Annotated in this window: 113 protein-coding genes and 2 tRNA genes (2 of these 115 cut by a window edge); 66 read left to right on the top strand and 49 right to left on the bottom strand. The window is 59.4% G+C overall.

The features are described from left to right. Positions 1-37: the 3' portion of an outer membrane protein assembly factor BamE gene (locus HF327_RS12170; RefSeq protein ID WP_169108475.1), read on the top strand. 470 nt of this gene lie to the left of the window's left edge; the window shows 37 of its 507 coding nt (coding positions 471-507); its start codon lies beyond the left edge, outside the window; its stop codon occupies positions 35-37. 325 nt (positions 38-362) lie between these two features. Further along, complete coding sequence (locus HF327_RS12165) at positions 363-1,043, top strand: YitT family protein (protein ID WP_407927039.1); 681 nt, start codon at positions 363-365, stop codon at positions 1,041-1,043. Between the two features lie 71 nt (positions 1,044-1,114). Here HF327_RS12165 and soxZ read toward each other — a convergent pair whose 3' ends face one another. The 11 genes from soxZ to HF327_RS12110 form a co-directional block, all read right to left on the bottom strand. Beyond that, positions 1,115-1,450, bottom strand: coding sequence for a thiosulfate oxidation carrier complex protein SoxZ (soxZ, locus tag HF327_RS12160; RefSeq protein WP_169108474.1), 336 nt, complete (start codon positions 1,448-1,450; stop codon positions 1,115-1,117). A 13-nt stretch (positions 1,451-1,463) separates the two neighbouring features. Then, entirely contained in the window at positions 1,464-1,952 is a 489-nt protein-coding gene (locus HF327_RS12155) for a thiosulfate oxidation carrier protein SoxY (protein WP_169108473.1), read from the bottom strand. A gap of 139 nt (positions 1,953-2,091) precedes the next feature. Further along, a complete protein-coding gene (locus HF327_RS12150; protein WP_169108472.1) occupies positions 2,092-3,444 on the bottom strand; it encodes an NAD(P)/FAD-dependent oxidoreductase in 1,353 nt (450 codons plus the stop codon). Between the two features lie 446 nt (positions 3,445-3,890). Next, the gene (locus HF327_RS12145) at positions 3,891-4,913 is read right to left on the bottom strand and encodes a YeeE/YedE family protein (RefSeq protein ID WP_169108471.1); all 1,023 of its coding nucleotides are present in this window, start codon (positions 4,911-4,913) and stop codon (positions 3,891-3,893) included. 187 nt (positions 4,914-5,100) lie between these two features. Beyond that, positions 5,101-6,378, bottom strand: coding sequence for an NAD(P)/FAD-dependent oxidoreductase (locus HF327_RS12140; protein WP_169108470.1), 1,278 nt, complete (start codon positions 6,376-6,378; stop codon positions 5,101-5,103). Beyond that, positions 6,379-6,729, bottom strand: coding sequence for a c-type cytochrome (locus tag HF327_RS12135; protein ID WP_236024158.1), 351 nt, complete (start codon positions 6,727-6,729; stop codon positions 6,379-6,381). It abuts the gene before it with no gap. 405 nt (positions 6,730-7,134) lie between these two features. After that, positions 7,135-7,506 carry a hypothetical protein gene (locus HF327_RS12130; RefSeq protein ID WP_169108469.1) on the bottom strand — a complete coding sequence of 124 codons (372 nt, stop codon included), beginning with the start codon at positions 7,504-7,506 and terminating at the stop codon, positions 7,135-7,137. Continuing rightward, the gene (gene metG / locus HF327_RS12125; protein WP_169108468.1) at positions 7,506-9,653 is read right to left on the bottom strand and encodes a methionine--tRNA ligase; all 2,148 of its coding nucleotides are present in this window, start codon (positions 9,651-9,653) and stop codon (positions 7,506-7,508) included. The genes HF327_RS12130 and metG overlap by 1 nt, the downstream gene beginning before the upstream one ends. A gap of 218 nt (positions 9,654-9,871) precedes the next feature. Further along, positions 9,872-11,653 carry a bifunctional diguanylate cyclase/phosphodiesterase gene (locus HF327_RS12120; protein WP_236024157.1) on the bottom strand — a complete coding sequence of 594 codons (1,782 nt, stop codon included), beginning with the start codon at positions 11,651-11,653 and terminating at the stop codon, positions 9,872-9,874. A 39-nt stretch (positions 11,654-11,692) separates the two neighbouring features. Further along, positions 11,693-12,991: a patatin-like phospholipase family protein gene (locus HF327_RS12115; protein WP_169108467.1), complete on the bottom strand. Its 1,299-nt coding sequence runs from the start codon at positions 12,989-12,991 to the stop codon at positions 11,693-11,695. A gap of 63 nt (positions 12,992-13,054) precedes the next feature. Then, on the bottom strand, positions 13,055-13,624 hold the full coding sequence (locus tag HF327_RS12110; RefSeq protein ID WP_169108532.1) for a restriction endonuclease: 570 nt from the start codon (positions 13,622-13,624) through the stop codon (positions 13,055-13,057). A gap of 123 nt (positions 13,625-13,747) precedes the next feature. Here HF327_RS12110 and apbC point away from each other — a divergent pair, with 123 nt between their 5' ends. From apbC to HF327_RS12075, 7 genes are all read left to right on the top strand, one after another. Next, positions 13,748-14,839, top strand: coding sequence for an iron-sulfur cluster carrier protein ApbC (gene apbC / locus HF327_RS12105; RefSeq protein ID WP_169108466.1), 1,092 nt, complete (start codon positions 13,748-13,750; stop codon positions 14,837-14,839). Beyond that, positions 14,839-15,777, top strand: a complete 939-nt coding sequence (locus HF327_RS12100; RefSeq protein WP_169108465.1) for a LysR family transcriptional regulator — start codon at positions 14,839-14,841, stop codon at positions 15,775-15,777. The genes apbC and HF327_RS12100 overlap by 1 nt, the downstream gene beginning before the upstream one ends. A 112-nt stretch (positions 15,778-15,889) precedes the next feature. Further along, positions 15,890-18,022: a formate dehydrogenase subunit gamma gene (locus HF327_RS12095; RefSeq protein ID WP_169108464.1), complete on the top strand. Its 2,133-nt coding sequence runs from the start codon at positions 15,890-15,892 to the stop codon at positions 18,020-18,022. 12 nt (positions 18,023-18,034) lie between these two features. Continuing rightward, a complete protein-coding gene (fdhF, locus tag HF327_RS12090) occupies positions 18,035-20,935 on the top strand; it encodes a formate dehydrogenase subunit alpha (RefSeq protein ID WP_169108463.1) in 2,901 nt (966 codons plus the stop codon). Continuing rightward, positions 20,935-21,171, top strand: coding sequence for a formate dehydrogenase subunit delta (locus tag HF327_RS12085; protein ID WP_169108462.1), 237 nt, complete (start codon positions 20,935-20,937; stop codon positions 21,169-21,171). Before fdhF ends, HF327_RS12085 begins: the two co-directional genes overlap by 1 nt. 116 nt (positions 21,172-21,287) lie before the next feature. After that, positions 21,288-22,220 (top strand): DMT family transporter, encoded by a 933-nt coding sequence (locus HF327_RS12080; RefSeq protein WP_198460480.1) that lies wholly within the window; start codon positions 21,288-21,290, stop codon positions 22,218-22,220. A gap of 126 nt (positions 22,221-22,346) precedes the next feature. After that, complete coding sequence (locus HF327_RS12075; protein WP_169108461.1) at positions 22,347-22,583, top strand: DUF333 domain-containing protein; 237 nt, start codon at positions 22,347-22,349, stop codon at positions 22,581-22,583. Between the two features lie 166 nt (positions 22,584-22,749). On the opposite strand, the gene HF327_RS22305 is transcribed toward HF327_RS12075, so the two are convergent. The 4 genes from HF327_RS22305 to HF327_RS12060 all read right to left on the bottom strand — a co-directional run bounded on the left by HF327_RS22305 (position 22,750) and on the right by HF327_RS12060 (position 25,401). Next, positions 22,750-22,878, bottom strand: a complete 129-nt coding sequence (locus HF327_RS22305) for a hypothetical protein (protein ID WP_268904694.1) — start codon at positions 22,876-22,878, stop codon at positions 22,750-22,752. 180 nt (positions 22,879-23,058) lie between these two features. After that, positions 23,059-23,424, bottom strand: a complete 366-nt coding sequence (locus HF327_RS12070; protein ID WP_169108460.1) for a hypothetical protein — start codon at positions 23,422-23,424, stop codon at positions 23,059-23,061. Between the two features lie 103 nt (positions 23,425-23,527). Further along, a complete protein-coding gene (locus HF327_RS12065; protein ID WP_169108459.1) occupies positions 23,528-24,598 on the bottom strand; it encodes an adenosine deaminase family protein in 1,071 nt (356 codons plus the stop codon). Positions 24,599-24,648: 50 nt separating this feature from the next. Beyond that, positions 24,649-25,401 carry a sulfite exporter TauE/SafE family protein gene (locus HF327_RS12060; RefSeq protein WP_169108530.1) on the bottom strand — a complete coding sequence of 251 codons (753 nt, stop codon included), beginning with the start codon at positions 25,399-25,401 and terminating at the stop codon, positions 24,649-24,651. 78 nt (positions 25,402-25,479) lie between these two features. On the opposite strand from HF327_RS12060, the gene HF327_RS12055 reads away from it, so the two are divergent. From HF327_RS12055 to HF327_RS12035, 5 genes are all read left to right on the top strand, one after another. Further along, positions 25,480-28,050: an ABC transporter permease gene (locus HF327_RS12055; RefSeq protein WP_198460479.1), complete on the top strand. Its 2,571-nt coding sequence runs from the start codon at positions 25,480-25,482 to the stop codon at positions 28,048-28,050. A 138-nt stretch (positions 28,051-28,188) separates the two neighbouring features. Then, positions 28,189-28,593 (top strand): group II truncated hemoglobin, encoded by a 405-nt coding sequence (locus HF327_RS12050; protein ID WP_169108457.1) that lies wholly within the window; start codon positions 28,189-28,191, stop codon positions 28,591-28,593. 94 nt (positions 28,594-28,687) lie between these two features. Next, positions 28,688-30,775, top strand: a complete 2,088-nt coding sequence (locus tag HF327_RS12045) for a bifunctional 2',3'-cyclic-nucleotide 2'-phosphodiesterase/3'-nucleotidase (protein WP_169108456.1) — start codon at positions 28,688-28,690, stop codon at positions 30,773-30,775. A 97-nt stretch (positions 30,776-30,872) separates the two neighbouring features. After that, entirely contained in the window at positions 30,873-31,460 is a 588-nt protein-coding gene (locus HF327_RS12040) for a LemA family protein (RefSeq protein ID WP_169108455.1), read from the top strand. A 3-nt stretch (positions 31,461-31,463) separates the two neighbouring features. Continuing rightward, positions 31,464-32,492: a M48 family metalloprotease gene (locus HF327_RS12035; protein WP_169108454.1), complete on the top strand. Its 1,029-nt coding sequence runs from the start codon at positions 31,464-31,466 to the stop codon at positions 32,490-32,492. Between the two features lie 31 nt (positions 32,493-32,523). Here HF327_RS12035 and HF327_RS12030 read toward each other — a convergent pair whose 3' ends face one another. The 6 genes from HF327_RS12030 to radC form a co-directional block, all read right to left on the bottom strand. Next, entirely contained in the window at positions 32,524-33,336 is an 813-nt protein-coding gene (locus HF327_RS12030; protein ID WP_169108453.1) for a spherulation-specific family 4 protein, read from the bottom strand. Positions 33,337-33,633: 297 nt separating this feature from the next. Beyond that, on the bottom strand, positions 33,634-34,290 hold the full coding sequence (locus HF327_RS12025) for a Smr/MutS family protein (RefSeq protein ID WP_169108452.1): 657 nt from the start codon (positions 34,288-34,290) through the stop codon (positions 33,634-33,636). 89 nt (positions 34,291-34,379) lie between these two features. Beyond that, entirely contained in the window at positions 34,380-36,986 is a 2,607-nt protein-coding gene (locus tag HF327_RS12020) for a TonB-dependent siderophore receptor (protein WP_236024156.1), read from the bottom strand. A gap of 128 nt (positions 36,987-37,114) precedes the next feature. Next, positions 37,115-38,107 (bottom strand): FecR family protein, encoded by a 993-nt coding sequence (locus tag HF327_RS12015; protein WP_169108451.1) that lies wholly within the window; start codon positions 38,105-38,107, stop codon positions 37,115-37,117. Positions 38,108-38,114: 7 nt separating this feature from the next. Next, positions 38,115-38,627, bottom strand: coding sequence for a sigma-70 family RNA polymerase sigma factor (locus HF327_RS12010; protein ID WP_169108450.1), 513 nt, complete (start codon positions 38,625-38,627; stop codon positions 38,115-38,117). Between the two features lie 155 nt (positions 38,628-38,782). Beyond that, positions 38,783-39,463 (bottom strand): RadC family protein, encoded by a 681-nt coding sequence (gene radC, locus HF327_RS12005; protein ID WP_169108449.1) that lies wholly within the window; start codon positions 39,461-39,463, stop codon positions 38,783-38,785. 118 nt (positions 39,464-39,581) lie between these two features. On the opposite strand from radC, the gene HF327_RS12000 reads away from it, so the two are divergent. The 5 genes from HF327_RS12000 to HF327_RS11980 all read left to right on the top strand — a co-directional run bounded on the left by HF327_RS12000 (position 39,582) and on the right by HF327_RS11980 (position 44,045). Further along, positions 39,582-40,064: an FKBP-type peptidyl-prolyl cis-trans isomerase gene (locus HF327_RS12000; protein WP_099735906.1), complete on the top strand. Its 483-nt coding sequence runs from the start codon at positions 39,582-39,584 to the stop codon at positions 40,062-40,064. A 1-nt stretch (position 40,065) separates the two neighbouring features. Then, a complete protein-coding gene (gene ispH / locus HF327_RS11995) occupies positions 40,066-41,055 on the top strand; it encodes a 4-hydroxy-3-methylbut-2-enyl diphosphate reductase (protein ID WP_169108448.1) in 990 nt (329 codons plus the stop codon). Positions 41,056-41,238: 183 nt separating this feature from the next. Further along, entirely contained in the window at positions 41,239-42,555 is a 1,317-nt protein-coding gene (serS, locus tag HF327_RS11990; RefSeq protein WP_169108447.1) for a serine--tRNA ligase, read from the top strand. Between the two features lie 31 nt (positions 42,556-42,586). Next, a tRNA-Ser gene (locus HF327_RS11985) sits at positions 42,587-42,676 on the top strand. Between the two features lie 175 nt (positions 42,677-42,851). Beyond that, a complete protein-coding gene (locus tag HF327_RS11980; protein ID WP_169108446.1) occupies positions 42,852-44,045 on the top strand; it encodes a tyrosine-type recombinase/integrase in 1,194 nt (397 codons plus the stop codon). Here HF327_RS11980 and HF327_RS11975 read toward each other — a convergent pair. The 16 genes from HF327_RS11975 to HF327_RS11900 all read right to left on the bottom strand — a co-directional run bounded on the left by HF327_RS11975 (position 44,039) and on the right by HF327_RS11900 (position 55,575). Further along, positions 44,039-44,260: a helix-turn-helix transcriptional regulator gene (locus tag HF327_RS11975; protein WP_169108445.1), complete on the bottom strand. Its 222-nt coding sequence runs from the start codon at positions 44,258-44,260 to the stop codon at positions 44,039-44,041. The two genes, HF327_RS11980 and HF327_RS11975, sit on opposite strands and share 7 nt — an antisense overlap. Positions 44,261-44,610: 350 nt before the next feature. Next, positions 44,611-44,973, bottom strand: coding sequence for a hypothetical protein (locus HF327_RS11970; RefSeq protein ID WP_169108444.1), 363 nt, complete (start codon positions 44,971-44,973; stop codon positions 44,611-44,613). Then, positions 44,973-45,146: a hypothetical protein gene (locus tag HF327_RS11965; protein WP_169108443.1), complete on the bottom strand. Its 174-nt coding sequence runs from the start codon at positions 45,144-45,146 to the stop codon at positions 44,973-44,975. Before HF327_RS11965 ends, HF327_RS11970 begins: the two co-directional genes overlap by 1 nt. 3 nt (positions 45,147-45,149) lie before the next feature. Further along, positions 45,150-46,064: a hypothetical protein gene (locus HF327_RS11960; protein WP_169108442.1), complete on the bottom strand. Its 915-nt coding sequence runs from the start codon at positions 46,062-46,064 to the stop codon at positions 45,150-45,152. A 223-nt stretch (positions 46,065-46,287) separates the two neighbouring features. After that, positions 46,288-47,388, bottom strand: coding sequence for an RNA-directed DNA polymerase (locus HF327_RS11955; protein WP_169108441.1), 1,101 nt, complete (start codon positions 47,386-47,388; stop codon positions 46,288-46,290). Positions 47,389-47,541: 153 nt separating this feature from the next. Continuing rightward, the gene (locus HF327_RS11950; RefSeq protein WP_169108440.1) at positions 47,542-48,003 is read right to left on the bottom strand and encodes a four helix bundle protein; all 462 of its coding nucleotides are present in this window, start codon (positions 48,001-48,003) and stop codon (positions 47,542-47,544) included. Between the two features lie 27 nt (positions 48,004-48,030). After that, positions 48,031-48,432, bottom strand: coding sequence for an Lcl C-terminal domain-containing protein (locus HF327_RS11945; protein WP_169108439.1), 402 nt, complete (start codon positions 48,430-48,432; stop codon positions 48,031-48,033). A gap of 42 nt (positions 48,433-48,474) precedes the next feature. Further along, a complete protein-coding gene (locus tag HF327_RS11940; protein WP_169108438.1) occupies positions 48,475-49,062 on the bottom strand; it encodes a DUF1566 domain-containing protein in 588 nt (195 codons plus the stop codon). Positions 49,063-49,163: 101 nt separating this feature from the next. Continuing rightward, positions 49,164-50,375: a recombination-associated protein RdgC gene (rdgC, locus tag HF327_RS11935; protein WP_169108437.1), complete on the bottom strand. Its 1,212-nt coding sequence runs from the start codon at positions 50,373-50,375 to the stop codon at positions 49,164-49,166. Continuing rightward, positions 50,375-50,593, bottom strand: a complete 219-nt coding sequence (locus HF327_RS11930) for a hypothetical protein (protein WP_169108436.1) — start codon at positions 50,591-50,593, stop codon at positions 50,375-50,377. Before HF327_RS11930 ends, rdgC begins: the two co-directional genes overlap by 1 nt. Further along, positions 50,586-50,915 (bottom strand): hypothetical protein, encoded by a 330-nt coding sequence (locus tag HF327_RS11925; protein WP_169108435.1) that lies wholly within the window; start codon positions 50,913-50,915, stop codon positions 50,586-50,588. Before HF327_RS11925 ends, HF327_RS11930 begins: the two co-directional genes overlap by 8 nt. A gap of 58 nt (positions 50,916-50,973) precedes the next feature. Continuing rightward, complete coding sequence (locus tag HF327_RS11920) at positions 50,974-51,132, bottom strand: hypothetical protein (protein ID WP_169108434.1); 159 nt, start codon at positions 51,130-51,132, stop codon at positions 50,974-50,976. Position 51,133: 1 nt separating this feature from the next. Next, positions 51,134-51,703, bottom strand: coding sequence for a 3'-5' exonuclease (locus tag HF327_RS11915; protein ID WP_158235164.1), 570 nt, complete (start codon positions 51,701-51,703; stop codon positions 51,134-51,136). Between the two features lie 374 nt (positions 51,704-52,077). Beyond that, positions 52,078-52,725: a DUF1281 family ferredoxin-like fold protein gene (locus tag HF327_RS11910; RefSeq protein ID WP_169108433.1), complete on the bottom strand. Its 648-nt coding sequence runs from the start codon at positions 52,723-52,725 to the stop codon at positions 52,078-52,080. Positions 52,726-52,917: 192 nt separating this feature from the next. Beyond that, positions 52,918-53,892 carry a P63C domain-containing protein gene (locus HF327_RS11905; RefSeq protein ID WP_169108432.1) on the bottom strand — a complete coding sequence of 325 codons (975 nt, stop codon included), beginning with the start codon at positions 53,890-53,892 and terminating at the stop codon, positions 52,918-52,920. A 984-nt stretch (positions 53,893-54,876) separates the two neighbouring features. Then, positions 54,877-55,575 carry a S24 family peptidase gene (locus HF327_RS11900; RefSeq protein WP_236024155.1) on the bottom strand — a complete coding sequence of 233 codons (699 nt, stop codon included), beginning with the start codon at positions 55,573-55,575 and terminating at the stop codon, positions 54,877-54,879. A gap of 84 nt (positions 55,576-55,659) precedes the next feature. Here HF327_RS11900 and HF327_RS11895 point away from each other — a divergent pair, with 84 nt between their 5' ends. The 11 genes from HF327_RS11895 to HF327_RS11845 all read left to right on the top strand — a co-directional run bounded on the left by HF327_RS11895 (position 55,660) and on the right by HF327_RS11845 (position 61,718). Further along, complete coding sequence (locus HF327_RS11895) at positions 55,660-55,917, top strand: transcriptional regulator (protein ID WP_169108431.1); 258 nt, start codon at positions 55,660-55,662, stop codon at positions 55,915-55,917. Next, positions 55,910-56,239: a hypothetical protein gene (locus HF327_RS11890; RefSeq protein ID WP_169108430.1), complete on the top strand. Its 330-nt coding sequence runs from the start codon at positions 55,910-55,912 to the stop codon at positions 56,237-56,239. Before HF327_RS11895 ends, HF327_RS11890 begins: the two co-directional genes overlap by 8 nt. Further along, a complete protein-coding gene (locus tag HF327_RS11885) occupies positions 56,236-56,637 on the top strand; it encodes a hypothetical protein (RefSeq protein WP_169108429.1) in 402 nt (133 codons plus the stop codon). Before HF327_RS11890 ends, HF327_RS11885 begins: the two co-directional genes overlap by 4 nt. Beyond that, positions 56,627-57,358 carry a phage antirepressor KilAC domain-containing protein gene (locus HF327_RS11880; RefSeq protein WP_169108428.1) on the top strand — a complete coding sequence of 244 codons (732 nt, stop codon included), beginning with the start codon at positions 56,627-56,629 and terminating at the stop codon, positions 57,356-57,358. The genes HF327_RS11885 and HF327_RS11880 overlap by 11 nt, the downstream gene beginning before the upstream one ends. Beyond that, a complete protein-coding gene (locus tag HF327_RS11875) occupies positions 57,355-58,329 on the top strand; it encodes a hypothetical protein (protein ID WP_198460478.1) in 975 nt (324 codons plus the stop codon). The genes HF327_RS11880 and HF327_RS11875 overlap by 4 nt, the downstream gene beginning before the upstream one ends. Then, positions 58,319-59,203 carry a hypothetical protein gene (locus tag HF327_RS11870; RefSeq protein ID WP_169108427.1) on the top strand — a complete coding sequence of 295 codons (885 nt, stop codon included), beginning with the start codon at positions 58,319-58,321 and terminating at the stop codon, positions 59,201-59,203. Before HF327_RS11875 ends, HF327_RS11870 begins: the two co-directional genes overlap by 11 nt. Then, positions 59,200-59,694 (top strand): DUF1064 domain-containing protein, encoded by a 495-nt coding sequence (locus HF327_RS11865; RefSeq protein WP_169108426.1) that lies wholly within the window; start codon positions 59,200-59,202, stop codon positions 59,692-59,694. The genes HF327_RS11870 and HF327_RS11865 overlap by 4 nt, the downstream gene beginning before the upstream one ends. Beyond that, positions 59,691-59,945, top strand: a complete 255-nt coding sequence (locus HF327_RS11860) for a hypothetical protein (protein WP_169108425.1) — start codon at positions 59,691-59,693, stop codon at positions 59,943-59,945. The genes HF327_RS11865 and HF327_RS11860 overlap by 4 nt, the downstream gene beginning before the upstream one ends. Continuing rightward, positions 59,939-60,265, top strand: coding sequence for a hypothetical protein (locus tag HF327_RS11855; RefSeq protein ID WP_169108424.1), 327 nt, complete (start codon positions 59,939-59,941; stop codon positions 60,263-60,265). The genes HF327_RS11860 and HF327_RS11855 overlap by 7 nt, the downstream gene beginning before the upstream one ends. Before the next feature lie 277 nt (positions 60,266-60,542). Then, positions 60,543-61,136 (top strand): hypothetical protein, encoded by a 594-nt coding sequence (locus HF327_RS11850; RefSeq protein WP_169108423.1) that lies wholly within the window; start codon positions 60,543-60,545, stop codon positions 61,134-61,136. A gap of 24 nt (positions 61,137-61,160) precedes the next feature. Continuing rightward, positions 61,161-61,718: a hypothetical protein gene (locus tag HF327_RS11845; protein WP_169108339.1), complete on the top strand. Its 558-nt coding sequence runs from the start codon at positions 61,161-61,163 to the stop codon at positions 61,716-61,718. 54 nt (positions 61,719-61,772) lie between these two features. Here HF327_RS11845 and HF327_RS11840 read toward each other — a convergent pair whose 3' ends face one another. Continuing rightward, entirely contained in the window at positions 61,773-62,030 is a 258-nt protein-coding gene (locus tag HF327_RS11840; protein ID WP_169108422.1) for a hypothetical protein, read from the bottom strand. 278 nt (positions 62,031-62,308) lie between these two features. On the opposite strand from HF327_RS11840, the gene HF327_RS11835 reads away from it, so the two are divergent. The 9 genes from HF327_RS11835 (at position 62,309) to HF327_RS11795 (ending at position 72,790) form a co-directional block, all read left to right on the top strand. Further along, entirely contained in the window at positions 62,309-63,037 is a 729-nt protein-coding gene (locus HF327_RS11835; protein WP_169108421.1) for a hypothetical protein, read from the top strand. After that, the gene (locus HF327_RS11830) at positions 63,034-64,350 is read left to right on the top strand and encodes a PBSX family phage terminase large subunit (protein ID WP_169108420.1); all 1,317 of its coding nucleotides are present in this window, start codon (positions 63,034-63,036) and stop codon (positions 64,348-64,350) included. Before HF327_RS11835 ends, HF327_RS11830 begins: the two co-directional genes overlap by 4 nt. Then, complete coding sequence (locus HF327_RS11825; protein WP_236024154.1) at positions 64,347-66,674, top strand: portal protein; 2,328 nt, start codon at positions 64,347-64,349, stop codon at positions 66,672-66,674. The genes HF327_RS11830 and HF327_RS11825 overlap by 4 nt, the downstream gene beginning before the upstream one ends. 231 nt (positions 66,675-66,905) lie before the next feature. Beyond that, the gene (locus HF327_RS11820; protein ID WP_169108419.1) at positions 66,906-67,952 is read left to right on the top strand and encodes a hypothetical protein; all 1,047 of its coding nucleotides are present in this window, start codon (positions 66,906-66,908) and stop codon (positions 67,950-67,952) included. Between the two features lie 14 nt (positions 67,953-67,966). Further along, positions 67,967-69,256 (top strand): phage capsid family protein, encoded by a 1,290-nt coding sequence (locus HF327_RS11815; RefSeq protein WP_169108418.1) that lies wholly within the window; start codon positions 67,967-67,969, stop codon positions 69,254-69,256. Between the two features lie 64 nt (positions 69,257-69,320). Next, complete coding sequence (locus HF327_RS11810) at positions 69,321-69,800, top strand: hypothetical protein (RefSeq protein WP_169108417.1); 480 nt, start codon at positions 69,321-69,323, stop codon at positions 69,798-69,800. A gap of 65 nt (positions 69,801-69,865) precedes the next feature. Continuing rightward, a complete protein-coding gene (locus HF327_RS11805) occupies positions 69,866-70,309 on the top strand; it encodes a hypothetical protein (protein WP_169108416.1) in 444 nt (147 codons plus the stop codon). Between the two features lies 1 nt (position 70,310). After that, positions 70,311-70,985, top strand: coding sequence for a phage adaptor protein (locus HF327_RS11800; protein WP_169108415.1), 675 nt, complete (start codon positions 70,311-70,313; stop codon positions 70,983-70,985). Positions 70,986-70,993: 8 nt separating this feature from the next. Continuing rightward, complete coding sequence (locus tag HF327_RS11795) at positions 70,994-72,790, top strand: hypothetical protein (RefSeq protein WP_169108414.1); 1,797 nt, start codon at positions 70,994-70,996, stop codon at positions 72,788-72,790. Here HF327_RS11795 and HF327_RS11790 read toward each other — a convergent pair whose 3' ends face one another. Together HF327_RS11790 and HF327_RS11785 are read right to left on the bottom strand one after the other, a co-directional pair. Next, positions 72,791-73,153 (bottom strand): hypothetical protein, encoded by a 363-nt coding sequence (locus HF327_RS11790; RefSeq protein ID WP_169108413.1) that lies wholly within the window; start codon positions 73,151-73,153, stop codon positions 72,791-72,793. Positions 73,154-73,200: 47 nt separating this feature from the next. Then, on the bottom strand, positions 73,201-73,719 hold the full coding sequence (locus HF327_RS11785; protein ID WP_169108412.1) for an Arc family DNA-binding protein: 519 nt from the start codon (positions 73,717-73,719) through the stop codon (positions 73,201-73,203). A gap of 127 nt (positions 73,720-73,846) precedes the next feature. Between HF327_RS11785 and HF327_RS11780 the strand changes: the two genes are divergently transcribed. After that, the gene (locus HF327_RS11780; RefSeq protein WP_169108411.1) at positions 73,847-74,032 is read left to right on the top strand and encodes an Arc family DNA-binding protein; all 186 of its coding nucleotides are present in this window, start codon (positions 73,847-73,849) and stop codon (positions 74,030-74,032) included. An 89-nt stretch (positions 74,033-74,121) separates the two neighbouring features. Next, positions 74,122-75,132 (top strand): phage antirepressor N-terminal domain-containing protein, encoded by a 1,011-nt coding sequence (locus tag HF327_RS11775; protein WP_169108410.1) that lies wholly within the window; start codon positions 74,122-74,124, stop codon positions 75,130-75,132. Positions 75,133-75,181: 49 nt separating this feature from the next. On the opposite strand, the gene HF327_RS11770 is transcribed toward HF327_RS11775, so the two are convergent. From HF327_RS11770 to HF327_RS11760, 3 genes are all read right to left on the bottom strand, one after another. Then, a complete protein-coding gene (locus HF327_RS11770; protein WP_169108409.1) occupies positions 75,182-75,904 on the bottom strand; it encodes a hypothetical protein in 723 nt (240 codons plus the stop codon). 71 nt (positions 75,905-75,975) lie between these two features. Continuing rightward, a complete protein-coding gene (locus tag HF327_RS11765; protein WP_169108408.1) occupies positions 75,976-76,551 on the bottom strand; it encodes a PIN domain-containing protein in 576 nt (191 codons plus the stop codon). Then, positions 76,551-77,015 carry a helix-turn-helix domain-containing protein gene (locus HF327_RS11760; protein WP_169108407.1) on the bottom strand — a complete coding sequence of 155 codons (465 nt, stop codon included), beginning with the start codon at positions 77,013-77,015 and terminating at the stop codon, positions 76,551-76,553. Before HF327_RS11760 ends, HF327_RS11765 begins: the two co-directional genes overlap by 1 nt. Positions 77,016-77,247: 232 nt before the next feature. On the opposite strand from HF327_RS11760, the gene HF327_RS11755 reads away from it, so the two are divergent. Continuing rightward, positions 77,248-84,720, top strand: a complete 7,473-nt coding sequence (locus tag HF327_RS11755; RefSeq protein ID WP_198460476.1) for a PLxRFG domain-containing protein — start codon at positions 77,248-77,250, stop codon at positions 84,718-84,720. A gap of 561 nt (positions 84,721-85,281) precedes the next feature. Here the strand turns inward: HF327_RS11755 and HF327_RS11750 are convergent. Then, positions 85,282-87,081 (bottom strand): AAA family ATPase, encoded by a 1,800-nt coding sequence (locus HF327_RS11750; protein WP_198460475.1) that lies wholly within the window; start codon positions 87,079-87,081, stop codon positions 85,282-85,284. Between the two features lie 318 nt (positions 87,082-87,399). Here HF327_RS11750 and HF327_RS11745 point away from each other — a divergent pair, with 318 nt between their 5' ends. The 20 genes from HF327_RS11745 to HF327_RS11650 all read left to right on the top strand — a co-directional run bounded on the left by HF327_RS11745 (position 87,400) and on the right by HF327_RS11650 (position 102,227). Beyond that, positions 87,400-87,999, top strand: a complete 600-nt coding sequence (locus HF327_RS11745; protein ID WP_169108404.1) for a hypothetical protein — start codon at positions 87,400-87,402, stop codon at positions 87,997-87,999. Beyond that, positions 87,996-88,454, top strand: a complete 459-nt coding sequence (locus tag HF327_RS11740; RefSeq protein ID WP_169108403.1) for a hypothetical protein — start codon at positions 87,996-87,998, stop codon at positions 88,452-88,454. Before HF327_RS11745 ends, HF327_RS11740 begins: the two co-directional genes overlap by 4 nt. Beyond that, positions 88,454-89,608 (top strand): hypothetical protein, encoded by a 1,155-nt coding sequence (locus HF327_RS11735; protein WP_169108402.1) that lies wholly within the window; start codon positions 88,454-88,456, stop codon positions 89,606-89,608. The genes HF327_RS11740 and HF327_RS11735 overlap by 1 nt, the downstream gene beginning before the upstream one ends. An 11-nt stretch (positions 89,609-89,619) precedes the next feature. Continuing rightward, positions 89,620-90,045 (top strand): phage tail fiber protein, encoded by a 426-nt coding sequence (locus HF327_RS11730; RefSeq protein WP_169108401.1) that lies wholly within the window; start codon positions 89,620-89,622, stop codon positions 90,043-90,045. 24 nt (positions 90,046-90,069) lie between these two features. Then, positions 90,070-90,534 (top strand): hypothetical protein, encoded by a 465-nt coding sequence (locus HF327_RS11725; RefSeq protein ID WP_169108400.1) that lies wholly within the window; start codon positions 90,070-90,072, stop codon positions 90,532-90,534. A gap of 16 nt (positions 90,535-90,550) precedes the next feature. Beyond that, positions 90,551-92,176, top strand: a complete 1,626-nt coding sequence (locus HF327_RS11720; RefSeq protein WP_169108399.1) for a hypothetical protein — start codon at positions 90,551-90,553, stop codon at positions 92,174-92,176. Between the two features lie 10 nt (positions 92,177-92,186). Next, positions 92,187-93,992, top strand: coding sequence for a hypothetical protein (locus HF327_RS11715; protein ID WP_169108398.1), 1,806 nt, complete (start codon positions 92,187-92,189; stop codon positions 93,990-93,992). Positions 93,993-93,994: 2 nt separating this feature from the next. Further along, a complete protein-coding gene (locus HF327_RS11710; protein WP_169108397.1) occupies positions 93,995-95,020 on the top strand; it encodes a hypothetical protein in 1,026 nt (341 codons plus the stop codon). Positions 95,021-95,076: 56 nt separating this feature from the next. Continuing rightward, a complete protein-coding gene (locus HF327_RS11705) occupies positions 95,077-95,514 on the top strand; it encodes a hypothetical protein (protein ID WP_236024153.1) in 438 nt (145 codons plus the stop codon). Beyond that, positions 95,507-96,088, top strand: a complete 582-nt coding sequence (locus tag HF327_RS11700; RefSeq protein WP_169108396.1) for a hypothetical protein — start codon at positions 95,507-95,509, stop codon at positions 96,086-96,088. Before HF327_RS11705 ends, HF327_RS11700 begins: the two co-directional genes overlap by 8 nt. A 3-nt stretch (positions 96,089-96,091) precedes the next feature. Continuing rightward, a complete protein-coding gene (locus HF327_RS11695) occupies positions 96,092-96,622 on the top strand; it encodes a hypothetical protein (protein WP_169108395.1) in 531 nt (176 codons plus the stop codon). 53 nt (positions 96,623-96,675) lie between these two features. Then, a complete protein-coding gene (locus HF327_RS11690) occupies positions 96,676-96,822 on the top strand; it encodes a hypothetical protein (RefSeq protein ID WP_169108394.1) in 147 nt (48 codons plus the stop codon). Next, positions 96,822-97,610, top strand: a complete 789-nt coding sequence (locus tag HF327_RS11685; RefSeq protein ID WP_169108393.1) for a hypothetical protein — start codon at positions 96,822-96,824, stop codon at positions 97,608-97,610. The genes HF327_RS11690 and HF327_RS11685 overlap by 1 nt, the downstream gene beginning before the upstream one ends. 219 nt (positions 97,611-97,829) lie before the next feature. Further along, the gene (locus HF327_RS11680) at positions 97,830-98,183 is read left to right on the top strand and encodes a DUF4376 domain-containing protein (protein ID WP_169108392.1); all 354 of its coding nucleotides are present in this window, start codon (positions 97,830-97,832) and stop codon (positions 98,181-98,183) included. 50 nt (positions 98,184-98,233) lie between these two features. Then, positions 98,234-98,524 (top strand): hypothetical protein, encoded by a 291-nt coding sequence (locus tag HF327_RS11675; RefSeq protein ID WP_169108391.1) that lies wholly within the window; start codon positions 98,234-98,236, stop codon positions 98,522-98,524. Continuing rightward, the gene (locus HF327_RS11670; RefSeq protein ID WP_169108390.1) at positions 98,521-99,162 is read left to right on the top strand and encodes a glycoside hydrolase family protein; all 642 of its coding nucleotides are present in this window, start codon (positions 98,521-98,523) and stop codon (positions 99,160-99,162) included. Before HF327_RS11675 ends, HF327_RS11670 begins: the two co-directional genes overlap by 4 nt. Further along, positions 99,159-99,650, top strand: coding sequence for a hypothetical protein (locus HF327_RS11665; RefSeq protein WP_169108389.1), 492 nt, complete (start codon positions 99,159-99,161; stop codon positions 99,648-99,650). The genes HF327_RS11670 and HF327_RS11665 overlap by 4 nt, the downstream gene beginning before the upstream one ends. Then, the gene (locus HF327_RS11660) at positions 99,647-100,108 is read left to right on the top strand and encodes a DUF2829 domain-containing protein (protein WP_198460474.1); all 462 of its coding nucleotides are present in this window, start codon (positions 99,647-99,649) and stop codon (positions 100,106-100,108) included. The genes HF327_RS11665 and HF327_RS11660 overlap by 4 nt, the downstream gene beginning before the upstream one ends. 45 nt (positions 100,109-100,153) lie before the next feature. Further along, a complete protein-coding gene (locus HF327_RS11655; RefSeq protein ID WP_198460473.1) occupies positions 100,154-100,978 on the top strand; it encodes a Gp49 family protein in 825 nt (274 codons plus the stop codon). 181 nt (positions 100,979-101,159) lie between these two features. Continuing rightward, on the top strand, positions 101,160-102,227 hold the full coding sequence (locus HF327_RS11650; RefSeq protein WP_099735936.1) for an FUSC family protein: 1,068 nt from the start codon (positions 101,160-101,162) through the stop codon (positions 102,225-102,227). A gap of 67 nt (positions 102,228-102,294) precedes the next feature. Here HF327_RS11650 and HF327_RS11645 read toward each other — a convergent pair whose 3' ends face one another. Then, positions 102,295-102,549, bottom strand: coding sequence for a hypothetical protein (locus HF327_RS11645; RefSeq protein WP_099735937.1), 255 nt, complete (start codon positions 102,547-102,549; stop codon positions 102,295-102,297). Positions 102,550-102,867: 318 nt separating this feature from the next. On the opposite strand from HF327_RS11645, the gene HF327_RS11640 reads away from it, so the two are divergent. Next, positions 102,868-102,944 (top strand) — tRNA-Arg (locus HF327_RS11640). A gap of 244 nt (positions 102,945-103,188) precedes the next feature. Here HF327_RS11640 and HF327_RS11635 read toward each other — a convergent pair. Both HF327_RS11635 and xsc read right to left on the bottom strand, forming a co-directional pair. Next, positions 103,189-104,166: a bifunctional enoyl-CoA hydratase/phosphate acetyltransferase gene (locus tag HF327_RS11635; protein ID WP_169108388.1), complete on the bottom strand. Its 978-nt coding sequence runs from the start codon at positions 104,164-104,166 to the stop codon at positions 103,189-103,191. Positions 104,167-104,229: 63 nt separating this feature from the next. Then, complete coding sequence (gene xsc, locus HF327_RS11630; protein WP_169108387.1) at positions 104,230-106,041, bottom strand: sulfoacetaldehyde acetyltransferase; 1,812 nt, start codon at positions 106,039-106,041, stop codon at positions 104,230-104,232. A gap of 135 nt (positions 106,042-106,176) precedes the next feature. Between xsc and HF327_RS11625 the strand changes: the two genes are divergently transcribed. From HF327_RS11625 to HF327_RS11615, 3 genes are read left to right on the top strand one after another with little or no spacing between them, the layout of a single operon-like run. Further along, positions 106,177-107,001 (top strand): IclR family transcriptional regulator, encoded by an 825-nt coding sequence (locus tag HF327_RS11625; protein WP_169108525.1) that lies wholly within the window; start codon positions 106,177-106,179, stop codon positions 106,999-107,001. After that, positions 106,994-107,983, top strand: a complete 990-nt coding sequence (locus HF327_RS11620; RefSeq protein WP_169108386.1) for an AAA family ATPase — start codon at positions 106,994-106,996, stop codon at positions 107,981-107,983. The genes HF327_RS11625 and HF327_RS11620 overlap by 8 nt, the downstream gene beginning before the upstream one ends. Beyond that, complete coding sequence (locus tag HF327_RS11615) at positions 107,973-109,673, top strand: cobaltochelatase CobT-related protein (RefSeq protein WP_169108385.1); 1,701 nt, start codon at positions 107,973-107,975, stop codon at positions 109,671-109,673. The genes HF327_RS11620 and HF327_RS11615 overlap by 11 nt, the downstream gene beginning before the upstream one ends. Before the next feature lie 171 nt (positions 109,674-109,844). Here HF327_RS11615 and HF327_RS11610 read toward each other — a convergent pair whose 3' ends face one another. Next, the gene (locus HF327_RS11610) at positions 109,845-110,726 is read right to left on the bottom strand and encodes an ABC transporter permease subunit (RefSeq protein ID WP_169108384.1); all 882 of its coding nucleotides are present in this window, start codon (positions 110,724-110,726) and stop codon (positions 109,845-109,847) included. Then, a protein-coding gene (locus tag HF327_RS11605) for a taurine ABC transporter ATP-binding protein (protein WP_169108383.1) crosses the window boundary here: on the bottom strand, positions 110,719-111,409 show its 3' portion. Its footprint extends 98 nt past the window's final position; only the last 691 of its 789 coding nucleotides appear in the window; its start codon lies off the right edge, out of view; the stop codon is at positions 110,719-110,721. The genes HF327_RS11610 and HF327_RS11605 overlap by 8 nt, the downstream gene beginning before the upstream one ends.

Here is a 111,409-nt window from a genome sequence, read left to right as displayed (position 1 = left end):
GAGCCGCGAGCGCCTGCCTGACGAGCCGCGCGGCTGATCAAAGAGCTGGCCGCTTGCCGGAACGTCTCTAAGCCACGGCTGCGTGATTACAGTCGTGGCTTTTTTCATGGCCTTGGCATGCGAATGCTTTGTTTTTGATAGCTATTAGCGCTTTATGCGTAAGCGCCAGGCAGCTAAAAAGCTTGAAAAAGCCCTAAAGAAATCAGTCGAAAAGCCCTCAAAGAATTGTTGCGTTGCAGCAAATAATGCGCGCAGGACATGGCTTCATTCGTAAAATTAAGGGGTTACCCGGTGTTATCCGCGCCGCTTGGCCTTGGGTCTTTATCGAGACTCTGGGCACCAATTTTGCTGTCTTACCCGACATGTCCACACCGCTATCTTCCCCCGCCAACTCTGGCCTAGTCAGCAGCGTCGATGCTGCTGCTGCCGTTTCAGCATCTTCAGGCCCCGCTTTGCGCCATGGCCGTTTTGAGGACGCGCAGGCACTCTTCACAGGTTCGCTGTTTGTCTCCATCACCATGATGCTGTTTGCTCAGGCGGGACTGCTGACGGGCAGCACGGCGGGCATTGCGTTCTTGCTGCACTACGTGACGGGGTTGCCGTTTGGTGCGACCTTCTTCGTCATCAACATTCCGTTTTACTGGTTCGCTTGGAAGCGCATGGGGGCAGAGTTCACGATCAAGACCTTTGTCTCGGTCGCCATGCTGGCGCTGATGGCTGACGTGGGCCCGCGCTTTATCCATATTGACTACCTGAACCCGCTGTATGCCGCTGTGGCCGGTGGCCTGCTCATGGGCTCGGGCTGCCTGTTTTTGGCGCGCCACCATTCCAGTCTGGGCGGTGCGACCATCGTGTCGCTTTATCTGCAAGACCGCTACGGTATTCGCGCCGGCAAGGTGCAGATGATGATTGATTGCACCGTGGTGTTGCTGGCGCTGGCCGTGGTGCCCTTGGAGCGCGTGGCGTACTCGGTGCTGGCGGCGGTCATCATGAGTATGTTCCTGTGGATCAGCCACCGCCCGGGTCGTTATCAGGGCAATTGAGGTTGCTGGCTCTTAAACAAAAGCCCCACCACGGTGCAAACCGGGCGGGGCTTTTTTGTGATCGGCGGAGATCAGGCGACGGTGATCGTCTTTTGCGCGCTCAGCGTCTGACCTTGCTCATCTTTCCAGACCATGTTCAGCTCGCCGCTTTCACGGGCGAGAAAGGTGAACTCGATATAGGGGTTCTGAGCAATCGAAATACCGGGCTCCCAACTGAACAGCAAGGTGTTGCCCAGCCTGGCTTCAAAGCGGTTGACGATATTGCGGGGGCGCACCTTGCCGGTGGCCGGGTCGGTGCGCAGGCCGCTTTCCATCACATGCTCCATCTGAGCGCGCACGCGCAGCACTTCGCCCTTCTTGGGGGTGGCGTTGCTGACCCAGACGCGAGGGGGTTTGGCTTGACTCATTGGTGGGACTCCCTCACATGCCGCAGCCGCTGGCGGCCACGGTAATTGCCTGCTTGACGACCAGTACCTTGCCGCTTTTCATGCGTGCCATGGCATGCACGGTTTGCGACTGTGACAGGCGAATGCGGATTGCCGCCTCAGCCGTGCCAGCCGCTGCGGTGAACTGCATGCGGCAAGACAGGGGAGAGGGGTTCAGCTCGGCCAGTACAACGATTTCTTCGCACCAGTCTTGTTCGGTGATGGGCAGTGTGACCTTGACCTTGACGGGCACGGCGCTGGGGTTGTCGGCCAGCACGGGGACATCCAGCAGCAGGCCTTCGGTTTGTGGTGTGGCCTTGCCGGTGAACTGGGCGATCTGCTTTTGAAACTCGACAGGGTTAGGGGCCAGAGGCCCGACCAGCGGCGCCTTGGCCTGCGCCAGAGCAGTCGCAGGCAGCGCCAGACTGGCCCCTGCGGCCGCCGCGCCCAGAACCAGACTTCTACGGGTGGTGTGGTTGAACATGTCTCTTCTTTGATCGAATGCCGTTTGCAAGCAAACAGCGGTTAAACGGGCATGCCCCAAGCGAAAGACGCCGAGAAAGTGCCGCCTCGCGGCGAGGGCGTCGCCCCCTTAGGGGAGGTCGCATCAGCGGCTCAGGGGGTTATGTCCCTAAAAAATCACTGAACTTGCCATTGATCCAGGCAAAGTCTTCCTTGACCAGATCGGGCGTGCGTACATCCATGTCGATCTGGGTCTGGTTGACCTGACCGTTGGTGTCCACCTCGTATTCAAACTTGACCGAGATTTCTTCCTGCGGGTCGCCGTTGACCATCATGTAGCAGAGGTTGTCGGGCAGGCGGGCCACGACTTCCTTGCCGGACACGCGCTCGGCAATGTTCTGGGCGACGATCTTGCCGATGAAGTTGGCCACGTGGCCGCTCTTGGGGTAGTGGCCGAACTGGGGCGAGATGGCACCCATCAGGTCGCCGACAAAGTACACGCGGTCATCGGTCTTGGCGTGGAACAGACGGTTGTGCATGTCGGCCCAGCCTGTGGGCTTGCCGGTGGTGGCGTCTTTGCCAATCAGGTCGGCCTTCCAGACCATGTCTGCCGCCTGGTGCGGGGGCATGAGGATGGCATCGTCAAATTTGAAGTCACCGGCAGCCGTCTTGATCTGCTTGTTGAATGGGTCGACTTCCTTGACGCCTGCATTGGGCACGTGGGTGATGATGTCCGGGTACAGCTCTTCGAAGGCCTGCTTGTAGCCCACGCCAATGGGCGCAAGCTTGGGCTTGGGGTCGAGGATGACGATCTTGCCGGGGATTTTGTTCTTCTTGATGTGCCAGGCAATCAGGCAGGCGCGCTCATAGGGCGAGGGCGGGCAGCGGTGGGGTGGCGGCGGCAGCGTCATCACCAGTGTGCCGCCCTTGAAGTTTTTGACCTTTTGCTTGAGTGACAGCATCTCCTGATTGGGGATGTAGGCATTGGGGAAGTGCGTGCGCGTGTACTCAATGGCGCGTTGGTCGTTGCCAAACCAGGCCTCGTAATCGTTGCGAATACCGCCAGACAGAATCAGAAAGTCGTACTCGATCAGGCCGTGGGCGGTGCGCACCAGTTTCTTGTCGCGTTCAAAGCCGTTGACTTCGGTTTGCAGCAAGGTGTAGCCGTACTGGTTGGCCGGGTGCAGCATGTCGCGGTTCACAAAGTCCGTGCCTACGATGTCCACCAGCCACTTGTTGCTCATGGGGCCGGACCAGAACGTGGCATTGCGCTCCAGCAGCACCACATCCGAGTTCGGGATCAGCTCGCGCAGATAGCGCGCAGCCGTCATGCCGCCCCAGCCTCCGCCGCAGATGACGATGCGCGGGCCTTTGCCCTTGCGCGGCAGTATGGGCGACTGGCTGCTGATGATGCCTGGCGCGGCCATGGCTGGGCTGGCAAGAGTGCCTAGGACGCCGGCGGCAGTACCCAGTGTCAGCGCGGGAGGGGTTATCAAAAAGTGGCGACGTTGCATGTCGTAAGACTCCTTATGAGTGAGCACCTGCAGGCGACGAGGTAGTGCTGATTGCACTGCATAGCCTCGCTTGGGGCGATAGGTAATGAAGACAAACGCATGCCTGCGGGCAGCTGGCGCAGGACTTGCGGCAGCCAAAATGGGCAAGAAAAATGAGTCTTTCTGAGCCGTCACGCGGCATCAGCAACAGCGGGTGTCTTACAAATTGTAGGGTGCAATGTTGTAAGGCAGACAAGGCATAACCCAGTGCTTCACTGCAGTGAAGTTGTAAAAAGCTAGCGTTCAGCGCTTTATTTGCATGAAAAACAATACAAAAGCATTGAAAAATCAATGGAAGAGTGGCGAATGCTGCTCATGTTTTTGAGGGCTCGAACGAACTGGGCCACTTCTGCGGAGCAGCACGCGCGGCACCATGCGAGCAGAAGTGGTGGTCATGAGCGGGGCGCTCAGGCCCGGCGGCGCAAGGTCAGCGTCAGAACGGCACCTAGCACGATGCCTGCGACGGCAGGAAAGCTGGCCCATGCCAGTGTGCTGAGCCCCGACAGGCCTTGGCCAATCGAGCAACCGGCTGCCAGCGCGCCGCCAAAGCCCATCAGCAAACCACCGCCCGCGCTGGCTCCCAGGCGGCTGGTGGATTCAAAACCTTCCCAGCGCGTGGTCCGGCTCACCAGGGCGGCGATAAAAGCCCCCACCAGTACGCCCGTCGTGAGCGCCAGGCCCATACCGGGCTCGCGGCCGACCGAAAGTTGCAGATACAGCATGCTCTCGGCAATCGGGCCGATAAAGCTCAGCGATGTGAGCTTGGCCGGCTCGAACTCGTCCACACCGATATGCGCGCTAATCCACCACCCAGCCGCCACCAGCAGGCCGATGAGCAGGGCGCTGATGAGCTGTACCGGGCTTTGGCGCAGTGCTGGCCGCCGCAGTGCAAAGAGAGTCAGCAGCATGGCGGGTGCCAGCGCCAGCAGCCATCCATTCACAGAAGGCAGATAGGCGGGCAAGGTGGGGTGAGTCAGCGTGATGGGTGCAAGCGCCTGCAGCCACAGGCGCACAGGCGTCAAAACACCCGTCATCGCCAGCTGGACGCCCAGCGCCAGAAACACGATGGTGACCAGAGAGCGCAGATTACCGCCCGCCAGCAGTACCAGTGAACGCGCGCCGCAGGCACGGGCCAGCACCATGCCCGCGCCAAACAGCAGGCCGCCGACCAGCACAGCAATCACGGAAAAGCTGGGGCGGGCAATGGCCGCCTGGCTCAGATTCACCATGCCCAGCGCCTGAAGCCCTTGGGATGCGAGCAAAGCCACGGCCAGTGCAAGCGCAAAAGCCTGCAAGGCGGGTGCTGTACCGGCGGCAACCTCAGAGTCTTGCCCCAGTTGCTGGCGCAGCCCGCGCAGCAAACAAAACCGTCCGAGCCGCGCAGCCACGCCAAACACCGCACCCAGCAAAAAAATGAACCACAACAACATATCAATCCTCAAGCAGGAGGTGAGGAGTACTGCTTAGAAAATACAGCAGGTGCATGACGTGGGCACGAGCCAAGCGAGGGGCCAGCAAGCAAGGGTCGCCCCGCAGCCATGCTGGCGTCCTCCTTCCCGCAACGAAAGTTGCGAGAGAAGGAGGAAGGCGCAAGGCGCCTCAGGGGGATGTACCTAATCAAGCACCCCAGATATCCGCACTGATCGCCTTGTACCAAGCCGATCCGTAATCGGCCTCGGCCTTGCGGAAGGCGGCATTGCCATCGATGGGGCTGACGCCGCCAGAGTCTGGCACTTCGATCAACTTGCCTTCTTGCGACTTGTAGACACCGGCGACCGAGATGCCGTAGTCATTGCCAATCAGGCTGTAGCAGGTGTTGGCATAGGCCGCAGTGGGCAGGGGCTGTCCCGTCAGCTCGGCAGCGATGGCGGCGGCTGCCACCTTGCCTTGCGTGTTGGCGGCAAAGCCGGACTTGGGCATGGGCGCGGCAATGGTGGCATCGCCCAGCACATAGACATGCTTGACCAGAGTGGACTCAAACGACTCGGGCTTGATGGGCACCCAGCCGCTGGCATTGGTCACACCTGCACGGTCGGCAATAAACCCAGCCTTTTGCGGTGGGATGACGTTGAGCACGTCGGCCTTGTGCTTGGTGCCGAAGGAGGTTTCCACTTCCAGGTTTCGGGCGTCCACGCGCGTGACTTTACCGTCATCGGCCTGCTTGACCCATTCGATCATGTCGCCGTACAGCGCCTTCCAGCCCTGAATGAACAGGCCTTGCTTGGAGAACGCGTCCTTGTCGTCCAGCAGCAAAATTTTGCTCTTGGGCTTATGTGCCTTCAGGTAATGCGCCACCATGGCGGCGCGCTCATACGGGCCGGGTGGGCAGCGGAAGGGGTTGGCGGGGATCACCATCACAAACTTGCCGCCGTCGGGCATGGCTTCCAGCTGTTTTTTCAGCAAATGGGTTTGCGGGCCGGCCTTCCACGCGTGGGGTGCCAGTTGTGAGGCCGCCTCGTCATAGCCTTCCAGCGCATTCCAGCGCATATCGATACCGGGCGACAGCACCAGCTTGTCATAGCTCAGTACCTGGCCGTTCGACAGCAGCACGCGGCGAGAGTCCGTCAGGACATTGTCGGCACGCGCATGCACCACGTTCACGCCCGCTTTGCGCAGGCCGTCATAGCCGTGACCGATGCTTTCCCAGCTGCGCAGGCCGGCCAGATACAGATTGGAGAAAGGGCAGGTGTAGAAACGCTGGGCAGGCTCAACCAGCGTGACTTGAACGTGGGGCGCAAACTGGCGCAGATAGCGCGCAGCAGTGGCACCGCCAAAGCCGCCCCCGACGATGACCACATGGGCCGAGGCGGCCTTGGCCTGAACGATGGAAGGCAGAGCCAGGCTGGCAACACCCGCAGCTGCGCCACCGATGATTTGACGACGATTGATCTGCATTTAGCGGCCCTTCTTGCTGAACCACTGGGCCAGCGCTTTGAGTTGTTCGTCGTCATAGCCCTTGGCCAGACGCGTCATCACGGTGGCATCCTTGGCAGTGCCTGCCTTGAAGGCCTGCAGGCGCTGCAGCAGGTGCGCTTCAGGCAGGCCACGCAGCGTGGGAATGCCGCCGGTCGATCGGCCATCAGGCCCGTGGCAGTTGGCGCAACTGGCGGCCAGCACGGCCACATCTTGTGCGCGCAAGGTGCTTGTGGGCGTGGCAGAGCTTGCCAGCGCTGGCAGCGGCGCAGTCATGGCTAGCGCCAGCCAGAGCACGGGGCGTGCAGAGGTGAGCAAAGGTTTCGATCGCATGGGGCCTCCCTGTTTTCTGCGCAGCTGGCGCAGGATGATTGAGAACAGCTGATGGACATGACCCGTTTGAGGCAAGACTTAGAGCCAACGTATCAAGGGGCGTATCAACAGTTCTTATGTACTCGATGCTTGTTCGTGGCCATTGTTGTATATGGTGAATGCAGGGCATTCTTTGGGCCAGGGTGCGGCAAGCACAGTGAGTTGTGCTGGATTCTAGGAAGTTGAGTGGTTTTGAATAGCGCTATATCCCAGTGGTGTAACAGGAAGTTATTGGTTATTTAGTTATGCCATCCGCATGTGCTTGCGTGTGTCCGGTGTAGAGGAAAACGGGCATGAAAAAACCGCATGGTGCTATTAAATAAATAGCTTCATGCGGTTGATGTTCATAAGCTGTAGCCTGTTTTATCAATATTCAGGCTGAATGACAGACGGTGGGGTCACCGGTGTTGCCGTGGCCGCTGGTGCCGGTGTTTCAGTCGACATGGCAGACGGACTAGCCGAGTCGCGGTAGCGAATATTCACGCCGCTGCTGTCACTGATACCGGGCTTGTCGTCATCCATCAGCGCATCGGCGGCTTTGCCCACGCCTTTGCCCACTATTTTGGCCGTGCCAATGGCGGCATCCGCAGCCAGACCTACAGCGCCCGCCGTCACGCTGACGGCGGCACTGGTGACGGCCACTACAGCGCAGCCGGAGAGACTCAGGCACAAAAAAGCCCCTGTGGCTAACAGTCGCAGGGGCTTGGTTGCGCGTTGTTCAAATAACGCGCGTGGCATCAATGAATCCGCATGCCGGGCTGCGCACCAGGGAAAGGTTCGAGGACGTAAATGCCCGGGTGGGTCTTCTCATCGGCGTGGCTGGCGGCCAGCACCATGCCTTCGGACATGCCGAACTTCATCTTGCGCGGGGCCAGATTGGCTACGGTCACTGTCAGCTTGCCCACCAGTTGCTCTGGCTGGTACATGCTGCTGATGCCGCTGAAGACGTTGCGGGTCTTGGGTTGGCCGTTTTCGTCTTTTTCGCCCACATCCAGCGTCAGCTGCAGCAGCTTGGTCGAGCCTTCGACGGCCTTGCATTCCAGAATCTTGGCGATGCGCAGGTCGACCTTCATGAAGTCGTCAATGCCAATGGTTTCGGCCAGTGGCTCGCCACCGGGGGCGTTGGGGTCGATCACGGGCTCGGCCTTCTTGGCGGCTTTTTTCTCGGCCTTGACGGGTTCGGCTGCGGGAGCGGCCTGACCTGCAGGTGGCTCGAACAGCGATTCCAGCTGCTTGGGGTCCACGCGCTGCATCAGGTGCTGGTACACGCCAATCTGGTGGCCTTGGCCCAGGGGCTTGACCACATCGGCAAAGCTCTCGGGCGGCACGATGAGGAAGTTGGCCACTTCGGCGGCCACGCTGGGCAGGATGGGCGACAGGTAGATGGTCAGAATGCGGAAGGCTTCGATGCAGGTCGTGCACACATCGTGCAGGCGCGCGTCCATGCCTTCCTTCTTGGCCAGCTCCCAGGGCTTGTTGGCGTCCACATAGCTGTTGACCTTGTCGCACAGCGCCATGATGTCGCGGGCCGCACGGGCAGTGTCGCGGCCTTCGTAAGAGGCAACGATGGCGGCTTGCTGATCGCGCAGTGCGGCCAGCAGGGTCTGGCCGTCTTCGCTGACCACGCCCAGCTTGCCTTCAAAGCGCTTGGTCAGGAAACCTGCGGCGCGCGAGGCGATGTTGACGTATTTGCCGATCAGGTCGGAGTTCACGCGCAGCATGAAGTCTTCGGCCGTGAAGTCGATGTCTTCGTTCTTGCCGTTGAGCTTGGCGCCCAGGTAGTAGCGCAGCCACTCGGGGTTCATCTTGAGGGCCAGATACTTGAGCGGGTCAAGGCCGGTGCCACGGCTCTTGCTCATCTTTTCGCCGTTGTTCACGGTGAGGAAGCCATGCACGCAGATCTTGGTCGGCGTCTTGCGGCCGCTGAACTTCAGCATGGCAGGCCAGAACAGCGTGTGGAAGGTGATGATGTCTTTGCCGATGAAGTGGTACTGCTCCAGATCGGGGTCGGCCATATAGGCGTCGTAGTCTTCGCCACGCTTGCCCAGCAGTTCTTTGAGTGACGCCAGATAGCCCACAGGCGCATCCAGCCAGACGTAGAAATATTTGCCCGGTGCATCGGGAATTTCGATGCCGAAGTAGGGCGCATCGCGGCTGATGTCCCAGTCGTCCAGGCCTTCGCTGGTCGATCCATCGGGGTTGGTGCGCACGCCAAACCATTCCTTGATCTTGGCGGCCACTTCGGGCTGCACATGCTTGCCGTCCTGCGTCCACTCGGTCAGGAACGCCACGGCGCGTGGATCGGACAGCTTGAAGAAAAAATGCTCGGACGACTTCATCACCGGCGTGGCACCCGACAGGGCCGAGAACGGGTTGATGAGGTCGGTGGGCGCGTAGACCGAGCTGCAGACTTCGCAGTTGTCGCCGTACTGGTCTTTGGCGTGGCAACGCGGGCACTCGCCCTTGATGAAGCGGTCAGGCAGGAACATGTTCTTCTCGGGGTCGAAGAACTGCTCGATGGTGCGCGATTCGATGAAACCGGCCTTTTTCAGGTCCAGATAAATCTGCTTGGACAGCTCGTGGTTGGCGGGACTGTCGGTATTGCTCCAGTTGTCGAAGGCGATGTGAAAGCCGTCGAGGTAGGGCTTGCGGCCAGCGGCAATGTCGGCCACAAACTGCTGGGGCGTTTTGCCGGCTTTTTCAGCGGCAATCATGATGGGCGCGCCGTGGGCATCATCGGCACCCACGAAGTTGACCGCGTTGCCCTGCATTCGCTGCGCACGCACCCAGGTGTCGGCCTGGATGTATTCCATGATGTGGCCGATGTGGAAATTGCCGTTGGCGTACGGCAGGGCGGTGGTAACGAAGAGTTTGCGTGCGGTCATGAGGGAACAGCTTTCACAGAGAACCTGCCATTCTAAAAGGGCTTGGCTCCAAGCTGCGGGAATGGGGTTTGGGGATGGGTTGGATGCCAAGGGCTGGCACCCCAGATACTTTTATTTTTATAGCTTATAGCGCTTGATTTCATTGGGTTTCAAACTGAAATCAACCGGACTTCCATGAATGTCAGGCACTAGCCGCTTTTATTGAGATAGCGCCGCCATCAACGTACCGATGGCCCTTTGTTGCGGTACATGTCTTGATCAGCCATCTTGAGCAGGACCTGGGCATCCTGTGCATCGTGCGGGTAGATGGCCTGTCCAATGGACGCGCCGACGGTGACGACTTCGCCTTCGGGAAGGCCTTGCAGCGTGACCAGCGGCTCTTGCAGCGCAAGATCAATCTTCAGGCGCACCGCCTGTATCTGCTCTTCATCCGAGACGCCGCGCAGGATGATGACGAATTCATCGCCGCCCAGGCGCGCGACCACATCGTCGGGGCGCAGCAGGTTGCGCATGCGCAGCGTGACTTCGGCCAGGGCTAGGTCGCCGTTGTCATGGCCCCAGCGGTCGTTGAGGGGCTTGAAACGGTCCAAGTCCACAAATAGCAGGGTGAATGGGGCGGCGTGCTGCTGGCCCGGCAGGGGGCGGGTGAGAGTGCTCAGAATATGCTGCAGAGCGCTGCGGTTGCTGGCACCGGTCAGCGGATCGGTGAACAGGCTGTGGCGCATGCGGTGGAAGTTGTGCGCCAGCTCGCCGATCTCGTCGCGGCGCTGCACTTCAATGGGGGTGTCGATCTCGCCCTGGCCCACGCGGCGCACGGCGCGGGTCAGCGAGCGCGTATCGTTGGCCACGGCGCCAAAGATGCGGGTGCCGATGAAGACCGCGACGATCAGCGCCAGAAGGCCCAGACCCCCCACCAGCATCATGTGGCGGTATACGCCGGCCAGCATGTCTTTGTGCGGTACGGCGACCACGGCGATCCAGTCCTGACCGGCACCATTGCTCAGGCGGCGGTAGGCGATGCGAATTTTGTGGAGAGCTGCATCTTCTAGCAGGGCCGTGCGGGGTGCGTCGTCAGGGGCGGTCGTGTGAAAAACGTCCTGAATTTTTTCGTAAACGGCCTGAATCAGCGGGTCCCGGCTGTTGGCAGCGCTCATGCGCTCCATCTTGCCATCGGGGCGAAGGTGGATGTTGGGCATGCCGGTGGCGGCGATCAGGGCGCCATCGGCTTCGATGATGAAGGCGCGGCCGTGCTTGCTCAGGTGCAACTGGTCTACAAAGTCATTGAGGGCTTTGAGTGAGATGTCAGCGGCCACCACGCCTTCGAGCTTGCCGTGCGGCGAGAGAATACGACGCGCGCGGGTCAGCACCAAGTCTTGAGCGCTGAAGTCGATGTAAACCGGCGTCCAGATGGAGCCGGTAGATTCGGCGGCGAGCTTGAACCAGGGGCGCTGGCGGGGGTCGAAGAGCGTGCTTTCGGTGTATTCGTAGACGGGCTTGGCGTGGATTCCGGTCACCTTGAAATAGCTGCGGTGGTCGCTGGCCAAGGTTTTGAGACGCAGTTGCCCCAGCGCTGGCTGCTGGCGCTTGAGGGCAATGCCCTGACCTGCCACGTTGCCGTAGTACACATAGTCATTGGGCTGGGTGTGCAGCGAAGTGGCCATCCACAGGCGTGAGACCAGTGACTGAACATGCTCGCTAATGTCTGAGTGCACTGGCTGGCCGCTGGGGAAAGCCGCTTCAAGCACGGCGCTTGAGCTGTGCAGGTGCCTGTCCACGATGAGGGCGATGCGCTCCGCCTTTTCCTCCATCACCTGCTCGGACAACGCCGACACCGTGTTACTGCCCGTCCAGTACCAGAGCATGCCCAGCGCTGAGGTCAACAGAGCAATCAGGGCAATAAAAGGCAGGATGAGTGAGAGCTTGAGCGATGAGGCGCCGCGAATGGGCTGAGGTGGCGTGGTCACTAGGCAGGTGGGGTACAGGTTGTATCGGTGAAACAAAGTGTCTCACACATCATTTGTGGGCTACAGCAGGGGTTCTCACGCGGGTGGCTGTGCTTGCGCCCAGCCAAAAAATCGGATGATCTCTTCCCTGCGGGCCATGGCATCTTTGTGACCCAGTGCCATCAGCTCGCGGGTGTAGCCCTGCTCAAATAGCAGGTAGCTGGCCAGCGCACCATCGCGCAAAGGGGTTTCGGGGCTTGATCCTGCGCTCATGCGTACGCCCAGCGTGGCCAGCAAGGTGCGCACGGGAAGGGGCAGTTTTTCGATGTGGCGAGTGGCAATGTCGTCAATGCGCTCGCTGGGGGTGATGGCCAGCACCTCGACCGGGCGCAGTCGGCTGTGGATGCGCTCGGCCGGTGAGATCAGGCTCAGCGTGTGGTTGATGCGCTCGGCGCGTTCAATGTCTACGGCCAGGGTGTCCAGAAAGATGCTGGAGAGCGCATGCCCGGCCACCTGGGCCAGCGTGGGATAGCTGGCATCGGCCTGTGCGGGGCTGGTGGTGGGCTCATGCCGACGGCCCGCGCCGACTACCAGCAGTTTGTTGGCCCCCAGGTGAATCATGGGGGCGAGGGGGGCGGTCTGGCGCATGGAGCCGTCGCCAAAGTATTCAAGGTGCCCATCCATGGGCAGCGGCATTGCCGGAAAGATAAAGGGCAGGGCTGATGAGGCCAGTAGGTGATCGGCAGTGAGCAGGGTCTGCACGGCCTTGCGCTGGTCGCGAATCCAGGGGCTCAGGCACTCGCGGGTTTGAAAAAAGGTGATGTGCTGGCCGCTGCTGTAGCTTGATGCCGTGATGGCCAGCGCATGCAGGTGCCCGCTTTCTATCAGTTGGGAAATGCGCTCGAAAGGCATGAGATCGCCGCTCATCAGCGCTTTGAGCGGGCTGTTGTCCAGCAGCGAGCGGGGGCGCATGCGGCTCCAGCGTGCCAGTGCCCAGCCCAGCGACAGCAGGGTCATCCAGTGTGCGCCGCTGCGCAGCATGCTGAGCGAGTCGGCTTTGTAAATCTGCTCGGTGTGCATGTGGCCCCAGACATGGCTCATGCGCCGCACGGCGGCGTCAAAGGCATCGGCATGGCAGGCGAGTGCTGCAACATTGATAGCACCTGCTGAGGTGCCTGCAAGCACGGGGAAGGGATTGGGGCCATGTTGCAGGCCCTGCTCGCGGCGCAGAGCGGCAATGGCTTGCAGCACGCCCACCTGATAGGCGGCGCGGGCCCCGCCCCCGCTGAGCAACAGCCCGGTCGGCCCGATGCTGGACGCCGGACCTGTGGGGTTTTGCCGATCGACGTCGGCAAGACTGGGTGGGAAGGTGGGTGAGAACTGCTCTGCCGCCATGCCTGCAGTGTGCCCGGATTGGGCGGCAGGCGGTAGACCGGGGCGGCAGAGTCAAATGCAGTGTTAGCGCTTCTTACGGCTCTTGGCGATCAAGGTCGCCATGGATTGACCGTTCAGAACCACCACCTGGTTCTGCGCGGCCCAGCTGGATGCGTTGTCGCCCAGTGGCTGCAGCGCCACATAAATGGCCAGATCGGCCTGTTGCTTGGCTTGTGCAGCCTGCAACTCGCGCAGCGGCTCCACGCCATGGGTGGCGGCCTTCCAGCGGCGGGCGCTGACCACGCTGGTCTGACCGTTGCGGGTCAGCAGCAGGTCTGCGCCGGGCAGGTTCAAGCGCTGCACGTCATAGCCCTCGGCTTGCCACGCGGTTTGCAGCTGGGCGCTGAAGTCGGCCCAGCTCTGCGCGGCAATGACTTGCTGAATTTCTTCCATCTGAGCCGGGCTGGGGGCGCTCATCTGTCTGTAGAAGGCAATGCAGCCCACGACAAAAAACGGGAATGCGCCCAGGGCGGCAAAGGGCGATATGTTCTTTGGGAATATCGCCAGCGAGGCGGCGACTACGGCGGCGCAGATCGCAAAGCTGATCCACCAGCGCGAGCGCATCAGGACTGCAAACAGGGAGTTTTCGGCCATCTTCAGTTTCACGGGCTGTCTCTCAAATTTTTGGCAAAGGGTTGCATTGTCTCTTGTGCGCAGGGGTTGGGCGGCTTCGCTAGACTATCCGGCATCGAAGAAACCTCTGGAAAACTGAATCCCATGGCTGTTACAGAACAAGCGCTGCTGAGCGCATTCGCTGGCGTGCTCGATCCGCACACAGGCAAGGACTTTGTGAGCACCCGTGCCCTGCGCAACCTGCAAATCGCCGGAGATGACGTCTCGTTTGACGTGGAAATGGGCTATCCCGCCCAAAGCTTGCACGCAGCCCTGCGCAGCGCGTTCATCGCTGCCGCCAAGTCCGTGGCCGGTGTGGGCAATGTTTCGGTCAACATCACCACCAAGGTGGCTTCGCATGCCGTGCAGCGCGGTGTGCAGCTGCTGACGGGTGTGAAGAACATCATCGCCATCTCGTCCGGCAAGGGCGGCGTGGGCAAGAGCACGACCACCGCCAATCTGGCGCTGGCGCTGGCCGCCGAAGGCGCGCGCGTGGGCATTCTGGATGCTGACATCTACGGCCCCAGCCAGCCCATGATGATGGGCGTGTCGGGCAAGCCCGAGAGCCATGACGGCAAGACCATGGAGCCGCTGGAGAACTACGGCGTGCAGGTCATGTCCATCGGTCTGCTGGTCAACAACGATCAAGCCATGATCTGGCGCGGCCCCATGGCCACGCAGGCGCTGGAGCAGATGCTACGCCAGACCAACTGGAAGGATCTGGACTATCTGCTGATCGACATGCCGCCCGGCACCGGTGATATCCAGCTGACGCTGGCGCAGAAGGTGCCCATGACCGGTGCAGTGGTGGTGACGACACCGCAAGACATTGCCCTGATTGATGCCAAAAAGGGCATTCAGATGTTCGAGAAGGTGGGCGTGCCCATCCTTGGTCTGGTTGAAAACATGGCGGCCCATGTCTGCACCAACTGCGGCCATGTCGAGCATATCTTTGGTGCCGACGGCGGCAAGAAGATGGCTGGCGAGCAAGGCATTGACTATCTGGGCGCCTTGCCCCTGTCGCTGCAGATTCGCCTGCAGGCCGACAGCGGCAAGCCCACCGTGGTGGCCGAGCCCGAGAGCGAAGCTGCCCAGGTCTACAAAAAGGTCGCCCGCGATCTGGCCGTCAAGGTGGCCCTCAAGGCCAAGGACTTCTCCAGCAAGTTCCCCACGATCACGGTGAGCAGCAACACCTGATGAACCTGCTGACCTCCATGCGTTATCTGGTGGCGCTCAACGAGCACCGCCATTTCGCAAGGGCGGCGCAGGCCTGCCATATCACGCAACCTGCACTGTCCAATGCGCTCAGAGCGCTGGAGGCCGAGTTTGGCGCGGTCATCGTGCGACGTGGTCGCGTCTTTGGCGGGCTGACGCCCGAAGGCGAGCAGGTGCTGGCCACGGCGCTGTCCATGCTCAAGGCCGAAGAGGCCTTGCGCCAGGACCTGAGCGTGGGGGCCGGTCAGCTCAAAGGCCGTTTGCGCATGGCTGCCGTGCCTACGGCCATGCCCATGCTGACCCGCTTTGCCGCGCTGTTGCGTGCCCAGCATCCGGGCATCACGCCCATGGTGCTGTCCCTGAGTTCGCTGGAGATTGAAACCGGTCTGGAAGACCTGTCGCTGGATCTGGCGCTGGGATACAGTGACCGCTTGCTTGCGCGGGAGAGCGCTCGCATCAGCGTCTGGCCGCAGTACCAGGAACATTACTTTCTGCTCAGTCCTGCGACTGAAAAATCCAGTCAAAAACCTGTCAAGTGGGCGCAGGCCGCCAAGTTGCCGCTATGCCTTTTGACGCCTGATATGCATAACCGCCTGATCGTGGACCAGAGCTTCCAAACGGCAGGCTGCGAAGTCAGCGCCGCCATGGAAACCAATTCTGTGCTGAGTCTGATGATGGCCGTCAGCGATGGCGGCCTGTACAGCGTGCTGCCTGGTGCGCTGGTCGCCACCTTGCCAGAAGCGGCGGCGCTGAACGTGCGCCCGCTGATTTCGCCCCAGGTGCAGACGGCGATTGCCTTTCTGACACAACCCAAGGACACAGCTACCCGCGCCCTGTTGGCGGCCATGGCCTTGATGGAAACCACGCAGTGGCGTGAGCAATGCACGCGCTTTGCCGGGGCGGTGCGGGACCGCGCTTGATTCACAAAATGAATCAACGCATAGCGCTAATGAATTTGACGGGGTAAGCGCTCGGGGCTGAAATAGGGGCAGAGACAAAGGCGCTGCAGCGCCTGCATAAAAAGGCCACCCCATGCCCCCTGAAAAAACCGTGCCGCTGGCCCAGCTTGCGCCGCAAAAGCTAAGCACCAAACAAGCAGAAGCGCTGAACCACGCGCTGGCGCGTTTTTCCGGCGAACCCGGCGGCTTGCTGCCCCTGCTGCATGCCGTACAGCACGCGCTGGGCTTTATTCCGCGCGCCGCCGTGCCGCTGATTGCCGACGCCTTCAAGCTCTCGCGGGCCGAGGTGCATGGCGTCATCAGCTACTACCCCCATCTGCGCGAGCAGCCCCATGGACAGACCCTGATTCAGATCTGCCGAGCCGAATCCTGCCAGTCACGCGGCAGCGATGCGCTGCTGGCCCATGCCGAAGTCGCGCTGGGCTGCAAGGTTCATGAAACCACGGCCGATGGCTGCGTGACGCTGGAGCCCGTGTACTGCCTGGGTCTGTGTGCCCAGTCGCCCGCACTCATGGTCAACGAGGTGGAGGCTCATGCCCACCTCACACCGGTCAAGCTCGATGCATTGCTGCAGGATTTGAAGTCAAAACCGGCTTTAGTGCTTATGGATAAAGCGCAGGAAGCTATTAAAGCAGGAGTGGAAGCCGTACGCATCTATGTGCCGCGCGATGCCGCTGCGTTGGCTGTTGGGGCTGATGCTGTAGCCCGTGCGCTGACCGAAGAGTGCGCGGTGCGCGGCCTGCCTGTCGAGCTGGTGCGCAATGGCTCGCGCGGTCTGCTGTGGCTGGAAGCCTTGGTCGAAGTCGAGACCGCCCAAGGCCGCGTGGCCTATGGCCCGGTCAGCGCGGCCGATGTGCCCGGCTTGCTGGATGCCGGTCTGCTGCAAGGCTTGCCGCATGCGCTATGTCATGGTTTGACCGAGCAAATCCCCTATCTGGCAAGTCAGGAACGCCTCACTTTTGCCCGCGTGGGAGTGATTGATCCGCTGAGCCTGGCGGACTATGCTGCCCATGGCGGCTGGCAAGGTCTGCAGGCTGCAGCGACCATGGCAGCTGAAACCATCGTTCAGCAGGTACTGGACTCGGGCCTGCGCGGGCGCGGTGGCGCGGCGTTTCCGGCCGGCATCAAATGGAAGACGGTTGCCGCTGCAGCTGGTTCGCAGAAATACATTGCATGCAACGCCGACGAAGGTGATTCCGGCACGTTTGCCGACCGCCTGTTGATGGAAGGCGACCCGTTCTGCCTGATCGAAGGCATGGCGATTGCCGCGCTGGCCGTGGGTGCGACCCAGGGCTATATCTATGTGCGCAGCGAGTATCCGCATGCCATTGCCACGCTGAAAGAAGCCATTGCCCGCGCCAGCGCTGCGGGCTGGCTGGGCGGCAATGTGGCGGGCAGCGGCCGGGCGTTTTATCTGCAAGTGCGAAAAGGTGCGGGCAGCTATGTCTGCGGTGAAGAAACCGCCATGCTGGAGAGCATTGAAGGCAAGCGCGGCATTGTGCGGGCCAAGCCGCCGCTACCGGCCATTGAAGGTCTGTTTGGCCAACCCACGGTGATCAACAATGTGATCACGCTGGCCACCGTGCCCGTGATTCTGGCCAAGGGCGCGGCCTTTTATCAGGGCTTTGGCATGGGCCGCTCGCGCGGCACCTTGCCGTTTCAGATCGCAGGCAATATCGCGCGCGGCGGACTGGTGGAAAAAGCCTTTGGCCTGAGCTTGCGCGCACTGGTCGAAGATTTTGGTGGCGGCACGGCCACAGGTCGACCCGTCAAGGCGATTCAGGTGGGCGGCCCGCTGGGCAGCTATGTGGCACCTGCCGACTGGGATGATCCGCTGGACTACGAAACCTATGCGGCCAAGGGCAATGTGGTGGGCCATGGTGGCCTGGTGGTGCATGACGATGCGGCCAATATGGCCCGGCTGGCGCGTTATGCCATGGAGTTCTGTGCCATCGAGTCCTGTGGAAAATGCACGCCCTGCCGCATAGGCTCGACCCGTGGGGTGGAAGTCATTGACCGCATCACCACCAATCAAGGCGCTGCGCACGCAGCCAATGTCGCGCTGCTGGAAAGCCTGTGCGACACCATGGAGGGCGGCAGCATGTGCGCCATGGGGGGCATGACGCCTTATCCGGTGCGCTCGGCGCTCACCCACTATCCGCAGGACTTCGGCATCGAGTCCGCGCCAGCCGCCATGCCCGTCTGAGGAGAGAGCACCATGTTGGAACATCTAAAGAATACCGATTCTGGCACTCCCATCAGCCTGTCTGAGGAACTGGTCACGCTGCAGATTGACGGGCGCGAAGTCACCGTGCCCAAAGGCACATCGCTGATGCGCGCAGCGGTCGATGGCGGCATTAAAGTGCCCAAGCTCTGTGCCACGGATTCGCTGGAGCCCTTTGGGTCCTGCCGTCTGTGTCTGGTGCAGATCGAGGGGCGCAAAGGCTTTCCGGCCTCCTGCACTACACCGGCCGAGGCCGGCATGAAGGTCAAGACCCAGAGCCCGAGGCTGCAGGAGCTGCGCAAGGGGGTGATGGAGCTGTATATCTCCGACCATCCGCTGGATTGCCTGACCTGCTCGTCCAATGGTGACTGCGAGCTGCAGGACATGGCGGGCGTGGTGGGCCTGCGCGAGGTGCGCTATGGCATGGATGGTGCCAATCACTTCAAGGACGAAGCCAAGGCAGCGGTCGATACCTCCAACCCTTATTTCAATTACGACCCCAGCAAGTGCATTGTCTGCAATCGCTGCGTGCGCGCCTGCGAAGAGACGCAGGGCACGTTTGCGCTGACGATCACGGGGCGCGGCTTTGAGTCGCGCATTACGGCCGGCCAGGGCGATGGCTTCATGGACAGCGACTGCGTGAGCTGCGGCGCCTGCGTGCAGGCCTGCCCCACAGCCACGCTGCAGGAAAAAACCGTGGTGGAGCTGGGCCAGAGCGAACACAGCGAGATCACCACTTGCGCCTACTGCGGCGTGGGCTGCGGCTTCAAGGTCGAGATGAAGGGCGAGCAAGTCGTGCGCATGGTGCCGTGGAAGGACGGCAAGGCCAACGAGGGTCATGCCTGCGTCAAGGGCCGCTTTGCCTGGGGCTATGCCACGCACAAGGACCGCATCACCCAGCCCATGATTCGCGCCAAGATCAGTGACCCGTGGCGGGAAGTGAGCTGGGAAGAGGCCATCGGCCATGCGGCCAGCGAGTTCCGCCGCATACAGGCCCAACATGGCAAGGATTCTATTGGCGGCATCACCTCCTCGCGCTGCACCAATGAGGAAACCTATCTGGTGCAAAAGCTGATCCGTGCGGCCTTTGGCAACAACAACGTCGATACCTGCGCCCGCGTCTGCCACTCGCCCACGGGCTATGGCCTGGGTCAGACCTATGGCACATCGGCGGGCACGCAGACCTTCAAGTCAGTGGAACAGTCCGATGTCATCCTGGTCATAGGTGCCAATCCCACGGCGGCGCATCCGGTGTTTGGTTCGCGCATGAAGAAACGCCTGCGCGCAGGTGCCAAACTCATCGTGATCGACCCACGCGAGATCGAACTGGTCAGCTCGCCCCACATTCAGGCCGATTACCACCTGCAGCTCAGGCCCGGCACCAATGTGGCCATGATTACCGCGCTGGCCCATGTGATCGTGACGGAGGGCTTGCTGTCCGATGGATACATCGCCGAGCGTTGCGAGGCCAAATCATTCCTGCAGTGGAAGGAGTTTGTGGCCCGACCCGAAAACTCCCCAGAAGCCACGGCAGAAATTACCGGTGTCGCCCCCGATCTGGTGCGCGGCGCAGCCCGCCTGTATGCGCTGGGCGCGCACGACCATCCAGCAGGTAAGCCAGTCAACGCCGCCATCTACTACGGGCTGGGCGTGACCGAGCATGCACAAGGCTCGACCATGGTCATGGGCATTGCCAATCTGGCCATGGCTACGGGCAATGTGGGGCGTGAAGGTGTAGGCGTGAACCCGCTGCGAGGCCAGAACAATGTGCAGGGCTCTTGCGATATGGGTAGCTTTCCGCATGAGCTGCCTGGCTACCGTCATATCTCGGACAGCACGACGCGCGCCGAGTTTGAAGCCGCATGGGGCGTGCCGCTGAACCCTGAACCCGGTTTGCGCATACCCAATATGTTTGAAGCGGCGCTGGGTGGCAGCTTTCTGGGCCTGTACTGCGAGGGCGAAGACATTGTTCAGTCTGATCCCAATACCCAGCATGTGACGGCCGCGCTGGCGTCCATGGAATGCGTGGTGGTGCAGGACATCTTCCTTAACGAGACCGCCAAATACGCCCATGTATTTTTGCCTGGCTCGTCCTTCATGGAAAAAGACGGCACCTTCACCAATGCCGAGCGCCGTATTTCGCGCGTGACCCAACTCATGCAGCCGCTGGCCGGCTACGCCGACTGGGAAGTGACGCAGCTGCTCTCGAATGCGCTGGGCTACCCCATGAACTACGGTCACCCCCAAGAAATCATGACCGAGATTGCCGCGCTCACGCCCACATTTGCAGGCGTGAGCTATGAAAAGATCGAGCGGCTGGGCAGCGTTCAATGGCCGTGCAACGAGGCCACCGAAGAGGCGGGTACGGACATCATGCACAAGGATCAATTTGTGCGTGGCAAGGGCCGCTTCATCATCACCCAGTATGTGGCGACCGAGGAAAAAGTCACTCAGCGCTTTCCGCTGCTGCTGACCACTGGGCGCATCCTCTCGCAGTACAACGTGGGGGCGCAGACGCGGCGCACGGCCAACAGCCATTGGCATAGCGAAGACCGGCTGGAGATTCATCCCCATGATGCCGAGGATCGCGGCGTGCGCGACGGCGACTGGGTGGGTATCGAAAGCCGTGCCGGTCATACGGTGCTGCGCGCCACGGTAACCGAGCGCATTCAGCCCGGCGTGGTCTACACCACCTTCCACTTCCCTGAATCTGGTGCCAACGTGATCACCACCGACAGCTCTGACTGGGCCACCAATTGCCCCGAGTACAAGGTGACGGCGGTGCAGGTTCTGCCGGTGGCTCAGCCATCCAGCTGGCAGCGTGGCTATGCGCAGTTCAACGAGGAGCAACTGAGCCATTTGGCGGCCGCTCAGGTTGAGGCAGGAGCGCTGTAATGGATGTGAGCAACCTGATCCGCATGGCGAACCGTATTGGTGAATTTTTTGTTTCCATCCCGGATCGTGAGGAGGCGCTGGAGGGCATTGCACTGCACATCCAGAAGTTCTGGGACCCGCGCATGCGGCTGCGTCTTCTGGATGCGCTGAGCGATGAGCAGCAGGCACAGCAGTTGTTGCCCTTGGTACTAGAGTCCTTACAGCTGCACGAGCAGCAACTGCGGCCAAAGCCGTAGTTACGCGGGTGTCTGTCCGCGCTGATCGCCTCAGGTATATTGCCTGCCACCCCCTTTTTCAAAGCCGCTGACTGGCTCTGCCCAGTGCTGCGGCTTTGGTGTTCTTACGGTTTCGCATGACTTCCAAAACTCCCGCTAGCACCCAGATGAACTCGCATTTACGTCTGCTGGGTATGGCCTTGCTCTGGGGGGCTTCATGGCCTGCGGGGCGCATTCTTGCACTCAATATGTCGCCGCTGGCGGCGTCCGGTTTGCGCTTTGTGCTGGCCGCGAGTTTGCTGCTTCCATGGCTGTACTGGTCCGGAGGCTTCCCGGCCATCAAAAAATGGCCGCTCAAGACCTGGTTGGGCATGTTGGCCGCTGGTGCTACTGGCGTTTTTGGCTACGCCGCATTTTTCCTGAGCGGGTTGCAGCATTTGCCTGCGGGCAAGGCTGCGCTGGTGATTACGCTCAACCCTGTTGTGACCTTGCTGCTGGCCGTATGGCTGTTCAAGGAGCGTATCAACGGTGTGATTGCATTGGGCATGGCGTTGGCCGCTTGCGGCGCGGTGGTGGTTATCTCGCATGGCAAACCGCTGGAGCTGCTCAATGGCACGGTCGGCATTGGTGAGATGCTGATTCTGGGCTGCGTCGCCTGCTGGGTTTGCTACACGCTCATCGGGCGTGCGATGCTGGCAGGGGTGGATGCACTGGCTGCCACCACGGTCACCGCCATCTTTGGTGCCGCTCTGCTGCTGGCCACCAGTCTGTTGGTTGAAGGGCCGCAGGCTTTGGTATCAGCCTTTGATGCCAGTAGTCAGGCGTGGATGGCGATGATCTTCATGGCCTATGGCTCTACCGCCATTGCCTATGCCTGGTACTTTGCGGGGGTCAAGACACTGGGGGCGGGAGCCGCATCGGGCTACATCACGCTGGTGCCGGTGATTGGCGTGATGCTGTCAGCCCTGTTGCTGGGAGAGAGCGTGGATGGCTCCATGCTGCTGGGAGGTGCCATGGCGATTGCAGGCACGGCCGTGATGAACTGGGGGCGCAGGCAGGTGGTGGCTTAGAGATCGTCAACACGTTCTTGGTGCACTGAGTTTGCGTCATGCGAGCCTGAGGGATTGGCGGCAGGGGCGGGCCTTCAGCCCTGAAAAACTCGCCGCAGCGGACTGGTGTTTTGATACATTGAGCCCATGAAACATGCACTAGGTATTGCTGGGGCTGTCATGGCAGCAGCAGCCATTGTCAGCGGCTGCGCTCAGTCGGTCTCCATCAATATGGGGAGTCCTGCAGCCGCTCAATGCAGCAAGTTTGGCGGCAAGTTGCGCATAGACAAGACGCCGGAAATCGATCGCAGTATTTGCGTGTTGCCGGACGGATCGACCTTCGAAGAGAGCGTGCAGCGCCACAAGACGTCAGCGAGCCCATGAGCGTTGCAGGGCGGTGATTCACAAGCCTTTTGGAAGCCCCGGTGCGTTTTGACTGGAAATGAGTCAGTTCTCTTGCTTACACATTGAATACCAGTAAGTATTTGAATAAATTAGACTTATTGCTATGAAAAAGATACTTGGAGTTTCTGTATTCGCGCTATTCCTGTCAGGGTGCTATGCGCACCATGGTCACGGGCATCGCCCCCATGGTGGTTATTACGGCGGCGGGTATTACGGGCAAGGCCATGGCCATCAACACGGGCACAAGCACCACGGTCATCGACCCGGAGGACATGGAGGCGGTCACAAGGACCATGGCGGGCGAGGGCACGGCAGACGCTGAAACCGGCTCTCTGCCAGTCCCTTCCCCTAAGTCAAAACAAGCAAGCCACCTTATCGGGTGGCTTGTTTGTTGGGGGTTCAGTGGCTACCTGGGTATGGAAGACGCAGGGCGATTCAGGCCCTTGCCTTTTGTTTATGCCTCTTTCGATGCCGCTTGATGTTCTGCCAGCTTGGCTTCCAGCCCGCTGATCTGAATTTTGAGCTGGCGCATGCTGCTTTGCATGGTTACGCCCAGCAGCCGGCGCATGGCTTCAAAAAACAGCGCCATGAAGAGCACACTGGGCAGCACGCCCCAGCGCAGCCAGCCCGAAGCATGGTTGACCCACGAGACGACGCAGACCACCACGGCCATGGCGATGGCAAAGTAGTTCCACTTTCTAGAGCTTTGCATCTTCTTGGCGTACTTTTCAGCGGTGGCTTCAAGCTGCTGCTCTGTGACTTTGAGCTTGGCGATAGATGCCCGAATTTCTTCAAGGCTGGTGGGCTGGTCTGAGGGCATAAGGCAGAAACGAAGAAGGATAGATCACACAAGCGCTGAGTTTGTGTGATTGAAAATTGATAGCTGTAAGCGCTTGATGAGAAAGCGCTATAGCCATTTTTGCTTAAATATTGCTTGAGCTGCTCAGCGCATCGAACTCTGTGCTCCACTGCTGGCGCAGCGCACGTTTTTCGCTGTCATCAATCCACGCTGCATCAATGCCGTTCAGCATGAATCCTTTGAGATCGGCGATGGAAAAGCCAAAGTCGCTGACCATCTTGGTCCACGCGCCCGTGGGGTCGATATGGTGCAGCGTGGGGTCGTCGGTGTTGGGGTGTACGCGAATGCCCATGGCGGGCATCTGGCGGATGGGGTGGTCCAGCGCCCACCGCTCTGGTGCCAGTGTGCGCAGGTAGTAGGAGTTGCTGGGGACGACGGTGAACACAATGCCCAGATCGGCACAGCGCCCGGCCAGCTCGGGGTTGTCGATGACGGTGTAGCCATGGTCTATGCGGTCGACCTTGAGCAGCTCCACCGCGGTCTGAAGATTGTTCCAGGGCAGGCCAAACTCGCTGGCGTGGGCCGTGGTCTTGAGTCCATTTTTACGGGCCAGTGCGTAGGCGTCCAGGAACAGCTCGGGCGGGCGTTCGTTTTCACGGTAATCGATGCCGATGCCGGGCACGTCATCGTGGCGGTTCTCCAGCATCCATTGCACCATCTGTACGGCGGCTTCGGGCGGGGCTTCGCGGTCAATCGATGGAACAAGTCGCCCACGTATGCCGCAGTCTTTTTGCGCTGCGGCAGCGCCCGCCAGAATGGCCTGCTGAGCCGTGGCATAGCTCATTCCAGAGCATTGCACGGTACCTGTGGGGTTCCAGAAGAATTCGGCGTAGCGCACGTTGTGCGCAGCGGCATCTTGCAGGTACTCGTAGGTAATGCGCTCCAGATCGGCGGGCGTTTGCAGCAGCCACTGGTCGAGGGCGCGGAGCACACGCAGTACGCCCACGGGCTTTTCGCCGCGGGTGTAGAAGGCTTCGATCTCTTCCAGCGTCAGCGGCGCTTTGGAGCGCTGTGTCAGCTCGATAAACGTATTTTTTCGAACGGTGCCCAGCAGGTGGCAGTGCAGTTCCATCTTGGGGATGGCATGGGCAAAGGCGGTCAGTTCGGGGGTAGGGGCGGTCGGCGCGGCATTCATGGCGCAGATGGTAGTGGCTTGTGATCAGCCTTGCCTCAGACTGTTGTAAGTCACTGTGCGAAGAACAGGCTCGGCACGGAAGAGGCCAGCATGGCGATGCCCGAGCAGGTCAGCAGGCTCAGCACAATCTGGCGAAAGCGGGCATCGCTCACGCCCTTGTAGACACGGGTACCGAAGATCACGGGCACTAAAACGGCGGGCAGCACCACGGCAAACGACGGCCACATGACGGGCTTGACCATGCCCGTGGCCAGATAGCTGACCATGGTGACGGCCAGCACCGAGAGGTTGAAGTTCTGGATCACCGTGCGCTGAACATGGCGCTCGAAGCCGCGCAGCGTGCACCACAGCGTGGGTACGGTACCACTGAAGCCGCCCAGCCCACCCATGGCACCACCGATCAGACCCGCCATCGCATCGGTGCAGCGGGCCAGCAGGCCGCCGCCCAGCGTCAGTCGGGGCAGATGGGCGCTCAGCAGCATGGCCGGGCACCACAGTACCAGCAGACAGCCCAGGCCGAACTTGAACCAGTCCATATCGAGATGCGGCATGACAGCCACGCCCATGGGAATGCCGATCAGACCACCCGCGATAAAAGGCAGCAGCGACTTCCAGTGAAATTCGCGGCGTACGGTGAAGGCCGCAATGATCTGCCCCGTCAGCGAGCCAAACACCGAAAGCACGGCGGCCAGCTGCGGCTCCAGTACCCAGGCCCAGAAGGACATGGCCGCCATGCCGAAGGCAAAGCCGGATAGCCCCTGCACAAAACCCGCCACCGCAGCCCCCAGGGCCACCATCAACATCACTTCCACGTTCTGGTCTCCGTCTGATTGCCCCGATTATCGGTCCGGACAATCAGGGGATTGCCCTGCCGTTTTCGCATGGCCACAGGCCGCTGCGCTATCGTGCAGGTCATGCAAGCATCATCTGTCTGGATTCTGGGACTGCGCAACCTCTGGCGTGATCTGCGCGCGGGAGAGCTGCGCCTGATTATTGTGGCCGTGCTGCTGGCTGTGGCGGCATTGACTTCGGTGGGTTTCTTTGCAGATCGTCTGCAGGCCGGCTTGCAGCGCGATGCACGCCAGTTGCTGGGCGGCGATGTGGTGGTGGTCAGCGACAACCCCACGCCGCCTGCATTTGTGCAGCAGGCTGAGCAGCAGGGTTTGCAGACGGTGACTACGGCCAGCTTTCCCACCATGGCGCGCGCCGATCAGGCGCAGGGTGGTGCCAGCCGCCTGGTGGCGCTGAAAAGTGTGGAGCCCGGCTATCCGCTGCGTGGTGTGATTCAACTCAGTCAGGGTGCTGGTCAGCCTGTGCAGGAGGTGAAGGCAATTCCTGAGAGCGGCAACGTCTGGGTCGATGCGCCACTGCTGGAGGCGCTGGGTTTGAAGCTTGGCGATGCGCTGCTGCTGGGTGATTCGCGCTTTCACATTTCTCACATCATCGTGGTTGAGCCAGACCGCGGCGCAGGCTTTATGAGCTTTGCGCCGCGCGTCATGATCAATAGCGCTGATCTGCCCGCGACGAGACTGGTGCAGCCTGCCAGCCGCATTACCTATCGCCTGGCAGTAGCTGGAGCCGGCGATGCGGGGCGCAGCGGCGAGCAAGCCGCGCAGCGCTATCTGAGCTGGGCGCAGGAGCAGGCCAAGACTGAACATGGCGTGCGTATTGAGTCGCTGGAAAGTGGCCGCCCCGAGATGCGGCAGACGCTGGACCGTGCCGAAAAATTTCTGAGTCTGGTGGCACTGCTGTCTGCTTTGCTGTCGGCCGTGGCCGTGGCGCTGGCTGCGCGCGCGTTTGCCAACAGTCATCTTGATGCATCAGCCATGCTGCGTGTGCTGGGCCAAAGCCAGCGCCGCATTGCGCTGGCCTATGTGGTGGAGTTTGTCTGTATCGGCCTGGCCGCCAGTACTGCTGGCGTGTTGCTGGGCTGGGGCGTGCACCATGTCTTTGTCTGGCTGCTCGCCGGGCTGGTGGATGCGTCCTTGCCTGCCGCCAGTATCTGGCCGGCCCTGCTGGGCATGGGCATGGGGCTGACCTTGCTGCTGGCCTTTGGTTTGCCGCCCGTGCTGCAACTGGCACAGGTGCCGCCGCTGCGCGTAATGCGGCGTGATCTGGGGGCGCTCAAGCCTGCCTCATGGCTGGTGCTGGCTGTCGGTGTGGCAGGCTTTGCGGCTTTGTTGCTGGCGGCCAGTCGCGACATCAAGCTGGGGCTGATCGCGGTGGGCGGCTTTGCGGCTGCCGCGCTGCTGTTTGCGGGTCTGGCCTGGCTTGCGGTCAAGCTATTGCGCCGCGTGGTCAATGAAGCCACGGCACCGCGCTGGCTGGTGATGGCTACGCGCCAGATCTCTGCCAAGCCGGTATATGCCGTGGTGCAGGTCAGCTCGCTGGCCGTGGGCCTGCTGGCGCTGGTGCTGCTGGTGTTGCTGCGCACCGATTTGATTGCCAGCTGGCGCAAGGCCACACCGGCCAATGCGCCCGATCGTTTTGTCATCAATGTGCAGCCCGATCAGGCCCAGGACTTTCAGGCCGCGCTCAAAAAAGCGGGCGTGCAAAGCTATGACTGGTACCCCATGATTCGCGGTCGCCTGATTGCCATCAACGGCAAGGAAGTGCGCCCCGATGACTACGCCGAAGACCGCGCCAAACGGATGGTGGACAGAGAGTTCAACATCTCCACCGCTGAAGCCATGCCCGAGCACAACCAGATTACGGGCGGCCGCTGGACTGCGGGCGAGCAGGGTGCCATCAGCATGGAAGAAGGTATTGCCAAGACGCTGGGCCTGAAGCTGGGCGATACGTTGCGCTTTGATGTCGGCGGCGAAGAAAACGAGGCCCGCATTACCAGTTTGCGCAAGGTGGACTGGAGTTCTATGCGCGCCAACTTCTTTGTCATCTACCCGGTGCAGCATCTGGACAACGTGGCCGTCACCTATCTGGCCGCCTACCGTGCGCCTGCGGTGCAGGGCTTTGACAATGCGCTGGTCAATCAGTTTCCCAACATCACCAATGTGGACCTGAGCAGCACGCTGGCCCAGGTGCAGAAGGTGATGGATCAGGTCATTCGCGCGGTGGAGTTTTTGTTTGGCTTCACCTTGGTGGCCGGGCTGGTGGTGCTGTTTGCATCTGTCACTGGCACGCGCGAGGAGCGGGCGCGTGAATACGCCATCATGCGCGCCGTAGGCGCAAGGTCCGGGCTGCTGCAGCAGGTGCAAAGTGCAGAGCTGGCGGGCGTAGGGCTGATGGCCGGTTTTCTGGCCAGCTGCGTGGCACTGGCTGTGGGCTGGGCCCTGGCTCGCTGGGTGTTTGACTTTGAATGGAGCGTGCTGTGGTGGGCTCCGTTGGTGGGCGCTGTGGCCGGAGCGGTGCTGGCATGGGTGGCCGGCTGGTGGGCACTGCGCGAGGTGGTGAACCGCCCGGTAATGCAGACGCTGCGGCAGGCGCAAGAATGAGTTTTCTCAAAATTGATAGCTGCTTGCGCCTGTGTTTATTGGGCTTGAAGCCTTTTGGATCGATGAATTGCCTTGTATCAGCGCAGGTGAAGCCGAGCCAAGGACAATTGAGTCATTACGCCGCAACCGACGCACACCATGCAGATTGAAGAAAAGCCACCGTTTGATACGCCCTATGAATGGATAGGTGGAGAAGAAAAAGTCCAGCAACTGGCCGCCCGTTTTTATGACCTGATGGATCTGGAGCCGGGCTACAAGGAACTGCGCGCGGCGCATGGCAGCACGCTGGACGATGCACGCCAAAAACTGTTCTGGTTTCTCTGCGGCTGGCTGGGCGGCCCCGACTACTACCAGGAGCGTTTTGGTCACCCGCGACTGCGCATGCGCCATATGCCGTTTTCCATCGGTATTCAGGAGCGCGACCAGTGGGTGGCCTGCATGGATCAGGCCATGGGCGAGACCGGTGTGCCCGAAGCCCTGCGCACCCGCCTTAAAGCCAGCTTCATGAATACCGCCGACTGGATGCGCAACCGCGGCGTCTGAGTCCTTGGCGACGATGTCAAAGCGTCAAATATTCTTCATGACGCTGTAAGAAGCCCTGCCGACACTGCTTGCACTTCAACAAGCAGGGTCAACCATGCAGGACTTCGATTTGTCTGGCGCAAAGCTGTGCGCAGACGGTTTCTTTTCGACCTTGAGACATCGCCGCCATGTGCTGACCGCCGTGGGCTGTGCCGCATTGCTGGCTGCCTGTGGCGGCAGCGACGACAACAGCCCGCCTGTCGCATCCCAGTCCGCCACCGCCACACTGGCCGTGCTGGAGACCACGGATCTGCATTTCAATGTGCGCAGCTATGACTATTTCAAGCTGGCCGAAGACAAGAGCTATGGCTTTGAACGCACAGCTACGTTGATTCGTCAGGCCCGCAAGGAGTTCGCTAATACGCTGCTGGTGGACAACGGCGACACCATTCAGGGCACGGCCTTGGCTGACTACGAGGCGGAGATCAAGCCCATCGCCTGCACACAGCAGCTGTCCATGTACAAGGCCATGAGCGCGTTGAGCTTTGATGCGGGCACACTGGGCAATCACGAATTCAACTACGGCCTGCCTTTTCTGAATCATGTGCTGGGTGGCGGTCTGGATGTGGAAGGCGTGAACGCCAGCCAGAAATGCGTGGGTAATGGCTATCCGGCGGTGCTGGCCAATGTCTACAGCAGCAAGACCAAAAAGCCGCTGGTTCAGCCCTATGCCGTGCTGGAGCGCACCATGGTGGCCAAGGGCAGCGACGGCAAGGAAGTCAAGCTGCCCATCAAGATTGGCGTGATTGGTTTCACCACGCCGGGCATCATGAATTGGGACAAGCGCTATCTGGAAGGCAAGGTCTACACCGAGGGCGCGGTGGAAGCGGCCAGCAAATATGTGCCCGAGTTGCGTGCCAAGGGGGCAGATGTCGTGGTGGCCCTGCTGCATGGCGGGCTGGATGGCTTGGCCTATTCAGCCTCCATGGAAAACCCGGGCCTCTATCTGTCCAAGGTGGCGGGTATTGATGCCATGGTCATGGGCCACCAGCACAGCGTCTTCCCCGATCTGTCGGCCAAACCCGTCTACAGTCAGACCGGCGTGGACAACCAGGCCGGCACCATCAACGGCGTGCCTGCTGTCATGGCTAATTCCTGGGGTAAGGCGCTGGGCGTGATCCAGTTGCCGCTGCAGTGGGATGGCAAGAAATGGAGCGTGGCAAAGACCGGCAGCAAGAGCGAGCTGCGCAATATCCAGAACAAGGATGCGGCAGGTAGCGCGGTGTTTGTCGATGCGGACCCCGCGATTGCACCGCTGGTTGAAACCCAGCACCAGGCGGCCATCAGTTATGTGAAGACGCCCATCGGCAGCACGGACTTTCGCATGAGCACGCTGTTTGCCGATGTGGGCGACCCGGGAGCGATACAGATCGTTAACCAGGCGCAGCAGGCCTATGTGGCCAACTACATCAAAGCCAATCTGCCGCAATACGCCAGCCTGCCCGTGCTGTCGGTGAGCGCGCCGTTTAAATCGGGCTTTCAGGGCGGTAAGGATTTCACCGATGTGGCCGCTGGCCCACTGGCTATTTACAACGCTGCCGATCTGTATCTCTATCCCAACACCGTGTATGCGGTAAAGGTCAATGGTGCAGACATAAAGAGCTGGCTGGAGGCTGCGGCCAAGCGCTTCAACCAGATTGATGTGAACAAGACGTCCGAGCAGCCGCTGATCAGCAGCTTTCCGGGCTACAACTTCGACATGTTCACCACGGCGGACATGCAGTACGAGATCGACGTCACCCAGCCCGTGGGCAGTCGCATCAAGAACCTGAACTATCTGGGAAAACCCATCGATATGGCAAAGGAGTTTGTGATCGCCACCAACAACTACCGTGCGACCAGCGGTGCCAGCTTTATTCCCAAACTCGACGGTTCATCTACTATCTGGGCTTCGCCTGATGCGAACCGCGATGTGGTGATTGAGTATGTACGCAAGAATCCGCAGATCACCAGAGCGATCAACGGCACGGCCAAGAGCTGGCGCTTTACCAAGGTGACGACGGCTGGGCCGGTGGTGTTCAGCTCGGGTATCGGAGCGCTGAGCGTGGCCCAGGCAGCCGGTCTGAGCGGAGTGACGGTGCTGATGGCCGATGATGGATCAGGTAAGGACACGAGCAAGTACCAGCTCGACCTGTCCAAATAAATTTCGGACTTAATCCAGGCCGCCGTGGAAGCAATGACCACGGCGGCTTTTTTGATGTCTGGCTATGATGCGACAAATTATTCAGGGAGAAGAGGGTATGACGGCTTATATCGCCTTGGCTGTAGTGGTGGTGATCGTTATCTGGGCGGTGGCCATCTATAACCGTCTGCGCACGTACAAAAATCAGGTGGAAAACGCCTTTGCGCAGATTGATGTGCAGCTCAAACGTCGCCATGATCTGATCCCCAATCTGGTGGAAGTGGCGCGCGGCTATATGCAGCACGAGGCGCAGACGCTGGAGGCGGTGATTCGCGCACGCAGCACTGCTGTCAGTGCGGCAGACGAGGCGCGTCAGTCACCCGGGCAGGCACAGGCCATGGGCGCGTTGATGGTGGCCGAGCAAGCGCTGGTTGGCCAGATGGGGCGACTGATGGCGCTGGCCGAGGCCTATCCCACACTCAAGGCGGATGCACGCATGCAGCAGCTCAGCGAAGAGATCACCAGCACCGAAAATCGCATTGGCTTTGCACGGCAGGCCTATAACGATCAGGTGCTGGATTTCAACAACGAAGCCAGTCAGTTCCCTGATCTGATCGTGGCGCGTCTGGCGGGTTTTGCACATATGGAAATGCTGCAATCCACACAGAACGAGCAAGAGCGTGCAATCCCTCAAGTCAAGTTCTAAACCATGCGTTTCTGGGAGAGACAGCGCGAGGCCCGGCGCAGCACGCGCTGGTTGCTGCTGGTGTTTGGGCTGTGTGTGCTGGCCGTCGTAGCGTCGGTGCACCTGGGGCTGATGCTGGCCTGGTGGCTGGGCGCTATGCTTTTTGGTGGCTGGGATTACCCCGCGGGATTTGCCGCCGTGAATATCGGCGTGACCTTGCTGCTGGTGCTGGGCGGCAGCTGGATTGAGCTTGATCAGCTACGCTACGGCGGGCGCAAGCTGGCCGTGCGTGTGGGGGCGCGAGAAGCCCGACCCGGCGGATCGCTGGCCGAGCAGCAACTGTGCAATATCGTCGATGAAATGTGCATTGCTGCGCACTGGCCTGCGCCGCAGGTCACGGTGCTGCCGCGTACCGACGCCATCAATGCTTTTGCGGCAGGCTGGGATGCGGAGGATGCCATCATCGCCGTCACACAAGGCGCGCTGGAGCAGCTCAATCGTGAAGAAATGCAGGGTCTGGTGGCGCATGAGCTGTCCCATCTGCGTGAAGGCGATACGCGGCTGAACATGCAGCTGGCCAGCATGGTTTATGGGTTGGAGCTGATTCACAACTTTGGCCAGAGCCTGCGTGAACGCGACAGCATTTTTACGCAGTGGTTTGGTGCTTTTATTCAGGCCGCTGGCTTTGTGGGCTGGCTGTGTGGCCAGTTGCTCAAGGCGGCGGTGTCGCGCCAGCGTGAATATCTGGCTGATGCCCGCGCAGTGCAATGGACGCGCAGCAAAGACGGCTTGGGCGGTGTGCTGCGCAAGGTGCTGACCCAGCGTGCACTGGCGCAGCAGCAATACGGCAGCTGGCAGGCCGATGCGCGTAGCCATGCGGGGCTGGACCATCGCCTCGTGCAACATATGCTGCTGGCGGAAACTCCGCACGCCAGCCGCCTTGAAGACTGGCTGGAGTCACACCCCACAGTGCCTGAGCGCATACGCCGCATCTATGGGCGCGATATGCGGCCCCTGCCTTTGCCTTTCAATACATTGCCGCAGGGGCGTTGACCTGGCTTGCGTGCCTGCTTAAAAGGGCTGCTTAACAGGCAGGAAGCGGCTGCTGCTTGTTGATGGCATCCACGCTGTCCAGCAACTGGGTCCAGTACTTGGGCAGGCTTTTCCAAGGGTTGCCAATCCCGGTGCTGTAATCGAATTCAAGCTCCGTCACATAGATCAGGCTGGTGTGGGTACGCGGCAATGCTGCCATGGTCAGTGCCTGCTGCATCAGTTTGCAGTTATCGGCGTTGTGCACTAGCGCGGCCTGTATCGTGTTGGGCTTGTCATAGACCCAGTTGTGCAAGGTGGCAGGGTTGAAACTCCGGTAATCAACCTCTTTGCCCTCAAAGGTCACCAGCGTATCACTGACCGATGTATAGGCTTCGACAGGAAGAGTGCCCGGATTGCCGATGATCTGAAGATTGAGGCCTTTGTCTCTGATGTAGTTGGCAACATCACTGTAAAAATCCAGTTGCTTGCCTTTGGCTTCCATTTCATCGAGAAAGAAACCACTGACCTCTGGGTAATGCAGGAGGTAGTTATCGATATTGGCTTTGACTTCCGCAAGCGAACGCTTTGCATAGTTGGTGCTGACATATCCGACAACATTGCGGCCAGCCAATTTGAAGGAGGCTATGGCATTGGTGAGCGCGACGTTCACATTGGTAAATTTTCCGTTTTGTGGATTCAGGATGGCTGTGATCTTCACATCCGGGTGGGCTTTTGCACTACTGGTCATCACATCCCAGCCAGGGGCTGGATTGAAATAAGCAGGTACCAGTACTTGCATCGGGGTAGGAGTGACCGATGGCGTCTCCTCTTTTGCAGCGGGAACAATCTCTGCTGGATTGTTCACAGATGAGGAGCCCGAGCCGGCATTGCTGCCTCCGCTACCTACGGCATTGCTGCTGCCATTGCTGTTGCTATTACTGTTTTCAAGACTGGCGCTGCTTCCATCGCCGCCGCCGCAGGCAGCCAGAGACAGGGAGATTGCCAGCAGGCAGGCGGTCAGGCGGAAAGGATGCAATGTAAGAGACGACATGAATGTGGAGGGTAAAGAGAGAGAGTGCCGCCTATTTGGGCTGCGCCTTGGGAGCCGTGGAGTGCTTTCGAAAACAGCACTCTTCAGGTGGTCAGAGCTGGTTAGGATTCACTAGACTCGTCTTTTTCCCGGCTGCAGCAGAACGAGCAATGCACCTGCGCCGCCCTCGGCCGGGCGAGCTTGTACAAAGGCCAGTACTTCCTTCTTTTGCACCAGCCAGCTATGCACCTTGCCCTTGAGCACGGGCGTGCGACCCGGTGATCCAAGCCCTTTACCATGTACGACACGCACGCAGCGTATGCCTGTGCGGTGCGAGAGTCGAATGAACTGTCCCAGTGCCTCGCGGGCTTCGTCAGAGCGCAGGCCGTGCAGGTCCAGCTGGCGCTGAATGCTCCAGTGGCCACCGCGCAGCTTGCGCGTCACATCAAGCCCGATGCCAGGGCGGCGAAAGCTCAGCTGGTCATCCACATCCAGCAAGGTGCTGACATCGAATTCGTCACTCATGGCTTCGCGCAGCACGCTTTGCTCGTCAAGCAGAAACTGCAGCGGCTCGGGTGCCGGTGGCTCGCTCGGTTGCCAGCGCCGGGTGGTGGGGCTGCGCAGCGGCGTGACCGGCCCCACCGTTTTTTCAAACAGGTTTTGCTCTTCCAGCGCCCGTCGCACGGCCTCGGCCCGTTGTTGCTGGCGCAAGGCCTCGCGTGCAGCCGCTTCGGCCAGCGAGCGGCGAAGAGGGGCGAGGTCCTGGAAACGGGTGGCTTTCAGCATCATGGTGACGCCGGTTGTACCGCATATTTGCCTGCCCTCAGAGCAAATGCTGGCACAGCAGGGGCTTTGCAGGCCCCCGCTTGTGCGTTGGATCAGAAGTTGTAGCGAGCGCTGACCTGTACGCTGCGTGGTGTGCCGTACATGCCCGAGTACCACCAGCCTGACATGGCCGCGATGTACTTTCGGTCAAACAGGTTGTTTACGTTCAGGCTCAGCGCGAGCTTGTCATTGACCTGGTAGCGTGCCATCAGGCCGACCACTGCATAAGCGCCCTGGCGAGCGGTGGCTTCTTTACCGATCTGCCAGATTTCGCCGGTGTAGGAGATGCCGCTGTTCCAGTTCACACCGCCACCCACCGTGAGCTTGCGCCATTCGCCTGGCATGCGGTACGTGGTCCACAAGCGGGCCATGTGGCGGGGAAAGGTGGTGTTGATGCGAGCGCCCTTCGCATCTTTTGAGGCACTGAAGTTGTAGGAGGCGGTAATGGCCCAGTCTGGTGTGATGGCACCATTGACTTCTAGGTCGATACCGTGTGTTTTGGCACCCTTGATGGCGCGAGAGGCGGTGTCGGTGGTGCCTGGAATGAACTGGCCCGGGTCATCGGTGGCCAGATTGTCCTGGCGGATCTGGTAGATAGCCGCGCTGCTGTTCAGGCGCCCGCCCAGCCAGTCGCTTTTGATGCCAGCCTCATAGGTATTGCCTTCCTGTGGGTCAAGAAAGGCTCCATTGCGATCCCGTGAGGTCTGTGGGTTGTAAATGGTGGAGTAGCTGGTGTACAGGGTGTGCTGCGGGCTCAGGGTGTAGATCAGACCGGCATAGGGCGTGAATATGCGGTTTTCCGATGCCGGTGAGTTGGCGTAGTAGCCGCTGGTGTTGGTGGTGACGTAGTCACTGCGGTAGTTCATCAGCTTGCCACCAACGATCAGCTTCAGGCTGTCGGCGAGCGCAAAGCGGCCTGCGCCATAGACGCTGCTCTGGCTGCGGGTGCTGTCATAGACCACGGTGGGATTGTTAAACACGGGCTTGCCGTTGTTATCCCATTGGTAGATGTTGACGGGTTTTCCGCGCAGTCCGCTCACATCCAGGCTGCCATCGGTATAGCTCTGAAAGCTGGTATGGTCCATGCCAAAAACCAGTTCATGTTCGCGGCCGCCGAGTGTGATGGGGCCGCGCACATGGATGTCAAAAGTCTTGTTGCGCAAGCGGTAGTCGCGTCGTTCGGCATTCAGCTTCAGGCCATCGCCAGTGACAGGGTCAAATGGCGCGGCATTGACGTTCAGGTAAACGGCATCTTCTCGCTGGGAGGAGCGCAGGTGGTTGGCAGAGAGCTTGAGCTTCCAGTTGTCGGGAAGCGACTGTTCCAGCGCCGCAAAGGTGGTGGTCGAGTTGGTATTGAACCGGTTATCGCGGCTGGCACTGTTGAACGAGGTGGGGAACTGATTTTGTTGGCCTTCACTGTTGAATAGCGGAAACCCCAGATACGACATGGAGCCGCGTGAGCGGCTGCGTTGGTGGTCCAGCCCAGCTGTGAGCTGCAGGGTGGATGTCAGGTCGGCCTGTATCACGCCATACAGCACGTCTTTTTTCTTGCTGTAGAAGTCAATGTGGCTGTCGGCATCTTGGTGCACGCCCACAAAGCGCCCGCGCACGGTGCCTGCTTCGTTCAGTGGCGAAGAGATGTCAACCATGGCCCGGCGGTTACCAAAAGAGCCCGCACTGGCTTCGGCTGAGGCCTGAAACTGCTCGGTAGGCTTTTTGCGCACCAGGTTGACGATGCCCGAGGGGTCGCCTGCGCCCGTGGTCAGGCCCGATGCGCCGCGCAGCACTTCCACGCGGTCATACAAGGCCATGTCGGCAATGCTTTGGGTGGGCAGTGCATCCAGACCCAGAAACTCGGAATGCGTGCTGACCCCATCGATCTGGTAGTTGGTGATGGCATAGCCGCGTGCATTGGCATTGCTGCGTTCGGTGCCCAGCACCGAGGTGCTGATGCCTGGGGTACGCATCAGCACCTCGTTGATGGTGGTGAGGCTCTCATCCTCCATGCGTTGCTGTGTGATAACGCTGATCGACTGGGGCGTGTCGCGCAGGCTCAGTGCAAGTCCTGTGGACATGCTGGTGGGGCCTTGGGCAGTGTAGGCACCCGTACCTTCGGTGGTCCCCGAGCTGTCTGCATGGGCGGTGACCCGCACTTCAGCCAAGGCATGCTCAGCCGAACTTGCCCCTGCAACGGCAGAGCCGGAGACGGGCACGGAGGCCGTTGCCGCGCTATCTTGCCAAACGGTGAGGGTGCCGTTCGGTGTGCTGGCCAGCCGCAAGCCGCTGCCTGCTAGCGCAAGCTGTGCTGCACGTTCCACGCTGTAGCTGCCTTGCACGGCTGGCGCGCGCTTGCCTGCGAGTAAAGCGGGACTGGCACTGATGCTGCGCTGGCCCTGGCGGGCGATACGAGTCAAGGTATCGTCCAGTGGACCGGCGGGCAGATTCCAGCTCACGGCCTGGGTGTACTGGGCGGATTTCGCCGATGCGTCTGCGGGCGATGCCTGAGCGGTCTTGGTGGCACTTGGTGCGGGCTCCGCAGATTGCGCATGGGTGCTGGAAAACGTAGCCAGCGAGCAGACCATGGCAATGGGCAAGAGCATGGAAGGAGGGCGCTGCAGGCAGTTTTCGCGGGGCAGGGGGGGATGGTAAGAAAAGGCCATGGTGTCAGGTGTCCGGTCGTTGCTGTGAAATATCTGGCTTCACTAGCTATGTGCAACAAGCACCTGAAAACCCCTCACGCATTGAAATTTTTTCCTGAATGTTTGCGGTGTTGGCTGTGCGGCATTTGCTACGAGCCGCTTTTGCTCATCTCAATCACCGTAAGCCAAGAGCCCCATTGGCGAATCTGTACCGGGTGGGTGTTCACCAGGTCTTGCAGCATCTGCTGGGGCTGAGCCAGGGAGAAGACGCCAAAAATGCGCACCTGAGCGGCTTGTGGGCTGATGCGGATGATTCCGGCCTGGTATGGCCGCAGCGCCTCAATCACTTCTCCCAGTGATTGATCGTGAACACTGATGATCCCGTCGACCCAGGCTGCGGGGTCCATGCGTTCTGTTTCTATGGGGGTGATCTGATCCGCGTCCATCCAGGCGCTCTGGCCTTCATGCAGTGTGTGCTGCTGGCCTTTGGGGATGCTCAGACGAACGCTGTGTTCGGTGACATGCACCAGCGTTCTGCCTTGCGCCTGGCGCACCATGAAACGGGTGCCAAGCGCCTGTACCTGTCCTTGCGCGCTTTGCACGACAAAGGGACGAAGGCGTACAGAATCCGCCTCGGCCAGCACATGCGCCATCAGGGCACCTTCTCTCAGGTGCACCAGACGCAGAGCGTCATTGAAGGCAATGTCTACCGCAGAGCGGGCATCCAGCAAAATCTCGCTGCCATCGGGCAGGCGGTGGTTCATGCGCTGCGCTGTTCCGGTACGCAAGTCGGCGGCCAAAGTGGTCAGTGGCGTCTGCCGATGCACCATCCAGCCCGCTGTGGCGCTGGCCACCAAGGCGGCAAGGCCACCACCCAGTACTTTTCGCCTGCGAGCCGTCGTGGGTATGGGGGCCAGCAGTGCCTGAATGCCCAGCGCGGTATTGCCGCTGCCATCGCGGCGCAACTGGGTTGATGCCGTGCCCATGCTGCGGGACAGGCGTTGTTGCAACAAGGCCCAAGCCTGAGCATGGACGGGTGACTGGTGTAGCCAGACTTCAAAGGCTTGTCGCTCGGTCTCGCTGACGCGGCCAGAATCCAGCGTGATCAGCCAGTCAATGGCTTGCTCTGTGTTGCGGTCCATGGATCGGTCAAGAATGAAGGGGCTGCGGCAGCTGCATAAGCTGCATCAATGCCTGCTTCATGTATCGCTCCACGGTGGCGACAGAAAGGCACATGACCTCTGCAATTTCTGTATGTTTCAGATCTTCGAGACGGCGCAGCAGAAACACTTGGCGAACTTTGGGTGGCAGGCCCTCCATCCACTGATCCACGGCTTCGATGGCTTCGCGAACCAGTGCATAGTCTTCCGGCGACGGAGCTACTTCTTCGGGCAGGGTGGCCAGTGCATCCAGCCAGGCCTGCTCTAGTTCCCGCCTGCGCCAGAAGTGGTAGAGCACCCGCTGGGCCAAGGTGGTCAGATATGCCTTGGGCTCACGAATGGCATGCACCTGCTGACCTGCGATCACTCTGACAAATGTGTCTTGTGTCAGATCTGCAGCCTGATGCGTATTACCCAGCCTGCGCAGCAGCCAGCTCTGCAGCCAGGCATGGTGATCGACATAGAGCGTGTGGACCGGGTCCGCTGCAGGCTGTGAAGACATGGGTTGATGGAATTGCAAATGAGAATTCTTCGCATTCTATGTTTTTGTGAGAATGCTTGCAAAACACCCTGCCATCCTTCCCTTCGCCTGCTCTTGAGCGTTGAAATCGCCTGCGGCAAGCGGGCTCGCAAGACCATTCATCAGTCAAAAATGGGTTACATGAGGCCTTGCGTGGCCATGGAAAGCGCAGCGCCTGGGGCTACGATGATGTGATCGAGCACGTGGACATCGATCAGTGCCAGTGCGGCTTTGAGCGTTGCGGTCAATGATCGGTCGGCATGACTGGGCTGCACGCTGCCGCTGGGGTGGTTGTGGGCCAGGATGACCGCACCGGCTTGATGGTGGAGAGCGCGCAACACGACTTCACGAGGGTAAACCGAGGTTTGCGTCAAAGTACCGCGAAACATTTCCTCCAGAGCCAGCAGGCGGTTCTGACTATCTAGAAACAGCACGGCAAACACTTCATGGCTTTTGGCTGCCAGGTGCAGCTGCAGATAATGTTCGACGGCTTCTGGCGATGCGAACACCTCTCGCTCCCGCAACTGCTGCGCGGTGGCGCGGCGAGCCAGCTCCAGCACAGCCATCAGCTCTGCGCGCTTGGCCGGGCCAAGACCTTTGACGCTGCTCAGCGCCTTGTAATCTGCGGCCAGCAGACCCGCTAGACCGCCGGTGCCGGGCAGCTCCAGCAGCTCTTGCGCCATTTGCAGCACGGTTTTTCCGGCCATGCCCGTGCGCAGGATGATGGCCAGTAGCTCGGCATCCGAGAGCGCGGCCGAACCCCGCTGAGCGAGCTTTTCGCGCGGCTGAGCGTCCAGTGGCAGGTCTTTGATGGGCATGGGTGTTGGGCGGCTTGCGACAAGCGAAGAATCTTAGGGGCGAGCCGGTAATCTCAACGCAGCAGTGAAGAGGTTATCGGTGCGCTCTTACAATGAAGCCCAGTTTATCGGGACTTTCATGACCACAAGCGCAACCCCCACCGTCGCTGCCGCGGACCTGCCCGTCGTGCAGGCAGGCTCATTTCTCACGCTGCATTACCGTCTGGCCGGCCCGGCAGGCGATGTGATCAACACCTTCAATGAAAAGCCAGCGACCCTGTCGCTGGGCGCGGGTGAGCTGTCCCCGGCCATGGAAGACAAGCTGATTGGCGTGGTTGAAGGCACGCACACCACCTTTGAGCTGGCTGCTGGCGAGGCCTTTGGTGAGCGCAACCCAGAAATGATGCAGTGGGTGGCCCGCAAGCTCATGAATGAGCTGGGTGACCCTTATGAGAAATACACCGCTGGCGATGTGGTGCAGTTCCCCACGCCAGACGGTCTGGGCAGCTACGCCGGTGCCGTGGTGCAGGTGCGCGAAGATGGCGCCGTGCTGTTTGACTTCAACCACCCGCTGGCTGGCCAGCCCGTGACGTTTGAAGTGAAGCTGATCGGGGTACTCTGAAGTGCTGGGCGGCAAAGAAGTTCTGCTGGCCGAGCCACGCGGCTTTTGCGCCGGCGTGGACCGCGCCATCGAAATCGTCGAGCGTGCGTTGACCAAGTTCGGCGCACCGATCTATGTGCGTCACGAGATCGTGCACAACACCTTTGTGGTCAACGACCTCAAGGCCAAGGGCGCTATCTTTATTGAAGAACTGGACGATGTCCCTGAAGGCGCTACGCTGATTTTCTCGGCCCACGGCGTCTCCAAAGCTGTGCAGCAAGAGGCGGTGCGCCGCGGCTTCTCCATTTTTGATGCGACTTGCCCGCTGGTCACCAAGGTGCACGTCGAAGTCGCCAAGTTGGCCAAGGAAGGCTACGAATTTCTGATGATTGGCCACAAGGGTCACCCGGAAGTCGAGGGCACCATGGGTCAGCTGTCCGAAGGCATTCATCTGGTTGAAGATGAAGCGGACGTAGCCATGGTGGCTCCGCGCCAGACGGAGAAGCTGGCCGTGGTCACGCAGACCACCTTGTCGGTCGACGACGCCGCAGGCATCAAAGCCGCAATTCGCGCCCGCTTTCCCAGCGTGCGCGAACCCAAGCAGCAGGATATTTGCTACGCCACGCAAAACCGCCAGGACGCCGTGAAGATTCTCGCGCCCCAGGTGGATCTGGTCATCGTCGTCGGCAGCCCCACCAGCTCCAACAGCAACCGCCTGCGCGAACTCGCCGCCCGCTTGGGCACGCCCGCCTATATGGTGGACAACGCGGGTGAGCTCAAAGAAGAGTGGTTTACCGATACCGCCCGCGTGGGCCTGACGGCTGGAGCTTCTGCGCCTGAAGTGCTGGTTAATGAAGTCATCGCCCGCATCAAGCAGTTGGGTGCCGTGGCCGTGCGCAAGATGGACGGCATTGAGGAAACCATCAAATTTCCGCTGCCCAAGGGTTTGAAGATCGACGAGGCCACAGGCCTTGAGATCGAAGTGCGCAAGGCACCGGAGACTGGACACTAAGCCTTCATCCCACGGATAGCTTTTTATTTCATAGCGCCTTGCGCTGGCTGTTTAATGGTTTTAGGTGGTATTCATCCTGAACGCTATGAATGGTCGGCGCAAGGCGCTTTGCTTTTGATAGCGAACCTTCGCAAGCCCCTGAGCGCAAGCCGGGGGCGGCCAGTCGCTCTAAAATCTCAATCTATGCTCGACATTCAACTTCTCCGCAAAGATCTGGACTCGGTCGTCGCCCGACTGCAGACCCGCAAGAACCCCCAAGCCTTCCTGAACGTGGAAGCTTTCAAGGCACTGGAATCCGAACGCAAGTCCATCCAGACGCGTACGGAGGAGCTGCAGTCCAAGCGTAACCAGCTCTCCAAGCAGATTGGCATGCTGATGGGCAAGGGCGAAAAAGACGCTGCCGAAGCTGCCAAGGCCGAAGTTGCCGCCATGAAGAGCGAGCTGGAGCAATCCGCTACGCGCCTCGATCAAATCCAGACCGAGCTGCAAGCCATGCTGGTAGCCGTTCCCAATCTGCCGCACGAATCCGTGCCCGTGGGTGCTGACGAAGAAGCTAATGTGGAAGTGCGCCGCTTTGGCACGCCCAAGACCTTTGACTTCGAAATCAAGGACCATGTGGACCTGGGCGCACCCATCGGCCTGGACTTTGAAGCTGGTATCAAGCTGACAGGTTCGCGCTTCACCGTCATGCAAGGCCAGATCGCACGCCTGCACCGTGCGCTGGCCCAGTTCATGCTGGACCTGCAGACTGAAGAGCACGGCTACACCGAATGCTATGTGCCCTATATCGTCAACAGCGATTCGCTCAAAGGCACGGGCCAGTTGCCCAAGTTTGAGGGTGACTTGTTCGCGGCCAACAAGGGTGGTCAAGACGCCGAACCGGTGCCCGACACCGCTGCGCTGTACTTGATCCCCACCGCCGAAGTGCCGCTGACCAATCTGGTCCGCGATGAAGTGCTGGCCGAAGATCGTCTGCCCATCAAGCTCACGGCGCACAGCCCTTGCTTCCGCTCCGAAGCCGGCTCCGGCGGCCGCGACACGCGCGGTCTGATCCGCCAGCACCAGTTCGACAAGGTCGAGATGGTGCAAATCGTTCATCCCGAAAAGAGCTATGAAGCGCTGGAAGAAATGACGGGCCACGCCGAAGCCGTGCTGCAAAAGCTGGGCCTTCCTTACCGCGTGATGAGCCTGTGCACCGGCGACATGGGCTTTGGCGCAGCCAAGACCTATGACCTGGAAGTCTGGGTGCCTGCGCAGGGCACCTACCGTGAAATCAGCTCGGTCTCCAACTGCGAAGCTTTCCAGTCTCGCCGTATGCAGGCACGCTTCAAGAACGCACAAGGCAAGAACGAACTGGTCCATACCCTGAACGGTTCCGGTCTGGCCGTGGGCCGCACGCTGGTCGCTGTTCTGGAAAACTATCAGAACGCCGATGGCTCGATTTCTGTGCCTGAAGCACTGATTTCGTACATGGGCGGGAAAACTTTGTTGAAGGCCTGATTTTTCAGGTTAGAATAGATGCTTCGACACAGGAGAGGTGGCAGAGTGGTCGAATGTACCTGACTCGAAATCAGGCGTACGTGCAAACGTACCGTGGGTTCGAATCCCACCCTCTCCGCCAAATCATTTGATTTGTGACTAAAAGCACGCTACTGGCGTGCTTTTTTTCGTCTATTCGATCCTAGATCAGCGAAAACTATCCATTTATTGATTTCTTTTGGCTCAAATGGCCTCATATCGCCTCTTTCAGTCATAATCTTTATGGCCTACAGGATGGCCTACAAGATTGAAACGATATGCCAAAGATCAGTAAAGAGCTGGGAGCGTTGGAGGTTGCACGCCTGAAATCAGATGGCGTGTTTGCCGTTGGTGGCGTGGCCGGGCTGCATTTACGGGTGGCTGGATTGAGCCGGTCATGGGTCTTGAGATACGTTATCCACAAGTCCCGTAGGCGGATGGGTTTGGGCTCGTACCCCACAGTCACCCTGTCTATGGCCCGTGACAAAGCGCGCGATGCCCACCTGAAGATTCAGCAAGGTATTGACCCTATCGATGAGCGCGGGAGCCTTCGCGCCCAGCGCCAGCTGGAGCAGGCCAAGAAGCTGCTATTCAGGGATGCGGCAAATAAATGCATCACCGCCAAGTCAGGCGAGTGGAGCAATGCCAAGCATGCCGGGCAGTGGTCAGCCACTCTTGAAACCTACGCCTACCCCTTCATTGGGGATCTGGATGTGACCACTATCGACACTCAGCACATTCTTGCGCTGCTGCAGCCGATCTGGCACACCAAGACCGAAACCGCATCGCGCGTGCGTGGCCGGGTTGAAACGGTGCTTGATTGGGCCGCCGTGTTCTGTGGGCACAAGCACCCGAACCCTGCGCGATGGACAGGGCACCTTGATCAGATATTGCCCAAGCCCACCAAGATTGCGAAGGTGCGCCACCATGAGGCTGTCCCGTACAAAGAGGTTGCACCAGTTGTGGGGGCCATTGCCGCGAGCGCAGGTCAGGGCGCCAAGGCGCTGCTATTCCAGGTGCTGACCGCTGTGCGGTCGGGTGAGGCTAGAGAGGCGGTGTGGAGTGAGATTGATATGGGGGCGGGAGTCTGGACGATTCCAGCCGAGCGCATGAAAGCCCGGCGCGAGCATCGCGTGCCCCTGTCAAAACAGGCGCTGGCGCTGCTGGCCGGTCAGGCTCGCAAAGAGGGGTGCGACTACGTTTTCCCAAGTGAATCGGGTAAAGCGTTGTCGGATATGACGCTTACGGCGGTCATGCGCCGAATGGAGCTTACTGCTGTGCCCCATGGGTTCCGTAGCACCTTCCGCGACTGGGCGGCAGAGTGCACGGACTATGACAAGGATGTGGTGGAGATGGCCCTGGCTCACACCATAGAGAGCAAAGTGGAAGCTGCTTACCGCCGGGGTGACTTGCTGGAGAAACGGACGCAGCTGATGCAGGATTGGGCCAATCACTGCATCCAGGCTCAATAAATACCGGTGGCGGTGGGGCGCTGGGCAATCCACTGCTTCACCACATCTACGGGCCATCCCACCTTGTTTTTACAAAGAACGATGGCTTCGGGGAATGCCTTTTCTTTGCGCATGCGGTCGATAGTGGCTTTGCTCAGACCCACGATAGCGGGCAGCTGGGCCTTGGTGTAAATCAGTGGCTGAATCTGATTCTCAGTGCTTGTGATATTGCTCATAGTGCTATCAAAAGTTAAGCCCCGAAGTTCGGGGCTTTTTGTTTAGGGGTGTCGTAATGGGCGCGGCCTGCGGGTGCTGGGTGGCGGCCGGGCAGCTTGGTTGTAGGCATCCCAGAGCTTTAGCCCCTCCGGGCATCGCTGCTGCTTTCCAGGCGTTGCCCCGGCAGATATGCAGTAGGGGCAGTTGAAGTGGTGGAGTAGGTAGGCTTGGTCTTCCGGCAGGCCTACCGTGCTGGCGCTGGTTGCCATCGTGGCTCCCATAAAGCAGAACCCCGCTCAGTGGCGGGGCTCGGGGTTACGTTTCTCTTGTTCGCGCTCACGGCGGGCGCGGCGGATGTCTCGTTTGCGGCTCATCCCTGCTGCGCTCCTTCCTTGGCTGCTGCATCCCATGCCTCCAGCTGTGCCATGTTGTCCTTGCGCCATTCGGCCCAGGTTGGGTCGTTTCTTAGGTGACCTAGCCACTCTGGGTGCTCTGGTTTTGCGCGGAATGGATTGATGCCATCCGGGTATTCGCCCACGTCAGTGAGGTTCAGGCACGGCTCACAAAAGCCCATGTGCCAGTGCTTTCCACAAAAGGCGAGGCCGCAGCCTTCGCAAGAGCAGCCCATTCCGCGATCAACCTTTTCGTTGCACTCAGGGTGCTCGCATGTGCTGGGCACGCCGTATCCCATCCAGCGGTTGTTATCGCTGTCCCATCCAACTGAATAGCCCATCACTCACCCCCTTGCGCTGCCTGGGTGGCGCGCTGTGCGTAGTCATTTGCTCTCTGATGCAGCACCTGAATGATGTGCTGCCGCTCCAGTGAGTCGGGTGCATTGGCTTTAAGCCACTGAACGTCCTGGTTGATCAGCTTTGAAAATGCATCCGGCGTAAGTGGCATTGGCATGTCTCACTCCCCCTTTGCTGCCGCGATAGCGGCGCGGGCTGTCTTGTGTTCCCAATGTTTCCCCCAGTAGAGATAGTTGGGGACTGCATCAAGGCGGATAACGCCTTCAGCATGGGATTCGATGAAATCCAGCAGGGCCGCATCCCGCGCGTCTGCCTGCGCCTGGGGTGCTGCGAACGGGTCAGGCTGCGCCGCGTCAGTCGAATCAAGGCGCTTTTGCGCGGCGTGATACATGCGCTTCACTGTTGTTAGTGATGTGTGCATGCCTTCAAAGACAGAGCGCACCTCAAACTCAAGGCTGCTGATGGCATCGGTCTTGCAGTCGATGCGCAGCTCATTCAATGCGCGCTGCAGGCTCTCGGGTAGCTTGCCGTCCCACACCGCCTGCGCTGCCGGTGCAGATACTCCGGCCAGCAGGGCGCGCATTTGCTGCTCTGTGTAGATAGGCTCACCCGCTTCTGCGCACTGGCTCTTGTGCAAATATGCAGTTGAATAGGCGTCGGTTCCGCGATCACGGCTTCCGATCCACTCAAGAGCCGATTTATCAATCCATCCAACAGGCTCAGGCAGCACCACTGGCGCGGCTGCTGCCGTGTCGGAGCTTGGCCAAGGCGCGCCAATCTTCTCCAGTACGGCCTCGACCTTCGCCCTGGCTGAATCGCTGATGGTGTTCTCGCCACCTCCCACACCAACTGCATCCATCCCTACGGATTGAAGGGCGGCCAGCATTTCTGCGTTCAGAGGCGCATCTGCTGCCGTGGTGGCGGCAAGCGCGGCGCGGTAGCCGGCCATCACGTACTCCGATGGCGATGGGCTGTCTGACGAACTGGTGCTTACAGACCTCGCTATCGCTCGAATCTCATCACCTGTAGGCAACTTCGTAGGCACTGCCACGGCTGCTGGCGCTGCTTCATCCATGGCGAGAATCGCCTGTTGGCTGTAGTGAGCAAGAGTTTCGGTCTTTGTGGGTGGCTCTTGGATCTGGAGCAGGCATGTGCTGCGGGCTTCAATTGCTGCTTGGTAGCCAAGCACCCACATGGCTTTGTCATTTGTATTCAAGCAGTCAGGTGCGTCTGCGATCGTGATCTTGTCTTGCATATTGGCTCCCAGAATGAGAAAAGCCCGCGGCGGCGGGCTGGGGTCAGTGGTGTTTGCGAAATGCTTTGGTGAGGTGCAGCCCTTCAACTGCATGGCCTCGTTTCAGTAGCGCTCTACATATGAGCGCTTGTTCGTTGTGGCTGGAGCTGGATTGGCGCACCAGGCCGAGATAGCTGTTTCCGCTGGCGTAGACCTCATCGGCCGGCATGGTCTCGATGCGAGCCAAGGCCTGCTGCAGAGTCCGCGGGCGCGTTGTCCGGCGCCACGGATAGATCGTCTGGCCCACGTAATCAATGCCGCGAGCGATGGGCTGAAGCACGGTCTTGCGTGGATTCAGGCGCAAGCGAAGGCTGGGCAGGAATGCATTGATGCTGGCCAGCGCGCCATTGAGCCACTGGGGCGAATCGTGCAGAAGCACCATGTCATCAACATAGCGCGTGTAGTGCTTGGCCCTGACGCGGTGCTTTGCATGCTGGTCCAGCTCGTTGAGCAGCACATTGGCAAAGAACTGGCTGCTCAGGTTGCCAATGGGCAGACCGCAGTAGGGTGCGGCATTGGCAAGGCGCTTGTGCACTGGAACGGCGGCTAGCGTCTCTGGGCTTCCGCGCTGCACAAAGTCTGCGCGCGGATCGTTGAAGAGAATGATCTTGGCCAAGCCGCGCCACCAGCGCTCCGGGATCTGCTTGACCAACAGTGGCCAGACGATGCGCTTATCGATGGAGACGAAGAAATTGGCCAGATCAATCTTCAGGTAGTGCCCGGGCACTGACCAGTTCTGCGTCTGGCTTCGCACCTTGGCCTCTAGGCGGGAGGCTGCGTACAGCGTGCCGCGCCCGGGAATGCCAGCGCAGGAGTCTGCGATAAAGCGGCGGTGGAATCGATCGGCAATCTGGTTGTAGAGCAGGTGGTGCACGATGCGGTCCCGGAATTGCGCGGCCCAGACTTCGCGCGGCCGTGGCCGGCTGATCGCAAAGCAGATGGATGGACCGGGCCGGTAGCTGCCATCCTGCAGCTCTTCATGCAGTTGCATGAGGTTGTGTTCCAGCGCCTGCTCGAACAGCAGAGCGCTGGCGGAGGTGCGTTTGTGCTGGCGGCAGTCAAAATAGGCCTGCACCAGCTTTTCGAGCGAATAGCCAGTATCCATAAAGTTTCTCGGTGGAGTCTGCGGACGGGACGAACTCGGAACTCGTTGTTCCGGTTGTTGTTGTTCGTGTTTCCGTTCTCAAAATCGACGGCCCAGGGGCGCCGAGCGGATCACGTCGGCCCGCCGAGATTTCAGCGGGCAAACTGCGCGAGATCACTGCAGATGCGTCTGCCGATATCCCTGTTGCGCCTTTCGGTGGGCTTGTGGCCCAGCGGCTCGACCAGATTCCAAGGCGCTTTGGCCGGACTGCCTTGACGGTCCGGCAGCGTGCGCGCGTTCCGAGTACTTCTGCCAGCCGGTGGCTTGTTTGCCGATGCTGTCAGTGATGGCGATGGCGCGGCTGTACTGATTAACCGAAATCAACCGCAGATCCACAGCCAGGCGCAAGGAGAGATTGACGGTCTCGATCTCCATGCGCATGCGCTGCAGGACTGCGGCTTTGTCCACACTGGTGTTGGCCTCGTAGGTGCGCATGACCAGCGCCATGCATCGGCGCCGCAGCTCGGCTCCGAAGTCGGCCTTGAAGTTCCTGGGCATGTTGGCCACCAGAAGGGTGACCAGCTTGCTCAAGTCATAGGTGGATTTGTAGATTTCGGTGTCAGTGTGAAGTGCCATGCCAAGGCGGGCTACGCCCGCAAATTGTTAAATCGCTGAAGCGGGAAAACTGCGGACGGGACGAACTCGGAACTCGATGGTCCGGTAGCAGTCGTGCGTGAAACCGTGCTCAAAATCGACGGCCCAGGCCCAGTGCTCGCCATCCGGAGTGCGTGACCAGTACCAGCCGCCGGTATCGAAGAACTCGCGGCTGTTGATATAAGCCAGCATCAGGTCTTCTTTGTCGGGCGCGCGCCAGTCGCTAAAGCCGTTCAGCTCATCGCCTTCGGCCACCACCTGCTCGACCCGGCTGAATGGGATGTCGGTATGGTCGAACTCAATGCCGCCCGGGATGACGACGTGGTGCACCAGGCCGTCGATCAGGCGGCTGCCGATGAAGATGCCGCCCTGTTCGGGCCAGGGTTGGTTGATTGCGGGTGTGGTGCTCATTGGATGCTCCATTGGTGGGATTGAAGGGAAGGGCTGAAGGGATCAATAGATGAATCTGCGGACGGGACGAACTCGGAACTCGACGTACCGGAAGTTGTCGTACGTGCTCCCGTACTCAAAATCGACGGCCCAGGCGGTGCTCTGGCCGTAGTGGGTGCTACTCCAGTACCAGCTCTCATCGCCGAAAAGATGAGGCACATTTGCAGCGGCCAGTTGCAGCTCGCGGCGGGCTGGGAGGTAGAAGTCCTTGTGCTCGTCTGCTGAGTGCGTGGCGGCCAGCTTTGCTGCTGGGCATTCGTTGCCTAAGCGGCGAGTGTTATCCAGGCCATCCCAGTGGGACAGGTCACGTTCACCATCTGGACCCCACTTGGCTGAGCCGGCGTCCTTGGTATCGCCGCAGTCGGACACGATCAGTCCATAGATCGTTCCGTCGTCGCCTCGCATGTCACCAGCGTAGAGCCCGCCCTGGCCTGGCCAGTAGCTACCAATCTGTGGCCTGCCGTCTGGCTGGGCTGCGACTGCCGGGGCTTCGGCGCGGCCAATGCTTTGCATGAGCCGCTCCATGCTTGCCATGGCGTCAGCAGTTGCGGTTGGCGGAAGGATGATGACGTTCTGTGTATGAATCTGCACGGGGTTCTCCTTTGGACGAAAAAAAAGCCCGCGCAGTGGCGGGCAGACGATTCATTGATGTGGGCGCGCGGCCCGGTTCATGCAAATCTATGAATAGATTGTCAGTTGCTGGCGCTGGGGGCCTGGGTAGCGGGCGTTAGGAGCGCGCGTTGCCCGCTGGCACCCATTCGTGACACCAGCCCCTCGGCTTCCATGCGCTCTAGCAGTGCTGCGGCGCGGTTGTAGCCGATCAGCAGCTTGCGCTGCACATAGGAGATGCTTGGCTTCCGGTCCTTGCGCACCAGTTCAACGGCCTCGGCATAGAGCGGGTCTGGACCGTCGCCAGCAGCTTCGCAGTGAGGGGCGGGCGCGGTCCTGGCAGTGCTTGCAGGCAGAGTTTCCGCAGCAGGCGCGTTCTGAAGCGAGGCGGGCAGGTCGCCCAGGCCGGTTCGACCTTCACCACCCAGTGCTTCGATCAGATCGGGGATCAGGCGCGACAGCTCGCCGGTGGCAATCGTCACATCGGTATCAAAGCCGCTGTCGTCCTTGCTGTTACCGTCCATGACCGCATCCAGCAGCGCGATGTTCTTGATCTGCAGGCCTTCGGTCAGAACGAAGCTCACGCGGTCGTCCCAGGTCATCGCCAGTTTGGTGGGCATCTTTCCGTGCTCGATGTGCTGGCGAACCTCATCAATGTCGAGCGGGTGACGGGCGTAGCGCACGACTGCCTTGGATTCGTCGGCCGCTTTCAGCTCTGTCTCTCGGTCTGCGGTGAAGCCGGTGGGCGGCTCCTGCGTCATCAGCCAATGCGCCATGGCCGCCTGCGGGCTGGTTTGGGTATCCAGCAAGGCCAGCGCGAAGCCCGGCAGGCCTTCAACCAGCAACGTGACGACTTCATCGGCGCGGCCTTGGGCACTGGTGTCGAGCACTAGCGTGCGTGCCTGCGGGTCGATCCAGACCCACATGGCACCTTGCTTGGTGAAGGCCATGGGCAGCAGATCTAGCTTGGCCTCGTCCTTCAGGTCCTTTTTCTCTTTCTTGCCCGGCTTGCGGCCCTCGACCTTCTCAATGGCTTCTGCCTTCTCGTTGACCTTGCGATTGATCACGCTAGCGGGCAGAACCTTGGCTTCCGTCATGAAGCGCATCACCCATTGACCGGCCACGGATTCAACCAGCGGGCCATGCTGCTCGCCGCGCGGCGGAACCCAGCCCACAGATCGCTCTTGCGTCGCTCCGCACTCGGCAAACAATGTCTTTTGCAGGGCATCAGCCAACACCTGCAGGTCGCTTTGCCAGCTCTCGGCAATGCGGTAAATGATCATGCTCTTGAACATCAGGGGCTCACTTTCAGGCATTGCACAGTCTTCTCGTCCAGCCATTCGGCATGCATGCCGGGGCAGGCGAACGCATCGCGGGCGGCCATACGAACAGTGCCGGTCGGGGATGGTGGTTCGCTGGGTTCTTCCTCTGCCTGGGCTGGCCCAGAGATCCACAGAAGCACAAGCGTCACGGAGAGGATCGCCAGAGCGATTGCGTAAAGGGCTTTAGTCATCGTTGTCGTCCTCATCGTCGTGGCCTTGCACGCCAGATTGGTGAATGAGCAGGGATAGATAGCCGGGGCTGTCTCCTGCTTTGGATAAATCAATGTGGTGAGTGGTCCCGCCGCGCCAAGCACGGCTTTCGGTGAAGTTGGGCAGGCCTGGCAGGTGCTCAATCCCTGCGATCGGCTCAATCGTGGTGCGCAGGGTGATGCCGCTCTCCGTCGCCAGGCGGACCAAGGTGCGGGCAGAGATGCCAGTGGCTTTGCTCAGGGTGCGTGCGGTGGCGCGCGGCCCGAAGACTCTCACCAATTCATAAGCGTCTTGAAAATGCATAAATTTGCCTCTAACGCTTATGAATAAAGCGCGAGTAGCTATAAAAGTTGATTGATGGTCAGAGTGGCCAGGCGCTTGGGGTGGAGGCCATGAGCAGCGCAGCCGCGCCTGTCAGGCCGAAGATGCCGATAGCAGCCAGTGCCCACTGCAGGGCGATCAGCAGTTTTGTTCCTGAGGTGGTGCTATCCGTTGAAGTGCGAGGCGGATGAGCGGCCATGTCACAAAGCTCCCTTGGCCGATAGGCTTTGATGCAGCGAGAGAGCCTTGACCAACTGCTTAGCCTCGTGGCGCGCGTCATCGATGGCGATGTGCTTCACGCCCACAAAGTCACCCACATCCTTTGCCGTGGGGTGCAGGTCCAGGATGGTTCGCATGTCGCGGTCAAAGCGCCATTCCCATGGGGGCTGCTGGTCAAACGTGTCATAGAGGCTGCGCAAGATCACGTTGTCGAAGACGGATCCATTGCCCCAGACCTTCACCTTTTCTGGGTCTGCAACGCTGGCTACCCAGGCTGCGAAGTCGCGCAGCGCTTGGCTTGGCAGCACCGTCTGAGCTGCCATGATGGACGCATAGCGCGCTTCTGTGGACTGCTCTGCCCACCAGCGCATGGTGTCTGGGTCTTCGTGGCGTGGGAATTGCAGGTTTTGGGCCAGCGGGATGTGGAATTCGTTGGTCAGCAGCTGCAGGTCTGGGCTGATGGCAACCGCGCCGATAGACGCGACGATGGCATTCGGCTTAGTGCTGCGGGTTTCGAGGTCCAGCACGATATGCGAGGCTTTGATAATCAAGTTTGTCTCCTGTGGGCAAAGAAAAAAGCCCGCGGACGGTTGCTGCGGGCTTGAATAAAGAGCCGGTTCCCTTTCGGGGCGCGCCTGGGGAAGTAATAGAGAGGGAGGAGATTTCCCAGGCCCGGCTAAAAAAGGTAGATGGCGCAGCTTTCTTCTGCCCGATGAGGGTCAGGCAGAAAAAATGCGCACTTAGGTTAATAAAAGGTGCTGCGCCATCTGGCGTGACCACTGTTCGCCAACGGAGCGGAGGCCGCGCCGAAGATCCTGATCACCGCTTGCTCTGGCTAATTCCAGAGATCAAACGTACTCGCTAGAGTGGTCACGCCGGATGGCTGCCGCTTACGCCGGCAAGTCGTGATGGTGGCCGGCTGTTGCTATTCTTCTTCGGGCTTCCAGCCTTTCACCTCATAGGCGAAGGCTGTCCACTTCGCTTTTTGCTCCTCCGACATCTCGCGCCATGGCTGAGCCTCATCCGCCTCAATCACCTCGCCGTTCTTCAGCTTGAACATGCCGCAGTTGCTGCCTATGTCCTCGTCTGCGTAAGTAATGGTGATCACTTCCTGTGGAAACTGCTTGGAGAGCGCCACAAAGATAGGCTTTGGACAAGCCCAGGCTGTATCGAATTGAGCAGTTCCGTTCTGCGAATCAACCACCCCTTCGCAAGCATTCCACTTGGTGCCCCATTCTTTGCGAGCGAAATCCATGTCGTGCAGGTAGCCGCAGGCTCGATGGTTGCGCAGCATTCCGATGAACTGCTCAAAGCTCTCGTCATCCAGCTGTTTGATGTCTGCTGCCTCGCGGCTTTGGGCTTCCAGTGCTCGAAGCAAGGGGTGATCCGAAAGCGCCCGTCCAACTACAGTCTCTGCCATGGTTTCGGCGCTCATGCTGATCCCATTCCAGTCCGATCCCACGATGCACGGCGATGGCATAGCCTTGCTGAAATCAAATCGCCCTTGTTGATTGGTCGCGGCCTCAATTACAGCCTGCGAAGCTAGCACTTTGTTCGTGACCCAATTTGGCATCTTTGCTCCTTGAAAAAACAAAAGCGCCCTCGGATGAAGACGCTTTTGTTTTGGCCCCGCTTAGCCCTGCGGGGGAGGGCACATGCATGCCGCATGCTGGCTACTCGCTCACATTTCAGAATCTCCGGACGCAAAAAATGCCACCTCAAGGGGTGGCTGGTAAAAGAAAACCTGCACTGGGCAGACTAGCTGTCAATCAAACTTCAGCTCTTTCTGTCCGTACACTTTTTCGGTGATGTACTTTTCGTACTGCTCCCGCGTATCCGAGACGGTTGCAATACCAAGAATCATGCCGACTTGAGTGCGCAGAGCCTTTACGCCGATTTCAGAGAGAAATTGGTGAATTTTTTCACCCTTCTCACCATTCTCAGCTTTGTTTAGCTTTGCCAAGTCGAACACCTTCCCGTGACTGTTTGCAAGCGGCCTATAGATGTGATCGATAGTAAGGTAGCGAAACTCCCACGGGCGACCACGCTCGTATTGAGCAATCCCATACAGTCGATACCACTGCTCATACAAGTTAGGCGAGAACTCCTTTTCGTACTCCCGGGCCTCTTCGCGTACGTACAATTTGTACGCTTCGATGACTTCCTCTTTTGTGCGATCGTAACCAGCTAATGCATATACAAGGCCTTGGATCCCAGCCTTGGCGGATGCTGCCAATATGACATTCGCTTGCGCAACAATGTTGGCTTGGCTTTTGAGCATCTCTCCCTTGGCATTTGCCAGAACAAGAGCTTTACAAATGTCGATCAGAAGGCCGACATCGTATCCATGGACGTCACCGATCGGAGGGGCATTCACCCCCGGGATGTCACCCTTAAAAATCAAAGGGCTAGCTACCTTTTTTGAGATTTCCGCACCCAGGGCTTTGGATGCCGTTTTTCCTTCAATAAAGCGAGGAAGTGCAGTGCCACCACCGCCGCCAAGTTGTAGCGCCGAAGCCATGCCGCGCTGACTAATGACTGCAGTTTTTTCGATGTCATTAAGGACGTAGCAGTCAACATCGACACCAAGGGCTTCAAGAAAATTACCTTTGTGAGTAGCCTTGAGCCCCCATCTGGCTGCCGCACCTTTCTTTGCTCTACTCGCCCTCTCTTCAGGAGTCATCTTTGCCGCTAATGCCTTAGCACCCGCGGCGCGTTTCGGTTTCTTTTCCTCAGACATTTGCAAGCATTCTTTAAAGTTTTGATGCTTGCAATGTAGCGAGCATTTCTAAGAATTGCAAGCATGCAAAAACTCTGATGCTTGCATTCAAGCCGCAGCCCTGCACGCAAGGCTATGGTTTGTGCCCCTGATGTCGCTCAGGGGCTGGCGCTGCTTGCGCAGAGGGCTTTGCTGTTCTTGGTATCCCTGTAAACCTCACCTGTTTGACCGTGTACCGCGCTTTGGCAGGACTGGAAACGGGCAGGACTACCCGCGCAGAGCAGCGGCCATGCCCGCTGGTGCTTGTGCCTGGGGACGCCGCGCATTGGTGCGGCGAACTACATAGGCATCCTTGGAGCTGAGAGCAGATTGGATGAGGTGGTCATCTGCGATACTTGCGCTGGGCGCCCGACAACGCCCACTGCGGCTCGTCAAGCCGCTTAAGGTGAAGTGCTGGTGATGCCATAGGGATGGATGTCCCTGCCTGCTCGGCGACAAGAGTGGCGCCACAAGTACTGAGCCGAAGCCAGACTCCTATTCGCGGTAAGAGGCTGGCCGCGCTAGCAACGGCGCGTAATAAGTCGTAGCGGGTTATTGACCCGTGGCCACGGGTCTTCACCGGAGCAATCCAATGAAGACTTCTGTGCGTGTGAGCATCAACATCGATGTAGCCAAGTGCATTCGTGCAATAGGTTTTGTCGTGTTCCTTTTGATGCTGTGACCGAGTGGGGCAGGGCGGGCAACCGTCCTGCTTCCCGCTGAACTTCTTACGCGTTTTCAGCGACCACCTCAACCAATCTGTTCTCAAGCTCTGTTGTTAAAGGGCTAGGGGCGCGGCTCGATCACTTGGCACCCATCGCTGCGGTTTATTGCTGCGACGGATGAACTTTAGCTTCAGGCTAATGTTTGTGTCAATAGCCTAAAGCTAAATTAATTTTGCAAGCTGTTAGCTACAGGCGAAAAAAAAGCCCGCGGCAGCGGGCTTGATGGTGATTGGAGGTGGTTTTATTTGAAGAAGCGGCGATGCTCCACCATGGTTCCGATGATCTCAATGGGTTGCTCGTCTGAGCGCATGGTGGGGTAGTCCTCGTTCAGGGGAACAAGTTCAAACACTTCATTGCCAAGCACATCAATGGAGCGTGGGCGGTATTTTTTGAATGTGGCTTCTTCGCGGCCGTTCTTGGCGGCGACAAACGAGCCAGGCCGAGGCTTGACGGAGGGGTCGATGATTACGGCATCTCCCTCTTTGAAGTCGGGCTCCATGGAGTTGCCACGAATTGTCAGCACAAACGTTTCCCCGGAGTGCTTGTCGCTGGTGATCAGCCAGTCATGAGCATCGCTTGGTTGGAAGTCGCCTGCAATTTCTGTCCACACTCCGGCTTGAATGTAGGAGATAACAGGGACGCGACGAACGCCTGCAAGGGGGGTGAATTCCGCGTTGGATCCGCCAGGGGTGCGCAACTGATCGCGGCTGGAGGGTTGATCCATCCAGCCTTCTGGTTTATTTGTTTTGGCTTCAATCTCCCTCGCGATGGCGTTGCTCATTACCCGAGGCTTGCCAGTTTTTGAGTTGAGGGAGGCATTGAGCCACTGACTGATCTGGGCGGGGGCTTTGCCTATCACGTCGGAGAGTGCTGCTTGGCTGCCTGCTTCTTTTATAAGCCGACCTAAGTTTTCGCGGCGCGTGACGTCAATGGGTTGCATGAGTTAAGTATTTAGCAATTGGCTAATTGCGGCAACGAGCACTAGGCTATTGACATGAATTAGCCTGAGGCTAAAATTTGTCAAATGAAGCTATCGGAATACCTCAAGACATTAGAGCGGGGCGGTAAGTCTGCATTTGCGCGAAAGATCGGTGCTCATGCCTCAGATCTCTCCGATTGGTGCAGCGGCGACCGGTCAATCCCTGCTCACTATTGCCCTGCAATTGAGCGCGCAAGCAATGGTTCGGTAAGCCGAATTGATTGCCGCCCAAATGACTGGCAGGTCTATTGGCCCGAGCTGGCCCAGTCGTCCACCTCAACCAGGGAGGTTGGCAATGACTGAGCACAACCAGTTTGAAACCCACGCAGAGAACGACGCCCCTTTGTTTGCGCGAGGCATTGCCGGCCCTTTGGGTAAGCTGACCTGCGACGCCAAGACCAAAATTGATGAAGTCACCTACGAGCTGTGGCTGCAGCAGTGTTCGGCGCGTGGTCAGGACACTGCCAGCGCGCTGCGTGACTGCATCTATGCCTTGGTGCATGGCAAAACGTATCGGCAAATGGTGTTGGAGAAGATCAACCATGACGCCAAGCGTATCGACGCGATGACGCAGCTCATAGGTCCGTTTGGGGCCCCCGAATTGTTGGGGGACCGCAAGCAATGAATCTGACTTCGACAATGGCACCAGCGGCCGTACCGCTGACGATGAGCAGCCACGAGATAGCCGAGCAGGCAGAAATGCCTCGTCATCGCTTGTTAAGCCTCAGAGCAGAGGTTTGGCTGAATCTCCCCCCTGAAATTGCTTACCGAGACGAAGACATCGAAGTTCTGTCAAAGGCTTTGCAGCTGGCGGACGAACTTGGTTATGGCCGTCTCGATGTCTCGATCCAGGTATGTGGTGTCTATCTCGAAGACCCGCAAGCACCCGGAACAAAAAGTCTCTTTCTTCGACCGAAGCTCTCCCAGGAGGCAGCCGCATTGGTGGCTGCAGTGAGGGCAGGTGAATTCGATCAGGCGTGTATCGACTGGTTGAAAGCTCATGGAGGCTCCTATGCGAAGTGAAGTTTTGGCGAATCAATCTTCGCATGGGGTGTTTTCCATCACGATGAGCAGCCGCGAGCTTGCGGATCTGACTGGCAAGGATCATTTCCACGTCATGCGCGACTTGCGTGCCATGCATGGACAGCTGGGCGCGATGTTTGGTGGGTCTATCCAAAAGTGGATACACCCCCAGAACGGCCAGACCTACGACGAATATCTGCTGGACAAGGACACCAGCCTGACGCTGCTGCTGGGCTATGACGCTGTGGCGCGCATGAAGGTGGTGAAGCGCTGGCAGGAGCTAGAGGCCCAGCAGGCACCAAAGCTGCCCCAGACCATGGCCCAGGCTTTGCGCCTGGCTGCAGAGCAGGCCGAGCAGATTGAAGCCCAGCAGGAGCAGCTGGCGCTGGCCGCGCCCAAGGTGGCATTTGTGGATCGCTACGTCGCGGCCACAAGCGGTGAAAAAGGTTTCCGCGAGGTGTGCAAGCTGCTGGGAGCCAACGAGCTTGAATTCAGCGAATTCCTGGCGCGGGCAAAGATCATGTACCGCCTGGCCGGGAAGATGACACCCCATGCAGAGCATCTGGCTGCTGGCCGCTTCAAGGTGAAGACTGGCACTGCACCTCGCAACGAGCATGCCTATGCCCAAGCCAAGTTCACCCCCAAGGGCGTGGAGTGGATTGCAGGCCTGTGGGGCAAGCACAAGGCCGCGCTGGCGCTGGAAAGCGGGGTGCAGGCATGAGCACTATCGCTACCTATCTTGACCGTCCTATCGCCTTCCAACGGGCCTTTGTGGCACTAGGCGCAGGCATCACAGGCGCTTTGCTGTTGAGCCAAGCTGTTTACTGGTCACGCCGTAGCGGTGATGACACGGGCTGGTTCTTCAAAACCCAGGTGGATTGGGAAGAAGAAACGGGCTTGCGCCGTGCTGAGCAGGAGACTGCCCGCAAGCGTTTGTTGACGCTGGGGGTGATGGAAGAGGACCGCAAGGGCATTCCTGCCAAGCTGTACTTTCGTGTCAACTTTGAAAAGCTGGAGCAACTGCTGACCTCGGGCAGTGCCAGCAAACAAGATTGCGGGAATCCCGCAAACAAGGATGCGGAAAACCAGCAAACAGGCTCGCGGGAATCCGGCGCGCCAGATTGCGGGAATCCAGCAAACAGGATTGCGGGAAAGTCGCAAACTAAACTAAGAAAGACTACTACAGAGACTACAGCAGAGACTACTGCAGATATTTCTTCCACGACGGCTCTCGCCGCCGTCGCCGGAGCCTCTGAAGCTGGGCTTGATGCGGAAGAGCGCAAAGAGGCATTCGCCGCACTTTGCCGCCAAACCTGGGAGGCATACGCCAACGCCTACTTCGTCCGATACGAAACCGAGGCAGTGCGCAACGCGAAGGGCAACGCCACGGTGGTGAACCTGGTCAAGCGCCTGGGTGCTGAAGCGCCGGAGGTGGCCCGGTTCTTTGTCGAACGGGTGTCTGAGGCTTTCGTGGTTCGCCGCTGCCACGGCATTGGCGACCTGCTGGCGCAATGCGAGGCCTACCGCACGCAGTGGGCCAGTGGCATGGCAGTGACGGCAGAGGGTGCACGCCAGACCGACCGCACGGCCAGCAACGCCAATACAGCCCAGGGTGCCGCCGAGAAGGCCATGGCTATCGTGGCCGCCCGCCGCGCTGCTGCCGTACAGCAAGGAGCAGACCATGCTGAATGACGCCGGCATCGTATGGCTCTCCAACGAGCTGGCTGCTACAGCCGAGGCATTGGGCCAGACCCTGAGCGAGAACGCTGCAGCCCTGATGGCCGCTGACCTCTCCACCTTCCCCAAGGAGCAGTTGCGCACCGCCTTGAGCCGTACCCGCATGGAGTGCACGGGCCGACTGACGCTCAAACTCATCCTTGACCAGCTCGACGCATTGCAAGGCCGCTTGGGAGTCAATGAGGCTTGGGCGCTGGCGCTGCGCTCTCGTGACGAGCAGGAAACTGTGGTCTGGACTGATGAGATTGAGCAGGCCTGGGTGGCGGCATCCAGCATGGCTCAGGGCCGTGACTTGGTGGGAGCGCGCATGGCTTTCAAGGACGCTTACGAGCGCATCACCTTGCAGGCCCGCGACACCCTCAAGCGCCCAGAGCCCCGGATTGCCGTGGGTTGGGATGCTGATCGCCGCCTGCAGGTGGTGGTGCAAGCCCATCAGGAGGGCAGGCTATCGCTGGAGCAGGCGCAGGCCGTGTTGTCTCCTGCGCAAGCGGCCACGGTGGGCGGGCAATTGGTTGCGCTGGCAGCCCCGGCCCCACGCATTGGCTACGACGCGCAAGGGCGTCCCTTCAAGCTGGTTCAGAAGGGCGGCCCAGGCCTTGTCCCCCTTCTGACCAGCAGCGCCAGCCAACTGCCTGAGCAGGCCTCCTCATTGATGGCACCCAACGTGGTTGCCAAGATCCGCGAGATTCAGGCCGGAGTCAAAGCAGCGGATCGCAAGAAGTCCCGGCGTGCAGCAGCACAAGCCCGACTCGAGCGCATAAAGCTGGGGCAGGCCAAGCGCCTGGCAGCCCAGGCCGTTCAGTCTTATCAGCAAGGTGGTGCGGCATGAGCTTGGAAAGAGAACTGGCCGCCAAAGGCTATGGCACAGGGCGCGGCATCCGTGACACATGGGCACGGCCTGTGGCTGGGAATGCGGCAAGTCGTCAAGGACGAGCTCAAGCGCCTCAAGTTCAAACCACACCCGGGCGACCTGACGCCGTTCACGTAGCCAAGTACGGCAACAAGAAGACGACCACGGCTGATGGCGTGAAGTTTGACAGCCGCGCCGAGGCCCGCCGTTGGGAGTATCTGTGCGTGCAGCTGCGCATAGGAGAAATCAGCGACCTGCGCCGTCAGGTGGCATATGAGCTGGTGCCATCTGTGAAGTTTGCGGATGCTAACCGCGCCAAGCCAGCCATTCGCTACATCGCTGACTTCGTGTATGTGGAAAAGGGCGTGGATGTTATCGAGGACGTGAAGGGTGTGCTCACGCCCGAGTTCAAGCTCAAGCGCCACTTGATGAAAGCCCTGCTGGGCTTGGAAGTGAGGCTCACCAAGTGACCAAAGCACTCAACCCCGCCTTTTTTGGCAAGACCGTGCCCCTGGCAGGCCAGCGCAAGCAGTCCCTTGGCTCAACGATTACCCGCCTGATCAAGCCTGAGCTGGAGCGCTTGCCCGATGGCCGCTACCTGAAGACCCAGAGCATGCAAAACCGCTGCTGCATCGACATGGAGGTTGGCTCTCGTCTGGTGTATGTGATGGATGACCACGGCTATCTGGTGCAAGTTGAAGACTGGGGGCGAGCATGGTGAAGCCCTACACGATGATTATTCACCCCAACACACTGCAGCACCTGGAGCAGGAGCTGGGGCGCATCTGCATCTACACCACCGGCGTGGATGCAGAAGGCGCGAAAAGCTACGAAGTCATGCAAGTGCATGAGGCTGACCTCACCTTCAACCAGTGTGGATTGCTGGCCACCGTAGCCGATGTTCGCTTCATCCCCATCCGAGACATTGCGCCCCAATCACGGACCTCTGACCCGGTGCGCTCACCCGTTAAACCCGCATCCCATCAAAACATGCAGGAGCTGCGCAAGTTCCTGCGCCTGGACCGGAGGGCGCGAACATGAACGACTACCAGCAGAAATTAGCACATGCTGACGTGGACAGAGCATTTTTGAGATCCGTGATGCTGAGCGTGAGCACACTGTCACCGACCTGGCGCGTTAGCCGCAATTGGGTGCTGGATTCATTGCTGAATGAAGCCCCGATTTCAGAGCTCTCATGGAAGTGGCTTGTTAAGGACTTGATTCGACAGCGCCGTATGAAACGGTGCAATAGCACTTTGGTTCGTGGCGCCATAGCGCGACTTCGCGCGTCACGGTTTTGTGTCGTAGGAGCTGGCTCATGCTGATGCGCCGCACCCCCATGAACCCCGGCAAGGGCTTCAAGTCTCGCGGTAACTGGGCTGGCGCTGGGCGCTGTGCTGAGGAGCACGAGCAGGACGAAGGACACCACTACGAACCCGGCCAGGCTGATAGCCGCGAGCAGCGCCTTGCCGAGAGAGCAGCGCGCCAGATGGAGAGCGCCAAGGCAACGGCCAGCCTGGTCCCCAGCAACGTGGGGATGGTTCAGGACGCAGGAGTCATGGGCATCGTGATCGCCAAGGAGAACGCGGTCGAAAGCGAGCCCTACCGCCGCCTAGTGGCCCAGCTGCCTTGCCTGTGGTGCGGCATCAGCGGCTATAGCCAACACGCCCACCTGAATTTGGGGAAGGGCTTGAACCTCAAGACGGACGACCGCACGGGCTTTCCACTGTGCTGCAGCCGTCCAGGCATTGAGGGCTGCCATGTGGCCTATGACCAATACCGACTACTGGAGAGCGGAGGGCGTGAGGCCCACCGTGAGTACGGCATTGAAGCCGGCCGCTTTACACGCGATCAGATTTTGAAAGCAGGGCTCTGGCCCAAGAGGGTGCCCTTGTGGGCGCGAGCAGCATAAAGAACCGAGAACCCTGGAGCATCAATGAATTCGACACAAGCACAGCGAACCTCTGGAATATCAACACACCGCGCCCGCGATGGAGGCGTGGATCTGGGGACTACGGAGGAAACGCCTACGCTCATGCTGGTGTTTGAGGCAATCAGGCAGATCAACGACGCTGGCGGGGAGCCAACGCGCGAGCGCATCGTTGCCATGACAGGCTTGAAGCCCACCACAGTGGATGATCGCATCAAGGTGCTACGAGGCGAGGGCATGATCAGCCCACAGAAGCAGTGCTACCGGCCAATGCACCAGCATGTGGCCGCGCAAGCAGTCTCATGCACGGTCATGCCCAACGGCATCTACAAGATTGAGAAGGGCGACGAGGTGATGACCTTGGTACCTGCTGAGGCGCGTCAGCTGGCGCCCATGCTGGCAGGTAAGGCGCTGGAGGCTTCTGCGCTGGAGCGTGTGCAGGAAATGGAGACGCGGATGGTGGAGATGGCGCAGCAACTGAAGGAAGTGGACAGACGCTATAAGGCTCTGAAGGCATCCCAATCAGGGAATGTGGCTCAGCAGAGTCTTGAATTGATCCAGTAGGGGCACGCTCCAGTAGATTAAGTGCGTGCGCAGTAATTGCGCACGCAAAAAGGATTACTCCTTATTCAATGCCATACAGAGTAAGAAGAAATCTGCGATCTTTGCGAGTTCAGCAGTTTTCTCGTCAGCCTTCAACTCGTTACTGAATTTCTCAAGCTCAGCTGCAGCTTGTTCCTTGCTGCTTGCTTCTGTTATATCTTTCAGTCTCTTTAAGAGATAGCCCGCAATCACTGCATCGGCCATTTCCCCTGCTCCAAGGGATTCGAGACCCTCACGCAATGTGCTAACTGTCAGTTGGTTATCTGTTTTCAAAAATTTCTCCATTTATTAAAGCAGGACGAATTAAGTGTTGCCTGCACTTTGTTTATCAGAGCTGAACGCATTATTTGCAATCAGCTCGAAAGATATTGTGGCTGGAGTCGCTATTAAAAGTGGGTGATTTATTGATGTGAAGCAAGGCATTGAAGGCGGTTTCCAGATTCGCGGTTCCATGAGTGGTTGCTCATGGTCGTCATCGGCACACATTGTCTAGCTTTAGTTAACCCGGCTAGGGTTCGACACCATAGGCTATGCCCCGCAGCATCTGGGGTATGGCATCTAAAGAGGCAGTATCCAAACCCCCAAAACGTACCCAGCCAGCGGCCTCACCAAGCACCGCTGGCAAAGCCGCGCCTGCGGATTGGGAGCGCATCGAGCTAGATTACCGTGCGGGTGTGAAGACGCTACGCCAGATCGCAGATGAGAACGGCATTACGCATGGTGCTATCAACAAAAGAGCAAAACGCGATGGATGGGAGCGTGATCTGTCCGACAAAATCCAGCGCAAGGCGGATGCGTTGGTATCCAAAGCGGCAGTATCCAGCGAGGTATCCAAGGAATCCAGAGCTGCAGAGCGGGCCGTAGTCGATGCCAATGCACAGGCCATTGCCGATGTGCGCCTGGCCCACCGCCGCGACATTCACCGCGCCCGGCGCATCACCAACGCGCTGCTGGACGAACTGGAGCAGCAGGCAGATGCCGATACCGTAGCCCTGCTGGAGGAGCTGGGCGAGAACATGCGCAACCCCGATGAGAACGGGATTGATCGGCTCAACGACCTGTACCACAAGGTCATCAGCCTGCCTGAGCGCTCCAAGACCATGAAGACGCTTTCGGAGAGTCTGCGCATGCTGGTGGATATGGAGCGCACGGCCTTTGGCATGGATGACAAGGAAAAGGACGAGCCCGCACCAGGCACTGTGGGCTATGTGCCGCCCGCCATCCAGATCGTGCATGTGAAAGCGCCGGTGTATGAGCCAGACGAGGACGAGCAGGAATGAAGCTCGCTCCTGTCCCTTCTACAGCGCAAGGCATGCCTAAGGTGCCGGTGCTGGCCATCCCCGAGAAGCTAGCCGGCATCTGGGAGCCCAAGCGCTACAAGGTCATGCATGGCGGGCGCGGCGGCGGCAAGTCGTGGACCGTGGCGGCCGTGCTGCTGGTGATGGCATCCAGCCGCCCCTTGCGCGTGCTGTGCACCCGCGAAATCCAGAAGTCCATCAAGCAGTCGGTGCACCAGTTGCTCAAGGATGTGATTGCGCGGCTGAACCTGCATGCCTTCTTCGAGGTGCTGGAAACCGAGGTGCGCGGCATCAATGGCTCGCTGTTCCTGTTTTCGGGGCTGCAGAGCCACACCGTGGACTCCATCAAGTCCTTTGAGGGCTGCGACATCGTGTGGGTAGAAGAAGCCCACGGCGTGACCAAGAAGAGCTGGGACACCCTGATACCCACGATTCGCAAAGAGGGCAGCGAGATATGGCTGACCCTCAACCCGGACATGGAGACGGATGAAACCTACCAGCGCTTCATTGCCACACCCAGCCCGGATACCTGGGTAGTCGAGATCAACTGGCGCGACAACCCCTGGTTTCCGCGCGTGCTGGATGACGAGCGGCGCAAGGCCAAGCGCACCATGCTGGCCGACGATTACGCCCATATCTGGGAAGGTAAGGCGCGGCGCGTGGCAGCCGGCGCGATCTACCGCCATGAAATGGAGTCGCTGTACCTAGACCACCGGGCGCGCGACGTTCCCTATGACCCAACGCTACCGGTGCACACGGTCTGGGATCTGGGGTGGAACGATGCCATGAGCATTGCCCTGGTGCAGCGCGGCCCTCAAGACGTGCGAATCATCGGCTACATCGAGGACAGCCACCGCACGCTGGAGTGGTACGTGGCCAAGCTGGAGAAGCTCCCCTTCCGTTGGGGCACGGACTATCTGCCGCATGACGGCAAGACCAAAAACATCCAGACCGGCAAAAGTTCTGAGCAGGTGTTGCGCGAACTGGGGCGCAGATCCGTTAGGTCGCAGGAGCGGGCAACGGATGTGGAGGAGGGCATCAAGCAGGTGCGCATGCTGATGCCGCGCTGCTACTTTGATCTGACCAAGACCGCTCGACTGCTGGAATGCCTTAAGCGCTACCAACGGCGCATTCACGCCGTCACCAATGAGCCCATGGAGCCGCTACACGACGAATTCAGCCATGGCGCTGATTGCATGCGCTATGTGTCCCTTTGGGTGCCCCAGATGGCGGGCATTCCAAACGCGGGCGACGACTATGAAGAACCAGATGAATCCGACTGGAGGCTCAATTGAACAATACCTATGAATCCGATACTGCTGAAGCAGACCAAGAGATTGGCACAGAGTCTCCTGAAACGCTGGAGGTTACCCAAGAGGAATTCACTCAGTGGCTGAGGGAGATGGACGAGGAGCCGGGATGGCGCGCGACCGCGGACAAGGAAATGGACTATGCCGATGGCAATCAGCTCGATACCGAGTTGCTGGCAGCGATGAAAGAGCAGGGCATCCCACCAGCTATCGAGGACCGTATCGGCCCCATGCTGCTGGCCTTGCAAGGCTATGAGACCACCACGCGTACCGATTGGCGTGTGTCGGCCAATAGCGGGCAAGAGAGTTCAGATGATGTGGCTCAGGCGCTCAATGAAGAGCTGAACCAGGCAGAGCGAAAGTCCAAAGCAGACGACGCATGCTCAGACGCCTTTCGCCCCCAGGTCGGGGTGGGTCTGGGCTGTGTAGAGGTCAAGTTTGAGAGCGATCCGACCAAGTTCCCTTTCAAGTGCGCAGCCGTACACCGTAATGAAGTGCGCTGGGACTGGCAGGCGCAGGAATGGGATCTGTCGGATGCGCGCTACTTCAAGCGCGACAAATGGCTGTTGCCGGATCGAATCGCGCGCGCTTTCCCTCAACACCGGGAGCTGATCTTGCAGTGCGGCCGGCATGGCGCTCAGTGGTGGAACGAAGGGTTCAACAGTCGTTTTTCCAGTCAGGGCGGAGCATCCACGGGCTTGCAAAATGCCTCGCTGGAGGGGCGAAGCTCCACTATTGAGGAGGCGCGCTGGTATAGCCGGGTGAGCAAGCAGCTGTGCCTGACAGAACTTTGGTATCGCCGCTGGGTCGAGGCTACTTTGCTTGAAACCCCGGATGGCCGGGTGGTGGAGTACGACAGCGAGAACCAGGCGCACAACTACGGCATCGCGACCGGGCGCTCCAAGCCATTTCGTGCGGTGGTGTCCAAAGTGCGGCGCAGCTACTGGCTAGGGCCGCACAAGCTGCATGACAGCCCAACGCCTTATCCCCATGACCACTTCCCTTATGTGATGTTCTGGGGATTCCGCGAGGACCGCACCCGCGTCCCGTATGGCTATGTGCGTGGTGTGATCTACCAGCAAGATAGCCTTAACAGTGGCACCGCATTGCAGCGCTGGGGTATGGCTGCATACCGCACCGAGAGAACAAAGGGCGCGGTGGCCATGACAGACGCCCAGTTCCGGCGCCAGATCGGTCGGCGCAACGCTGACATTACCTTGGATCAGGAGCACATGGAAAAGAAGGGCGCGCGCTTTGAAGTCAAGCGCGATGTTCAGCTCAGTGAGCAGCAGTTGCAGCTGATGAACAACTGCCGCTCGGTGTTTGAGCAGTTGTCTGCAGCGCCAGCCGCATTTACTGGTCAACGTGGTAACGCTACAAGCGGCTTGCAGGAGCGTACACAGCTTGAGCAGGCCAATCAAAGCCTTGGCACTGTGATGAGCAATTTTCGCAAGGCGCGCACGTTGATAGGTGAAATGCTGCTCGCAATGATCATCAAGAGCCTGGGCGATAAGCCAAAGCAGGTGCCCATCGAGGGCGATGCGGTGTTGCCAGACCGGACCATCTCGCTCAATCAGCTTGAAACCGATCCTCAGGGCTATAGCTACCTGTCCAATGATGTACAGCGCACCCTTTGCAAGGTTCAGCTGGATGAGGTGCCCAGCACTGCCGGTTACCGTTCGCAGCAGCTGTATGCCATGCAAGAGGTCATCAAGACCATGCCGCCGCAGTTCCAGCAGGCAGCCTTCCCCTACATGGTGGCTCTCATGGATACGCCTTACAAGAAGCAGATCGTTGAGGCTTTGCGGGCAGTGGGCTCACAGGAGACGCCGGAGCAAGTTGAGAAGCGCGTTCAGCAGGCGGTGCAGGAGGCTTTGGTCAAGGCCGGGCATGAATTGAAGGCGCGCGAGCTGGATCTCAAGGAGCGACTGACCGAAGCCCAGATCAAGCAGATCATGGCTCAGGCAGTGCAGACCGGCGTGCAGGCCGCTTTCTCTGCCATGCAGGGTGGTGCGCAGGTGGCGCAGATGCCGATGATCGCTCCAATCGCGGATGCCATCATGCAGTCGGCCGGCTACCAGAAGCCCACACCAGGCGGAGACGATCCTAACTTTCCGACACCGGAGTCTTCCCCTGCTGGCCCTGTGCCAGATGGACCGGTGCCTTTTCAGGGAGGCGCGGCCTTGGAGCCGGGCGCGGCGTCAGAGGTGCGCGAGAACACCAGCCCCACCTTTCCGCCCATTCCTCAGAGTGCGGACACAGGGATGCAGGGAATTGAAACGCCTTCAACGCAAGACAACCTGGCTTGACCGTTAAGGGCATCAGGCAGAGCCGTCCCCAGGGGGCGGCTTTTCTGTTTCCACCCCACTAGAGTTTGCCCGGATCAAGCCCATCAACAACACTTCTCTCTAAGCCTTCAGTGCAAACCGAGGCGAAGTGCAGCGGCTACAGCCGTTGTTATGAAAGCAGATGGAGCTATCTAAACCATAGCGCCTGAGTGCTCAGCCCTTTGCGGCTACTGCGATAAGTGGTGGGACAGCATGACGACATCAATCAACGACTCTTCTGAAAGCCAAGACAGCGTACTGAACAGCACTCAACTGACCGACATGCTCAATGCCGGTCTGCATGGCGATACCTCGGGTAGTTCCGGGGATGAAGGCGGCGCGCCAGCGACCGCCACTGATGCTGCAAAAGACATTGCTGGAATGGCTGAACCGGTGGAACAAGCCACTGATGTGCCCAGCGATACCGACCTGAATCCTGCCAACACGCGGGTTCTGGCGAAAGATGGTGTTCACACCATTTCCTTTGAAAAGTTTCAGGCACACCGAGATGGTGAGCGTGAGTGGAAGCAGCGCGCGGAGGCTGCCGAGCATGACGCTACCCAAGCGCGTCAGGCTTTGGCCGATGCGCAGGCGCAATCTCTGGCAAGACAGGAATCCGGCCAACAGGCCACGACAAGTGACAAGCTACTGGACATAGCCCAAGAGGCGGTGAACAGCGGTGTAGACGCTTCCTTGTTTGGTGATTTCTCTGAACAAGCCATGGCGGAGGGCATTCAAAAGCTCAATTCCCTGGGTCGATCCGAGATGCGAAAGGAGCTGCGCGAAGAGCTGTTGACTGAACTGCGCCAAGAACTGGCACCGGTCCTTCAGCAGCATCAAAGCAGTTCTGCCCAAGCTCATTTCGAGCAGATTACCAAGGCCCATGCTGACGCGAGCTCCATTGCGGAGAGCGCGGAATTTGATACCTGGATCAAGGGCCAGCCAAGCTATGCCCAGGAGCCCATTCGCATGGTGCTCGATCAGGGCTCGGCAAAGCAGGTGATTGAGTTGCTCGATCAGTACAAGGCCGCCACCGGTCAAAAGAGTCAGCCAGAGCGAAAGCCAGACGTGGCCGCCAAAAAGGTAGTCGATTCTCTGCAGTTGCCAGCCCCGAGCAGCCTCTCGGATATTCCGGGTGGCCGAGGCGGCGCTCAAACCATGCAGGAACGTCTGGATTCGCTGAGCGGAGTCGATCTTTTCAACGCATTCAACGACATGTCGCCAGATGCGGTCGATTCCTTCATCCGACGCAAATCTTAAGAATTGAGGCTGATATGAGCAAAACCAGCACGTCCGCAGAAGACCAGCAGAAGCTGGTACAGCAGGCCATGGGGGTGTTTTCGGCAACCCAGAAGCGCCATTCCAATATCAATCGTTTGACGGGCAAGTTCCCGAAAATCGAGGCCACCGCCAGCGCGCTAAACAACCAATCCAGCAACACCATGCCCATCGTCCAGACTATGGATCTGGGCAAGGGCCGTGGTGATGAGCTGAAAATGAACTTCGTAAACCCGGTGGGCGGCATCCCCATCATGGGTAGCGAATATGCAGCCGGGCGCGGTGAAGGCGTCTCTCTGTCCGAGGATCGCTTGCGTGTGAATCAGGCGCGTTTTCCTCTGGATCTGGGCGCGGTCATGGATGAAGTTCGCAGCCCTGTCGATATTTATCGACTGGCCAAGCCACTGCTGCAGCGCGCCATGGACGACTATGAAGACCAAATGTCTCTGGTGCACATGGCGGGGGCGCGCGGTTTCATGAACGACCATACTTGGCGCATTCCTCTGGCAGCAGATCCGCGCTTTGGCAAGGTGGTCGTCAACCGCGTTAAGGCTCCCACCAAGAACCGCCACTTCATCATTGAAGGTGATTCGCTGCAACGCTTCAAGGCCAATGCCGGTGAGGTGGATCTGACCACGGGCGACATCATGAAGATGCCCAACGTGGATGCACTCAGCAGCTACTTGGAGCAGATGGTGATGCCGCCGCCTGCCGTGGAGTTCGAGGGCGACGAGATGGCCAAGGACAGTCCTTTCCGGGTGCTGCTGGTCTCCACATCGCAATACACGGCTTTTGCAACTGATCCCAATTTCCGTGCATATCAAGCGCAGGCTCTGGCCCGTGCGCGCAATGCCAAGGATCATCCCTTGTTCCGCAGCCCCGAATCGGCCTTCTGGTCCAACACCCTGGTGGTGAAGATGCCCAAGCCCATTCGTTTCTTTGCTGGCGACAAGATCATGTATTGCGATCAGTTCGACAGTGAAGCCGAGTCCAGCGCGCTGGTGCCCGCGTCGTTTGGTGACAAGTTCGCGGTGGATCGCTCCATCTTGCTGGGCGGCCAGGCACTGGCCAAGGGCTATGCCAAGAGCCGTCACAACGGCCTGCCTTACTTCTGGAAGGAGCAGGACGACGACTTCGACGACAAGATGGAAGCCCTGATTGGCGCGATTTTGGGTGCCTCCAAGATTCGCTTTGCGGTGAATACGGGTGACGACAAGGTGGAGTTCACCGACCACGGCATTGCTGTGCTTGACACGGTAGTGCCCATCTTCGGCAAGACCATCTAAGCCAGGGCAGAGGGGAGCGATCCCCCCTCTGCATCTGTCTTGTTTTAACCTTCAGGAGTCAATCATGGCAAAAATCACCATCCTTGGTGCATCCCGCAATCAGTTCGGCGGCGCGCGCCCTTATGGCAATACCACGACCATTCGCAGCGTCCTGGCTACTGCCGCCAATGGCCAGGCTATTGGCTCTGATGCGGTGGCCGCATTGGCGATCAACGATGTGGTGCGCATCAATACCTTGCAGCCCGGCTTTCTGGTCGATGAGGTCAAGCTCATCGTGTCCACCGGCTTTGGCGCGGGCGTGCAAGCCTCACTGGGCTTTGAATATCTGGACGGCGTTGATCGCCCGGCGTTGCCCCAGAGCCCGGCCTACTTCGGCAGCGCGATCGATCTGTCAGCGGCTGCCAATCTGCGCCTGCCCCTCACCAAGAAGCTGGCCAAGCTGCCCGCCGGCGTCGCTGTGGTGCTGACCATCACGGGCGCGGCAGTGGCCAAGGCCGCTTATGTGGATGTGGTGATCAATGGTGAGCACCTGGGCGCTGACTAAGTGCCATCACCAGGAGCGAGGGGCGCGGCCCTTTCGCTCCTTTGTTCGTTCCCTTAAGGATCACCATGAACACCCCAATCAATACCGATGTGAAGTACATCGGGCGGCGTAGCCCGTATGTGGATCGCCTCTATGGCACGAATCTATCTTTCGAGCGAGGTCAGGTGCGATCCTTGCCGTCTCAGATTGCCAAGAGGTTCTTGCGCCATGCCGATATGTTTGCTTCGTGCAAGGATGAGCAGGCTGCTAGCAGTCAGGACGGGCAGAGCAGTGCACAGCTTGTAGATGACACGCTTCAGACTCTGGAGCAGGCGCAGAAACTACAGGATGAGCAGCGCGACAAGGACACGCAACGCCAGCAACTGATCGATCAGATCATGAATATGGACAAGGAGGGCGTGCAACAGTTCGCCAAGGACAGCTACAACCAAGTCGTTCCCAAGAACCTGTCGCTGGACAACATGCGCACCAAGGTGCTTTCCATGCTGGACCAGTACGGGGTGTGCTGATATGACGCTCGGTGAGCTGATTGCCTCTTTCCGCGAGGATGCGACCGACAAGGTTGAGACTTATCTGTGGGAGGACGAGGCCGTAACGCGCTGGCTCAATGAAGCTCAGGACGAAGCCGCCGTGCGCGGGCGGCTGTTGCTCGATGACAGCACACCTGCCGTGACTACGATTGCGGTAAATGCGGGTCAGGCCTCGTATCAGCTTCATGCCAAGGTTTATGAGATCGCGCACCTGCACTGGCAGCCGAGCGCGGCGGCCCATAGTGGCAAGTCCGTGGAACTGGTGACGCGCGAGTGGCTTGATCGACGCCACCCAGAGTGGCGCGTGCGTCTGGGCTGCGATGTGATGTATGCCATCCAGACTGAGCGCGCGCTGCGCGTGGTGCCCACGCCGCGCGAGGCCGGAGTGCTGACGCTGGAGGCCTATCGCCTGCCGCTCAAGCCCATGGCCAACGACTCGGACAAACCGGAGATACATGAAGCCAGTCACCCCTATCTGGTGTATTGGGCGCTGCACCGCGCTTTCAGCCAGCCCGATGCCGATGGGTTTGACCCGCAGCGCGCGGCCTCGGCCGAGGCAGTTTTTACCGGCTACTTCGGTGCGCGGCCTGATGCGGATCTGCGCCGCGCAACCCGCCATGATGAACCCCAGGTGAACGTGGTCTACATTTTTTAAGGTGCCGCATGTTCGGACTGTCCAAACCCCAACCTAATGCCAAGGGCGCGGCCCTGGCCCAGGCGCAGAACCAGGCGCCCGACTCCATCCCCGGCATGTTCAAGCCGGGTGAGTTCGTTTTGCCGCCCGACACGGTGCATGCCATGGGTGGTAAGCAGGCGCTGCAGGGCGTGGTGGATGCGACTCATGCACCGGTGCAAACCTCGTTTGGTTTGAATGCCGCACGCGCTAACGCTCCGCAAGCCAAAGCTGCGCCCCAACTGGGCCTCAAGCCCGAGGTGTTCTTTGCCAATGGTGGCGCGCCAGAGGATCAGCTTGGGCTGGGTTTGAAGCCGGCCGCGCTGCCAAGCCCCAGTAGTACTTTTCCTGGCAACCGCCTGCCGGGGTCCAGTGGATTCAGCAGTGCGCCATCCAGCGCGCCGACCTCCACACCGAAGACTGCACCGATAGGAATGACGGACACCCAGCGTGCGGATGCTCTGGCTCAGATTCCGACAGGCGGCCTCAAGGCACCTGCTCCCGATGGATCTCAGGATGCCTGGAGCAATACCGAAGCCGGCCGAAATTTTGGCAATGCGGCGGCTGCGCTACCCGGTCTCGGAGGAGCGGGGCGTGTCGCCTCGACGGGCGGCGCGATCAGTCGAGGCTTTAACGCGGCTTCAACTGCATCGAACAATGCCGGCCGTGCAGTGCTTGGGGCCAGTCTCTTAGGCGGCGCTTCGCCTGCAGCAGCCACTCCCGCCACTGCCGTTGCACCCGCGACATCAACGGCTGGCGCTGGCCGTGGGTCTATCAATCCGCCACTGGTGAATCCTGGTGCTCCATCGCCAGCTGTTGCATCTACACCTGCCGCTTCAGCCAATCAAATGATCGATGGCGTCTACAACCATGGGCGCGGCCAGTACAGCGACCAGTCAGGTGGGATGGGCTTGCCTGCTGGATTCACTGGCAAGCCCAATGCACAAAACGACGCAGCAGCAGGTGCGCTGGCTCAGTCAGGAGCGGGCGGATTTGGCCTGCGCCGCTCTACTGAGACTACAGAGCCGGAAGCTCCAGGCTTGGGGCTGAATGGCGGCAGCCAGCCTGGCTGGTCAGGCTCGATCGGCCAATCTTCTGGCAACGGGAATATGTGGAGTCGCACCCCTGAGCAGCAGCGCCGTGACGCCGAGACTCAGGCAACCTCGATTCACAAGCAGACAGCCGCAAATGGCGCGGCAGCGCTGCGCGCCATCGATGGCCGTGATCTGGAAGCCATGCGCGGAGCGAGTGCGCTGGAGCAAGAAGGCATGCGACAGGCCGGCGGTCTGCAGCGCACTGCTATGACCGAAGCCGGTGCGACGGGACGCGCGGCCTTGGCTGAGTCCGGAGCCAGTTCGCGCGCATCCGGCCAATTGGGGTTGGGTTTGCGGCGCCTGTCGTTGGATCAGCAGCGAGCCAACAGTGACGAGCGCCTGCGCGCGCCGCAGATTAAAGCAGCAGAGCGCCTTGGGCAATTGCAGGAGTCCTATATCAACGCCAAGACTCCGGAAGAGCAGGCAGCGATTGCGAGCCAGATGCGCGCCTACTCGGGCAAAGATGAAGCTGATTGGAAGGTGCAAGTCACGCCTGCAACCAAGAATGTGGATGGCTCTACGACTGCCGGTTCTGTCATTCGCTACAACAGCCGTACTGGGGATGTGCAGGAGGTGAGTGGAGTTGGAGGCAGCTCTCAGTCCTTGCCGCCAGGTATGACCAAGCAGGTCGGAACGGCTGGCGGCAAGCCGGTGTACGAGGACGCAAAGGGAAACCGTTTCGTGGGTGGGTGACTATCTTTCCCCGTCGAGCTTCCCGCTGAATGGGGTGAGTTTGACGGGCTCGTCATACAGCTTCCTGCAGGCGACCCCAATCAGGACTGCTGCGCGGTTGCTGCGAGTGTCGCCAGCCTTTTTGGCAGTGCACTCCGCGCCGCTGCTAAAGCCAAATATGCCGCGGCCTTTTCCTTGAGGAGTGGCCTCAATGCCGCCAGGAAACTTGCCTAAGCACACCTGCATGTTGGCGTGGGCTGCCACATCGTTTTGTGTGCCAGGCAGCTTGTCCAGTAGGCAGGTGGCGTAGTTGGCTGCCTGAGCGTGCGCGGCTGCCAGTGCCAGCAGCGAGCCGCCCACCAGCTGCAGTATCGTGATCTTCATGCTCCCTCCACAGGGCGGTGTGTTAAATGACTGCAGCGTTTTAATGTTTATTCATTAGGGTTCTTCAGGCTCTGGCGTGCGTGCTCAAGCTCACTTTTGGTGCTGGCGATCTCTTGCTGAATGAGTTCGTACTCCTGCTGGGTGCGTTCAAGCCAGTACTGTGCATCTTTCAGTTCACGCGCGATTCTGGGCGCGGTGTCGTCTCCATGCTTGGTCGCAATTGCCAGTTGGGCCTCGATGTGCTCTACCAGCTGGATCTCTCTGTCAAGTCTGCGACGGACCAGAGAGGCTTGATCTTGGTACGTGCTTAGCAGCAACTGAGCTCGCGCGAGTCGTTTTTCGTGTTCGAACTCTTGCCGCACGATCTCCATGCTTGTTTTTAAGTCGGCTTCATAAAGGTCGGTTGAACCGGCGACAAGTGACGCTGCTAATCGAGCGACGATCTCCGCGTTCATCGTGCGATTGTTGGTCTTAGCAGCATGCTTTAGACGATCGCGCATCCCGTCTGGCATGCGCACAAGTACCTTATCAGCCTGATCAGATGGATAAGCCTGCTTCTCTTCCATGGCTATAACTCCGTGCGCAACAATAGAAAAATTCAATAAAGCGAGTCGCTATAAATCGCTTGATTAATAGCTATCGACTCGATATATTTCGATTCATAGCAAGTCGCTATTCTAACGAAAGACAAAGATGTCGGATGGACCAGCACAGGTTAGGGCGGAGCAGTATGTTGTGCGCTTCAGTGAACCTGGTATGCGCAAAGCAATCAAGGCCAGTGCCGCAATCAACGAGCGAAGCATGAACTCTGAAATCATTTATCTCATCAAGCGCGGCCAAGAAGTTGTACGGAATGAAAAGGAAAAGGCTGCAGCATGAAAAGCAAGCCTGAAAAAGGAAACGCCCCTGGAGGTAGGAGTCCAGAGGCGTTGAGTGTCAAAAACCCAGTTATCACACAAGGATTCAACATGGACGATTCTACGCAAATCAACGCCAATCGCGCAATCACAGTACCGTTTCACGGTGCCGAGTTGTATGTTGTAGAGCACAACGGCCAGCCGTACACGCCGATGAAGCCTATCGTTTCTGGCATGGGTTTGGACTGGGCGGCTCAGTTTTCAAAGCTCAAGGCAAACCCAGCGCGCTGGGGTGTTGCGGAAATCGCAATACCCACCATCAGCGGCGTTCAGTCGATGATCTGCTTGCCTCTGCGTAAACTGTTTGGTTGGCTGGCCGGAATCAATGTTGGAAAAATCCGTGAATCGCTGCGCGAAGTGGTGACTACTTACCAAAATGAATGCGACGACGCTCTCTGGAATTACTGGAGCGAGGGTATCGCTGTCAAAAAGCGTTTGGCGCAGCCCGCGCAATCAACCTTTGACTACGATCGCATCAGCCCCGCCCAAGCTCAGGACCTAAAGCAGATTGTTCAGGCAATCGTCGATGCCGGCACTCAGAACTATGCGGAAACCTGGGCGCGACTGCAACGCAAGTTCAAGGTTCACAGCTATCTGGCTTTGCACCCTGGTCAATACGAGGAAGCGCGCGGCTATCTGATTGCCAAGTTGCCCAATGGGTATGCGGGTGATGAAGTGGAGAGCAAGCCCGCAGCGACCAGAGTGAGTCTGGATGATGCTGTGCGCCTTGACTTGGCATTCTCCATGTCGGCCCAGGCAGGCGCGCAAGTGCAGCGGTCTGTCTTTGCTGCAGTCATGCAAGGTGATGTGGATTGGAAGACTAAGCGTTTTGTGTCCAATCTGACGTATGACCGGATGACCCATCAGCTCACAGCGCCAGCCACGCGAGCAATGGATAACGGGGAAATGATCACCTCGCTGGACAAGCTGCCAAAATGGCTAAATGGCGAAGACCCCATCTTTGCCACTGATGAACAGTTGGCCAACATTGCAACGGCTTGCACTATGCGATTGGCGAGGAGCGCCGCAAGCCGACAGCCTGCATTGCGTCATGATGCTTGATTTGTAAATAAAAAGGCCCGCTTTGGCGGGCTTTTTTATTGCATCTTTCCTATCTTAGAAATAGTTGAGCAGTATGTGTAAGAGCTGGCATGCCAGTAGCAACGGTGACAATGCTGCCGGCTGCTTGGAGAGCGTTAAATACACGTTGTCCTAGCGGAGCGTTGGCCAAAAAGTTTTTGTATTCGGGATCAACCATTACATGGCCAACTGCCTGTTCAATTGATTCCAGGATCGGAGTTGCCCCGGTCAACTTGTATTCGTCAATCGCTGTCAGGATCTTGCGTAAAGCGCGCACAACATAGTTGCGAAGTCCTGCATCCATCTCGTCGGATTCCAGAACATCTTTGAGCACGACATCGATTGCTTCTCGCATCTCTGCCAACTTTTCAACTGACAACGTTTTTCGCTTCGAGCCTTTATCGAGCAGAACAGCAGCAGTTCGGACGTTTGCTACCAAGTCAGTGGAGATGTTGGCGGAAAAGGTTTCAATGTGGCTATGTACGTTGTGCGCTTGAAAAGCATGGCTAACTTGTACTGCCCAACCTGGGTGAGGGTCAGCGAGCTCTGGATGATCTTCTCTAAGCAGATCAATGGCTTGCTGCACTAGCAACATTGTTGTTCCCAGTTTGGCTGTCATCAAGGGACTTAGCGTTTCCGAGGCTGGCAGTTCAAAAACCTCTCGCCAGACATCTCTGGCCGAAGCGTTTTTCGGATACGCCTGCACCTTGAGCAGTATTTCGAGCAGACGTCCAGCTGGATTGTCGTACTTCACTTCCTGTCCTTTATTTATTGGATTGAACTAAGCTTTTGTTACCTGTGCTAGTCAATTTGAAGCAGTCTGGTTTAGAGCAAATTGACAGCTTCGCTCAGGTGCGAGGCCGTCATGGCTAGGCCACGCTGTTCCATGAGCTCAATCATGGCAGTAGCTGACATCTCGGGACGCCTCCAGCGTTGGCGCATGGCTTTGAGGGCTTCGAGTGCACGCAGTGGGTAAAGATTGAGCTGGTTGACGAGAAATTCGTCAGGGCCTTGCAGTTCTATGTCGTAGCTTGCCAAGACGTCGCGTGGGAAGTCTTTGGTGTTCGAGGTAACGATGACATCTGCGTGCCCCACGATGGCTGCAGCCAGGACATGGCGGTCATCGGGATCTGGCAAGTTCAAGCCATCAATAAATGGTTCATAGCCGCGGATCAGACAATCCGGTATGGCCGTCTGCATTTGCAATGTCATATGGCGAATGGACGCCTCTTTGTCAGGGAAGTCCTGAATCAGGTGGCGCGACCATTCATCCTCGATATCTACAGACCAGCGGGCAACGTAGATGCCTGTCTGCGCCAGACTAAGCAGGACATCCCGCAGTAAAGCGGGATAGAGCACGTTGGCGTCCAAAACTGCTGTGAAACCCGCTGCACCTGCCATTACAACTCCTGACCGATATCTTTGGTGAGCTGAGCAATCTCGGATAGCGCAGCCTCAGAGCGTGCGCGCGACTCAGCCTGGTATCTGACCAGTTCTTCAAATTCGATTCTGCGGTGCCGGTTCACCATTCGGCACTTCAGTCGGCCTTGCTCAATTTCTTTGATCACAAAGGGGCGTGACACATTGAGGAAAGCCGCGGCCTCTTGCGTGGTCAGTTCTAGCTTTTGGGGTACCAACAGCATGGGCTCGCGCTTGGACATTTGCCGCAGTACGTTGGCAAAAAAGCGAAGCGCCTTGGGGGGGAGTAACAGTTCCGGGCATTCGCCTTGTCCGTCATCAAACTCCAGCTTCAGCTTGACGGTTTCTGCGCGAGAGTGATCCAGAGCGGCTATCAGGCAGCTGGTTGCGACAGCTGCCATCTCGGCTTCCGCTGGGCTCGCTGGTTCTAGCACTTGTTGACTCATGGTTCTCTCCTTGTTCGTTAAACGCATTATTCGCAATTAATGCACTTTTCGCAACACGAAAGTGATGAAGGCCTGCCCGCCTGTCAACTTTTGCCGCAAAACCTAGGGGGCAGAAGCATCACTAGAGTGATTAGGGTGGATCATGTAGCCAGCATGTGTTGTGGGGAGCGGTAGCTTGTGTGCCACCCGCTAGGGTTCGACACCACCACCAGGGGTGAGGTGTCATTGGGGGATGACTCAAAAGCCTCTCAAGCCATTTCAAGGTGAGCTGGATAAGCCAAGCTCTGCCACTCAGGGCCTTGCGCCATTTGCGGGAACTTTGGATGGAGAGTCGCCGCCTGAACGAAGCTTGATTCGCGGAGCCGGCGACTTGGGCATTGCTTTGGGCTCGGGGCTCACCCAGGGCGTCAAGATGCTTACGGATGTGGCTGGTGCCGACAATGCTGCATCACGTGTTCTGGGCAAGGCTACGGAGAAGCTGACGGACCTTGTGTCACCACAGCGCAAAGCTCAGAAGCAGGCCCGCTCTGAAATCATCAAAGTAGCTGAAGAGTCTGGCAGCACTTGGGAGGAAGTGAAGGCCTATGCTGGCAGCTTTGCCGAAGCTCCAATTGATACCACGCTGAATGCATTGGGCACCTCTGCCCCCACGCTGGTGGCTGGTCTGCTGACTGGTGGTGGCGCCGTGCCTGCCATAGCCGCGCGTGCAGCCCAGGTGGGGCTGGGCGCGGCGCAAGGCTTGGGTGGCATCAAGGGGCAGATCCACGAAAGCGTGAAGCAAAAGCACCTAGAAGCGGGCGGGAGCGAGGCCGATGCCAGCCAGCGTGCCGATGTAGCTCAAGCCTATGCAGGCCCCAATGCGGGGAGCATTGCCCTGGGTGGGGTACTGGGCGCGGCAGCTGGCGGTACCGGTGCGGAAAGTGCGGTGCGGCGCCTGGCCGGCCAGCGCGTGGCGGCCGAGGTAGCAGAAAAAGCAGCTCCTGGTGTGCTGCGCTCCACTGCTATGGGCGCGGCCAAAGAGGCTCCGATGGAAATGCTGCAGGGCGGGCAGGAGCGGCATGCTTCCAATACCGCGCTGCAGGGTGAAGGCTTTGATGTGCCAACCTGGCAGGGCGTGGCCGGGCAGGCTGCGCTGGAAGGCTTGGCTTCTGCCCCCATGGGTGGAGGCTTTGGCGCGATGGAGGGCATGGCGCACAAGGGCGCGGCCCAGCGACAGAGTGAGGGTGCTGCTGCTTTTGCTTCTGGAGAACCGCGCACGCCGCCGGAGTCGATCAAAAGCGTGGTGGCCAAGGCGCAGTGGGTGCGCGGCTGGAATGTGGCCCAGGCTCAGGCGCAAGAGGCTGCAGCTGGATCGCCCTCAACTGCCGAGTCAGCAGGTGTGCCGGTCGAACAGTCGGGCGCGGCCAATGACATGGGCCAGGACGCCACGCTGTATGCAGACGACATGGGCAATGTCGGCGCAACGCCGGAGGATGTGACGCAGGTGACGGAGCCAGTTGCAACCCCAGCACCAGTGGGCGAGTCCACTACTAACCCCAATGCAGCGCCAGGCACGGCAGACCTGGGCGCGGACACTCCAGCGGTTCCCGCGCCAGAGCTGGCTCCCTCTCAGGCCATGGGCCTGGACCCCAATGCCGGCGCGCTGTCCAAAGCGGCAGCCATGGCGGTGGATGCCGGCGCGACAGCCAGCCTGACTGCACCGGCGGAGCAAACACCCACAGCAGGCAGCTTGACGGGCGCGGCACAGGACATGGCTCCACAGGAGAGCGCACCATCGCCTGCTGTCGCCCCAGGCGTGGACCCAGATACTGGCGAAATCTCGCTGCAAGCGCAGATGAACAACCTGCGGGCAAGCATTGGTTACATGCAGCAGCAGGGCAAGGCCCAGGGTTGGAACAAAGACATGGTGGCCCAGCGTAACGCGCTGCAGACCCAGCTCACCCGTCTGGAGCTGCAAGCCTCTGGCGGGAAAGAGCGCGGCGCTTCGAGCACGGGCGCGCCCGCCCCTGTGCCCCTGACCGGCATCAACCAGATTCTGGCCAAGCAGATCCCCGCCATGAGCGAGCAGGAGCTGCAGCAGGCCATTGCTCATTACGGCCCCAATCACAAGCGCACAGCAAAACTGGAGAAAGCACTTCAAGCGCTTGCACAGAAAACGCTAACAGCTATTGAAACAGGAGCGAATGCCAATGTCTCTCAAGCCGATCAAACCCAGCAAGGCAGCTCGCAACCTGCGCAAGCAGGAGCAACGCAAGCTGGCAAGGATGCAGGCCAAAGCGTAGGTGCTGCCGCTTCGGCAACCAAGACGGAACAGATCGCGCATGAGGGCAACGCCGGGCGCGAAGCCCAGCGCCAGCGACAGCTCGAAGCCAGCGAACGCTGGACCCGAATGACCACCGTAGAGCGCCAGGCAGTGACGGCCACCGCGCCGGGGCTGAATGCCATTGCTCGCAAGAACCTGCACACTAGGGCTTGGGCAGACATTGGCGAGAAAACACGCGGCAATCTGCTGGATTCTTTGGCGGTTTCGGCGGCATCGCCTACAGGTAAAGCGCAAGCAGCTATCGAAAGTGAAGCAAAGACCAAGCCTCAGCCGGCTTCCAGTCAAACACCCGTCAAACAAGAAGCCCAGCCTATGGCCGATGCCAAGCCGTTCGCGGCAGAGACTGGCACGCTGGGCATCCCTCGCGCTGAGATGCCCCAAGTGCCCACTGCCAACCATGGCGGTCTGGTCAAGCACCTGAATGCCCAGGGCATTGCCCACGAAACCACGACCGTGGACGCGGCAGCGCTCAAGCCCACGCAGGCTGAGTATTCGCCCGCCAAGGTCGAGGCTGCCAAGAGCGCGACTGGCGACCGTGCGGTGATTGTGTCCAGCGATGGCCACATCATTGACGGCCACCACCAGGCAGTCGCGGCAGCCGAGGAAGGCAAGCAGGTCAAGGCCATCGTGCTGGATGCACCGGTGGAGCAGGCATTGGCTGCGGTGAAGGCTTCGCCCAGTGCGAATGCCGCGCCGGCATCAGCACCTGCAACCGAGTCCACGCCTGCACCTGCACCAAAGTCGGTACCGCAGCGCATGAAGGAGGCCAAGGCTGCCAAGGAAGCACAGGCTGCGCCTGCACCCAATGATGGGCAGCGCAAGCATGCAACACAGCGAAGCAAGCAGGAGCTGACTCCGGCGCAGGAGTTGGTCCAAGGGCAGATTGAGAGTCGAGAGCGCCAGAAGAAGGAGGCTTGGGCCAAGGTCAAGCAATTACGTGCAGCCGTAAAAGATGGCACTGCCAACCGGCTGCAGCTGCTCAAGGCAGAGGATGCCCACCGCCATTTGGTACGCGAAGTGGATGGCATGGACTCCCCCAGCTTCCGCCGCGAAGCCGCAGACACCGCAACCGGTGCGGACTTTGATGTAGCCAGCTTCCTGCAAATCATGAACGAGGGGCAGCCAGCCAGCGCCGCAGCTGCTGCAGCCCCGGCGATGAACGTGCGCCCCAGCTATTCGCCTGCAGCCCGCGCGGAGGCCGTTCGCGCTGTGACGGGTACGGCGGATGCCATTCGCCGGGCCTGGGCCAACGGTCCCGAGGTGGTCGTGGCCTTTGATATGCAAGACCCCGTGGTGCCAGAGAGCGCCCGCCGCGCTGACTTGAAGCAGCGCAGCGGCGGTGCCCGTGGTGCACCTGAAGGCTTCTATTACCAGGGCAAGGTCTACCTGATGGCGTCCAAGCTCAAGACGCCCAACGACGCGGCCCGCGTGCTGTTCCATGAGGCATTGGGGCACCACGGCCTGCGCGGCCTGTTTGGCAAGGACTTGGGGTTGATCCTGAACCAGGTGGCCACCATGCGCAAGGCGGATGTGGACGCGAAGATCGAGGAATACGGTCTGCGTCGTATCAACCGCCTGGATCGCCGCACGGCCGCCGAGGAAGTGCTGGCCGAGATGGCGCAGAACACGCCGCAAATTGGCTTTGTGCGCCGTGCTGTGGCGGCCATTCGCACTTGGCTGCGCACCCATGTGCCGGGCTTTAAATCTCTGGCCCTGACTGATGCCGAGCTGATCCGCAACTACATCCTGCCGGCGCGCGCCTGGGTGGAGCGTGGTGGTGCTGCTGGCAATCTGTATGGGGTTGCTTCGTTCAGTCGTGACTCGCGTGAAGCACCTCAGACCGATCTGGAAAAAGCTCTGGTGCTGCAGGGTGCACCGGTGGCGGTCCTGGATTTGAAGAACGCGCCATCAGGTGGATATGCCGTAGTGGAGCGATGGGCGGCGGATCTCTTTGCCCAACAGGGAGGCAAAGCCATCAGCCCGGAATTTGGTGAGGTGCTTCTGGATGCGCGCTCTGCAAAAAGCTCGGTAGCGCATGGCGGTGCCAACGATGCCAAGAAGGTGGCATTTGCAGCGGTCAAGGATGTGATTGAGCGTGGTGCGCTGGTGTATCGGGCCACAGCGGGTCATACCGATAGCTTTTACTCTTCCGCGCCGGTGAGTATTTCAGGCAAGGACAACATCGTGACTGTTCTGGTTCGCCGCGACCACAACACGCAGCGGATGTACCTGCATAGTGTTTCGCTCAAAGAAAATCTCCTGAAGCCGAGAGTGTCCAGTGTTGATGCCAAGAAGGCATCCGAACGGTCTGGCTCAACGAGTTCAGGAGAAGTCTCTACTTTAGCAAATGGTGTGCAGCAGGGCAAGGCGGCAACTGAGGATGTTGCGCGCGAGCTCAACCGCCTGCTGACTCTGGACACCAACAAAGTGCAGCGCGATGCGGCGAATGGTGACAGTGATGCAGATGATTTGCTGTTCAGCCGCTCCAAGATGATGGAGCTCAAGGACAGTGCCCTGGATCAGCTGAGCCAGACTTTCACCCATGAGGGCAAGGTATCGCTTTGGGATAAATCCGTGGGCACCATGCGCCATCTGGGCGAGCGCGCTCCAGCCTTCAAGCCAGTGTACGAGGCAGCAAGCCAGAACATTGAAGATGTTTCCATGCTGGCCAACGATGCGGCCGATGCCGCGCCACGGCTGATCCCCCGTGTGGAAAGCCTGCGCGACATGCTGGGCAAGGATCGCAAAAAGCCGGTGTCTGCGGCAGATAACAAGGCGGTGGCCAAGCCACTATTTGAAGGCACGCTGGTCTGGGCGCGCGACGAGAACGGCAAGCCTGCCCAGGTGGGTGAGCTGCAAAAGCGTCATGCCAATTTGTCGGTGCACAACAAGGCTGCCATGCTGCTCAAGCAGGGAAAGATCGATTCGGGTGTGCTGGCCATGTGGCAAGGCCTGCCGCTGGCGCAGTTTGAGAAGCTGATTGACTCCCGATTTGAAAGCAAGATGCTCAAGGCGGGCATTGTCTGGAGCGATTCTGAGCTGCAATCCATGTTTGGGGCCGATGCCAATCAGGTCAGTCTGTACCGCGAAGCCCGCGCGGCCATTGATCGCTCCATCGACATGACGGCACGCACCGACATGCTGCGCGTGGTGGGCGAGAAGTACGAACCCATGCGCGACGCGGTGCTGGCGCAGCCCTCTGTGGAGGCCGCCGCCCAGCTGCTGCTGGATACGCTCGAGCAGGATGCCAAGGCTGACCCGGACTCACGCGACCGCCTGGGCGAGTACATGCAGCAGATCAAACGTCGCATGGAAACGGCCACAGATCTGCAAAAGGCGGGCTATGCCCCTCTGTCGCGCTTTGGCCGCTATACCGTGGATGTGGTGGATGCCAATGGCGAGCGCCAATATTTCGGCATGTATGAGAGCCAGCGGGAGTCCAATCTGGCCAAGATGCAGCTCGCGCAGGAATTCAAGGGCGCGACCATCACCACCGGCACCATGAGTGCCGAGGCCTACAAGCTGTTTGCGGGCGTGACGCCCGAGACGCTGGAGCAGTTCGGAGAAATGCTGGGCCTGAAGTCCGAGGGTAATGAGGCCCAGGACAAGGCATTTCAGGAGTTCCTGAAGCTGACCAAGAACAACCACAGCGCCATGAAACGCATGATCCATCGGCAGGGTATTGCGGGTTTCAGCCAGGATGTGGGCCGGGTCGTGGCCAACTTTGTGTACTCCAATGCACGTGCCGGGGCCATGGGCCTGAACGCGGGCAAGATGGACACTGCCATTGGCGCGATCCCCAAGGAGCAGGGCGAGCTCAAGGATCTGGCCATGGGTCTGCGCAGCTACATCCGCGACCCCCAGGAGGAAGGCCAGGCCGTGCGCGGCATGCTGTTTGCGCAGTACCTGGGTGGCTCACTCGCTTCGGCCTTTGTGAACATGACCCAGCCTTTCCAGATCACCATGCCTTGGCTGAGCCAGTACGGCGGTATGAAAAAGGCCGGCGCACAGATGGCGCGCGCGCTCAAGGATATGGGTACCAAGGGGTTTCAATACGAAGATGACTTGGCCAAGGCTTTGCAGGCCGCCGAGGACGATGGCACGGTGAGCCCGCAGGAAGTGCATCAGCTGATGGCCCAGGCGCGCGGCGCTGGCGGCTTGCGCTCCGGTGACGGCACCCGGACCGGCGATGCCCGTGCCCAGGCCAGCAATCTGTGGGAAAAGGGCAAGGTGCTCTGGGGTCAGCCCTTCGCGCTGGCTGAGCAGTTCAACCGCCGCAGCACCTTTATTGCGTCATACCGCATTGCCAAGGACCAGGGCATGGCCGATCCAGCCGCATTCGCGCGCAAGGCCGTGCTTGAAACGCAGTTCGTCTATTCCAAAGCCAACAAGCCCCAATGGGCGCGCGGTGCCGTGGGTGGCACGCTCTTTACCTTCAAAACCTATAGCGTCAGCTATCTGGAGCTGATGCAGCGCATGTGGACTCAGGGCGAAGCAGGTAGTCCTGAGCGCGCTGCTGGGCGCCGCGCGGTGGGCTGGGCCCTGGCCATGCTGGTGCTCATGGGCGGCGCCGGTGGCCTGCCCTTCATGGAAGACGCGGAAGACTTGATTGACGGCGCGGGCCAGCTGATGGGCTACAACCTGAGCAGCAAGCAGTGGCGCAAGGAGCTGATGGCCGATGCCGTGGGCAAGGAGCTGGCCGATTTCATGGAGCAGGGTATCTCTGGCCTGCCGGGGGCGCCCATCGATGTGTCCGGGCGTCTGGGTATGGGCAATCTATTGCCCGGTACCGGCCTGTTCCTCAACAAACCCAGCCGCGAGCGCGACTTGTTGGAAATCGCAGGCCCGGCAGGTGATCTGGTAAGTCGTGGCTTTAGCGGCGCACGCAAGCTGCTGGGCGGTGATGTGGCGGGCGCGGCGCTGGAAATCTCGCCCACGGCCATTCGTAATCTGGCCAAGGGTGCGGACATGGCGGCCACTGGCATGTACCGAGATACCAAGGGCTACAAGGTGATCGACTCGACTCTGGCCGAAGCCGCGGCGAAAGCCATTGGCTTCCAGCCCAAGCCAGTGTCTGAGGTGCAGGAGGCCAATAGCTTCATGCAGCGCAGCAAGTCCTTCTATACCCAGACCAGCAGCGAAATCAAGGCGCAATGGGCAGACGCGCTGTTCCGCAAAGACGAGGCGGCGGTGAAGCGGGTGCGCGAGCGCCTGGCCGACTGGAACCGCGTCAACCCGGATCAGCCCATGGTGGTGAAGATGCCGGATGTGTGGAAGCGCGTGCGCGAGATGGGCAAGGATCGTACCCAGCGGATTGCGGAGGCTGCACCCAAGGCGTTGCGCGAGCAGATGCGGTCGCAAGCAGCGGAGGTTTGGGGGTGAGGTGGCTTGGGTCGATCTGCGAATGTCTCAGATCGACCGAGGCTGTGTGGAAACGCGAAAAGGTCACGTTTTCGGTAGTAGCAAAACCATTCCCGACATCGTGATCGTCGATCCTGGATCGATCTGAGAGGTCGATTTACGAATTGCCTTGCTCACGACGGAGTTTTCACACAGCCTCGACCCGTTGCAGTCGTTCATGCCTCGTCAACCGATGCCCACTGCGCAGCGGAAGCGGGCATCGGCCAGCGGCAGCTTTCTGGCAACCCAATTGCATTGGGTGAAGTGCCAGTCAGCGGTCGGTCACGGTGGAACGACTCTGCGGCTTGAGCCTGCCACAGATGACAGCGTACGGCCGGCTGGCCCTTGTACCCGATACCGTGCCACCACACTTCAGGCATGCATTCCGGCGCAGGGCAGCGGGGTTCGGGCTGCGACGTACACCCTTCGGAAATCTCAGTCAGTCTTTGATGATTTCGGAGTTTACGAGCCTTTCAGAAGTGAGTCGAAACAGCTCTGCGCCCTCACCGCATCTGCCTACTCGGCTACTCTTTGTCGAAAAATTCATTCAAGTTGCGAAGCGAGATTGCCCAACTTCTGCTTCAATGCGTCTCGCAGCTTGGCGTCCACTCCAACACGTCGCAAAACCGCTCTCTCATAGTCGTCGCGATTATTGAAACGCAGACCTTTAGCAATCCCATTAAGAGCGCCAGATTCACGCACTGGATACCTGCTGACGATCCCATTTATGTCAGATGTGTCAATCAACGCTGTAAGGTGCGCAAGCTCATCGGGGTATGGCGATTTAACTACAACGTTTAAATCACCTACGGATTGCGCCATCAACTGTTGACGTGTAGGAATCGCCAAGAAGAGATGGTCACGCACCCGCCGCTCTGCCAGGCGGCTCGCGAGATGCTCTTTCTTTCCTTGTCCCTTGAGTGATTCGATCGCAGCGTCCTTCGCTTCATCAAGCATTTTCTGGGGATCAATACCCAACGTCTCTGCCTGCTGTGCCGCGACAGCGCTTTGTGCTTCCTGAGAGTAGATCAGGCTTTCAACAGCGAAGATCGGTAGCGGGTAGATGCCATCCTCCTCGAACTTCCTCATCTGCTCTGCAGACATGCCGTCATGGTCGATGAGACCAAATGCTTTTGCTCGGTGGACTTGCTCAACGGCTCGAAGGCCCTCCACCGCTCTCATCACATCTTTACAGCTCTCGCGTGGTCGTACCGAAACTTTCGGGAAAAGAAGCGAGTACAGAGGTTGATCCAAGCTCGTCGTATTATTTCCTTCAATAAACAGAATCTTGCGTCGTGCGCCGATCACGTCAACCCATAGCCATTCTGGAATTTGCTCTGAACCATGGATGACATCGACATCCCATGAAGCAATATGTCCGTCTTGCCAAACGCTGTCTCGCACAAGTACTATCTCGCCACCCTGAACTGCTACAGGCAGCTCAAGTTGGTGGGTACAGACGACAAAGCCGCAGTCAGGCCGCTCCAGTATGAGTGCCTTGACAAGTGCAACAACAATCGACGAGTGAAGATGAAGCTCAGGCTCGTCGATCAGGAAGACCATGCCTGGTTGTGCTGCAACCACCTCGGCCGCAAAAACAAGTGCAGACCGCTCACCATCAGACATGCGCGCATAGCTGTACAGCGAGCCGCCCTGCATCGCCTTTAGTTCGCCTCCAGCGACCGTAAGCTTTACTGCCAGATTCGCCTGAGCCAGCAACGAGTTGACGATGTCCAGCGGGGAGTTATCTGCCTGGAGTCGAGCAATCGCCAAGGAACTCGATCCCTCAGCTTTTATTTGATTCGCAGCATCAAGCTTGTACTGGGTTTCAGCCGCTTGAAGATCGTGGATTGCCTTCTCGTTACGAGCCGTGCCAGTAATGGATTTCCATCTTGTGTCTGGCAGGGAGTCATAGTGCATTTGGCTGGTAGTGAAATCACGGCGGCTCGCCGGTGTCATGGACAGACTTTCGTTATCGAAATAGCTTGGTCGTGACCCTGGCATGTAGACGACTTTTCCCGCCCACTGTGCCGCAAGCCGATTGACCAGAGCAGACTTACCTGTGCCGTTGCGTCCCAAGATAAATACCGGGCTTCCCGCCCTCACCGCTACTTGGACGGTTCCCGCCTGAGTTTGAATTTGCATCTGGGCGAGCTGCCGACGTTCTTCTCTCTCCATACCTACTCCTTCGGAAATGTTGTTTCTACTGTTCTGATGGTAGGCGAAGGCAAAGGGCACCGCGTGTGAACGCAGCGCTTTAGAAAAGTGGCCAATGGGCAAAAGGCATCCCATCTGCGCCCCCTTATGCTGACCAATCAGGCGAGCCACTATGGAACGTCCCATTCCGCGTTGGCTGGAGAGCCGCTGTGGGTCTTGCTACGCTTCGACATTCCGGTGTCGGGCGCGAAATCGATCGTCACTTGATGGCCGATGGCGGGTGTTCTGAGTATTGAAATCGCTGCCATATTACCGACCAAAAATCAGCAGCCCTCAGTGACCGGTTCAGAGTAAGCAGATCGAAAAGCTGTTTAGTGGCAGTCAACCTGGGACTGCCGCTCGCGACCACGTGCCGGACGACTGCTTCTGGCCGCTAACAGCCGTTCAACATTAGCACCCCTCTAGGGTTCGACTCCAATCCATGGCCGCGTAAAACTCGCGGCCATGTCTCTTTTTACGGCAATTGTTCTATCCGCCAAGCCTGTCACGCTGGTGCTGCCCGGTGTGCAGGTGCTGGGCTGCACCCAGGTCCTGCGCTCTCCCGCCGAGCTGCACGCGGCGCGGCTGGATGTGCTGGCCAAGGTGCAGACGCCTTACTGTTTCTTCCTCGATGACGATGACGAGCTGACCGACGACTATCTGAACGTACTCGCAGAGTGCGAGGCCAAGATGCTGGCGCAGGGCGCGGCGATGGCGTACACAGACGAGATATTGCGAGAGATCGGTAAAGACGGCCCAAGGGACCATCGACGCGTTGCCTACAGCTACGACAGCGACCTGCACGCCAAACGGCCGATGCTGGTGCACCACCTTGTGGTGATGGACAGCGCCAAGGCCCAAGCTGCCGCCAAGGTGCTGCCGCGCGGCAACTTCTGGACTGAGCACATGCTGTACTGGACGCTGGGCCTGCAGGGCGCGGTTTATGTGATCCGTGTGGGCTACATCTGGAACCGCAACCCCAATGGCTTCAGCCGCAGCCCCCAGATTCTGGCGGCGCAGGCGTTTTCGATGCGCTGGATTAATCAGCAGAGGGCTGCAGCATGAGCGGCTACCTTTTAGGCTGGGGCGCCAAATCGGATTGGGAAGAGTACCCACGAGATACCCCGCTATCCCCAGATCACTCTGGCTCGCTGGTTGACTATGGCGGGTCTTGGTACTACGGCGTAGCGCCCGATGGCGAGGTGCCTGAAGGTACGGAGGTTGAACTGCTCCACACCTTCTACCCGGTTGATGGAGGCGCAGCCCGGACAGCCAGCAAGAAGTCCGCGAGCAGCTATTCAAATCCAGTGGACTATTTCCGTGAGTCTTACTGGGACCCTGCCCCCGCTGGGGTTTACGAAGTGGAGCTCTACATCAACGGAGTGCGCGGCCCGAACAAGCTGGTCATGGTTGCCTTGGAGCCGGAGTTCGGCTATGCGACGATCTCCTATTACGCGGAAGCGAATGGCGCGCCCTCTGTCTTTTGGACAGCCATCAAAGGCGCACGGGAGAACCCCTGATGGCAGGTAAAACAGTCTCCATGGGCGCGATCCTGGGCTTGAACAACCGTCTGCCCCCCACGCGGATGGACACCACATTACCCAATCGCAGCAAGGCCTCCTGGCTGCAAGTGGCGCAGAACGTGGATCTGACCGAGGGCGGCTTGATTCAGCGCCGGCAGGGTTACCGTGAGGTTCTGGCCGGCGTCTTCCACTCGCTGTGGGCAGATGCTGGCGGCTCCTACGCCGTGCGCGACGGCGATCTGGTGAAACTCGATGCAAAGGCCATGACTGCGACGGTCATTGTTCCCGGTGTGGGCAGCGCCCCCGTGAGCTATGTGCGCCTGCCCGATGGAATGGTCTATTGGTCGAACGGCCAGCGCATTGGGCGCATGGCGGGCGCTGTCGGTCGTGCGCTGATCACGCCAAGGCCCAATCCTGTGCCGGTGGCCCAAGTCGTTGGCGGCAGTTTGCCGGCAGGGCGCTATCAGGTGTGCTTTACCGCGCTGGGTGAGGATGGCGAGTCTCCCAGTACCGAACCTGTTGCGCTGGACTTGCCTGATGGTTCAGGGATGACGTTTCGCGGCCTCGCGCCGTCCACTCTGGTGTATGCGACCGGCCCCAATGGCGAGGTCTTCAATGAAATCGGCCCGGGCGACTACCTGAGTCTGAGCAATACCGGCGCGGCCTGCAACACCCTCATGCTGTCCGAGCTGCCGCCTGGTCACCAGCTTGCGCATTACCGGGGCTCGCTGCTGTCGGTGCGCGGCACGCTGCTGTATGTGAGCGAGCCTTACCGCTATGGGCTGCTGAACTTGGGGCGGGCTTTCATTCCGTTCCCTGCAGAAATCTCGCTGGTGCAGCCCTGCGAAGACGGTTTGTATGTCTGCGCAGACAAGACCTATTGGATTCCCGGCGACCCGCTTGCATCAGCACCCACGGTAGTGCTGCCCTACGGTGCGCTGCGCGGCTCGGCTGCCTTTGATCCCCATGAGCAGACCGCTTACTGGCAAAGCCCACTGGGGCTGGTGATGGCCAAGCCCGGTGGCCAAGTGGCCGTGCCACAAGACGAGGCACTGGTTTTTGCGGGTGCGCGCTCGGGCGCGACCTTGATGCGTGAGCGGGGTGGCGAAAGGCATGTCCTGACCGCTCGCTTTGACGTTGAACAGACTTGAAAGGAATGGGTATGAGTTCCCTGTTTTTCCCCGTCGAGGGGCGTGATTACTTGCTGGACGTAGGTGTGCATGGCGGCGTACAGATCGGTGCCTGGTATGTGGCCCTCTATGAAGGCGACTACGAGCCACAGGAAAGCGACACCGCTGCAAACATTGGCGTGCGCGCTACTGAAATCACAGCCTATGCCGAAGGCACCCGGCCTGAGTTTGTGGAGCAGGGCTCTGCCGGTGGTGCGACCAACAACCAAGGAAATGTGGCTCAGTTCACGATGACTGCAGAAAAGACCGTTCGCATGTTCGCGCTGGTGTCCAGCGGCGGCAAGGGTGCTGCGGTGGGCAAATTACTTGCCGTGCAGCGTCTGTCTTCTCCCCGCACCTACGGCCCTGGCGATGTGATCAAGGTTCCCATCAGCCTGACGCTGATCAACCCCCAATAAGTCCCGTATTCACCAGGAGCCCTTATGTCTTTGCAATTTTCTACTGCCTACCGCAACAACGCGGCCGCTGCTGCCCTGGGCGCTGCGCCTGCTGGCGCCATCATGGCCGACTGCGTGCTGATGCTCTATGCAGGCTCGCGCCCTGCGGACGCTGATGCGGCCATTGGTTCTGCCACGCTACTTGCGACCTACAGCGTCGATGGCAGTGGCGACCCTCTGGCGTGGGAGAGCCCCGTCAACGGTTCTGTCTCCAAGCCTGCCGGTGTGGTCTGGTCTGGCGTGGCGGTGAACTCGGGCACGGCATCTTTCTTTCGCTACCAGTCGCCCAGCGATGACGGCAGTGCCAGCAGCACGAGCGTTCGCATTCAGGGCAAAGTGGGGCTTGTCACGGACCAGGGCTCCGACTTGGCACTAAGCAGCCTGGCGGTTGCCTCTGGCGCGACGTTGACGATTGACGCGGCCAGCGCCACCGTGCCTTCCAGCCTGTAAACGCGGCGAGGGCGGGATGGATTACTCCAAGTTTCCCTATCAGCAAGGCTCTGCCGGCGCTGGTGTGGGTGTGCGTCAGGCCCGCATGCTCGGCGCGATGGACACCCCGGCCCTGCGCCGCAAGAATGCAGATGGCTCTGTTTCCCGCAAGGTGGGTGAGCGTTTGTATGTCGATCCGGCGCCAGAGCAGGAGCTGGATGCCTATCTGAGCTCGGGAACATTCTCCGATGGTCTGGTGCGCGCGGTGGCCAGCGCTGATGCGCGAGGCGTTTTTCGTGTCCGGGGCCAGGTGATGCTGCGCGACGAAACCGAGGCATGGAATTCCACAGCGCTCAATTACTACGGCAACGGCAAGGCGAGCGTTCTCAAGATGACTTGGGCGAAGGGGGACGCCGAGAAGGTTGCGGACTTCAATGGCTGGCCAGCCTATGTGCTTGATGCGGTGCAGTACCAGTCCCGCAATGGAACCTCCTACGGGAATGTTTACGCGATCAAGGCGACTCAGACCTATCTGGGAACGGTGAGTGAATTCACGACCAATATTCAGATGACGGCTCCGACATTGGTGCGCAGCGGCGAAAAAAGCCAGTGGCTCTACGAGGCGTTGTCAGGTGTGACCTGTATCGACGGGCAGTACTGCTTTTTCTACGTTGTGGATGTGGGCAGCCGTCAGCTTTACGCGAATATCAAGACGGTTGCATACCAGTTGGCCAAGGACTTTGCCGCAATTACGGTCAGCCCCTTGGGGCGCTTCGGGATCGGTTCCTATATGCGGCCCGAATACCCCCTGTTTGATTTGCCGCACCCCATCGATGTGAGTCAGTGCCCAGGCATTGAGTTTCATTACTCAGAGGATGGTGGCCTGAACTTCGCAACCCTGGACAGCGCGCCAATTTTGCAGGAGTTCACCGACACCGTTCTGTCTCTGAACTCGCACACACAGTACGCGCCCACGTTCAATCTCGCAGTGAACTTTTTTTCATCGGTGACTGTGCCCTTGAACCCGCAGCAGGCAGTGGTACTTATGGCCATTCCCTATGTGATGGAGGTAAGGCCTGGAAACCATGCGGTAAACGCCAAGATCAAACTTGGTGTGGTCGATTTTGTATCCCGCACGGTGGTTGAAACGGCTGTTTTGGAGGACAGCGTGACGCCACCGGGAGAGAGCGGCTGGGATGGCGCGGAGGCTGCAGCTGTGGGCTACTTGGCGGGCTGGGTGGGCATCCCTATCAAGGGCGGAGCGCTGTTTGTTGTGCGCCCCTTGGGTGCAGCCGACTACCGAGACAACCCGCCGCGCTGCCTGTTCACCACGGATGGTGTGAACATCCAGTGGCAGCCACCGATGCCGTGGCCGGGGTGGTGCGTGGGCGTGGCCAGAGCCATCTCCAAAGACACGATTGTGGTTCCCGTCTATGAGCCGGGGCTCGGCTATGTGTTGTACCAGTCCGGTGACTTGGGTGCGACCTGGACGCTGCGCGCAACACTGTCAGACAAGGCACGGGCACCGCAAAAAATCACTTCGCGGGCTCACCTGCTGGAGTTCTCGCAAGTGACAAAGCTGCGAGACGGGGCAGCGCCGGCCAATGCCACACCCGGCGCCCCATGGGTAAGCGATAGCCGATTTACACCGCCGAACGCATGAAGGATGAGCTGTGGCTAATTCACTGATCAAAGGTAAGACTTACATCCCTGCAATTGCGGGGCGGCCCTTCATTGCCCCGCGTCCTGCGCGTGATGTGTGGGAGAAGCGCACGGTTTGCGGATACAAGATGGTGGTCAACCACTTGGTTCCTGGCCATTACCAGTTTGTGACCGACCCTCGCACCGGGCAGACAACGGCTCATTACGTTCCCGACAAATTACCCCCCGGCTCGGGCGTTATCACCAGCGAGTCCTACTACGCATACACCTGCTGGGAAGAGACTATTTTGGTTCACTACCCAGCGGAACGTGGACAAGAGGGGATCGCCTCTGTACCTGGGCGCTGGGACTACCATCTGGGTTGGGATGCAGGCGCGCACTCGATTGCATCTGTTCAAGGGGATGTGAGCGCGACGTTTCGCGGTGCACCCAGCAGCATCGGCGCGATCTGCGGCCTTAGTGGGCACACAGGGGCGCAGGTTTACAACGGTCTGCAAGTTCGGTTCGGCTTTTATCTCTCGCGCGGCTATGCCCGTGTGATCGAAGGTGGCCAAAACCGCAACGGTGCCCGAGCTTTTACCGCCTTGACGCAGTTCGAGGTGCTGCGCAAAGGCGGCATCGTCAGCTATCTCATGGACGGCATCGAGATTTACAGGAGCACTGACACGGCATCAGGTGACAGCACCCTGCTGCTGCAGGCCTCGCTGTATGCGGGCGACGACGAGATATTCGATCCTGTGCTGCGCAGTCTGGCTCCAGAGTTCCCAGCAGATCCAGAGCTGGAGATTACCGGCACTCTGAGCCTTCGCATCCCTCTCGTCAGGACCGCCGCCCGCGATGGCGCCGGCGCGCTGCTGAACTTGGCGCTGCCCGCCCAGACGACGACTTTTATGAGCGGGGCCATCACGGCACCGGCTTTCTCGCTGCTGAGCCTGACCCTGCCAGCGCCGCTGACGGCTGGCTATGTTCTGGTAGGTATCTCCGGCCAGCTGGATATGCAGTTGCCCACCCCCAGCATGATCGTGTCAGAGCGCCTGTTTGGGCGCTTGGCGCTCAAGCTGCCGCCGCTCTTTGCGTTCGCTCGGGCTTGGCCAGCGGATGAACTACCTTTTGGAAACAGTCGCCTGACGCTCAAGGGTAACTCGGCCTTTCATGCGGTCGCCCGGCTGCCGACACGGCCCATGACTCTCAATGTTTCTGGCTCAATGGCCGCTTACAAGGAAGCAGCCCTTGGCGATGTGACGATTGCCGGTAGCTTGATGCTGGGCGGCAACATGGCTGCGCGGGGCGTGGTGACGCTGCCGCTCAAGCCCATGCGCGCCGTGCTGGGCGGCTCGATGACCGTGCTCTCTGGCCTGAACGAAGTGTTCTGCATGCGCCAGTCTGGCGGCACGACCCAATACGATAGCTATGAATTCAATAGCTTCATGTCTATATCTGACAAGTGCTACGGGGCGAATGAAAACGGTCTCTTCCTACTGGAGGGCGCAGACGATGCGGGGCAGCCCATCGCCGCGCGCTTTGGCTTTGGTCAGCTTGACTTTGGCAGCCCCCAGATCAAGACCGCAAGCTACTGCTATCTGGGCGCAGCTGCTGGCGCGATGAGCCTGAATATCGCCGCGCTGCTGGGCGGCCAGCCCGCTGACTACGACTATCCGGCACGCGGCCACGGCGAGAGCATGCGCGAGCTGCGGTTTGATTTAGGGCGCGGCTTGCGCAGCACCTATCTCACGCCCACTTTCTCTAATGTCGATGGTGCTCCCTTTACGGTGGATGCGGTGCGCTTCGTGATCAACGAGTCCACCCGGAGGATCTAAAAATGGCCACACTACCTATCGCCCCCATTGTCACCATCCCTGCCGGAGTGACCGGCCCCGCGCTGCAAACAACGCAGATCTTCAACGCCAAGTGGGCCATGGCGATGGAGTCGTTTCGCAGCGCTCAGGGCTTTACCCATGACATGGTGGCGACCGTGGGAACGGCGCCGCACTACACGGCACCGATCCTGAACCAGTCATTCATGCCGGCCGAAGTGCCCAAGAACCTGAGTTTTGACGATCCTAACGCGGCCATGGCGTACTTTGATGCCAAGAATGGCGAGCTGTCAGCGCTGATTGATAAGGCTTTCAAGGACATGCTGGGTATTGCCTTCCCGGATATGTCTCTCATGGCTTCGGCCCTGAAGTGGTGCGAGCGAGCCATCAATGAAGGTGGCACCGGCATCAGTCATGCGGTGGAGTCCGCGCTGTGGGAGCGCGGCCGCTCCCGCATCTTGCGTGAGGCAGAGCGCGACTTGAATACGGTGCAGGAGCGCTATGCCCGCGCTGGCTGGCCACTGCCGCCCGGCGCCATGCTGCATGAGGCTGCATTGATTCGCCAAGGCGGCCGCGACAAGCTGGCCGAGGCCAGCCGCGACATTGCCATCAAGAGCTTTGAGACAGAGGTGGAGAACGTGCGCTTCGCGGTCAAGACCGTAGTGGATCAGTTCTCGCAGGCCATCAGTTCTGTGGGCGAGTATGTGAAGACCGTGATGATGGGCCCGCAAGTGGCCTCGCAGCTGGCATCGAATATCACCAACCTGAAAAACGATGCTGCGCGCACGCTTGTCAGTCTCTATCAAGCCCAGAACTCGGCACTGGAGCCATTCATCCGCCTGTCGATCACGGACGCCGAGCTTAAAAGCAAGGCCGAAGAGTCGAATATGCGCTCTCAGCTGGAAACGGCGCAGTTGCGTGCGAACGCAGCGCTGGCACAAATCAAGATGGTGGGTGATGCAGCTGCTGCGAGCTTGAACGGTATCGGTGCAGGTGTGAGTAACGGAATGAGCACCAGCGTGTCGATGTAAGGACAGCACCCCTCTAGGGTTCGACGGCATGGGGGCAGACACTCACACTGCCATCCATGCCTGCCCACAAAGTCAAACTTGAAATCGACCAGGGTGCCACGTTCGACAAGACATTTACTTGGTTGACGGGCACCAAAACCAAGGCCGTGCCTGTGGATCTGACGGGGTGCAAGGCGCGCTCCCATTTTCGTGAAGACATTGGAAGCGACGAGGTGCTGATTGGTCTGAGTACGGAGAACGGCCGCATTGTGCTGGGCGGTACCGCAGGCACGATTCACTTATTCATCAGTGCGGCCGACACTGCAGCCATGAATTGGCAGTCCGCTGTCTATGACCTAGAGATTGAATTCCCCAATGGAACAGTCATCCGCCGCATGACTGGCTCCGTAGTGGTATCGCCGGAAGTGACTCGTGGCCTCGTGATTGATGTAGGTGGCAGGTTTGTTGGCGATAGCTTGGGTTTGCCATTTTCAGGTGAGGTGGTCGATGCCTGATCTGCTGCAAGTCGAAACTGAATCGGTGCTACAGGAGAAGGTCGAAACTGTTGTGCTGCTGGAGCCCCAGGGCTCCGATGAGATTCTGGAAGTTCCCACCGAGCAACTGCTGCTGGAGGCTGGCCACGACAACACTCTGCTGGAGCCAGTTGAAAAGCTGCAGCTTCTGAGTGAGTGCGTACAGGGGCCGCCCGGACCGACTGGAATCCCCGGTCCTGCCGGCGGACAGATCATGCAGCGTACTGCGGGCATGGCTACCAGCGCATTACTTGCTGTCTATGAAGACTTGTTTGGTTCGGTGTGGCCAGCAGATTGCAACTTTGAGAGGGATGTGCTGGCGCTGCTGGGCGTGACGGTGAGCGCAGCCACGGGCGGACAGCCCATCCATGTGCAGCGCATGGGTCACATTGATGACGCTGGCTGGCAGTGGCTGCCTGGCGTGCGCGTCTTTTTGAGTGCTCAGGGCCGCTTGACCCAGACCCCACCCCAGACCGGGCATGACGTATTGATAGGCACGGCCCTGTCAGCGACTCGCCTGCTTTTGAATATTCAAGACCCTATCGAACTGGAGTAAGTCATGGCAACTCAGCCTACCCAAGGATTCTTGGCCCGTGTGGCCGGGAAGACCAAACAAATTTTTGGCCTGGCCATATCAACTGGCGCGGCGGATGCCGGGAAACTGATTGCGACCGACTCCAGCGGCAAGCTGGATATGAGCCTGATGCCGACTGGCATTGGCGCGAACACCATTAGTTGCCCAGCAAGCGAAGCCATTGGAGCCGGAAAATTTGTCAATTTCCACAGCAATGCGGGCGCTATTAACGTCCGTCTTGCGGACAACAGTAATGCGCGGCAAGCAGACGGCTACCTGAAAGATGCCGTGGCGAGTGCCGGCCAGGCGACCGTCTACCCGCTGGATACCACTAATTCCGCGTTGACAGGGCTCGCTCCCGGCTCACGCTACTGGCTGGGAACTGCGGGCGGGGTCATCGCTGCGCCTCTGGACTCTGCAGATACGGCCAGTGCTGGCAAGATTTGCCAGGAGCTGGGCGTGGCCAAGAGCGAGACGGAGCTGGTGACAGATGACCTGGGCTTTGTGGGGCTCTGATGGTGATGCGAAAGCCCATAGTCCGAATCGGCGGCAGAAATCAGCAGCTACCTGTGGGTGACGTGCTGGCCGGGGTGGTGCAGCGGCTGCCAGTTTTTCAGACGGATACGGCGGCTGTCTTGATTGAATTGATTGCGGGCTCCACTTGGACTTTGCCCGTGTATGACGCAGCGGGTGTTGCGGTACAGGTGGGGCTGTAATGGAAAACAGGCGTCCTGTCGTACTTCGCACCGACACCACACCAGCACGTCTACAGGAGTTGCCAGCTGGCGACTTGCTGGACGCTGCAACGCTGATCAATGCACTTCAGGTTGCGCTGACAGGATTGGCATCCACTACGGGCGCACCAGTGACGGCTGCCGATACTTTGCTTGTTGCTCTTGGAAAGTTGGTTGCGCAAAACAATACCTATACGACTGTTCCCACCACGAACATGGGGCCGGTGATATTGGTGACAGCTCCACATCACCGGCACATGGTTTGGAATGGGACTGCTTATGAGCGTGCGCCATGGCACCGCCCTGGAGTGATCTTCTATAGCGACGGACCTGCGGCCAACATTAAGCACGGTATTCAGCTGCGTTCAGACGTAACCTACAACACAGCAGACCACCCAGACTTGGCTGCGTTTTACGGTTTCGCTGGATCAACATTTGTACTCAAAGACGCCCGTGCTCGCGTGATTCGTAGCGCCGACTTGGGCAGGGGGATTGATACTGCGCTGGTTAATGGCTACCTACAAGAGGATGCGATTCGGAATATCAGCGGTACTTTTGGCTCCGTGACTGGCACTTCCATTATCGAAATGGCTACTGGTGTGTTTTACGGTGGTACTAATCAGAAGTACGCGAATCTGGGCTCGATCGAAGACCCAAACTCCGGGGTGATTTACCCACGATATGTCAACTTAGACGCCTCCCGCCAAGTTCCAACAGCTTCCGAAAACCGTGTCAAGTCTTTAGTCGCAACTGCTTACGTCACTCGTTAAATCATGAGCAACACAATCCACTCTTTTGACGATGACGGCTATTACGCTGGTTCCGCTGAACTGCCGCCATTTGCTACTGGCCACAACCCTGCGTCAGCAACTCTCGACCCACTGCCTAAACATAATCCTCTAACTGAGAGACTTCGGCGGGTTAATGGGAGTTGGACGGTAGAGCTTATCCCGCTGCCTGAGTTAACGCCTGAACCTGCACCGCCTACTTTGGAGGAGTCGAAGGATGCGCTTAAAAAGCGGATAACGGCCAAGCGCTGGGCCGTAGAAACGGGCGGGGTGATGGTGGGCGGCATGCGCGTGCTCACAGGCATTGAAGACCAGAACCGCATCACCACGGTGGTGGCTAATGCGCGGCGCTCTGGACTGCAGACGGTGGACTTCAAGGCGGCCGGTGCCTGGGTGACGATTTCGGTAGCTGACGTGGAGGCCATCGCCTGTGCCATCGCCTTGCATGTGCAGGCTTCATTCACTGCTGAGCGCGCCCATCATGAGGCCATTGATGCGCTGCCCGATCTTGCGGCGGTACAGGTCTATGACGTGACCGCTGGTTGGCCTGTGTGACACCCCTCTAGGGTTCGACCAAAGAACCCTGCCCCGGAACACTCCGGGGTATGAAAAAAGCTCTCGCATCAATGCTGGCGCTGCTGGGCATCCACCAGCATCTGACGGCCGAGCAAAAGCAGGACATTGCCAGCGCGGCCTATCACGCCACGCCTGGGGCAGTCACCGCAGGAGGATTCCGGCTTGCGGGCCTGCCCCTCAGTGACTGGCTGGTACTGGCCTCTATCGCATTTGTGGCCTTGCAGGCCTCCTACTTGATCTGGAAGTGGCGCCGCGACTACTTGCGCGCTCAGACACGCCAGCAGTTGCGTGACCGTACCCAGCGCGGAGGCCGCACATGAGCAGCAAAATTCCCCGCTTTCTCGCTGGCCGTCTGGCTGCACTGGTGCTGACGTTGGGGGCTGGTGGTGGCGCCTACCTGGCTGCTGATCAGGCCGCCATCGAGCAAGGCCTGGCTGACCAGTATGTGCAGGCCGTGGCCGCTGACCCCGACACCCGCCAGGGTGTGAAGGTGGCCATGGTGTTGGGCCACTTCTATGAATCCAGCGGCAAACACATCGGCACACCCTATATCGACAAGCTGGGCAAGGGCGCGCCCTTGACCGTATGCAACGGCATCACTGGCGCCGGCGTGATCGCTGGCAAGTGGTACAGCCCGGGCGAGTGTTATCAGCTGGAAAAGGGACGGTATCTGCAATCAGAGCGCGCGGCCCAGCGCTTGCTTGCGTACTGGCCCAGCTACGACGCATTTGTGCAGGGCACGTTCATCGACTTCCTGCACAACAAGGGCGAGGCCAATTTTTCTACCAGCACCATGCGCCGCAAGGCCAACGCCGGTGATCTGGTGGGCGCCTGCCTAGAAAACCCGCGCTGGAACAAAGGCACGGTCAAAGGTGTTTCGACTGTGCTGCCCGGCCTGCAGGGGCGCGGCGACTCCAACGACGAGATCTGCCGCGTGTGGCGCATGGGCACGCCATGAGCACCCGCGCCATCACCCATTTAGCCGCGGCTCTTATTGCTGGCGCTGGCGTCTGGTACTTCCAGGCAGCCCGCCTTGGCGCGGATCTGGCCGACGAGCGCCTGCAGGCCAGCCAGTACCGCGAGCAGATCGCAGATGAACGCACCGCCGCCGCTCGGCGCGTGTTGGCCGTGGAACGCAAGGTCAATGACAAATACCAAGGAGCCCTCAACGATGCCATCAAGAAACAAGCCGCTATGCAGGCTGCTGCTGATCGCGCTCGCAGTGAGCGTGACGGCCTGCGCAAGCAACTGTCCGATGCCGAGCAGCGATTGGCCGACGCTTCCCCCACCGCCTGCATCGAGTACGCCTCAACCCTCAGTCGCGTATTCGGACAGTGCAGCCAGCGATACACAGAGCTGGCAATCCGAGCTGATGGACACGCAGCTGATGCAGCAACCTGCCGCGCCGCGTGGCCAGTAATTCAAATCAAGGAGAACCCTCAATGAACTTCGGTGACGCACTCAAGGAGCTGAAAGCAGGCAAGCGCGTGCAGCGTGCTGGCTGGAACGGCAAAGGCATGTTCGCCTATCTGGTGCCTGCGGCCAAGTACCCGGTGCAGACCGGGGCAGCCAAGACTCACTTCGGCGAAGGCGCCATGGTTCCCTACAACCCTTATCTCGCCATCAAGAACGTGGACGAGACAGTGAGCACCTGGGTTCCTAGCATCAATGACTGCTTGGCCGATGACTGGCAGGTTATCGGCTGCACGGTACCGCCCCACCAGCAGCGCGTGCTGGATGAAAAGCAGGAAAACGACGTTCGCATCACCAAGCTGGACGAGTTCATTGATCGCAATGCCTTGTTCCGCCAGTTGAGCTTGGACGAGCAGGCCCGCATGCGCCGCCAGCTCGATGTGATGCGCGAGCTGTCTGTGATCCTGGGCGAGCGCATCTCTGCTTTCTAAGCCTTCCGGCCCGCACCGGCCGGCTGCCGGATTTTGGAGATCCCTGTGAACCTGTCTTTCAACACATCCCCCAAGATGCTCCTTTGCATCGCCGCCGTGATTCTGGCGGTCCTGCTGTTCTGCGCCTTCAAGGTGAACACCAACCCCAGCGGAATTGCGCTGACCGGCTTCATTGCCTCCTGTGTGGCCCTGGCCGTGCTGGCGCTGTACACCAAGATCGATGTGGTGATCCAAGTTTTGCGCGACGATCTGGAGCCCAAGACGGGCGGCACACTAGGGTCGAACGTGGTCGGGGTGCAGCGCGATCACCGCAACGACCTGGAGTATTCCCTTGTGCATGCGCTGGCGCCTCATTTGGTGAACACCAAGAACGCGGCCGAGCTGGGGGCATTTATCCGGGATGTGGCCAACTCAATTCAGGGCCGCAGCTCTCAGACGCTTGCAGCGACCTGCACCTGCACCTGCACCTGCAGCACCAGCATGGCGTGCAGCAACTGTCCGAAGCCCATTGTTTCTGCCGTAGCTGGAGCGGCTGGCACGCATTGGGACGATCTTCGCCAGAGGCAAGCTGAGAGTGTGGCGATGGCCGCAAGCCTGACCGCGCCTAGCGTGACCGCCGAGCAGATCCAGGTGCTGATGGACAAATTGATCTGGGTGTATGACCAGCCTGAGGGCACAACCACCACCTTCGCCCATGCTTACCTTGGCCGCTTCTATGTGGCCACCGGCTACAGCGGATGCGTGAGCCCTGAGAACTTCGACGCTGCCAAGGGTATTAAGTACGCCCGGGAGCAAGCGGAAGGCAAGGTGCGCGACGAGCTCTGGAAGCTGGAGGGCTACAAACTGCACTCGGCCATCGCTGGCCAATGAGCAAGTTGCTTTTTCAATAGCCTTCGACCAAAGGCATTTCCGTCCCATCGACCGCAATCATCACTCCCGTGGTGTTGTGGTCGATTTCAATGTGTCTTCGTTGGTTCTTATAAAAGAGGTATCGGTGTCGCTACACTAATAGCTAATTGATATCTTTGCGTTTCGCAAATAAGGCGCTCTCGTGTTCAGAATTGCTCGGTCAACTTTAAATAATCGCGTTGCTCAAGCTTGGCGAGATGCGGCGGTTTCCGCTATCGCAGCAGGAATCGCGTGGGTGCTGGCGATTTGGTTATTCGGTCACCCGCATCCTGTGTTCGCAGCCGTAACAGCCATTGTTTGTTTGTCTCCTGGCTTGCCCAGCCATGGCAAGCAAGCAGTGGGGCTGATGCTTGGTGTTGCTACAGGTATCGTTATTGGTGAAGCCGCATTTTTCTTGCTTCCTGAAGGCCTGCTGGTCCCAGATGGCTTGTCACTGCTGCGTTTGACTGTTGCGACGTTCTTCTCGATCCTTATTGCTGCGGCCTTTGGCCAAGCAGCTGTTGTAGCGATCCAGGCCGGATGCTCAGCTGTTCTCGTTCTTGCTCTTGGGCCACACAGTGCCGGTCTGGTCAGGTTGGAAGATGTGGTCGTCGGTGTGACAGTCGGCCTCTTTTTTAGCCAAGTGTTATTGACGCCCAATCCCGTGAGACAAATTGATGTGGCCGCCAGTGACTTGTTTCGAGGCCTGAGCCGCTCATTTGAGGATTGCGTTGATGCTTTGAAGCATCAAAACACCCACAAAGCGATATCTGCGTTAAATCGCTTCTCTGCAGCGCATGCCAGTCTCATTGCACTCAGTGCGGGCATCGACTCCGCGAGGTATGAGGCTCGTTGGTCCCTCCGAGGTCGACTCGCCAAGCGTTCAGTCGTTGAGACGGCCGCACGTTATGACCGAGCAGCAATTCGCCTCTATGCATCCTCTTTGCTGTTTGGAGAGGCGTTCTCGGATGTGATGCGCAAGAATATGGAGTCTGCACCAGAAGGATTGGCCGATTGCCTTGTTGGTGTAGCTTCACGATGCGCCTGTCTTGCTGGTGAACAGCCTTCTGCACCGTCTCACACGCTTGCTTTGGAAGTCCTAAGCGTGCCACTTGAGTGGCAGTCGGCTGTCGATCACTTGAGAGCCGCCTCAAGGATCCTGGAAGGCCTGGAGGTGCTCCATCTGAGGTCTACTGGGACTGTTGCCACCAAGACCCAAGTGCGTATTTAGGTTTCGCGACTTTGAGCAGAAGGCATCGTCTGCTGTGTGAGTTGTTGGCCTTAGCTCTAGGCTTCCTTCAGTAGCCCTCAACCAAGGGCATTTCCGTCCCATCGACCGCAATCATCACGCCCGTGGTGTTGTGGTCGATTTCAATTGGGACGCCCCACATTTCATCGGGCTTGGCAAAGGCGTTGACGATGTTGAACTGCCGCAGCTCTTCCGGCGTCATCTTGATCAGCTTGGGATAGGCGTTGTTGTGGGCCTTCCAGTGCCTCAGAAAGGTATGGCAAACGCGCTTGTGGACTGTGTGGATCGGGGATTCATCGGTCATGGTGCGATTGTGTCAAAGCGGGAGTGTTGGAGGTCAACATTAAGTTTTCCCCATATTGCCCACAAAATGGGCTAGCTCGCTTTAGAGGATGTCAGGATGCCTGCATGGGGCTGTCTGCTATGCTCAATCGCGGCGCTTAGGGTCGGGAGGCGCGCGGAATGAAGATTTCCCGCTCTTTCTTTTTATGCGGCTCAAATCGCATACAATAGCGTCATACCGCAGCAATGCGGAAGGCCTACAGGATGGCCTACAAGTCGAAAATAACCTTCTAAGTCACTGATTTTTAAGGCGTCTTGTAGGACACCCTCTCCGCCAAATGCGGCTGTAGCTCAGCTGGATAGAGTACTTGGCTACGAACCAAGGGGTCGTGGGTTCGATTCCTGCCAGCCGCACCAGATACAAGCCTTAGAGTAGAAATACTCTAAGGCTTTTGTCTTTTCTGGCCTATGCACAAATTACCGGGCTTGGTTTTGGTGACCTGGTCCATGAAGTAATAGCTCACGTCGAAAACGCGTTGCATACGGGGTGTCTCTCGCCCCGTATCGACAATCGTCGGTGCCAGGCAAGAGACCCCAATGCGTGGAGCACGCGGCGCTTGCGCCATCAAAACCAGTGGGGTCTGGGAGGAGACTGGACCTGTCACGAAGCTTTGTCGGCCCGGGATGTGGGGCTGGCGAGCACCGCCAGCGCACAAGAGGCAATGCGGCTGGCCACGGAGTCGGAGCGGCTGGTCAGCACAATGGGCACGCGCATGCCCAGCACCAGGCCTGCACATTCGGCGTTGGCCATGTAGACCAGCTGCTTGTAAATCATGTTGCCGGCTTCCAGGCTGGGGACCAGCAGCACGTCGGGGCGTCCGGCAACGTCGGAGACTATGCCTTTGTTATGAGCCGAATGCAGGGAGATGGCGTTGTCGTAGGCCAGCGGGCCGTCAAAGATTCCTCCCATGATCTGGCCGCGGTCTGCCATCTTGCACAGGGCGGCGGCGTCAATGGTGCCGGGAATGGCGGGGTTGACAGTTTCTACTGCCGACAGCACCGCCACGCGGGGGCGGTCTATGCCTATGGCATGGGCCAGGTTTACCGCGTTCTGTGCGATGTCCCGCTTATCCATCAGCGTGGGGAAAATGTTGACCACGCAGTCCGTCATGAGCAAAGGCCGGTCGTAGCCGGGGATGTCCATGACGAAGACGTGGCTGGCGCGGCAGTTGCCGCGCAGGCCTGCTTCGCGGGCCACGGCAGCGCCCAGTAGATCGTCGCTGTGCAGGCTGCCTTTCATCAGTGCGCTGGCCAGCCCGTCGCGGCACAGGGCGGCTGCCTGGGCGGAGGCGGCCCGCGCATCGTCGGCCGTATCATGAATTTCTGCGCCGGACAAATCCAGTCTGGCGGCCTTGGCTGCAGCTTGTATGCGCTCTTGCGGGCCCACCAGCAGGGGCTTGATCAGCCCTGTGTCGGCGGCTTGCATGGCGGCTTGCAGAGAGCCTGCATCGCAGGGATAGGCCACGGCCACGGTGATCGGGCCTTTGGCTAGTGCGCGTTCTTGCAAATGCTGAAGGTGGGGGCGGGGCGTGGCAGTGGTCTCGGCGGCTGCCACAGCCAGGGAGGTGATGGATGCCATGGAGGTTCCTGTCGAAAATCAGAAAAAAACCCCACGCAGTCGGACTGCGTGGGGTTGCCTGGTTTAGACGTAGTCTTTGTACTTTTCCAGCAGACGCACGGGCTTGGCCAAGGCGTCTCGGCGGAAGGGGTCGCCCAGCTCGCGGGTGCACATGATTTCGATCACGCAGGTCTTGCCTTCTTTCATCTGCATGTCGATGGCTTTTTGCAGCGCCGGGCCGACATCTTCGATGTTGTCCACCACGATGCCTTCGGCACCCATGGCCTTGGCGATGTCGGAGAAGCTTTCGCTTTCCAGCTCGCCGGCCACAAAGCGGCGGTTGTAGAAGTCCACCTGGTTCTTCTTTTCCGCACCCCACTGACGGTTGTGGAACACCACGGCGGTGACGGGAATGTCGTGGCGCACGGCGGTCATGATTTCCATCATACTCATGCCCCAGGCGCCGTCGCCGGCATAGGCAATGGCTGGACGCTCGGGGGCTGCGCACTTGGCACCGATGATGGTGGGCAGGGCGTAGCCGCAGTTGCCAAAGCTCATGGGAGCGAAGAAGCTGCGTGGCTCGTCAAAGCGCAGATAGCTGTTGGCCACCGAGTTGATGTTGCCGATGTCGGTAGAGACCATGGCGCGTGCCGGCATGGCTTTTTCCAGCTCGCGCAGAACTTGGCGAGGGTGCAGATAGGTGCCGCCGGTTGGGGTGCGCTCGCCCTTGGCCTCTTCGATCATGTCCAGGCTATAGGGGTCGCGTTCGTGCGTCCACTCGTCCAACTCTTTTTCCCAGGCGGCTTTTTCGGTGGCCACGGTGTCGGCGCGGGAGGCCTTAGTGGCATCGCAGTCCAGCTTCACATCTGCCAGACGCTTGACCAGCTCGGCGGCCACGGCCTTGGCGTCGCCGTTGATGCCCACGGAGATCTTCTTGACCAGCCCCAGGTTGGTGTGATCGGCTTCGACCTGAATGATCTTGGCTGTCTTGGGCCAGTAGTCCATTCCGTGCTGGGGCAGGGTACCGAAGGGACCCATGCGAGAGCCCAGTGCGATCACCACATCGGCCTGGGCGATCAGCTTCATGGCGGCCTTGGAGCCCTGGTAGCCCAGAGGGCCAGCCCACAGCGGGTGCTTGGCGGGGAAGGCGTCGTTGCGCAGATAACCGGTGGCCACGGGAGCGCCCAGGCGTTCGGCCAGTTGCTGCGCTTCTTGCACGGCATCGCCCATCACCACGCCGCCACCGGCCAGGATCACGGGGAATTTGGCGGTCTTGAGCAGTTCCACTGCGGCCTGCAGGCTTTTCTCGCCGCCATGGCCTCGGTCCACGCGCATGGGCTTGGGAATCTCACACTCGATTTCACCGTAGAAATAGTCACGGGGAATGTTCAGCTGGGTGGGGCCCATTTCGGACATGGCACGGTCAAACACGCGGCCCGTGAACTCGGCCATGCGCTTGGGGTTGCAAACATGTCCTTGGTACTTGGTGAACTCTTGGAACATGGGCAGCTGATTGGCTTCCTGGAAGCCGCCCAGACCCATGCCCATGGTGCCGGTTTCGGGGGTCACGATTACGACCGGGCTGTGCGCCCAGAACGCTGCGGCAATGCCGGTAACGCAGTTGCTGATGCCGGGGCCGTTCTGGCCGATCACCACGCCATGGCGACCGGAGACGCGGGCATATCCGTCGGCCATGTGGGCCGCACCTTGCTCGTGCACCACGGGGATCAGGCGAATGCCCGCAGGAGCAAAGATGTCCATGGCATCCATGAAGGCCGAGCCCATGATGCCGAACATCTCGCTGACGCCATTGGCGACACAGGTCTCCACGAAGGCTTCAGAAGGGGTCATCTTTTGAACGCCTTCAACCACCTTACGATTGTCAGTAGCAGTCATCTTTGTATCCTTTGAGAATTTGGAACTTATCGTTTCGAAAAAATAAATTGCGATGCCAGTTTATGGCATTTTTTTGCTTTGATGCAAATAAATTTCTTTTTTCGGAATAAATTGACTCGAAAAATGGAAATTACTATGATCGACGACGATATGAAGAACAGCGAAGAAACCCACTCGGCTCGCCTTGACGGAGACACGCCCAACCTGCGTTTGTTTGCGTTGCTGGAGGCAGCGGCCCAGAAAAGCGTGCCCTTCTCCCTGCAAACCATGGTGGAGGAGACGGGACTGCCGAAACCGACCATGCACCGCATGCTTTCGCAGCTGGAAAGCGCGGGCATCCTGCAAAGAGATGGCAACGGACGCCACTACGGCACGGGCCAGCGCCTGATGCGTCTGGCCGAAAGCGTGCTGCTCAACAACACCACGCATGGCGCGCGGCATGCGGTGCTGACCCAGCTGGTGCACGAGCTGGGCGAGAGCTGCAACATCACCGCTTTCTCGGGCAGCGAGGTCTTGTATCTGGACCGTGTGGAAACACCGGCCCCGCTGCGCTTTTATCTGCACCCGGGTTCGCGCGTGCCGGCGCACTGCTCGGCCACGGGCAAGCTGTTTCTGAGTCAGATGGCTCCGGCGCAGCGTCGCAGGCTGCTGTCCAACGTGCCGCTGGAGGCCTTTACCGGCAACACCTTGACGACTTTCGAGGCCTTGGAGCAAGAGCTAGAGCAGGTGCGAGAACAGGGTTACGCGTTTGATAACGAAGAGTTTCTGCCGGGACTGCTGTGCCTGGGCGTGCTGGTGCCGGCACCCAACGGCAACTCCAACATGGGGCTTGCCGTGCAGGCGCCCATCATGCGTTTTTCCAAGGAGAAAGCCCTGTCCTTTCTTCCCAAGTTGCAGGCGGCCGTCGCGGCGATCGCCCGCATCAATGATGACATTCCACCGGAAGCCGACGATGACTGACCTGAGCTTGCTGCAGCCCACCCGCACCGTGAGCGTGCGTGATGTTTTTGGTATTGATACGGACATGACCGTGCCCGCTTTCGCAGAGCGTACCGAGCATGTGCCGGCCATCGACAAAGCCTACCGCCTGAATCCGCAAGTGACGCAAGCCATTTTGGCGGGCTTCGCGCATAACCGGCGCGTGGTGATACAGGGCCTGCACGGCACGGGAAAATCCACGCATATAGAGCAGGTGGCTGCCCGGCTGAACTGGCCTTGCGTACGGGTGAATCTGGACGGCCATATCAGCCGTCTGGATCTGGTGGGCAAGGACACCATCGTGCTGCAGGAGGGCAAGCAGGTGACGCAGTTCCAGGAGGGCATTCTTCCCTGGTCCCTGCAGCGGCCTGTGGCCATCGTGTTTGATGAGTACGATGCGGGCCGGCCGGACGTGATGTTCGTCATCCAGCGCGTGCTGGAGCGTGAAGGCAGCTTCACCATGCTCGATCAAAAGCGGGTGATCCAGCCCCATCCGTATTTCCGCCTGTTTGCCACCATGAACACTTTGGGTCAGGGCAATCTCAATGGCCTTTATCACGGCACGCAGCTGCTCAATCACGCGCAGCTCGATCGCTGGAATCTGGTGACCAGCTTGAACTATCTGGCACCTGCCGAAGAGGCCGCCATTGTGATGGCCCGTGTGCCGGAGATGGATACGCCACAGGGGCGCAAGCGGGTGGATGCCATGGTGGCGCTGGCCGGCCTGACGCGCAGGGGCTTCTCGGTGGGAGATCTGTCCTTGCTGATGTCGCCACGTACGGTGATTACCTGGGCCGAGAACATTTCCATCTTCAATGATCTGAAGCTGGCGTTTGAGCTGTCTTTCCTCAACAAATGCGAGCCTGCCGAACGCGCCATCGTGAGCGAGTATTTTCAGCGCTGTTTCGGCCAGGAACTGGCCCGGATCGAGGAGCCCGCTCTGGCGTTCCTGCATGAGCACTGAAATACCAATCTCTGCTTTAAAGTCCCGGATGGAGGCCTGGGGCGGAGCCATGCTGCGCGCCATGACGGGTGACGACTCGCTGCAATGGAGCGGGCAAACGCTTTATCGCGGCACCTATCCCTTGCCTCAGCTTGCGGCGCACCACAGCGATGTGCCCTTGCTTCAGACAGATCAGCGTGGTTTGCTGGACAGCATGGGCTTGCGCCTGCACTTGAGCGACGAGGCCTTGCATCAACAGCATTTGCCCAAGGACCCGGTAGAGCGCATGGTCTTCGAGCTATTGGAGCAGTTGCGGGTCGAGAGTCTGGTGCCCGAGGCCTGGCCCGGTGCGCGCGAGAATATGCGCCAGCGTTTTTTGCACTGGTGTCAGGCCTTTATGGATTCCGGTCTGACGGAAAGCAGTCTGGGCATCTTGCTGTTCACGGTGGCTGTCACGGCCTGGAGCCGGCTGACAGGCCATGAAATACCGGAGAGCATGGGCGATCTGGTTGAATCCACCCGGCTGTCCATGGCCGCGCAACTGGGACAGCAATGGGTCCAGTTGCGGCGTCTGCGCCAGGAGCAGCAGCAGTTTGTCACGCCGGCCTTGGCGGTCAGCCGTTGGGTGGGGCAGGCCGTGCGCGCAGCGCAGGAGGAGGCTCCTCGTGGTGCGGGCAGCCCCAAGCGGCGCGGCAATTTCGCCTTGCCGCTGCATTTTGAATCTCAGAGTCTGGATGAGCTGCCTATGGCTCAAAGCGGCGACAGCCGTGCCTGGGCCAGCACGGTGCAAAGCTACCGGGTTTTTACGCGCGAATTTGACCGGGAGGCCGCTGCCAGTGAATTGATACGCGCAGTGCAGCTGGCGCAGTTTCGAGAACAGATGGATGAGGAGCTGGCCCGCTCCGGCCTGCAGCATGCGGGACGGTTGGCGCGCTATCTGCAGCAGCGCCTGGCAACTTCGCAGCGCGATGGTTGGAGTTTTGCGCAGGAGGAAGGCTATCTGGATGGAAATCGTCTGTCCCAGTTGGTCACAGACCCCCAGCAGCGGGCCATTTTCAAGGACGAAATGCAGCGCCCGATCAACGAGACGGCCGTCACCATCCTCATGGACTGCTCGGGCTCCATGAAAGCGTATGCCAAGCCCCTGTCCTTGCTGCTGGATGTGCTGGGCCGGGCTCTGGAGATGGCCGGTGTGGCGGTGGAAATACTGGGATTTTCCTCTCAGGCCTGGAATGGCGGCCGGGCGCGCAAGCAGTGGCAGCGCGCCGGGCGGCCGGAGTTTCCTGGGCGCCTCAATGAACGTCTGCACATTGTCTTCAAGGATGGCGCCAAACCCTGGCGTCAAGGCCGCCAGGGTGTTGCCGCACTGCGCAAACCCGATATCTTTCGCGAAGGGATTGACGGCGAAGCGGTGGAGTGGGCCTGCCAGCGACTGATGGCGTGCTCCACCAGACGGCGCATTTTGCTGGTGATCTCGGACGGTTGCCCCATGGATACGGCAACCCACCAATGCAACGACGAGCATTATCTGGATCAGCACCTGCGGCAAGTGCTGGCCGCGCGAGAACGCATGGGAGACGTGAAGGTTTGCGCCTTGGGTGTCGGTCTGGACCTGGGCGTGTTCTACCGCCAGCGGCTGGCCATCGATCTGCTTCAGGACATAGACGAGGCTTTGCTGTTCTCGGTGGCCGAGTTGCTGTGCAAGCGATGAAAGAGATGGATTTTTCTATCCATCTCTTTCGTTAAGTCAGCGGACGGCTAACAAGACTCTGGCAACAAGCCGAGAACAAGGATACAGCGCAACGCTTGTGCCATTTTCTTGTCAGACCGCCCCCGGTAGAAGCTCTGCCGGGGGCGGTTTCAGATCGTACAAGCTGCGAACTTACATGCGTCCCTTCCATGGAACCAGACGCTTTTCTACCCAGCGCATGAACAGGTCGAACACATAGGCAATCACGCCAATGACGATGATGCCCATGATCACGATGTCGGTGCGTAGGAAGTTCGAAGCATTCAGTACCATCTGACCCAGGCCCACGTTCGCTGCCACCATTTCAGCGGCAACCAGAGTCGTCCAGCCGAAGCCGATGGCGATGCGCATGCCCACCAGAATGTCCGGCAAGGCGGCAGGCAGGATCACGTGGCGTATCACTTGAAAATAGCTTGCGCCCATCGAATACGCGGCATTGATTTGCTCCTGCGCCGCGCTGCGCATGCCCGAGCGCGCCGCCAGAGCCAGCGGGGCAAAGCAGCTCAGGAAAATCAGCAAGATCTTTGGTGTTTCATCAATGCCGAACCAGATGATGATCAGCGGCAGATAGGCCAGCGGAGGCAGTGGTCGGTAGAACTCGATGGGTGGATCGAAAATGCCGCGTGCGACGCGTGACATTCCCATCGCAATGCCAAGTGGCACGGCAATGATGAAGGCCAGCCAGAAGGCCATGGTCACGCGCAGCAGACTGGCGGAGAAGTGTTGCCACAGCGGTTTGTCGTTGGCCTGTCCGGTCAGGTATTCATAGAACTGCTGGAAAACCGCTTGTGGACTGGGCAGGAACAAGGGTTTGACCCAGCCGAGATTGGTGGCGGCGAACCACAGGGCTAGCAGCACGATCACTGTGGCGATGCTGATGCCCACGCTGGAGCCTTCGCCTGGAGTCTTGAAGCGACTGGTCCTCACCGGTCCCGATGTCTGTGGTGCCGGGGCTTTGGGCTGTGTGCGGGCCGTCGTGGCGGACAGAGGGTTGATTTGGACAGCTTCAGACATTGGCCGGCTCCCGGTGGTGGATCAGACTCAGAACTTCTTCGCGCATCCGGATGAAGTCAGGGCGCGACTTGACGGCACGGGCATCGCCGGTGCGCAGAAACTCATGACAGAACGGCATGTCCTCGTAGACATGAGAGATGCGACCGGGGCTCGGGCTCATGACGATCAGACGGCTGGCCAGGAACAGCGCCTCTTCCACCGAGTGGGTGATGAAGAACACCATCTTGTTGGTGGCCTTCCAGACCCTCAGCAAAATTTCCTGGACTTGCTCACGCGTGAAAGCATCGAGTGCGCCCATGGGCTCATCCATCAGCAAGAGCGCGGGGTCGTTGGCAAGTGCGCGGGCAATGCCCACGCGTTGCTGCATGCCGCCAGACAGCTCATACACGGCGCGCTGAGCGTATTTTTCCAAACCGACCAGGCCCAGTTTTTCTTGCGCGATCTGTGTGCGCTTTTTGAGGTCCATGCCGCGCATGCGCAAGCCCAGGGCGACGTTGTCGATCACATTGAGCCATGGCATCAGCGCATGCTTTTGAAACACCACTCCTTGATTGGCACCTGGGCCTTGAATGGGTTTCCCGTCCAGCAGAATCTGGCCGCTGGAAGGCGGCAGGAAGCCCGCCATACAGTTGAGTAGAGTCGTCTTGCCGCAGCCTGAGGCACCGAGTGCCACGACAAAGTCG

Source organism: Comamonas suwonensis (genome assembly GCF_012844455.2).
Taxonomy (GTDB): Bacteria; Pseudomonadota; Gammaproteobacteria; order Burkholderiales; family Burkholderiaceae_C; genus Comamonas; species Comamonas suwonensis.
This window is presented reverse-complemented; position numbering and strand designations above follow the sequence as displayed.

What these genes read in the sequence shown, in the direction of transcription:
- HF327_RS12165 (WP_407927039.1), top strand. Translation starts at nt 363, where the DNA reads ATGTCCACACCGCTATCTTCCCCCGCCAACTCTGGCCTAGTCAGCAGC.
- soxZ (WP_169108474.1), bottom strand. Translation starts at nt 1,450, where the DNA reads ATGAGTCAAGCCAAACCCCCTCGCGTCTGGGTCAGCAACGCCACCCCC.
- HF327_RS12155 (WP_169108473.1), bottom strand. Translation starts at nt 1,952, where the DNA reads ATGTTCAACCACACCACCCGTAGAAGTCTGGTTCTGGGCGCGGCGGCC.
- HF327_RS12150 (WP_169108472.1), bottom strand. Translation starts at nt 3,444, where the DNA reads ATGCAACGTCGCCACTTTTTGATAACCCCTCCCGCGCTGACACTGGGT.
- HF327_RS12145 (WP_169108471.1), bottom strand. Translation starts at nt 4,913, where the DNA reads ATGTTGTTGTGGTTCATTTTTTTGCTGGGTGCGGTGTTTGGCGTGGCT.
- HF327_RS12140 (WP_169108470.1), bottom strand. Translation starts at nt 6,378, where the DNA reads ATGCAGATCAATCGTCGTCAAATCATCGGTGGCGCAGCTGCGGGTGTT.
- HF327_RS12135 (WP_236024158.1), bottom strand. Translation starts at nt 6,729, where the DNA reads ATGCGATCGAAACCTTTGCTCACCTCTGCACGCCCCGTGCTCTGGCTG.
- HF327_RS12130 (WP_169108469.1), bottom strand. Translation starts at nt 7,506, where the DNA reads ATGCCACGCGCGTTATTTGAACAACGCGCAACCAAGCCCCTGCGACTG.
- metG (WP_169108468.1), bottom strand. Translation starts at nt 9,653, where the DNA reads ATGACCGCACGCAAACTCTTCGTTACCACCGCCCTGCCGTACGCCAAC.
- HF327_RS12115 (WP_169108467.1), bottom strand. Translation starts at nt 12,991, where the DNA reads ATGGCGGCAGAGCAGTTCTCACCCACCTTCCCACCCAGTCTTGCCGAC.
- HF327_RS12110 (WP_169108532.1), bottom strand. Translation starts at nt 13,624, where the DNA reads ATGGCCGAAAACTCCCTGTTTGCAGTCCTGATGCGCTCGCGCTGGTGG.
- apbC (WP_169108466.1), top strand. Translation starts at nt 13,748, where the DNA reads ATGGCTGTTACAGAACAAGCGCTGCTGAGCGCATTCGCTGGCGTGCTC.
- HF327_RS12100 (WP_169108465.1), top strand. Translation starts at nt 14,839, where the DNA reads ATGAACCTGCTGACCTCCATGCGTTATCTGGTGGCGCTCAACGAGCAC.
- HF327_RS12095 (WP_169108464.1), top strand. Translation starts at nt 15,890, where the DNA reads ATGCCCCCTGAAAAAACCGTGCCGCTGGCCCAGCTTGCGCCGCAAAAG.
- fdhF (WP_169108463.1), top strand. Translation starts at nt 18,035, where the DNA reads ATGTTGGAACATCTAAAGAATACCGATTCTGGCACTCCCATCAGCCTG.
- HF327_RS12085 (WP_169108462.1), top strand. Translation starts at nt 20,935, where the DNA reads ATGGATGTGAGCAACCTGATCCGCATGGCGAACCGTATTGGTGAATTT.
- HF327_RS12080 (WP_198460480.1), top strand. Translation starts at nt 21,288, where the DNA reads ATGACTTCCAAAACTCCCGCTAGCACCCAGATGAACTCGCATTTACGT.
- HF327_RS12075 (WP_169108461.1), top strand. Translation starts at nt 22,347, where the DNA reads ATGAAACATGCACTAGGTATTGCTGGGGCTGTCATGGCAGCAGCAGCC.
- HF327_RS22305 (WP_268904694.1), bottom strand. Translation starts at nt 22,878, where the DNA reads ATGTCCTCCGGGTCGATGACCGTGGTGCTTGTGCCCGTGTTGATGGCC.
- HF327_RS12070 (WP_169108460.1), bottom strand. Translation starts at nt 23,424, where the DNA reads ATGCCCTCAGACCAGCCCACCAGCCTTGAAGAAATTCGGGCATCTATC.
- HF327_RS12065 (WP_169108459.1), bottom strand. Translation starts at nt 24,598, where the DNA reads ATGAATGCCGCGCCGACCGCCCCTACCCCCGAACTGACCGCCTTTGCC.
- HF327_RS12060 (WP_169108530.1), bottom strand. Translation starts at nt 25,401, where the DNA reads ATGTTGATGGTGGCCCTGGGGGCTGCGGTGGCGGGTTTTGTGCAGGGG.
- HF327_RS12055 (WP_198460479.1), top strand. Translation starts at nt 25,480, where the DNA reads ATGGCCACAGGCCGCTGCGCTATCGTGCAGGTCATGCAAGCATCATCT.
- HF327_RS12050 (WP_169108457.1), top strand. Translation starts at nt 28,189, where the DNA reads ATGCAGATTGAAGAAAAGCCACCGTTTGATACGCCCTATGAATGGATA.
- HF327_RS12045 (WP_169108456.1), top strand. Translation starts at nt 28,688, where the DNA reads ATGCAGGACTTCGATTTGTCTGGCGCAAAGCTGTGCGCAGACGGTTTC.
- HF327_RS12040 (WP_169108455.1), top strand. Translation starts at nt 30,873, where the DNA reads ATGACGGCTTATATCGCCTTGGCTGTAGTGGTGGTGATCGTTATCTGG.
- HF327_RS12035 (WP_169108454.1), top strand. Translation starts at nt 31,464, where the DNA reads ATGCGTTTCTGGGAGAGACAGCGCGAGGCCCGGCGCAGCACGCGCTGG.
- HF327_RS12025 (WP_169108452.1), bottom strand. Translation starts at nt 34,290, where the DNA reads ATGATGCTGAAAGCCACCCGTTTCCAGGACCTCGCCCCTCTTCGCCGC.
- HF327_RS12020 (WP_236024156.1), bottom strand. Translation starts at nt 36,986, where the DNA reads ATGGCCTTTTCTTACCATCCCCCCCTGCCCCGCGAAAACTGCCTGCAG.
- HF327_RS12015 (WP_169108451.1), bottom strand. Translation starts at nt 38,107, where the DNA reads ATGGACCGCAACACAGAGCAAGCCATTGACTGGCTGATCACGCTGGAT.
- HF327_RS12010 (WP_169108450.1), bottom strand. Translation starts at nt 38,627, where the DNA reads ATGTCTTCACAGCCTGCAGCGGACCCGGTCCACACGCTCTATGTCGAT.
- radC (WP_169108449.1), bottom strand. Translation starts at nt 39,463, where the DNA reads ATGCCCATCAAAGACCTGCCACTGGACGCTCAGCCGCGCGAAAAGCTC.
- HF327_RS12000 (WP_099735906.1), top strand. Translation starts at nt 39,582, where the DNA reads ATGACCACAAGCGCAACCCCCACCGTCGCTGCCGCGGACCTGCCCGTC.
- serS (WP_169108447.1), top strand. Translation starts at nt 41,239, where the DNA reads ATGCTCGACATTCAACTTCTCCGCAAAGATCTGGACTCGGTCGTCGCC.
- HF327_RS11980 (WP_169108446.1), top strand. Translation starts at nt 42,852, where the DNA reads ATGCCAAAGATCAGTAAAGAGCTGGGAGCGTTGGAGGTTGCACGCCTG.
- HF327_RS11975 (WP_169108445.1), bottom strand. Translation starts at nt 44,260, where the DNA reads ATGAGCAATATCACAAGCACTGAGAATCAGATTCAGCCACTGATTTAC.
- HF327_RS11970 (WP_169108444.1), bottom strand. Translation starts at nt 44,973, where the DNA reads ATGGGCTATTCAGTTGGATGGGACAGCGATAACAACCGCTGGATGGGA.
- HF327_RS11965 (WP_169108443.1), bottom strand. Translation starts at nt 45,146, where the DNA reads ATGCCAATGCCACTTACGCCGGATGCATTTTCAAAGCTGATCAACCAG.
- HF327_RS11960 (WP_169108442.1), bottom strand. Translation starts at nt 46,064, where the DNA reads ATGGATGAAGCAGCGCCAGCAGCCGTGGCAGTGCCTACGAAGTTGCCT.
- HF327_RS11955 (WP_169108441.1), bottom strand. Translation starts at nt 47,388, where the DNA reads ATGGATACTGGCTATTCGCTCGAAAAGCTGGTGCAGGCCTATTTTGAC.
- HF327_RS11950 (WP_169108440.1), bottom strand. Translation starts at nt 48,003, where the DNA reads ATGGCACTTCACACTGACACCGAAATCTACAAATCCACCTATGACTTG.
- HF327_RS11945 (WP_169108439.1), bottom strand. Translation starts at nt 48,432, where the DNA reads ATGAGCACCACACCCGCAATCAACCAACCCTGGCCCGAACAGGGCGGC.
- rdgC (WP_169108437.1), bottom strand. Translation starts at nt 50,375, where the DNA reads ATGTTCAAGAGCATGATCATTTACCGCATTGCCGAGAGCTGGCAAAGC.
- HF327_RS11930 (WP_169108436.1), bottom strand. Translation starts at nt 50,593, where the DNA reads ATGACTAAAGCCCTTTACGCAATCGCTCTGGCGATCCTCTCCGTGACG.
- HF327_RS11925 (WP_169108435.1), bottom strand. Translation starts at nt 50,915, where the DNA reads ATGCATTTTCAAGACGCTTATGAATTGGTGAGAGTCTTCGGGCCGCGC.
- HF327_RS11920 (WP_169108434.1), bottom strand. Translation starts at nt 51,132, where the DNA reads ATGGCCGCTCATCCGCCTCGCACTTCAACGGATAGCACCACCTCAGGA.
- HF327_RS11910 (WP_169108433.1), bottom strand. Translation starts at nt 52,725, where the DNA reads ATGCCAAATTGGGTCACGAACAAAGTGCTAGCTTCGCAGGCTGTAATT.
- HF327_RS11905 (WP_169108432.1), bottom strand. Translation starts at nt 53,892, where the DNA reads ATGTCTGAGGAAAAGAAACCGAAACGCGCCGCGGGTGCTAAGGCATTA.
- HF327_RS11900 (WP_236024155.1), bottom strand. Translation starts at nt 55,575, where the DNA reads ATGCAACCCATTGACGTCACGCGCCGCGAAAACTTAGGTCGGCTTATA.
- HF327_RS11895 (WP_169108431.1), top strand. Translation starts at nt 55,660, where the DNA reads ATGAAGCTATCGGAATACCTCAAGACATTAGAGCGGGGCGGTAAGTCT.
- HF327_RS11890 (WP_169108430.1), top strand. Translation starts at nt 55,910, where the DNA reads ATGACTGAGCACAACCAGTTTGAAACCCACGCAGAGAACGACGCCCCT.
- HF327_RS11885 (WP_169108429.1), top strand. Translation starts at nt 56,236, where the DNA reads ATGAATCTGACTTCGACAATGGCACCAGCGGCCGTACCGCTGACGATG.
- HF327_RS11880 (WP_169108428.1), top strand. Translation starts at nt 56,627, where the DNA reads ATGCGAAGTGAAGTTTTGGCGAATCAATCTTCGCATGGGGTGTTTTCC.
- HF327_RS11875 (WP_198460478.1), top strand. Translation starts at nt 57,355, where the DNA reads ATGAGCACTATCGCTACCTATCTTGACCGTCCTATCGCCTTCCAACGG.
- HF327_RS11870 (WP_169108427.1), top strand. Translation starts at nt 58,319, where the DNA reads ATGCTGAATGACGCCGGCATCGTATGGCTCTCCAACGAGCTGGCTGCT.
- HF327_RS11865 (WP_169108426.1), top strand. Translation starts at nt 59,200, where the DNA reads ATGAGCTTGGAAAGAGAACTGGCCGCCAAAGGCTATGGCACAGGGCGC.
- HF327_RS11855 (WP_169108424.1), top strand. Translation starts at nt 59,939, where the DNA reads ATGGTGAAGCCCTACACGATGATTATTCACCCCAACACACTGCAGCAC.
- HF327_RS11850 (WP_169108423.1), top strand. Translation starts at nt 60,543, where the DNA reads ATGCTGATGCGCCGCACCCCCATGAACCCCGGCAAGGGCTTCAAGTCT.
- HF327_RS11845 (WP_169108339.1), top strand. Translation starts at nt 61,161, where the DNA reads ATGAATTCGACACAAGCACAGCGAACCTCTGGAATATCAACACACCGC.
- HF327_RS11835 (WP_169108421.1), top strand. Translation starts at nt 62,309, where the DNA reads ATGGCATCTAAAGAGGCAGTATCCAAACCCCCAAAACGTACCCAGCCA.
- HF327_RS11830 (WP_169108420.1), top strand. Translation starts at nt 63,034, where the DNA reads ATGAAGCTCGCTCCTGTCCCTTCTACAGCGCAAGGCATGCCTAAGGTG.
- HF327_RS11820 (WP_169108419.1), top strand. Translation starts at nt 66,906, where the DNA reads ATGACGACATCAATCAACGACTCTTCTGAAAGCCAAGACAGCGTACTG.
- HF327_RS11815 (WP_169108418.1), top strand. Translation starts at nt 67,967, where the DNA reads ATGAGCAAAACCAGCACGTCCGCAGAAGACCAGCAGAAGCTGGTACAG.
- HF327_RS11810 (WP_169108417.1), top strand. Translation starts at nt 69,321, where the DNA reads ATGGCAAAAATCACCATCCTTGGTGCATCCCGCAATCAGTTCGGCGGC.
- HF327_RS11805 (WP_169108416.1), top strand. Translation starts at nt 69,866, where the DNA reads ATGAACACCCCAATCAATACCGATGTGAAGTACATCGGGCGGCGTAGC.
- HF327_RS11800 (WP_169108415.1), top strand. Translation starts at nt 70,311, where the DNA reads ATGACGCTCGGTGAGCTGATTGCCTCTTTCCGCGAGGATGCGACCGAC.
- HF327_RS11795 (WP_169108414.1), top strand. Translation starts at nt 70,994, where the DNA reads ATGTTCGGACTGTCCAAACCCCAACCTAATGCCAAGGGCGCGGCCCTG.
- HF327_RS11790 (WP_169108413.1), bottom strand. Translation starts at nt 73,153, where the DNA reads ATGAAGATCACGATACTGCAGCTGGTGGGCGGCTCGCTGCTGGCACTG.
- HF327_RS11785 (WP_169108412.1), bottom strand. Translation starts at nt 73,719, where the DNA reads ATGGAAGAGAAGCAGGCTTATCCATCTGATCAGGCTGATAAGGTACTT.
- HF327_RS11780 (WP_169108411.1), top strand. Translation starts at nt 73,847, where the DNA reads ATGTCGGATGGACCAGCACAGGTTAGGGCGGAGCAGTATGTTGTGCGC.
- HF327_RS11775 (WP_169108410.1), top strand. Translation starts at nt 74,122, where the DNA reads ATGGACGATTCTACGCAAATCAACGCCAATCGCGCAATCACAGTACCG.
- HF327_RS11765 (WP_169108408.1), bottom strand. Translation starts at nt 76,551, where the DNA reads ATGGCAGGTGCAGCGGGTTTCACAGCAGTTTTGGACGCCAACGTGCTC.
- HF327_RS11760 (WP_169108407.1), bottom strand. Translation starts at nt 77,015, where the DNA reads ATGAGTCAACAAGTGCTAGAACCAGCGAGCCCAGCGGAAGCCGAGATG.
- HF327_RS11755 (WP_198460476.1), top strand. Translation starts at nt 77,248, where the DNA reads ATGACTCAAAAGCCTCTCAAGCCATTTCAAGGTGAGCTGGATAAGCCA.
- HF327_RS11750 (WP_198460475.1), bottom strand. Translation starts at nt 87,081, where the DNA reads ATGGGACGTTCCATAGTGGCTCGCCTGATTGGTCAGCATAAGGGGGCG.
- HF327_RS11745 (WP_169108404.1), top strand. Translation starts at nt 87,400, where the DNA reads ATGTCTCTTTTTACGGCAATTGTTCTATCCGCCAAGCCTGTCACGCTG.
- HF327_RS11740 (WP_169108403.1), top strand. Translation starts at nt 87,996, where the DNA reads ATGAGCGGCTACCTTTTAGGCTGGGGCGCCAAATCGGATTGGGAAGAG.
- HF327_RS11735 (WP_169108402.1), top strand. Translation starts at nt 88,454, where the DNA reads ATGGCAGGTAAAACAGTCTCCATGGGCGCGATCCTGGGCTTGAACAAC.
- HF327_RS11730 (WP_169108401.1), top strand. Translation starts at nt 89,620, where the DNA reads ATGAGTTCCCTGTTTTTCCCCGTCGAGGGGCGTGATTACTTGCTGGAC.
- HF327_RS11725 (WP_169108400.1), top strand. Translation starts at nt 90,070, where the DNA reads ATGTCTTTGCAATTTTCTACTGCCTACCGCAACAACGCGGCCGCTGCT.
- HF327_RS11720 (WP_169108399.1), top strand. Translation starts at nt 90,551, where the DNA reads ATGGATTACTCCAAGTTTCCCTATCAGCAAGGCTCTGCCGGCGCTGGT.
- HF327_RS11710 (WP_169108397.1), top strand. Translation starts at nt 93,995, where the DNA reads ATGGCCACACTACCTATCGCCCCCATTGTCACCATCCCTGCCGGAGTG.
- HF327_RS11705 (WP_236024153.1), top strand. Translation starts at nt 95,077, where the DNA reads ATGCCTGCCCACAAAGTCAAACTTGAAATCGACCAGGGTGCCACGTTC.
- HF327_RS11700 (WP_169108396.1), top strand. Translation starts at nt 95,507, where the DNA reads ATGCCTGATCTGCTGCAAGTCGAAACTGAATCGGTGCTACAGGAGAAG.
- HF327_RS11695 (WP_169108395.1), top strand. Translation starts at nt 96,092, where the DNA reads ATGGCAACTCAGCCTACCCAAGGATTCTTGGCCCGTGTGGCCGGGAAG.
- HF327_RS11685 (WP_169108393.1), top strand. Translation starts at nt 96,822, where the DNA reads ATGGAAAACAGGCGTCCTGTCGTACTTCGCACCGACACCACACCAGCA.
- HF327_RS11675 (WP_169108391.1), top strand. Translation starts at nt 98,234, where the DNA reads ATGAAAAAAGCTCTCGCATCAATGCTGGCGCTGCTGGGCATCCACCAG.
- HF327_RS11670 (WP_169108390.1), top strand. Translation starts at nt 98,521, where the DNA reads ATGAGCAGCAAAATTCCCCGCTTTCTCGCTGGCCGTCTGGCTGCACTG.
- HF327_RS11665 (WP_169108389.1), top strand. Translation starts at nt 99,159, where the DNA reads ATGAGCACCCGCGCCATCACCCATTTAGCCGCGGCTCTTATTGCTGGC.
- HF327_RS11660 (WP_198460474.1), top strand. Translation starts at nt 99,647, where the DNA reads ATGAACTTCGGTGACGCACTCAAGGAGCTGAAAGCAGGCAAGCGCGTG.
- HF327_RS11645 (WP_099735937.1), bottom strand. Translation starts at nt 102,549, where the DNA reads ATGACCGATGAATCCCCGATCCACACAGTCCACAAGCGCGTTTGCCAT.
- HF327_RS11635 (WP_169108388.1), bottom strand. Translation starts at nt 104,166, where the DNA reads ATGGCATCCATCACCTCCCTGGCTGTGGCAGCCGCCGAGACCACTGCC.
- xsc (WP_169108387.1), bottom strand. Translation starts at nt 106,041, where the DNA reads ATGACTGCTACTGACAATCGTAAGGTGGTTGAAGGCGTTCAAAAGATG.
- HF327_RS11625 (WP_169108525.1), top strand. Translation starts at nt 106,177, where the DNA reads ATGATCGACGACGATATGAAGAACAGCGAAGAAACCCACTCGGCTCGC.
- HF327_RS11620 (WP_169108386.1), top strand. Translation starts at nt 106,994, where the DNA reads ATGACTGACCTGAGCTTGCTGCAGCCCACCCGCACCGTGAGCGTGCGT.
- HF327_RS11615 (WP_169108385.1), top strand. Translation starts at nt 107,973, where the DNA reads ATGAGCACTGAAATACCAATCTCTGCTTTAAAGTCCCGGATGGAGGCC.
- HF327_RS11610 (WP_169108384.1), bottom strand. Translation starts at nt 110,726, where the DNA reads ATGTCTGAAGCTGTCCAAATCAACCCTCTGTCCGCCACGACGGCCCGC.